Source organism: Streptomyces sp. NPDC001922 (assembly GCF_042891165.1).
Classification (GTDB): Bacteria; Actinomycetota; Actinomycetes; order Streptomycetales; family Streptomycetaceae; genus Streptomyces.
The window spans coordinates 56,923-170,811 of sequence record NZ_JBIASV010000006.1 but is presented as its reverse complement, the minus strand read 5'-3'; the positions used below and the strand labels follow the sequence as shown (position 1 = coordinate 170,811).

The window sequence follows — 113,889 nt, the reverse complement described above, 5'->3', positions numbered from 1 at the left end:
CACTGCCTCTTCGTTAGTTGAGAAGGCTGCCCTGGAGTTCAGCACGCAGATCCGGGGTGAGGACGCTGCCCGCTCGGTCGACCAGGAGGGCCATCTCGTAGCCCACGAGGCCGATGTCGCACTCGGGGTGGGCGAGTACGGCCAGCGAGGAACCGTCCGAGACGGACATGATGAAAAGGAAGCCGCGTTCCATCTCGACGACGGTCTGGTTGACCGATCCGCCCTCGAAGATACGGGAGGCGCCGGCCGTCAGCGAGGTCAGGCCGGAGGCCACGGCCGCAAGCTGATCGGCGCGGTCGCGCGGGAACCCTTCGGACATCGCGAGAAGGAGTCCGTCGGCGGAGACCACCACGGTGTGGGACACACCCGGGGTGTTGTCCACGAAGTTGGTGATCAACCAGTTCAGGTTCTGCGCCGCCTGGCTCATCGGGCTCACACTAACGCTCCTGATCGTAGGTGCTGCCGCCGGGGCCGAAGCCCTGGCCGTTGGTGTCCGTCCCCGCGTTGCGTCCCTGCTGGACACCCCGCCGCAGGTTGCTCAACCTGCCGCGGATGTCCTCCGGGGCGCGGGAGACCTGGGGGCCGCCCTGCGGGGTCTGCTCTGCGGTGCCCTCGACCAGATTGGCCTTGGGCACCCGCCGGGGAAGTCCGGAGGAAGTGACTCCACCGGCCTTCGGCTCCCGGAGCTTCTCGGCACGCTGCCAGCGGTCGTCGTTGGCCGACCGCCAGTCCGTGCCGTTCTCCTGGGGGACCTGAGGGACCGACTGGGTCCGCTCCGGCTCCTCGGGCTGCTGCCCGCCCCTGTCACGGCGCGGAAGGCCTGCGCCGGTCATGGAGTGGGTGCCGCTCGGGGAGGGTCCCGGCCGTTCGAAGCCTACGCGGTCCGGCGCCCCGGCGGCACTGCCGCGAGATTCCGATTCCGCTCCGTAATCCGGCTGGTAACGGCTCTCGTACGTAGCGGACCCGTCCCACTCGGTCTGCTGCGTCTGGCCGTCGTACTGCGGGTACGCAGCGCCGCCGGTGGCCTCGGGCTCGCTGTAGGCCGCCTCCTGGTAGCCGGACTCCGAGTAGCCGTGCTGCTCGTAGCCGGATTCCGGATAAGCCGCCTGCGGGAATTCTGCGGTGTTGTGGCCCTGCTGCTGCCCGTAGCCGTTCCGCTCGGGGTACGAGGGCTGCTCGTGGTAGCCGGTCTGCTCGTTCTCGTCGCGGAACAGCGGACGGTCGTCGGTCCGGTTCTCCAGCTGCGCCTTGCGCTCCTCGCGCGCCAGCGAGCGGCCCATCGGGTCCAGTTCGCGGATGTCGTCCGGCACGTCGCCGTAGCGCGACTCGTCGAAGCCGAGCTCCGCCGCGGTGCGCATCGGAGCGGGGCCCTGGTCGTAGGACTGCTCCTGCTCCGGCACGATCCGGGAGACCGTGAAGTCGCCCTCGGGCTGCTGGTCGCCGCCACCGCCGTGGGTGATGGCGTCCGGGAGCATGACCAGCGAGGTGGTCCCGGCCTGCTCGCCCGAGGGGCGGAGCTGGACGCGGATGCCGTGCCGGTCGGCCAGCCGGCCGACCACGAAGAGGCCCATGCGCTGGGAGATCGCGGCGTCCACGGTCGGCGGGTTGGCCAGCTTGTGGTTGATGTCCGCGAAGTCCTCGGCGGTCAGGCCGATGCCCTTGTCGTGGATCTCGATCATGACGCGGCCGTCCGGCAGCCGGGTCGCGGTGACCTTGACCTTCGTCTGCGGCGAGGAGAACGACGTGGCGTTCTCCAGCAGCTCGGACAGCAGGTGCACGAGGTCGGTGACGGCGGTGCCGTGGATCTCGCTCTCCGGGACCCCGGTGAGCTGGATGCGCTCGTAGTTCTCCACCTCGGACGCGGCGGCCCGCAGGACGTCCACCAGGGGCACCGGCTGGTTCCAGCGGTGGCCCGGCTCCTCGCCCGCGAGGATGAGGAGGTTCTCGCCGTTCCGGCGCATACGGGTCGCCAGGTGGTCCAGCTTGAAGAGGTTCTCCAGCTGGTCCGGGTCGGCCTCGTTGTTCTCCAGGTCGGTGATCAGGGTGAGCTGCCGCTCGATGAGGCCCTGGTTCCGGCTGGAGAGGTTGGTGAAGATCGCGTTGACGTTGCCCCGCAGCAGCGCCTGCTCGGCGGCGAGCCGGACGGCCTCGCGGTGCACCTGGTCGAAGGCCCGGGCGACCTCGCCGATCTCGTCCTGGCTGGTGATCGGGATGGGCTGGACACGGGTGTCCACCCGGCCCGGGTCGGTCCGGGAGAGCTGGTCGACCAGCATCGGCAGCCGCTGCTCGGCGACGTCGAAGGCCGCGGTGCGCAGCTGGCGCATGCTGTTGCTCATCGAGCGGGCCATCATCCCGGCGATGATGAACGCGGCGAGGAGGGCGATCACCACGATGGCGCCGTTGACGATCGCGTCCTGCTGGGCGTCCTCGGAGATCTGCGCGGCCTCGTCCACGGCCTTGTCGACGAGGTCCTTCTCGATCGAGCGGTAGGCGTCGAACTTGCCGGTCGCGGTGGCGAACCAGGTCTTCGGGGTGATGCCCTTCTGCTTCAGCGCCTCGGGGCCGCTGAACTGGCCGATCGAGGTGACCATGTCCTTCATCGGCGGCGGGGTCACGAACGGCACACCGGCGGCGTCCGCCTGCTGCTTGGCCGCGGCGACCTGCTGGCGGCCCTTGGCCTGGGCGGCCTTGAGGGAGTCCTTCAGCCGCTCCTGGTCCTCGGCCGTGCCACCGGAGACGTACTCGCCGAGGGCGATGTTCTCCAGGTACGCGTAGGAGGTGAAGGCGGTGACCTGGGCGCTGCGGCTCTGGGTGGTCGGACCCGACTTGACCAGCAGGTGCATACCGATGGAGCGCTGCAGCGACTCCGCGGCCTTGGCCAGCGAGATCGCGTAGACCGTACGGCCGTAGCTGGTGATGTTGCCGGTGCCGAGGCCGAGCTCGTTGGCGAACTCCATCAGCGGGTGCTGGACCTGGACGTAGCCCTCTTCGGTCTTCACCCCGGGCAGCGCGGAGGTGTAGGCGCCCTGACGGAGCTGCCCCAGCTTGCCCTCGCTGTCCTGGAAGATCTTCAGCCGGCGCTGCAGGCCCGGCTTGTCGGGCATGTCCTTGACCCGCGCGTCGAACTCTTCCTTCGCGGCGTCGGTCCGTGCCCGCGCGTCGGTGACCACCTTGCTGTTGCGGTCCCCGTTGAGCAGCGGGACGGCGGTCCGGTCACGCTCGTCGATCAGTGCCTGGCCATAGGCGGCGGCGGCCCGCACCAACTGGGCGGTGTGCTCCGCGTCCTGGGCCTCGCGCCAGGTCTGAATGGAGTTGTTGACCTGGAATCCGCCGAAGACGAGTCCGACGAGCACCGGGATCAGCAGAATCGCATTCAGCCGGGTGGGCACGCGCCAGTTCCGCGGCGACAGCCGACCGCCGCTCGCGGGAGCGGGTTCGGGCGTATCGGCGGGCGACGCCGCTGCCCGCGGCGGCGGGGTGAAGTTGCCTCGCGCCTGTTGCGCGGGGCCAGGCTTGCTTCGCCTCACTCGACCAACAACCTCTCGGCGTCGGCACCTACGGTGTGCCGTTTATCTTCTGGGCCGTAACTACTCGGCAGTTCATGAATTGCAGCACGTCAGGGGCGTGCTCACCAAACACCGGGCGACGGTCGTTCCGGGGGCGGTAAGCCCGAGATAAATGGGGCATTAAGCGCTAGGCCCGGCAAATAGCAGGGTGATTGTGCGCACAGCGAAGCCAGCTGAATGCGTCGGGTGCCGATGCGCAGCCAATTCTCTGTCGAAACGTTATGAACACAGCAGCGGGCCGTGTCGTAGGACACAGCCCGCCGGTGGTTCAACTTCCGCTCCCCGTTACCTACTTGAGCCGGGCCATGAGGGCGTGCTCGACGAGGGTGATGAGCGCGCTCTTGGCGTCCGCGCGGTGACGGGCGTCGGTGGTGATGATGGGGGCGTCGGGGCCGATCTGGAGAGCTTCCCGGACTTCCTCGGGAGCGTAGGGCTGGTGTCCGTCGAAGCCGTTGAGGGCGATGACGAAGGGGAGGCCCGAGTTCTCGAAGTAGTCGACGGCGGGGAAGCAGTCGGCCAGTCGGCGGGTGTCGACGAGGACGACGGCGCCGATGGCGCCGCGGACGAGGTCGTCCCACATGAACCAGAAGCGGTCCTGACCGGGAGTACCGAAGAGGTACAGGATCAGGTCCTGGTCCAGGGTGATACGGCCGAAGTCCATCGCCACCGTGGTGGTGGTCTTGTCCTGGACGTGGCTCAGATCGTCGATGCCCGCGGACGCGGAGGTCATCACCGCTTCGGTACGGAGCGGATTGATCTCCGAGACCGCGCCGACGAACGTGGTCTTGCCCACGCCGAAGCCGCCCGCCACCACGATCTTCGCGGAGGTGGTGGAGCGGGCTGCACCGCTAGAGCTTGCGAAGTCCACTGAGCACCCTTTCGAGCAGTGTCACATCCGGCGTGCCGCCGGCCTCGTCGCTGCCGCCCGGCTGGTGGATCGCCACCATGCCGGCCTCCGCCAGGTCGGCGACGAGGATGCGGGCCACGCCCAGCGGTATCGCCAGCAGCGCGGATACCTCCGCCACGGACTTGACCTCGCGGCACAGATGGCAGATCCGCTGGTGCTCGGGGAGCAGCCCGCCCAGGTGGGCAGGATCAGCCGTGGTGCTGACCAGCGCCTCGATGGCGAGCTGGTAGCGCGGGCGGGTCCGGCCGCCGGTCATGGCGTACGGCCGCACCAGCGGCTGATCGCCTTCACCCCCGTACGACGCCTCGTGCGAGGCACCGTACGGGCCGGGCGAGTGGGGCGGGGTCATGAATCGATTCCTCCGGGCTGGACAACAGGTGTCGTCTGGCGGGCCGGTGGGGGGAGGGCGATCAGCCGGACGTTGGTCATGCGTACGAGCGTGTATCGGTTGGTCGGTTCGGTTCGGTCAGTTCAGCAGGCTGCCCTGCAGTTCCGCGCGCAGATCCGGGGTCAGCACGGTGCCCGCCCGGTCGACCAGGAGGGCCATCTCGTAGCCCACCAGGCCGATGTCGCACTCGGGGTGCGCGAGCACGGCAAGCGAGGAACCGTCGGAAACGGACATGATGAAGAGGAACCCCCGCTCCATCTCCACCACTGTCTGATTGACCGAGCCACCTTCGAAGATACGCGAGGCTCCTGCGGTCAGCGACGTCAGCCCCGAGGCCACCGCCGCCAACTGGTCGGCACGGTCACGCGGAAAGCCTTCGGACATCGCCAGAAGGAGTCCGTCGGCGGAGACCACCACCGTGTGGGACACCCCCGGGGTGTTGTCCACGAAGTTGGTGATCAACCAGTTCAGATTTTGCGCCGCCTGGCTCATCGGACTCAACTAACGCTCCTGCTGGTAAGTGGGGCCGTAGCCTTGATTGTTACTGCCATGGGTGTCCTGACCGGTGGTCGTACCGGCCTGACGGCCCTGCTGGATGCCCCGTCGGAGGTTGGTCAGTCGGCCGCGCACGTCGTCGGGCGCACGCGAGACCTGCGGACCGCTGCGTTCCGGCTGCGACTGCGTGGCGGTGCCGGCGACCAGGTTCGCTCGCGGCACCCGGCGCGGCAGCCCGGAGGTGGTGACCCCGCCGGCCGCCGGCTGGCGGACCCGCTCGGCCTGCTTGCCGAGCTCGTCGTTGGGCGACACGCGCCAGGCTCCGCTGCCGCTGTCACCGCGGCCGGTGTCGTTCCGGCCGCCGTCCCCGCGAGCGGGCTCGTTGCGCGCCGGCGGCACCGCCGAGGCGGGCCGGCCCTGCGGAACGGGCGGCGCGGCGGGCGACGCGGGCCCACTGGGCTGCTCGCCGCCGGGGCCGCGGAACCAGTCCGACTCCAGGGTGTCGAAGAGCGGCGTGCGGCCGTCGCCGGGACCGGCGGGCGACAGCGCGTCCAGCTCGGACGACGGGAGCGCGTACTGGCCGGTCTCCTGCGGCTGCTGCGGCCGCTGCTGCTGTTGCGGCGCCGCCGGGGCCGGGCGCTGGAACTGCTGGGTGGACGCCGCCTCTTCGTGGCCCCGCGGGGTGTCCGCGGCGTCCTGGGGGGACGCGGTCGGCCAGTCGTCGGCCGAGGCACCGGCGGCGCGGCGCGCCTCCCAGTTGCTTCCGGGCTGCTGCCCGCCCCGGGATCCGGCGCCCGCCGGGGAGCTCCCCGGCAGTTCGGCGGCCGGTCCGCGCGGCGGCAGCTGCGGGCGCTCGCCCTGCGGGCCGGAGGCCGGGCCACGGCCCTGCACGGGCGCACCGGACGGCGGCGCGACCGTCGGACCGGCGTCCCCGCCGCGCGGCGGCAGCGCCGGACGGCGTCCGCTGTCCTGCGGAGTCTCCCGCTGGGCCGGGGCGTTGCCGCGGGGAGCGGCGTCCTGGCGGTTCTCGGCGGCGTACCCGGTGCCCGGGCGCCCGGAGTCACCGGGACCGCGGCCCGGGGCGCTGCCCGCACCCGCGGGGGCGCCGGAGCGGCCCGCGGAGCCGAACGCGCCGGCCATGCCGCTGCCGCCGCCCGGACGGCCCGCCGGGTCGAAGCCCGGACCGTCGTTGCCGGGGCGGCCCTGGCCGCCGGGGCCCGCGGGGGCACCCGCGCCCGGACGGTTCGGGGCACCGCCGCCGGGGCGGCCGCCCTGCCCGCCGGGGCCTGCCGGTCCGCCCTGGCCGCCGTCGCGGGCCGGGAGCGCCGGACGGGGACCGCCCGAGACCTGGCCGCGGGGCTGCATACCGGCGAGCCGGCTGCTGCCCTGACCGGAGTGGTTGGTGCCGCCCGAACCCCCGACGGGGGCCGGCGGCTTGTTGCCCTTGGCGCCGCCCTGGGCGACGTCCACGGGAAGCATGACCAGCGCGGTCGTACCGCCGGAGTCCGACGGCCGCAGCTGGATCCGGATGCCGTGCCGCAGGGACAGCCGGCCGACCACGAACAGACCCATCCGGCGGGACACCGAGACGTCCACGGTCGGCGGGCTGGCCAGCCGCTCGTTGATCGCCGAGAGGTCCTCGGGGGAGAGGCCGATACCGGTGTCGTGGATCTCGACCAGCACCCGCCCGTCGGGCAGGGCGTGACCGGTCACCTTCACCTTGGTCTGCGGCGAGGAGAACGAGGTGGCGTTCTCCAGCAGCTCGGCGAGCAGGTGCACGAGGTCGTTGACGACCCGGCCCGCGACCTCGGTGGTCGGGACCGAGCTCAGTTCGATCCGCTCGTACTGCTCCACCTCGGAGGCCGCGGCGCGCAGCACGTCGACCAGCGGGACCGGGCGGGTCCACCGGCGGCCCGGCTCCTCGCCCGCGAGGACGAGGAGGTTCTCGCCGTTCCGGCGCATACGGGTCGCGAGGTGGTCGAGCTTGAACAGCGAGGACAGCTGGTCCGGGTCGGCCTCGCGGCTCTCCAGCTCGGAGATGAGCGACAGCTGACGCTGGATGAGGCCCTGGCTGCGGCGCGAGAGGTTGGTGAACATCGCGTTGACGTTGCCCCGCAGCAGCGCCTGCTCGGCGGCGAGGCGGACGGCCTCGCGGTGCACGTCGTCGAAGGCCGCGGCCACCTGGCCGATCTCGTCCCGGCTGTGCACACCGACCGACTCGACGGAGGTGTCCACGTCCTGCGGGTCGGACTCGGAGAGCTGCTTGACGAGCTCCGGCAGCCGCTTCTGCGAGACGTCCTGCGCGGTGTCCTGGAGGCGGCGGAGCGAGCGCACCATGGAGCGCGCCACGACGAACGCGCCGACCAGCGAGACACCGAGCACCAGCAGGATCAGCGCACCGTTGATGATGGCTTCCTGCTGCGTCTCGGAGCGCAGCTCGCGGGCCTTGCCCTCCATCTCGGAGAGCAGCGTCTGCTCGATCCGGGACATCTCGTCGATCTTGGTGGTGTCCTGGTCGTACCAGTCCTTGTAGGACCGCTTCTCGGCGGATATCGCGCCGTTGGTCTTCAGGACCCGTCCGGCGTAGGTGTCCGCCAGGATGATCTCGGAGTTGCCGCCGTCCTCCAGCGCCTGGAGCAGCTCCTGGGAGCTGGACTCACCGGAGTAGACCTGGATGAACTGCGCGAGCGAGGACTCCTCGCTCTGCTGCGAGGACTGGCCGTACAGCCGGTCGTTCGGGGACAGCTTCGGCTTCGGCTCGTGCGCCAGACCCGCGCTGATCACCGCGCGCTGCATGGAGGCGTACTCCTTGGCCAGCGAGAACGCGGCCAGCGCACGGGTGCTGCGGATCATCTCGCTGTTGCTGGTCGCCTGCGCCATGTCCTGGGAGAGCGAGAGCAGCGAGGTGATGAGCTCGTTGTAGTTGCTGACGGTCTGCGCGATGTAGTTCTCGTCGTCGTACGCGGTCGCGCGGATCGTCTTGATCTTCTCGAGCTGCTTGAGGATGTTGACCAGCGAGGAGTTGACGCCGACCAGTTCCTCGGAGTTCGAGGCCTCGATCTCCTGGGTCGCCTCGCGGAAGGCCTGCTTCGCCCGGTCGGTCTTGATCCGCGGGTAGACGACGTCGTCGTTCTTGTCGTCGCCGCTGACCAGCGGTCCGGCCGAGTGGTCGCGCTCCTCCTGGAGCGCCGAGGCCAGCTCGGTCGCCTGCTTGGTCATGTCCGTCAGCAGCTTCATGTTCTCGAGCTGCTGGAGGTTGTCCATCGAGGTGCTGATCCGCATCGCGCCCAACGTGGTCGCCGCGACCACGGGGAGGGTCAGCAGGGCGACCAGGCGCGTGGAGATGCGCCAGTTGCGCAGGGCCACGCGGGAGCCCGGGCCGGACGGCATGGTCACATCCGGCGTGTCGGGAGCCTCCCCGCTGCTCAGCGCACTCGGGCGCGTGGCGCGATCGGAGCCCTGGCCGTCCGGACCGGTTCCGGTGCCCTGGGCGCGCTGAGGCGAGGAGCCACGGTCGGTTCCACCGCGCGGCTCGGATTCCGCCGCAGCGCTGCCATCCCTCTTGAAACGTCCCTGCACTAGCGTCGCAACCTCTGGACCAGGCGCCCTCGCCGCGCGAGCGGCGGAGCGGTGTCGAGTCATGGGGACATTGGCCCCGGCGGTCCGTGGAATTCCAGCACAGTGGCGGATCTCCAACAAGGGCGGCGGGTCCGGCTGTGACGCGGGTGACGCTATGTGCGGACCGCACTACCGGACGTAGAAACTCATGTTGGCGATAACGGACGTCTGTGGACGAGTCGCGCACGTGGGGCGGGTGTTTACGTACCGGTAATCAAGAGCGGAACATTCGCTTCGGTGGCGCAATGTCCGTTTCAGGGCGCACGGATGACTGACCGTTATGCCTCATTTGGCGGCGAGTTCGTGAGCAAACTCACACGCCTCTCCTGGCTTCTTCTTCGAATCTGCTGGGAAACGCGCGTCTAGCCTGACGCTTTACAGAGAAGTCCGAAACGCCGAACGACGAGTGACAAGGCGAGGCAGAACCCGGTGAAGACCACGATGCTGTTCCGCAACATAGCCAACCCGCGCCGCACCACCCTGGCCCACCTCGACGACGCCGGGGAGCTGCGCACGGTCGACTCTGTCGCCGCCGATGAGCAGGTATCCGCCGAGCTGCCCGCCGTGACCGCGAACCCGCGGCGCACCGTGCTGATGGACGCCCCGCAGGGCTGACCTCCCGGCGCGCACCCGGGCGGGCGTGAGCCCCGGCACGGAGCGCCGGGGCCTGCCACCCGAGGCGCCGCACCGGCCGCCGCGGCCCCCCGCGATAGCCTGGAGTGTCAGTCTCCAGCAGTGATCAGTGAGGGGCAGCGGCTTCCCGTGCGCATCGCCAGGTTCTCCATCGACGGCAACGTCGCCTTCGGTGTCGTGGAAGGGGATCCCTCCGACGCGGAGGGACCCGTTCTCGACATCATCAAAGGCCACCCCTTCGCCGAGTTCGAGCGCTCGGGGCAGCGGATCCCGCTGAACAAGGTCCGGCTGCTGCCGCCCGTCCTCCCCAACAAGGTCATCGGGATCGGGCGCAACTACGCCGAGCACGCCGCCGAACTGGGCCACGAGGTCCCCGAGGTACCGGTCGCCTTCTTCAAGCCGTCCACTGCGGTGACCGGCCCCGGCGACCCCGTCCCGTACCCGTCGTTCTCCTCCGAACTGCACCACGAGGCGGAGCTCGCCGTGGTCATCGGCCGGATGTGCCGCGAGGTCCCGCGCGAGCGCGTGCAGGACGTCATCCTCGGCTACACCTGCGCCAACGACCTCACCGCCCGCGACGTCCAGCGGCGCGAGAACCAGTGGGCGCGGGCCAAGGGCTTCGACGGCTCCTGCCCGCTCGGCCCCTGGGTGGAGACCGAGCTCGACCCGTCCGACCTCGGCATCATGTGCACCGTCAACGGCGAACAGCGCCAGCTCGGACGCACCGGCGACATGGTCCACTCGATCGCGGACCTGATCGTCCACCTCACCGAGGCGATGACGCTGCTCCCCGGCGACGTCGTCCTCACGGGCACCCCGGCAGGGGTCGGCCCGCTCAACGTCGGCGACGAGGTCGCCGTCACCATCGAAGGCATCGGCACTCTCACCAACAAGGTGATCAAGCGTGGCTAGCGCACCCGTACGCGTACGTTTCTGTCCCTCGCCGACCGGCAACCCCCACGTGGGCCTGGTCCGCACCGCCCTCTTCAACTGGGCCTTCGCCCGCCACCACGGCGGCACCCTGGTGTTCCGCATCGAGGACACCGACGCCGCCCGGGACTCCGAGGAGTCCTACGAGCAGCTGCTCGACTCCATGCGCTGGCTGGGCTTCGACTGGGACGAGGGCCCCGAGGTCGGCGGCCCCCACGCGCCGTACCGGCAGTCGCAGCGCATGGACATCTACGCGGACGTCGCCCGCCGCCTCCAGGAGGCCGGCCACGCGTACGAGTGCTACTGCACCACCGAGGAGCTGGAGCAGCGCCGCGAGGCCGCGCGCGCAGCGGGCAAGCCCTCCGGCTACGACGGCGCGTGCCGCGAGCTGACCGCCGAGCAGGCCGACGCCCACCGGCGCGAGGGCCGTGAGCCGATCGTCCGGTTCCGGATGCCCGACGAGCCGGTCACCTTCACCGACCTGGTCCGCGGCGAGCTCACCTTCGCCCCGGAGAACGTGCCGGACTTCGGCATCGTCCGGGCCAATGGCGCCCCGCTCTACACCCTGGTCAACCCGGTCGACGACGCGCTGATGGAGATCACCCACGTGCTGCGCGGCGAGGACCTGCTGTCCTCCACCCCGCGGCAGATCGCCCTCTACCGCGCCCTCGCCGAGATCGGCGTCGGCAACGGCACCACCCCCGCGTTCGGCCACCTGCCGTACGTCATGGGCGAGGGCAACAAGAAGCTCTCCAAGCGCGACCCGCAGGCCTCGCTCAACCTCTACCGCGAGCGCGGCTTCGTCCCCGCCGGCCTGCTCAACTACCTCTCGCTGCTGGGCTGGTCGCTCTCCGCCGACCGGGACGTCTTCGGCATCGACGAGATGGTCGCCGCCTTCGACATCGACGGCGTCAACGCCAACCCGGCCCGCTTCGACCTCAAGAAGGCCGAGGCGATCAACGCCGACCACATCCGGATGATGGACGTGGCGGACTTCGTCGCGGCCTGCGAGCCGTGGCTGAAGGCCCCGCACGCCCCCTGGGCCCCGGAGAAGTTCGACCCGAAGGCGTTCGAGGAGCTGGCCCCGCTGGCCCAGACCCGGCTGACCGTCCTCTCGGACATCACGGCCAACGTCGACTTCCTCTTCCTGGACGAGCCCGTCGAGGACGAGGCGTCCTGGACCAAGGCCATGAAGCCGGGCGCCGACGCCCTGCTGAAGACCGCCCGGGAGAAGCTGGCCGACGCCGACTGGAACGCCGAAGCGCTCAAGCAGGCCGTCATCACCGCAGGTGAGGAGCACGGCCTCAAGCTCGGCAAGGCGCAGGCCCCGGTCCGCGTCGCGGTCACCGGCCGGACGGTCGGCCTGCCGCTGTTCGAGTCCCTGGAGGTCCTGGGACGCGAGCGCACCCTGGCCCGGGTGGACGCGGCCCTGGCGAAGCTCGCCGCGTAACCCGCACCGCCGCGCACGCGAGAGGCCCGGAAGCCGACGGCTTCCGGGCCTCTCCGCGTTCACCCTGATTTACGCCCTGCTGTGCCGGGCGAAGTCGACGAACGCCGACCAGGCGTCCGGGGCGAAGCACAGAACCCCGCCGTCGGGGTCCTTGGAGTCCCGGACGTGCACGGCTGCGGGGGCAGCGGCTACCTCGACGCACTCGCCGCCGTCGCCTCCGCTGTGACTGCTCTTGACCCACTCGGCGGCTACCTCGATGCAATTACCGCCTTCGCCGCCGCTGTAGCTGCTCTTGAACCAGGTGAGCGGACGGCCGATGGACTGCTCGTTCTTCATAGCTCTCCTTGCAGCAACTTCTCGATGTGGCACAGGGATTCGCGCGGGGACAGTGCCTGAGCCCGCAGGATTCCATACCGCACTGCGAACCCGCGTACGGTTTCCCGGTCAGTGATCACCCGTCCGCTGCCTTGACTCTCCAGGTAGCCCACCTGCTCCCCGCCCTTCGGGGTCATCAGGGTGAACGGGCCGTCCACACCCGCGTGATCGGTCACTCGGGTCGGCATCACCTGGATCTCGACATTCGGGTTGTCCCCGACAAGCAGCAGCTGTTCCAGTTGTCCCCGCAACACCTGAACCCCGCCGAAGGGTCGCTGGAGCACAGCCTCCTCGATCACAAAGCTAAGCGTGGGTGCGGGCTTGCGATCGAAGATGGCATGACGCGCCAGCCGGGCTGCGACCATCTGCTCGATCTCGCCCTCGGCGCGCCGAGGGCGCCGAACCGTGAACATGGTCCGCGCGTAGTCCTCGGTCTGGAGCAGCCCTGGGACCACCAGAAGCGCATAGTCGTGGAACTCAAGCGCCTCCTCCTCGATCCGCGCCGCATCCCGGAAGAACGCCGGATACCGGGCCCGGCTCACCTCCTTCTTCCGCGCGAGCAGCACCCCGCCCGCGTCCAGGACCTCGTCCGCCAGCTCGATCAGCTCCGGGCGGGCGATCCGGCGGCCCTGCTCCACCGCTGCGATCAGCGCCTCGCCGTAGCCGAGCTGCTTGCCCGCCTCGGCCTGGGTGAGTCCGGCCTTCTCCCGGAAGATCTTGAACTGCCGGCCGAAGGACCGCAGCAGCTCATCGGCCGGGTCCTCCCGCTGCGCCGCCCCGCCCTGCTCCGGAATCCGCGTCATCAGCCTCCCCTTTCCGTGCCCGACAGCGGGCGGCCCCCGCTGGACAGCCACGCTGTGTAAGGGTGTCGTCACTGGTGACGCTAGGTGTCTCCGACCAGGCTCGGGGGCATGACCACCCGATCTCCCTCGTCCGAGTGCGTCCCGGCTGCTGCGGGCGCCGAATTCCCCACACCCTCACACCACTTCGCCATGTCCTTCACCTCCACGCCCCGTGGCGCGCGCCTGGCGCGACGGCTCGCGGCGCAGCGGCTGGACGACTGGGGGTATCCGCACGGCACCCGGCTGAACGACGCCGTGACCCTGATCGTCGCCGAGCTCACCGGCAACGCCGTCCGGCACGGCCACGTCCCCGGCCGCGACTTCCGGCTCGTCCTCACGGCCGGCCCGGAGTGCGTACGGATCGAGGTCAGCGACGCCCGCGGCGAGTGCCTGCCGCCCACCGAGGTGTCCGAGCCCGGCCCGGAGGCGGAGTCCGGCCGCGGACTGTGGCTGGTCTCGCGGCTGGCGGCCCGCTGGGAGGTCGTCCCCCGCCCGGGCGCCCCGGGCAAGACGGTCCGCGCCGAGGTGATCCCGTAGTCGCACCCACCGACGTCCGCCCTCCGGGGCGGCCTGCCGGGGGGTACGGCCGGCCGCCCGCTCGCGGTAGCGTCGGCCGCATGGCGATCCGTGCGGTGCTCTGGGACATCGACGACACCCTCTTCGACTACACGGGATCCGACCGGACCGGTGCGCTCCGGCACCTGGCGGCCGAGGGTCTGCTCGCCGCCCAGGAGGGCGAGGAGCACGCCCTGCGGCTCTGGGGCGAGGTCATGGAGAGCGCCTTCGGCCGCTTCCTCGCCGGGGAGCTCGGATTTCTGGAGCACCGCCGCGAGCGGGCCCGGGGCTTCCTCGGCGAACCGCTCCCGGACGACGAGGCCGACGCCTGGTTCGGCCGGTACATCGAGCACTACGAGGCGGCCTGGACGCTGTTCCCGGACACCCTCCCCGCGCTCGACGCCCTGGCCGACGGCTACCGGCACGGCGTCGTCTCCAACTCCAGCCTCCCCAACCAGGACCGCAAGCTGCGGATCCTCGGGCTCCGCGACCGCTTCGAGGTACTGCTCTGCGCCGACGAACTGGGCTGCGCCAAGCCCGCGGCCGAGGCGTTCCTCGCGGGCTGCGATGCGCTCGGCCTGCCCCCGGAGCAGGTGGCGTACGTGGGCGACCGGGCCGATGTCGACGCCCGCGGGGCCACCGAGGCCGGGCTCCTCGGCATCTGGCTGGACCGCGCGGACACCGGTGACGCGAGCGGGCTGCCGCGGATCACCGGCCTTGCCCAGCTCCCCGCGCTGCTGCGTGGCGATACGCGTTTTGGAGCGCCGTCCACCATCGGGTAATGTTCTTCCTGCGCCGCCCGAGCGGGCCGAAAAGGCCGGACCGGGAGGCGTAACCCAAACAAAGCCCCCCAGGGGGTTGCGTTTTGGTGGGGTATGGTGTAATTGGCAGCACGAGTGATTCTGGTTCACTTAGTCTAGGTTCGAGTCCTGGTACCCCAGCGAGAGATACGCCCAGCGCATCTCTTGATCAGCAGTGCTGAGCCCCCGTTGTGTAGCGGCCTAGCACGCCGCCCTCTCAAGGCGGTAGCGCCGGTTCGAATCCGGTCGGGGGTACAGATCCTTTCCTTCCGTCACCATCCGGGTCGCTCCCGGAGGCGGCGACGAGACAAGGATCGCCAGGGCCCCCGTTGTGTAGCGGCCTAGCACGCCGCCCTCTCAAGGCGGTAGCGCCGGTTCGAATCCGGTCGGGGGTACAGGTACGTGGGAGCCTCCCGCATCATGGTGGGAGGCTTTTGCGCGCCCCATGGGGTATGGGGTAATTGGCAGCCCGGCTGATTCTGGTTCAGTTAGTCTAGGTTCGAGTCCTGGTACCCCAGCTCAAGCCCCCGTTGTGTAGCGGCCTAGCACGCCGCCCTCTCAAGGCGGTAGCGCCGGTTCGAATCCGGTCGGGGGTACGCAACGAAAGCCCCTCCTCGCGGAGGGGCTTTCGCATGTCCGGGACCGGTTCCGGACGCCCTTCCGAGTTCCGGTCGCTCTCCCGGGCGCGCCGACCGCCGCCGTGCCGGGGCGGCCATGGACCGGGATGCCCGGTGGTCGGCTCAGGGTGGCGGCGCGAACGGACACGGGTGGGCGGCCCTCGACCCCGCGGGCCGGCTTTCCGCCGGTCAGCGCGCCAGGTCAGCGCGCCAGGGCGGTGCGGTCCGGGACGTCGTGCGGCAGCCCGGACATCGCACACCGCATTGGCGAAAGCCTCAGCCCGAGCGGCGCAGGGCCTCGCTCAGCCGGCCCGCCGCGTCGATCACGGCCTGGGCGTGCATCCGGCCCGGGTGCCGGGTCAGCCGCTCGATCGGTCCGGAGACCGAGACGGCGGCCACCACGCGGTTCGACGGCCCGCGCACCGGCGCGGAGACCGAGGCCACGCCCGGCTCCCGCTCGCCGATCGACTGGGCCCAGCCCCGCCGCCGGACGCCGGAGAGCGCCGTCGCGGTGAACCGGGCACCCTGCAGACCCCGGTGCAGCCGCTCCGGCTCCTCCCAGGCCATCAGGATCTGGGCCGCCGACCCGGCCTTCATCGGCAGGGTGGAGCCGACCGGCACGGTGTCCCGCAGTCCGGACAGCCGCTCCGCCGCCGCCACACAGATGCGCATGTCGCCCTGGCGCCGGTAGAGCTGCGCGCTCTCGCCGGTCACGTCCCGCAGGTGGGTGAGGACCGGTCCGGCCGTGGCGAGCAGCCGGTCCTCGCCCGCCGCCGCGGCCAGCTCGGCCAGGCGCGGGCCCAGGATGAACCGGCCCTGCATGTCCCTGGCCACGATCCGGTGATGTTCCAGTGCCACCGCGAGCCGGTGGGCCGTGGGGCGCGCGAGACCGGTCGCCGCGACCAGCCCGGCGAGGGTGGCCGGACCGGACTCCAGAGCGCTCAGTACCAGCGCTGCCTTGTCGAGAACGCCGACGCCGCTAGAGTTGTCCATGCAACGATACTCGCGTCTCACTCTGTGAAACGCAAGTTCAATTTTCTGCGGAACCCGTCACTCTGGGAAGGGCGGGCCGTGGACCACGACCCGTACGCCCCACCCGTCACTGGGGGTTCGGGCGGGGCACAGGGAATCGAGCGGGGCCGGCAATGCGGCCGGCCGGAGGGAAGCGATGGGACGGACACTGGCGGAGAAGGTCTGGGACGACCATGTCGTCCGGCGCGCCGAGGGCGAGCCCGACCTCCTCTTCATCGATCTGCACCTGCTGCACGAGGTGACCAGCCCGCAGGCCTTCGACGGCCTCCGCAAGGACGGTCGCCGGGTGCGCCGCACCGACCTCACCATCGCCACCGAGGACCACAACACCCCCACCCTCGACATCGACAAGCCGATCGCCGACCCGGTCTCCCGTACTCAGTTGGAGACGCTGCGTAAGAACTGCGCGGACTTCGGCGTGCGGCTGCACCCGCTCGGCGACGTCGAGCAGGGCGTCGTCCACGTCGTGGGACCGCAGCTGGGGCTGACCCAGCCGGGCACCACCGTGGTCTGCGGCGACAGCCACACCTCCACGCACGGCGCGTTCGGCGCGCTGGCCTTCGGCATCGGGACCAGCCAGGTCGAGCACGTGCTGGCCACCCAGACGCTGCCGCTGGCCCCCTTCAAGACCATGGCGATCACCGTGGAGGGCGAGCTCCCCGACGGCGTCACCGCCAAGGACCTCATCCTGGCGATCATCGCCCGCATCGGCACCGGCGGCGGCCAGGGCTACGTCCTGGAGTACCGCGGCTCCGCCATCGAGAAGCTCTCGATGGAATCCCGGATGACCATCTGCAACATGTCGATCGAGGCCGGCGCCCGGGCAGGCATGATCGCCCCGGACGAGACCACCTTCGACTACCTGCGCGGCCGCGACCACGCCCCGCAGGGGGAGGACTGGGACGCCGCCGTCGCGTACTGGAAGACCCTGCGCTCCGACGCCGACGCCGTCTTCGACCACGAGGTCGTCATCGACGCCACCGAGCTGGCGCCGTTCGTCACCTGGGGCACCAACCCGGGCCAGGGCGCGCCGCTGTCGGCCGCGGTGCCCGACCCCGCTTCGTACGAGGACGCCTCGGAGCGCTACGCCGCCGAAAAGGCCCTGGACTACATGGGGTTGACAGCCGGTCAGCCGCTCCGCGAGATCTCCGTGGACACCGTGTTCGTAGGCTCCTGCACCAACGGGCGGATCGAGGACCTGCGCTCCGCCGCCTCGATCCTCGAGGGGCGCCAGGTCGCCGAGGGCGTCCGGATGTTGGTCGTCCCCGGCTCGGTGCGGGTCGCGCTGCAGGCCGTCGAGGAGGGGCTGGACAAGGTGTTCACCGCGGCCGGCGCCGAATGGCGGCACGCGGGCTGCTCCATGTGCCTGGGCATGAACCCCGACCAGCTGGCTCCGGGGGAGCGCTCCGCCTCCACCTCCAACCGGAACTTCGAGGGGCGGCAGGGCAAGGGCGGCCGCACCCATCTGGTCTCCCCGCAGGTCGCCGCCGCCACCGCGGTCCTGGGGCACCTCGCGTCCCCGGCCGATCTGTCCGACGTCGCCGCAACCGTTCCCGTGGGGGCCTGAGAAACCATGGAAGCTTTCACCACGCACACCGGCCGGGCCGTCCCGCTGCGCCGCAGCAATGTCGACACCGACCAGATCATCCCCGCCCACTGGCTGAAGAAGGTCACCCGGGACGGATTCGAGGACGGGCTGTTCGAGGCCTGGCGGAAGGACCCCGAGTTCGTGCTGAACCGGCCCGAGCGGCAGGGGGCGACCGTGCTGGTCGCGGGCCCCGACTTCGGCACCGGCTCCTCCCGTGAACACGCCGTCTGGGCGCTGCAGAACTTCGGCTTCAAGGCCGTCGTCTCGTCCCGCTTCGCGGACATCTTCCGCGGCAACTCGCTCAAGAACGGCCTGCTCACCGTCCTGCTGCCGCAGGAGACGGTGGACCGGCTGTGGGAGCTGACCGAGGCCGACCCGGCCGTCGAGATCACCGTCGACCTGGTCGAACGCCAGGTCCGCGCGCCGCGCCCCGACGGCTCCGTGCTGACCGCGGAGTTCGAACTGGACGAGAACGCCCGCTGGCGGCTGCTGGAGGGGCTGGACGACATCAGCCTCACCCTGAAGAACGAGGCCGACATCGCCGCCTACGAGGCCGCGCGGCCCGCGTTCAAGCCCCGCACGGTGGTGGTCTGATCCGTCCCGCACCACCCGGAGCGCCCCCTGTCGACCGACAGGGGGCGCTCCGGCGTTCCGGGACACTGTTGGGGCCCCATCAAGCGACAACTCGCCGCAGATGGCACAATCGGTGCATGGAACGCGACAGCCAACTCGAGCTCTACGAGGCCGTCGCCGCCCGGCTCAAGGAAGCGCACAGCAGGGTGCGCTCGCTGCAAGTCCCGGAGGGCGTACGGATGGCGCTGTCCCGGAAGCTGCTGGTCATCACGGCGGGGGCGAAGCATGATCTCGCCCGAGCGGCAAGCCGTCTGGACCGGTTCATGAAGGACCTCGACGAAGGTCGTTTCCCCGAAGGCGGCTGAGGCCGACGGAACTCCGTGCCGGTCGAGTTCGTTGCGGCACAAGGGTGATTAGCCCGTTTCGTGTTTGATTTGCGGTATATATCTGCCTAACGTGCGAAAAAGCTTGAACACTTTCGTTCCGGCAATGTCTCCGAAGGGGAAGACGTGAACAAGGCGCAGCTCGTAGAAGCAATTGCCGACAAGCTCGGCGGGCGGCAGCAGGCCGCCGATGCTGTCGACGCGGTTCTGGACGCCATGGTGCGTTCAGTTGTCGCCGGGGAACGGGTCTCCGTCACCGGCTTCGGATCGTTCGAGAAGGTGGACCGCCCCGCCCGGTACGCCCGGAACCCGCAGACCGGCGAGCGCGTCCGGGTCAAGAAGACCTCGGTGCCCCGCTTCCGTGCAGGCCAGGGCTTCAAGGACCTGGTGGCCGGGACGAAGAAGCTGCCCAAGGGCGGCGAGGTCTCGGTGAAGAAGGCCCCCAAGGGCAGCCTCAGCGGAGGGGTTACCGCCAAGAAGGCCACCACCAAGAAGGCGGCGGCCAAGAAGGCGGCGGCGAAGCGGACCGCGGCCAAGAAGACCGTGGCGAAGAAGGCCACCGCGGCCAAGAAGGCAGCGGCGAAGAAGACGACGACGGCGAAGAAGACCGCAGCGAAGAAGACCGCGGCCAAGAAGACCGCCGCGAAGAAGGCCACCGCCAAGAAGACGGCACCGGCCAAGAAGGCCGCGGCGAAGAAGGCCCCCGCCCGCAAGGCCAGCGCCCGCAAGACCACCGCCAAGAAGACGACCGCGAGGAAGAAGTAGCACCTCACGCGCCGGGCCGGACTCCCTCCGGGGAGCCCGGCCCGCGGTGTGTCCGCACCCGTGGCGGGCGGCCGGCGGCACCGGGCGCCCGGTGTCCCCGCCCCGTTCGGGCGTGCTGGGCGCCTGCGGCTCGAACGCCTTCGGTCAGAGCGTCTGCAGGGTCACCAGGGTGATCCGGCGCCCCTCGCCCTCGCCCTCCACGTCGATCCGCACCCGCTGGCCCGGCCGCAGCAGCAGCAGCCCGCCGGCGTCGAAGGCCTCGGCCCCGAACGGCACCGGGGTGCCGTCGTCGAGCAGCACACTGCCCGTGCGGGTATCGGAGTCGTACGTATAAGCGGTCGCCTGCATGGGCACCAGCCTACGGGCTGGGGGCAATCCGCGGCGCCCGCCCGCCCTCGCCTTTCCGCCGCGCATTCCGCCCGGACCGGCTGTCCGTTATTCGGGGATGAGCAGTCCGGCCGCCACGGCTGCCGTGCGCGGTCCCACCCCCAGCGCCAGCGCCGTGCGCAGATCCTCACCGGTGTCCACGTCCCGGCGTACGGAATCGACACCGGACAGCGTGATTTCCACCGCCCCCGAGGCCCGGTGCCGCGCCCGTGACGGGCCGCCGAATACCGGTTCCAGCTCCACCCCCGGGGCCGCCGAGAGGAATGTCGTCCCCACTCCTGCCGCATCCGCCAGAAATGCCCGGGGAAATGCGGCCGCCGCGGCCAGAACCCGCGCGAGTTCACCGGGGCGCAGTGCCGGCAGGTCCGCGTTGAGCGCCGCCACCGGGGCCGCCGGGCGCACCCGGCGGACCGTACGGGCGCCGTGGGCGAGCGCCGCGTTCAGACCGTCCGCCGGGACCCCGCCGGAGCCGGCCGGCCGGTCGGGCACGGTACGGGCGCCCAGCGCCGTCAGCTCCGCCCCCGCCAGCGGATCGTCCGTGACGACCACCACATCCCCGACCTCGGAGCAGGCCAGCGCCGCCGCCACGGTGTCCTGCGCGAACGCCAGCGCGAGACCCGGCCGCAGCCCGTCGCCCGTCGCGCCGGCCAGCCTGCTCTTGGCCCGGGCCAGCGGCTTCAGCGGAACCACCAGCGACCACGCGCCGCCCGCGACGCCCTTTCCGATTCTTCGCATCGGCCTCATTCTCGCCTGCTGCCGCAGCCGCCCGGGAGGACCGGGGTTACGGTGTTCTCGACAGACCGGGGACCTGGGGCGACACTTGTGCGGCTGCCCGTCCGCAGCTCAGCAGGTCCCACGAGGAGGGTGTCCGAGTGTCCCGCCGCAGAATCGGCTTCTGGTACCGCTTGGCCGCGGTCATCGCAAAACCGCCGCTGGTGGTGCTGTTCAAACGGGACTGGCGTGGAATGGAGCACATTCCGGCCGACGGCGGATTCATCACCGCGGTCAACCACAACTCGTATCTCGACCCGCTCTCCTACGCGCACTTTCAGTACAACACCGGACGCGTCCCGCGATTCCTCGCGAAGGCCGGCCTTTTCCGGACCCCGTTCGTCGGCATGATGCTGCGGGGCACCGGCCAGATCCCCGTCTACCGCGAGTCCAGCGACGCCGTCAGTGCCTTCCGGGCCGCCATCGACGCGATCGACCGCGGCGAGTGCGTCGCCTTCTACCCCGAGGGCACCCTCACCCGCGACCCCGACCACTGGCCGATGCAGGGCAAGACCGGCGCGGCCCGCGTCGCGCTGGAGACCAAGGCGCCGGTCATCCCGGTCGCCCAGTGGGGCGCCAACCACGCCATGCCGCCGTACGCCAAGGAGGACAAGCTCCGCCTCCTGCCGCGCAAGACGCTGCGGGTGCAGGCCGGACCCCCGGTGGACCTCTCCGCCTACTACGGCATGGAGCCCACCGCCGAGGTGCTGCGCGCCGCCACCGACACGATCATGGCCGCCGTCACCGAGCTGCTCGCCGAGGTGCGCGGCGAGCCGGCCCCCGCCGAGACGTACGACCACCGCACGGCGCGCGCGGAGCAGCGGCAGAAGACCCAGCAGCTCAAGGCCGAGGAACAGGGGGGAACCCCGTGACGCGCTGCGCCGTCTACGGCGCCGGCTCCTGGGGTACCGCCTTCGCGATGATCCTCGGGGACGCGGGCTGCGACGTGACGCTCTGGGGCCGCCGCCCCGAGCTGGCCGAGACCATCAACACCGGCCGCACCAACCCCGACTACCTGCCCGGTGCCGTGCTGCCCGCCTCCGTCCGGGCCACCAGCGACCCCGCCGAGGCCGCCCGCGGTGCCGAGTTCACGGTGCTCGCCGTGCCCTCCCAGACCCTCCGCGGCAACCTCGCCGACTGGGCGCCGCTGCTCCCGGCCGACACCGTCTTCGTCAGCCTGATGAAGGGCGTCGAACTCGGCACCGCCAAGCGGATGAGCGAGGTCGTCGAGGAAGTGGTCGGCAAGGCGCCCGGCGGCGCCGGCCCCGAGGACGTCCGGCGGCGGGTCGCGGTGCTCACCGGCCCCAACCTCGCCCGCGAGATCGCGGCCCGGCAGCCCGCCGCGGCGGTCGTCGCCTGCGCCGACGAGGCGGTGGCCAAGCGGCTCCAGACCGCCTGCCACACCCCCTACTTCCGGCCCTACACCAACACCGACGTCGTCGGCTGCGAGCTGGGCGGCGCCGTGAAGAACGTCATCGCGCTCGCCGTCGGCATCGCGGACGGCATGGGCCTGGGCGACAACGCCAAGGCCTCGCTGATCACCCGCGGTCTCGCCGAGACGACCCGGCTGGGGCTGGCGATGGGCGCCGACGCCCACACCTTCGCGGGCCTGGCGGGCATGGGCGACCTGGTCGCCACCTGCTCCTCCCCGCTGTCCCGCAACCACACGTTCGGCACCAACCTCGGCCGGGGCATGACCCTGGAGGAGACCATCGCGGCCACCGCGCAGACCGCCGAGGGCGTCAAGTCCTGCCAGTCCGTACTCGATCTGGCCCGCCGGCACGAGGTCGAGATGCCGCTCACCGAGACCGTCGTCGGCATCGTGCACGAGGGCAAGGCACCGCTCGTGGCGCTCAAGGAGCTCATGGGCCGCAGCGCCAAGGCGGAACGGCACTAGGACCCGTCCCACGGGCGGGCCGGGACGGGGGAGCGGCACCCGGTGGGGTGGATCGCATCCGCCCGCACCACCGCGACATTCCGGGGGGACGGCCCCCGGACCACCGAGTTCAGGCAAGGTAATCTCAACGCGATATGAGCAGCGAGTCCTCTTCCCCCAGCCCCGCCCGCAAGCCGCGCGTCGCCGTCGTGTTCGGCGGGCGCAGCTCGGAGCACGCCATCTCCGTGGTCACCGCCGGGGCCGTGCTCCGCGCCATCGACCGCTCCCGGTACGAGGTGCTGCCCATCGGCATCACCACCGACGGGCGCTGGGCGCTGACCGCCGACGCCCCCGAGCGGATGGCGATCACCGAGCGGAAGCTGCCCAGCGTGGAGCAGCTCACCGAGCCGGGGGAGGGCGCCGTGGTGCTCCCGGTCGACCCGGGCAGCCGTGAGGTCGTCTACAGCGAGCCCGGTGCGGTGCCCAAGGTGCTCGGCGAGGTCGACGTCGTCTTCCCGGTGCTGCACGGGCCGTACGGCGAGGACGGCACCCTCCAGGGGATGCTGGAGCTCTCCGGGGTGCCGTACGTCGGCGCCGGAGTGCTCGCGTCCGCCGTCGGCATGGACAAGGAGTACATGAAGCGGGTGTTCACCGGCTTCGGGCTCCCCGTCGGCCCCTACGAGGTGGTCCGGCCGCGCGAGTGGGAGCAGGACCCGTCCGCCGCCCGGAAGCGGATCGTGGACTTCGCCGCCGAGCACGGCTGGCCGCTGTTCATCAAGCCCGCGCGGGCCGGCTCCTCCATGGGCATCACCAAGGTGGACCGCCTGGAGGACCTGGAGGCGGCCGTCGAGGAGGCCCGCCGCCACGACCCCAAGGTCATCGTGGAGTCGCTGCTGCGCGGCCGGGAGATCGAGTGCGGCGTCCTGGAGTTCGAGGACGGGCCGCGGGCGAGCGTTCCCGCCGAGATCCCGCCGGTGGAGTCGCACGACTTCTACGACTTCGAGGCCAAGTACATCGACTCCGCCGCCGGCCTGGTGCCCGCGCCGCTCACCGAGGAGCAGACCGCCCGGGTCCAGGAGCTCGCCGTCCGGGCCTTCGACGCCGTCTCCTGCGAGGGTCTGGTCCGTGCGGACTTCTTCCTGCAGGACGACGGGGAGTTCGTGATCAACGAGATCAACACCATGCCGGGCTTCACGCCGATCTCCATGTACCCCCGGATGTGGCAGGAGAGCGGTGTGAGCTACGCCGAGCTGGTGGACCGGCTCATCCAGGCCGCGCTGCGCCGCCCGACCGGACTGCGCTGAACCCGCGCGCGGGCGGTGGGCGACGGTGCCCCCGCCCGCCACCGGTTCCGTGACGTACGGCCCGGACGACCTGTCGGGGAGGGCGCGGGCCTAGAGCTCGCTCGGCACGCTCTTCTTCACGGCACCCGCGAGATCGGTCAGCGCATTGACCTCGGGGGCGTACTTCCCCGGCACGGTCAGCTCGACGAAGGCCTTGCGCCCGGTGGTGGTGAACCGGTAACCGTCGTCCTGCTTCTCCAGCAGCCAGGTGACGCCGTTGACATCCACCGCGTCCGCCGTGGGGTTGTAATGTTCGCTCCCGGGCGTCAGCACGGTGGGCCGGGCCACCCCGCAGCGCAGTTGCACCGCGGGGTCGCCCCAGTCGGCGGCGAAGTCCGAATCGGGCCCGGCGGAACTCCGGTCGAGCCCGTCGACGGTGCCGGGCAGATGCCCCTGGAGCGTCCGGCACATCCCGGCGGCCGCGGCCGACGGGGTGGGAACCGGACGGGTGCCGTCGCTGTCGGAGAAGGAACAGCCGGCGGCGGCGGTCAGCAGGGCGGCGGCGGGCAGGCAGAGGATCCGGCGAGGAAAAGCGCTCACCGGCCGAGCATAGACGGGGGCTACAGATGGACCACCGGGCAGGTCAGCGTACGCGTGATGCCGTCCACTTGCTGGACTTTCGCGACCACCATGCGACCCAGTTCATCGACGGTTTCGGCCTGCGCGCGCACGATGACGTCATACGGTCCGGTCACGTCCTCGGCCTGGATCACCCCCGGGATCGCACCGATCGTCTCGGCTACGGTCGACGCCTTGCCGACCTCGGTCTGGATCAGGATGTACGCCTGTACCACGGAACCTCCAGGGCGGCCACGAGGATCATGTGGGGAGAAGGGACGCCACGGTACCGCGTCGCCGAGCGGCAGGGGGAGACCCGCGCAGCCGTCGGCGTGCTCGGAGCCGTGGACAGCAAGGACAGGTTGACGGCCCCGGCACCACTGCCGGGCCGCGAGGGCAATCGCACTGGGGCAGAAGGGGCACACCGATGAAGGGCACCGTGGGCGAGTTGGGGGAGTTCGGGCTCATCAGGGAGCTCACCTCACGGCTCACCACCACCCCCGCCGTACGGCTCGGTCCCGGCGACGACGCCGCGGTGATCGCGGCACCGGACCGCCGGGTCGTGGCCAGCACCGACGTACTGCTGGAGGGCCGGCACTTCCGCCGCGACTGGTCCACCGCCTACGACGTCGGCCGCAAGAGCGCGGCCCAGAACCTCGCCGACATCGCCGCCATGGGCGCCGTCCCCACCGCCCTGCTCGTCGGCCTGGTGGTCCCCGCCGAACTCCCGGTGACCTGGCCCGTGGAGCTGATGGACGGCATCCGGGACGAGTGCCAGGTGGCGGGCGCGGCCGTGGTCGGCGGTGACGTGGTCCGCGGGGACGACATCACCGTCGCCATCACCGCGCTGGGCGACATGCGCAACCACGAGCCGGTCACCCGGGCCGGTGCACAGCCCGGCGACGTGGTCGCGGTGACCGGCTGGCTCGGCTGGTCCGCCGCCGGACACGCGGTGCTCTCCCGGGGATTCCGCTCCCCGCGCGCGTTCGTCGAGGCACACCGCCGGCCCGAGCCGCCGTACCACGCCGGTCCGGCCGCCGCGGGGCTCGGCGCCACGGCGATGACGGACATCAGCGACGGCCTCGTCGCCGACCTGGGGCACATCGCGGTGGCCAGCAAGGTCCGGATCGACCTGCGCTCGGCCGCGATCGACGTCCCCACGCAGATGTCCGACATCGGGCAGGCCGTCGGGGTGGATCCGCTGACCTGGGTGCTCGGCGGCGGGGAGGACCACGCCATCGTGGCGACCTTCCCGCAGGACGTGAAGCTCCCCGCGCGGTGGCAGGTGATCGGCGAGGTGCTCAACCCCTCGGCGCTGCCGCAGGTGACGGTGGACGGGGCGCCCTGGGACAAGGCCGGCTGGGACCATTTCGGCGACATCGAGGACGCCCAGTAGATTCGGGCCCATGGAGACGGACCCGCAGCTGCCCCGGAAGACCCCGCCCCGCGTCCTCACCGTCGCCGGATCCGACTCCGGCGGCGGCGCGGGCATCCAGGCCGACCTGAAGGCGATGCTCGCCCTCGGCACGCACGGCATGAGTGTGGTCACCGCGGTCACGGCACAGAACTCACAGGGCGTACAGGGCGCGTGGGAGCTGCCGCCCGACGCCGTACGGTCCCAGTTCCGCAGCGTCGTCGACGACATCGGGGTGGACGCGGTCAAGACCGGAATGCTCGCCTCGGCCGAACTCGTCGAGACCGTCGCCGGACTCCTCGCCGAGGTGGGAGTCCCGGTCGTGGTGGACCCGGTCGGGGTCTCCAAGCACGGTGACCCGCTGCTCGCCGCGTCGGCGCTCGACTCGGTGCGGACGAAGCTGCTGCCGGCCGCCACCGTCGCCACCCCCAACCTGGACGAGGTCGCCCAGCTCACCGGAGTCCGGGTCGAGGAGGAGGCGGACCTGCGCCGCGCGGCGGACGCGGTCCTCGCCTTCGGACCGCGCTGGGCGCTGATCAAGGGCGGGCACCTCGGGGGCGACGCGGTGGACCTGCTCACCGACGGCGCGGAGGAGCACTGGCTGCGGTCGGTGCGCCACGACAACCGGCACACCCACGGCACCGGCTGCACGCTGGCGAGCGCCGTCGCCGCGCGGCTGGCGACGGGGCGGACGGTGCCGGAGGCGGTGGCCGACGCCAAGGAGTACGTGACCGGCGCGATCGCCGCGGGCTTCCCGCTGGGCGAGGGCATCGGCCCGGTGGATCACGCCTGGCGGTGGCGCTGAGGACGGTTGGCCGGGGCCCGGCCTCGGCCCCGGGCCCCGTGGCGGTGCACCCGGGTGCGCCGCCGCGGGGATAAGCACGGAAGCGGCCGGACGGAGGCGGGGAGACCGCGTCCGGAGGGACCACGCCTCGGCGAGCACGGAACCGCGCGGGAACAGCAGAAAGCCGGCCCACTCCTCAGTGGACCGGCTCCGGCAACCGGCGAAGGCTGCGCTACGACGGGAACGTCAGCGCGAGACCTTGCCGGCCTTGATGCACGAGGTGCAGACGTTGAGCCGCTTCGGCGTCCGCCCGACCACAGCGCGCACCGTCTGGATGTTGGGGTTCCAACGACGGCGAGTGCGGCGGTGCGAGTGCGAAATGTTGTTGCCGAAGCCCGGCCCCTTGCCGCAGACGTCGCAGTTGGCAGCCACGGGTCACTCCAAAGACTTCAGATGCACTTACGGTGAATCCCGGCGCGCCGAGATCAGTGATGACCGGCGGTGCCAGGGTGGGAATGGCCCGATTCTCATCGGGCAACCGGAGCAGCATACAACGACCGCTCCCGTACAACGAAACTACCATGGCGGCCCGGGCCCCCGCCCCGGCCGTTCCCCGGTCCCGCGACTACTCTGCGGTGGCAATTCTTCCGCCCGGCCCGAGGAGGACGCAGGTGCCGCACACCCTCGACGCCACGACGGTGCGCACGTGGTGCGAGCTGGCTCTCGAGGAGCTGGGGCAGGCCCGCGAGGGGCTGGACGCGATCAATGTCTATCCGGTCGCGGACGGTGACACCGGCACCAACCTCTATCTGACCGTCGAGTCGGCGGCCCGCGCGGTGGACGCGGTGTTCGCCACCGGGGACACGGCGCCCGACGGCACCGGCCCGGTCCTGGCCGACGCGGTCCGCGCGATGGCGCACGGCGCGCTGATCGGGGCGCGCGGCAACTCCGGCACCATTCTCGCGCAGCTGCTGCGGGGGATGGCGGAGGTCCTGGCCGACGGGCACCCCGGAGCGGACCGTCACCCGGAGTCCGGAACCGCTCCCTCCGCGGGGAGTCCGCCGGAGGAGGGGACGGACGACGCGGCCTCGCTCCCGGACACCGCGGCCCCCGCACGGACCACCGGCACCCTTACGGACGCCGAGGCGGCCCCGGCCGCTTCTCCGGCGACGGGCCCGGGGCCGGACCCCGCCGCGGACGCCCTGCGCCGCGCGCTCCGGCGGGCCGCGCAATCGGCCTACCGCGCGGTGGCCCACCCCGTGGAGGGCACCGTGCTGACCGTGGCCACCGCCGCCGCCGACGCGGCCGGGCGGGCCGAGGGCAGCGCCGGCGCCGTGGCGCGCGCGGCGTACGAAGGGGCGTGCGCCGCACTGGACGCCACCCCCGGACAACTGGACGTGCTGGCGCGCGCGGGCGTCGTGGACGCGGGCGGCAGCGGCCTGGTGGCCGTGCTGCGGGCGCTCGCGGAGGCGGTGTCCGGAGAACTGCCGATGGGGCTCCCGGGCGGCCCGCACACCCGGCCGCACCGGCCCGCGTCACCGCACCCCGCCCCGGGCGCCCCCGCCGTGCCCTGCGGTCCCGCGCTCTCCGTCCCGGGGCAGCCCGTTCCCGGGCGGCCCGGCGAGGAGCCCCGCCCGGGCCCCGCGTACGAGGTGATCTACCTGCTGGAGGCGTCGGACGAGGCCGTCGCCACCCTGCGCGGGACCCTGGACGCGCTCGGTGACTCCCTCGTCGTGGTCGGCGGGGACGGGCTGTGGAACGTCCATGTGCACGTCGACGACGCGGGCGCCGCCGTGGAGGCCGGGGTCGTCGCCGGGCGGCCGTACCGGATCGCCATCACCCACTTCGCTCCTGCCGCCCCGGTCCGCCCCGCGGACACCGTGGCGGGCACGGCCCCGGCGGGCTCCGTCGCCGGCCCGGAGCGGCGCGGGGAGCGGGAACAGCGCGCGGTCGTCGCCGTCGTCCCCGGCGAAGGGCTCGCCGCGCTGTGCCGCGAGGCCGGCGCGGACGTGGTGTCCTGCCGTCCCGGGGAGCGGCCCGCCGGGGACGAACTCGTGCAGGCCATCCGCCGGGCGCACGCCCACGAGGTCGTCCTGCTGCCCAACGACGGGGAGCTGCGGCACACCGCGGCGGCCGCGGCCGAGCAGGCCCGCGCCGAGGGAGTCCGGGTGGCGCTGATCCCCACCCGCTCCAGCGTCCAGGGCATCGCCGCCCTCGCCGTGCACCAGCCCGGCCGCCGCTTCGACGAGGACGTCGTCGCCATGACCGCCGCCGCCGGTGCCACCCGGCACGCCGAACTGGCCGTCGCGGAGGCCCAGTCGTGGACGATGGCCGGGGTCTGCCAGGCCGGGGACGTCCTCGGCCTGATCGACGGCGATGTGGCGGTCATCGGGCCCGACCTGGCCGGAACCGCCGCCACCGTCCTGGACCGGATGCTGGCCGCGGGCGGGGAGATGGTGACCCTCGTCCTGGGGTCCGGGATCCCCGACGATCTGGCCGACCGCCTCCAGGCGCACGTCCGCGAGCACCATCTCGCCGTCGACACGGTGGTCTACCGGGGCGGCCAGCCGACCGTGCCGCTGCTCATCGGCGTCGAGTGAGGCGCCCCCGGCGGCGCGTGAGCCGTCGGTCCGGACGCCGGCCCGCCCCGGAGCGGCCCGTCGTGGTGTCAGCCGTCGGTGCGGAAGCCGGAAGCCGGAAGCCGGAAGCCGGAAGCCTGACGCCCGGCGCCGGCCCCGCCCAGCGGCCCCGGCGTCACGTCAGCCGTCGGCCCCGGAGCCGTGCACCGGCCTCCACGCGGTGTGCGCGGCGCCCGTGCCCGGCCGCACGCTTCCCGCCCCGCCCATGTCGTGGCGCCCGTCCTGTCACACCGATGGTGTGCAATGGACTGCGTGCCAGCGCTGGATGAATCCCTGAAGAAGACGGTCGGCGGCAACACCGCGAAGGTGATGGCCGACCAGCTCGGCCTGCACACCGTGGGCGACCTGCTGCACCACTACCCGCGGCGGTACGCCGAGCGCGGCGAGCTGACCCGGCTCGCCGACCTGCCCCTGGACGAGCACGTCACCGTCGTCGCCCAGGTCGCCAAGGCCGCGAAGAAGACCTTCAACCACGGCAAGGGCGTCCGCCTGGAGGTCGTGGTGACCGACGGCAGCGGCTCGCTCACCCTGGTGTTCTTCGGCCGTGCGGCCCACCACCACGAGCGCGAACTGCTGCCCGGCCGCCGCGGCATGTTCGCGGGCAAGGTGTCGGTCTTCAACCGCACCCGGCAGCTCGCCCACCCCGACTACGAACTGCTCGACCGGGACAGCGGGACCGACGCCGTCGAGGGCTTCGCCAACCAGCTGCTGCCGCTCTACCCGGCCTGCAAGCAGCTGCCGTCCTGGCGGATCGCCAAGTCGCTCGGCGCACTCCTGGACACCTTCGAGGCCGACGGCTGGCGCGATCTCATCGATCCGCTGCCCACCGCGCTCCGGGAGAACCGGGGCCTGAGCACCCTCCCCGACGCCCTCCGCAAGGTCCACCGGCCGCGCACCAAGGCCGATCTCGCCGATGCCCGCGCCCGGCTGAAGTGGGACGAGGCGTTCGTCCTCCAGGTCGCCCTGGCCCGGCGGCGGTACGCCGACGCGCAGGTCCCGGCCGTGCCCCGGGTCCCCCGCGAGGGCGGCCTGCTGGACGCCTTCGACGCGAAGCTGCCGTTCACCCTCACCGACGGCCAGCGGAAGGTCTCCGCGGAGATCTTCGGCGACCTGGCCACCGAACACCCCATGCACCGGCTGCTCCAGGGCGAGGTCGGCTCCGGCAAGACCATGGTCGCGCTGCGGGCGATGCTCGGCGTCGTCGACGCGGGCGGGCAGGCCGCGATGCTCGCGCCGACCGAGGTCCTGGCCCAGCAGCACCACCGGTCCGTCGTCGAGATGATGGGCGAACTGGCCGAGGGCGGCATGCTGGGCGGGGCCGATCAGGCCACCCGGGTCGTGCTGCTCACCGGCTCGATGGGCGCCGCCGCCCGCCGCAGGGCGCTGCTCGACCTGGCCACCGGCGAGGCCGGGATCGTCATCGGCACCCACGCGCTGATCGAGGACAAGGTCCAGTTCCACGACCTGGGCCTGGTCGTGGTCGACGAGCAGCACCGCTTCGGCGTCGAACAGCGCGACGCCCTGCGCTCCAAGGGCAAGCAGCCGCCCCACCTGCTGGTCATGACCGCGACCCCGATCCCGCGCACCGTCGCCATGACGGTCTTCGGCGACCTGGAGACCTCGGTGCTCGACCAGTTGCCGGCCGGCCGCTCGCCGATCGCCAGCCATGTCGTACCGGCCGCGGACAAGCCGCACTTCCTGGAACGCACCTGGGAGCGGCTGCGGGAGGAGGCGGAGAACGGCCACCAGGCGTACGTCGTGTGCCCGCGCATCGGCGACGAGGAGGACGACGCGGCGGCCCGGAAGGCGGCGGGCAAGGACGCCGCGGACGGCCCGCCCCCCGAGGACGGCGCCGACCGCCGGCCGCCGCTGGCCGTGCTGGACGTCGCCGAACGCCTGGTGAAGGGCCCGCTGAGCGGACTGCGGGTGGAGGTGCTGCACGGCAGGATGCACCCCGACGCCAAGGACGACGTGATGCGCCGCTTCGCCGCGGGCGAGGTGGACGTGCTGGTGGCCACCACGGTCATCGAGGTCGGCGTGAACGTCCCCAACGCCACCGGGATGGTCATCATGGACGCCGACCGCTTCGGCGTCTCCCAGCTGCACCAGCTCCGCGGCCGGGTCGGCCGGGGCAGCGCCGCCGGACTCTGCCTGCTGGTCACGGAGATGCCGGAGGCGAGCCCCGCACGCGCCCGGCTCGACGCGGTCGCCGGCACGCTCGACGGCTTCGAACTGTCCCGGATCGACCTGGAGCAGCGGCGCGAGGGCGACGTTCTCGGCCAGGCACAGTCCGGGGTCCGCTCGTCCCTGCGGATGCTCGCGGTCATCGAGGACGAGGAGGTGATCGCGGCGGCCCGCGAGGAGGCCGTGGCGATCGTCGCCGACGACCCGGAACTCAGCGGATTCCCGGAGCTGCGCACCGCGTTGGACGCCCTGCTGGACGCCGAGCGGGAGCAGTACCTCGACAAGGGCTGAGGGCGCCCGGACCCCCGCGCACGCCGTCCGGCCGGGCGCGGGGCCCCCGCCGCGCGGGAGCCGATCCCCGGGCGGCCGGGCCGAGTTGGGCCGGGGGAGTCGCCGGCGACGGCAGGCCGTGCAGCCGTCCGCACGCCCGCGTGCCTCCCGGCGCCGCCCGCGCCCTCGTCACTCCTGCGTTCCGCCCGCCCGTCTGCCCCGGTCCGCGATTCCGGCCCACGCGCGCACCCTCCGGACGGGCCGCCCCTCGCCCCCGGGCCCGCGAACGCCGCCCGGACCGGCCGTCGCACCCCTCTCCGTCGCCCCGGGGCGCCACCGGCGGCCCACCCGACGCCATATCGTGGGAGCCAGCATCGTGGGAGCCGGCGGCCGCAGGCTCCGCTGCCGCCGCTCCACCCACCGTGACGAAGGGCCGGACCCCATGACCCGCGTGATCGCCGGAGAAGCCGGCGGACGCCGCCTGGCCGTACCCCCGGGCACCGGAACCCGGCCCACCTCCGACCGGGCGCGCGAGGGCCTGTTCTCCACCTGGGGGTCGCTGCTGGGCGATCTGCACGGCATCCGGGTGCTGGACCTCTACGGCGGCTCGGGAGCCGTCGGCCTGGAGGCGCTCTCCCGGGGCGCCGGCCATGTGCTGCTCGTAGAGGCCGACGCCCGCGCCGCCCGCGTCATCCGGGAGAACGTCGGGGTGATCGGCATGCCCGGCGCCGAGGTGCGCGCCGGGAAGGCGGAGCAGATCGTCGCCGGACCGGCCCCCGGCACCCCGTACGACGTGGTCTTCCTCGACCCGCCGTACGCGGTGACGGACGACGATCTCCGCGAGATTCTGATCACACTCCGCGACAGGGGCTGGCTCACCGAGGACGCCCTCGCCACCGTGGAGCGCAGCACCAGAGGCGGCGAATTCCGGTGGCCCGCCGGGTTCGAGGGGCTACGGGCCCGTCGATACGGCGAGGGCACGCTTTGGTACGGTCGCGCCGCCCCGACGCGCACCGGCCAGTCATCCGTCAGCGCGTCATGAACGGACCGGAGAGCGAGGAACCACTGTTGCGCCGCGCAGTCTGTCCGGGGTCCTTCGACCCCGTCACCAATGGACACCTCGACATCATCGGCCGTGCCTCCAAGCTGTACGACGTGGTGCACGTCGCCGTGATGATCAACCAGTCCAAGAAGGGCCTGTTCACCGTCGACGAGCGGATCGACCTGCTCCGCCAGGTCACCGCCGAGTACGGCAACGTCGAGGTCGAGGCCTTCCACGGCCTGCTCGTGGACTTCTGCAAGCAGCGCGACATCCCGGCCATCGTCAAGGGACTCCGCGCGGTGAGCGACTTCGACTACGAACTCCAGATGGCCCAGATGAACAACGGGCTCTCCGGCGTCGAGACGCTCTTCGTGCCCACCAACCCCACCTACAGCTTCCTCTCCTCCAGCCTGGTCAAGGAGGTCGCGGCCTGGGGCGGCGACGTCTCCCACCTGGTGCCGCCGCTGGTGCTGGAAGCCCTCACCGAGCGCCTCGCCGAGCGGAAGTGACGCCTCCGCCCCGCTGACGTTCCCTCAGCAGGTGTCGGCGGGGTGGCGCATGGCCGTACAGTCGTTGGGACCCGAACCGCCGGCCGGCAGTGCACGCCCGGCGGCCGTCGCCCCCGGAACCCCGGCCAGACAAGACTGCGAGCAGCCTCAGTGGACGTGCAGAAGAAGCTCGACGAGATCGTCGAGACCGTCGGCAGCGCCCGGTCCATGCCCATGTCGGCCTCCTGTGTGGTCAACCGCGCCGAGCTGCTGGCCATGCTCGAAGAGGTGCGCGCCGCCCTCCCCGGCTCGCTGGCCGAGGCCCGGGATCTGATCGGCGGCCGCGACCGGATGGTCGAGGAGGCCCAGCGGGAGGCCGAGCGGATCATCGAGTCGGCGCACGCCCACCGCGGCTCGCTGATCTCCGACACCGAGGTGGCCCGGCAGTCCCAGGGCGAGGCCGACCGGATCCTCGCCGACGCGCGCCGCGAGGCCGAGGAGATCCGCGCCGAGGCCGACGACTACGTCGACAGCAAGCTCGCCAACTTCGAGGTCGTCCTCACCAAGACCATCGGCTCCGTCGACCGCGGCCGGGAGAAGCTCCTCGGCCGTGGTCCCGGCCTCGACGAGCAGGGCTACGAGGACGAGGACGCCCCGGAGCGCAGCGCCGACCCGGCGACCCTCCGGGACCGCGCCGACGCCTATGTGGACACCAAGCTGGGTGCCTTCGAGGCCGTGCTCGCCAAGACCCTGGAGGCCGTCGGCCGGGGCCGGCAGAAGCTGCACGGCCGCCAGACCGTCGACGACCTGGGCGCGCACCTGGCCGCCCAGGACGGGATGGTCCAGGCGCCGCAGACCAGTGACGCCGACTACCTGGCCGGTCTGGCCGACGACGGGCAGGCGCCGTTCCCGCAGCAGCCCGCCGCCCCGCCCGCGCAGCAGCCCGCGCCCGGCGTCCCGCAGCAGCCCGGCGTCCCCCACCAGCCCGGGGAGCCGGTGCAGCTGCCCCACCAGGGCCGGCCCGAGCAGGACTACTACACCCCGGCCGCCGCCTATCAGCAGGACCCGTACGGGTACCAGGGCTACGCCGGCCAGGACGCCTACGGATACCCGCAGCAGGACCAGGGCTACGGCTACCAGCAGGCGTACGACCCGAACACCGGCTACCCGGCCCAGCCGGGGCAGCAGCCGCAGCAGCAGCCCGCCGGGGCCCTGGACGAGACCAGCCTCTTCGACACGGGCATGATCGACCTGGACCGGCTCCGGGAGTACGAGCAGGGCCGCTGACCGGGGATCCGGGAGCGGATTGGGCCTCACGCGGCCCGTCCAGTATCCTGGCTGTTCGGTCGCGCGTACGTCCGCGATCTCGGCTGCCCGCATTGCCTCGGCATCGGGCCGCCAGTACCGCAGCGTAGAAAGCAGGAAGCTCTGAACGCCCGCCTCGACCACCGCAACCCACTCGTGTTCGACACACATGAGCTGGGGCGGCGTCCAGGTGCGTTGCAGCGCCTCTCCCGCTCCGTCGACGCCCCCGCGGACCTCGGTGTCGAGGTCATCGGAGTGCCCGGCGACGCGACGGTCGAGCTGGACATCCGCCTCGAGTCGGTCATGGAGGGGGTACTCGTCACGGGTACCGCCCGTGCGCCGCTGACGGGCGAATGCGTAAGGTGTCTGGAGCCGCTGGAGCGTGAGCTCGAGACGGACTTCCAGGAAATGTTCTCCTACCCCGACGCCGATGACCGGAACCGCGAGACGGAATCCGGCGACGACGCCGAGGACGAGGACATGCTCTTCCTCGAGGACGGCCTGTTCGACCTCGAGCCCGTGCTGCGGGACGCGGTGGTGCTCGCACTGCCGCTGCAGCCGGTGTGCCGGGAGGACTGCCCCGGTCTGTGCCCCGAGTGCGGGGCGCGGCTGGCGGACGACCCGGACCACCACCACGACGCCGTCGACACCCGTTGGGCGGCACTGCAGGGACTCGCCGAGACCATCCAGGTCGGCGAGAAGGACGACATGAGCGGCGCCGAAGCGGGCGTCGACGAGAAGCAGGAGAAGTAGCCGTGGCTGTTCCGAAGCGGAAGATGTCGCGCAGCAACACGCGCCACCGCCGGTCGCAGTGGAAGGCTGCGGTCCCCACCCTGGTGGCGTGCGAGCGCTGCCACGAGCCGAAGCAGCAGCACATCGCGTGCCCGAGCTGCGGCACCTACAACCGTCGTCAGGTCCTCGAGGTCTGATCGGCGGGTGACAGGCTCCATGTCAGACGCCAATTCGCCGAACCCTCCCCGCAAACGCGGGGGTGCAGCGGCGCAGCAGGCGGACACGGCCTCGTCCCACACGCTTCTGGAAGGGCGGCTCGGGTATCACCTCGAGTCCGCCCTTCTGGTGCGTGCGCTGACCCACCGCTCCTACGCGTACGAGAACGGCGGTCTGCCCACCAACGAGCGGCTGGAGTTCCTCGGGGACTCCGTGCTCGGCCTGGTGGTCACCGACACGCTGTACCGCATCCACCCCGACCTGCCCGAAGGCCAGCTGGCCAAGCTGCGGGCCGCGGTGGTCAACTCGCGTGCGCTGGCGGAGGTCGGCCGCGGCCTCGAACTCGGTTCCTTCATCCGGCTCGGCCGGGGTGAAGAGGGCACCGGTGGCCGGGACAAGGCGTCGATCCTCGCCGACACCCTCGAAGCGGTGATCGGCGCGGTCTACCTGGACCAGGGACTGGACGCGGCAGGGGAGCTGGTGCACCGGCTCTTCGACCCGCTGATCGAGAAGTCCTCGAACCTCGGCGCGGGCCTGGACTGGAAGACCAGTCTCCAGGAGCTCACCGCCACCGAGGGGCTGGGCGTTCCCGAGTACCTGGTCACCGAGACCGGACCCGACCACGAGAAGACCTTCACGGCTGCTGCCCGCGTCGGTGGTGTCGCGTACGGCACCGGCACCGGCCGCAGCAAGAAGGAAGCCGAGCAGCAGGCCGCCGAGGCGGCCTGGCTCGCGATCCGCGAGGCGGCCGACGCGGCGGCCGTCGCGGCAGCCGAGTCCGGCGCACCGGGGGAGGCGGCCGACAGCGAGGCCGCCGGCTCCGGCGCGGCGCGCCCGGCACAGTAGGACCACCGTCCCCGCCTCCGCCCTCCGGCGGGGGTGCGGACGTCCGCGTGCGGGCCCCCGGGCCCGTGGCGTGAACCGCCCATCCATCCCCAGGGGTGGATGGGCGGCGTACGTTCCGGCCCGTTCCCGCCGGACGGCGCCGTGCACCAGTCGATTTTTCCCCGAGGAGCGCCCCGTGCCCGAGCTGCCCGAGGTCGAGGTCGTCCGCCGCGGACTCCAGCGGTGGATCTCCGGCCGCACGGTCTCCGCGGTCGAGATCCGGCACGCCCGGTCCGTCCGGCGCCATCTGGCCGGGCCGGCCGACTTCGCCGACCGGCTCGTGGGCCGCCGTCTCGGCCCCGCTCACCGCCGCGGCAAGTACCTCTGGATACCCGTCGAGGACACCGGAACCTCGGTCCTCGGCCACCTCGGGATGAGCGGCCAGCTGCTCGTCCAGCCGCACGACGCCCCCGACGAGACCCATCTGCGGATCCGGGTGCGGTTCGCCGACGACGACCCCACCGAGCTGCGCTTCGTCGACCAGCGCACCTTCGGCGGGCTCTCGCTGCACACCCAGGTCGCCGGCGATCCGGATGGGCTGCCCGACGCCATCGCGCACATCGCCCGGGACCCGCTCGACCCGGCGTTCGACGAGCCGGCCTTCCACGCCGCGCTGCGCCGCCGCCGGACCACGGTGAAGCGGGCGCTGCTCGACCAGTCGCTGATCAGCGGCGTCGGCAACATCTACGCGGACGAGGCGCTGTGGCGGGCGAAGCTCCACTACGAGCGGCCGACCGCGGGCATGACCCGGCCCCGCACCGCCGAACTGCTCGGGCACATCCGGGACGTGATGAACGCGGCCCTCGCCGTCGGCGGCACCAGCTTCGACAGCCTCTACGTCAATGTGAACGGCGAGTCCGGGTACTTCGACCGCTCCCTCGACGCGTACGGCCGCGAGGACGAGCCCTGCCGCCGGTGCGGTACGGCCATCCGGCGCCGCCCGTGGATGAACCGCTCCAGCTACTACTGCCCCCGCTGCCAGCGGCCTCCGGCGCGCCGCGTCCTGCCGCCGCGCTGAGGCCGGGGGCCGGTCCCGGCGCGGGTGAGCCAACGACCGTCGCAGATTGCCTATATTCAATGAGGTTTGTCCCGTTTTAGGGATTCCTCATATGCATATGCGGAGGCGATGGTGACGGACGCTCCCACGGTGGTTGGCCCGGAACAGCCGAGGACGGCGAGCGAAGCAGCGCCGACGCCGCGAGGAAGCCACCCCGCAGCGGCCCCCGCACCCCTGGAACGAGCCGTGCGCTGGCACCGGCCGCGGACCTGGCCGCGCGACTGGCTGCTGCTCGCCGGGTACTGGGCGGCGTCCCGGCTGGTGATGCTCGCCCTGCTCCGGCAGGGCCACGGCGACATCGCCGGCGAGGTCCACGTGCTCTACCAGCGCTGGGACGGCCGGCTCCGGGACGGCACGTTCCCCGTCGGGGACGTCGCCTGGCAGTACCCGCCCGGCGCCGCGATGGTGATGATCGCCCCCGGGCTGCTGCCCCTCCTCACCTACCTCCAGGGCTTCGTCCTGCTGATGCTCGCCTCCGACGCCGTGGTCGGGCTGGCGCTGGTACGGGCCGCGCACCGCGGCGTCGGCCGCAGCCTGGGCGGCGCCTGGATCTGGGTCCTGGGACTGCCCCTGCTCCTCAGCCTGCCGTACGCCCGCTACGACGTCCTCGTCACCGGAATCGCCGTCCTCGCTCTGCTGGCCCTCGCCGGCCGGCCGCGGCTGGGCGGGGTGCTGGCCGGTCTCGCCGCGGTGATCAAGGTGTGGCCGGTCCTGACGGTGCTGGGCACCCCGCGCGGCCGGACCACCCGGGAGACCTGGCTGGCGCTCACCGCCGCCGCCGGGGTGCTGCTGCTGGTGCTCGCGGCGGGCTTCCGCGGGGCGTTCGACTTCCTCTTCGCCCAGCAGGAGCGGGGCGTGGAGATCGAGTCCATGGGCGGCGCCGTGCTGCACGCGGCGCGGGTGCTCGGCTGGCCGGGCGAGGTGCGGCACCAGTACGGCTCGTTCGAGTTCGTCGGGCCCTATGTCTCCTCGGTCGCCCTGGCCTCGGTGCTGCTCACCGTGGTGGCCTTCGGCTGGCTGCTGCTGTGGCGGGTGCGGGCCCGCCGCTGGACCGACGCCACCCCGTACGACGCGGCTCTCGCGGCCGTCCTGCTCTTCACCGCCACCAGCCGGGTGATCAGCCCGCAGTACCTGATCTGGCTGATCGGCCTCGCCGCGGTCTGCCTCACCGTCGGCCGGACCACCCAGCGCCCGGTCGCGGTCCTGCTGCTGCTGGTGGCGGCGCTGACCACCGTCGACTACCCGCTCTTCTTCGGCGCGGTGCTCAACAGCTCCTGGCAGGGGGTGGCGGTGCTGGGCCTGCGGAACCTGCTCCTCCTGGCGGCCGCGCTGCTCTCCTGCGCCCGGCTGTGGCGGGCGACCGTCCCCCGCCGCTCCGCCCGGCCCGCTCCGGTGCCGTAGTCCGGTGGCTCGACCTGGAGGCCGGCCACGGCGTGGAGGCCGCCCGCGCAGTGTGGGCAGGGGCCGGTCAGCGGTACGGCGAGGGGCCGGTCAGTAGCCGAAGTCCTGGGTCCACCAGGGGCCGCCGTCCCCGTAGTGCGTTCCGACCCCGAGGGTCCGGTAGCCGCAGTTGAGGATGTTGGCGCGGTGCCCCGGGCTGTCCATCCAGGCGTCCATCACCGCCGCGGCGTCCCGCTGTCCGCGCGCGATGTTCTCGCCGCCCAGCAGCGCGCCGATGCCCTGGCCCTTGGCCCGGTCCCACGGGGTGGCCCCGTCCGGGTCGGTGTGGTCGAAGAAGTCCCGGTCCGCCATGTCCTCGCTGAAGTCGTCGGCCAGCCCGCCGAGTCTCCGGTCGGGCTTCACCGGCCGGCAGCCCGCCCGGGCCCGCTCGTGGTTGACCAGCTTCAGCACCTCGGCCTCGGCCGCCTCCTCGCCGGCCGGACGCTCCGGCCCGGCGGAAGCGGGCTTCCCCTTCTCCTCGCCGGCGGTCCCGGACGGGGTGGCGGGGGAGTCCTCGGCCGGCGCGGACGAGGACGGCCGCTCGGGCGTCTTCCCGGACGGCGCGGCCGGGGTGCCGGGGCGGGAGGAGGGGCCGCCGGGGGCCTCGCTGCGTCCGCTTCCGCGGTCCGCGGGCGCCGAGCTCCGGCCGGTCGGCCGCGTGGCGGGCGTGTCCCGGGGCTGCTGCTCGGGAAGGTCCCCGGTCCGCACCCGGCTGCCCGGCGTCTCGCTCCCGACGGTGTACTCGCCGCCCTGACCGGGCAGCAGCCCGGAGGTCACGGCCGCGGCCCCCACCGCGACGGCGGCGGACACCCCCAGCAGACCGGTCCGAACCGGTGCGGCGACCCGCTGCCCGCCCCGGTGCCGCGCCGGATTCCCGGCGGGCAGCGCCTCGGGGGCGGTGCGTCGGTGGCGGCCCATCGCAGCGTTCCTCCACGTGATCCCGGTCCCTCACTCCTCCGGGTGAGGTTCCTTGACCGGGGACTGTACGCCATGGGGGACGGGGCCGCCGGGCCCCGCGGGCAATTGGCCGGTTAGCGTGCCGGTCATGAACGAAGATGTCCGCCTCACCGCATGGGTCCGCGGCCGCGTCCAGGGCGTCGGCTTCCGCTGGTTCACCCGTGCCAACGCCCTGGAGATCGGTGACCTGCGCGGCTTCGCGTCGAACCGCCCCGACGGGCGGGTCCAGGTCGTCGCCGAGGGCCCCCGGCACAGCTGCGAGAAGCTGCTCGCCTGGCTCAGCACGGGCGACACGCCCGGCCGGGTCGACGGCGTGACCGAGATCTGGGACACACCCCGGGGCGTCTACGACACCTTCGCGATCCGCTGAGGAACCCCTCCGGCCCACGCTCCCGGGCCGCGCGACGGCGGCCCGAGAGATGCCCTGGGCATGTGCGCAGGAGACGGATGACCTGGTGGTTGCCAAGAACGCCGGGTCGTGCAAGGCTGCCGTCCCAAGAGTTGATCTCCACGCCCCGCGGGCCCCCTGGAGAGAGCAGCGCCGCGCCGTCCCCGCCGCGTGCTCCCAGGCCGCCCGAGGATACGGGGCGTGATCGTGTTGACCCTCAAACCATTTGGTGAGACGCTGGAATCCCCGCGCACCCTACCTGTTTGACATCGAGATCCGCGATGATGACGGACATGCGGGTGCGAATCCCTCACGACCCACCACCGCTACGGTCGGTCACTCAGTGTGGAGGACCATCCATCATGGCAAAGGCGCTTCTCGGTTACGTCGGCGGCTCCGACCCGCGACTCCTCGCCGAGATGCGACGGCTCCAGCAGCGCGTACAGGACCTCGAGTCCGAGCTCGTACGGATTCAGGCCGAGAACGACGCGCTGTCCGCCGCCGCGCACCACGGTGACTCGCTGCTCGACAGCATTGACATCGACGTACCCCAGGCGGAGCCTGCGCTCACCTGACCTCAGCCCCAGGCCGGTCGGGCTGCACGTCAGCCGCTTGAAGAATCTTCAAGGGACGCCTCAGGCGTCCCTTCTTTCTTTTCCGCCCGGTGCGGGCGCCTCCCTCTTCGACTGATGTGCCCTGCGTTTCCCACGGTGAAACTCCCTGGTGAAGCCCGACCCCGAAGGTAGAGTCCGACGGCGTGCACCTCAAGAGCCTGACCCTGCGTGGATTCAAATCCTTCGCTTCGGCCACGACGCTCCGCTTCGAACCGGGCATCACCTGCGTGGTGGGCCCCAACGGCTCCGGCAAGTCGAACGTCGTGGACGCGCTGTCCTGGGTCATGGGCGAGCAGGGGGCCAAGTCGCTGCGGGGCGGCAAGATGGAGGACGTCATTTTCGCCGGGACGACCGGCCGCCCGCCGCTCGGCCGGGCCGAGGTGTCCCTGACCATCGACAACGCCGACGGCGCGCTGCCCATCGACTACGCCGAGGTCACCATCACGCGGATCATGTTCCGCAACGGCGGCAGCGAGTACCAGATCAACGGGGACACCTGCCGGCTGCTGGACATCCAGGAGCTGCTCTCCGACTCCGGTATCGGCCGGGAGATGCACGTCATCGTCGGCCAGGGCCAGCTCGACTCCGTGCTGCACGCCGACCCGATGGGCCGCCGGGCCTTCATCGAGGAGGCCGCGGGGGTCCTCAAGCACCGCAAGCGCAAGGAGAAGGCGCTGCGGAAGCTCGACGCGATGCAGGGCAACCTCGCGCGGGTGCAGGACCTGACCGACGAACTGCGCCGCCAGCTCAAACCGCTCGGCCGGCAGGCCGCGGTGGCCCGCCGGGCCGTCGTCATCCAGGCCGATCTGCGGGACGCGCGGCTCCGGCTCCTCGCCGACGACCTGGTCACCCTCCAGGAGGCGCTGCGCGCCGAGGTCGCCGACGAGGCGGCCCTCAAGGAGCGCAAGGAGGCCGCGGAGGCCCATCTGCGGGCGGCGCAGCAGCGCGAGGCGGCGCTCGAGGAGGAGGTGCGGGTGCTGGCGCCGCGGCTCCAGCGGGCGCAGCAGACCTGGTACGAGATGCAGCAGCTCGCCGAGCGGGTGCGCGGCACGATCAGCCTCGCCGACGCCCGGGTGAAGAGCGCGACGGCAGCTCCCGCGGAGGAGCGCCGCGGCCGGGACCCGGAGGACATGGAGCGCGAGGCGGCGCGGATCCGTGAGCAGGAGGCGGAACTGGAGGCGGCGCTGGAGGCCGCCCACCGGGCGCTCGACGACACCGTGGCCCACCGGGCGGAACTGGAGCGCGAGCTGGCGCAGGAGGAGCGGCGGCTCAAGGACGCCGCCCGCGCCATCGCCGACCGACGGGAGGGGCTGGCCCGGCTGCACGGCCAGGTCAACGCGGCCCGGAGCCGCGCCGGATCGGCCCAGGCCGAGATCGACCGGCTGGCGCTGGCCCGCGACGAGGCCCGGCAGCGGGCGGTCACCGCACAGGAGGAGTACGAGCAGCTCCGGGCCGAGGTCGACGGGCTCGACGCGGACGACGCCGAGCTCTCCGCCCGTCACGACCAGGCCAAGGAGGACCTCGCCGCCGCCGAGTCCGCGCTGGGCGCCGCCCGTGAGGCGGCGACCGCGGCCGAGCGCCGGCGCGCCGCGACCGCGGCCCGCCACGAGGCCCTGGCGCTGGGACTGCGCCGCAAGGACGGCACCGGCGCGCTGCTCGGTGCCCGGGACCGGCTGACCGGACTGCTGGGCCCCGCCGCCGAACTGCTCACCGTCACACCGGGATACGAGGTGCCGGTCGCCGCCGCGCTGGGCGCCGCGGCCGACGCCGTCGCCGTCGGCGACACCGCGACGGCGGCCGAGGCCCTCCGGCTGCTCCGCAAGCAGGACGCGGGCCGCGCGGCCATACTGCTGGGCGCGGAGTCCGACGGGGCCGGTGGAGCAGCGGAGGCCCCCCGTCCGCCCGACGGCCGCCCGTACGCCGCGGAGCTGGTGAGCGGCCCGGCCGGGCTGATGCCCGCGGTGCGCCGCATGCTGCGCGACATCGTGGTCGTCGGAACGCTGGAGGACGCCGAGGACCTGGTCGCCGCGCAGCCGGGCCTGATCGCGGTGACCGGGGAGGGCGACCTGCTCGGCGCGCACTTCGCGCACGGCGGCTCCGCCGGTGCGCCCAGCCTGCTCGAGGTCCAGGCCTCCGTCGACGAGGCCGCGGCCGAGCTCGAGGAGCTGGCGGTGCGGTGCGAGGAACTGGCGGCGGAGCAGCACCGGGCCCAGGAGCGGCGCACCGCGTGCGTCGCGTCGGTGGAGGAGCTGGCCGCCCGGCGCAGCACGGCCGACCGGGAGAAGTCGACCGTCGCCCAGTCCCTGGGCCGGCTGTCCGGGCAGGCGCGGGGCGCGGCCGGCGAGGCCGAGCGGATGACGGCGGCCGCCGCCAAGGCCGAGGAGGCGTTGCTGCGGGCCCGGGAGGAGGCCGAGGAGCTCGGCGAGCGGCTGGCGGTGGCCGAGGAGCAGTCCTCGCTCGCCGACGGGGAGGAACCGGACACCTCGGTCCGGGACCGGCTGGCCGCCGACGGCGCCAACGCCCGGCAGACGGAGATGGAGGCGCGCCTTCAGGCCCGTACCCACGAGGAACGTGTCAAGGGGCTTGCGGGGCGGGCCGACGCGCTCGACCGGGGCGCGCGCGCCGAGCGTGAGGCCCGGGCGCGCGCCGAGCAGCGGCGTGCCCGCCTCCGTCACGAGGCCGCGGTCGCCACCGCGGTCGCGGACGGCGCCCGCCAACTGCTCGCGCACATCGAGGTGTCGCTGGTCCGGGCGGAGGCGGAGCGGACGGCCGCCGAGCAGGCCAAGGCGGAGCGCGAGGGCGCGCTGGCCGCCGAGCGCAACCGGGGCCGCGATCTCAAGGGCGAGCTGGACAAGCTGACCGACTCGGTGCACCGGGGCGAGGTGCTGGGGGCGGAGAAGCGGCTGCGGGTCGAGCAGCTGGAGACGAAGGCGCTGGAGGAGCTCGGTGTCGAACCGGCCGGTCTGGTCGCCGAGTACGGGCCGGACCAGCTCGTGCCCCCGTCGCCGCCGGCGGAGGGCGAGGAGCTGCCGGAGGACCCGGAGCATCCGCGCAACCGGCCGGTGCCCTTTGTCCGTGCGCAGCAGGAGAAGCGGCTCAAGGCGGCCGAGCGGGCGTACCAGCAGCTGGGCAAGGTGAACCCGCTGGCCCTGGAGGAGTACGCGGCCCTGGAGGAGCGGCACAAGTTCCTGACCGAGCAGCTGGAGGACCTGAAGAAGACCCGGGCCGACCTGTTGCAGGTGGTCAGGGAGGTCGACGAGCGGGTGGAGCAGGTGTTCACCGAGGCGTACCGGGACACCGCCCGCGAGTTCGAGGGAGTGTTCTCCCGCCTCTTCCCGGGCGGTGACGGGCGGCTGATCCTCACCGACCCCGACAACATGCTGACCACCGGGGTGGACGTCGAGGCCCGCCCGCCCGGCAAGAAGGTGAAGCGGCTCTCGTTGCTGTCCGGTGGGGAGCGGTCGCTCACCGCGGTGGCGATGCTCGTGTCGATCTTCAAGGCCCGGCCCAGCCCGTTCTATGTGATGGACGAGGTCGAGGCGGCCCTCGACGACACCAATCTGCAGCGGCTGATCCGGATCATGGAGGAGCTCCAGGAGAGCTCCCAGCTGATTGTGATCACCCATCAGAAGCGCACGATGGAGGTCGCGGACGCCCTCTACGGGGTCTCGATGCAGGGCGACGGCGTCTCGAAGGTCATCAGTCAGCGATTGCGCTGAGTGCTCAGTCTCTAACCTTCAAGTCTTGAACGCGACCCTCGATGGGCATCGGGGAAACATCTTGGTCACGACCTATTGACTTAGAAACTTGAAGGAATAGTCTCTGCAACGTTCCTTTTACCTTCAAGTGGTGGCTGCCTGATTGCACCCCACTGGAAGTCCCCTCAAACCCGGCGACGCGGCCGGGCTCCAGGAGTAAACGTTGACCAGCACCGCGCAGCCACCTGCGACAGAAGGCCGTAAGGCCCGACCGGAGCACCTCGGCCACGTCATCTTCATCACGGCCGCAGCCGCCATGGGCGGGTTCCTCTTCGGATACGACAGTTCGGTGATCAACGGCGCCGTCGAGGCCATCCGCGGCCGCTTCGACGTCGGCTCGTCGACGCTCGCCCAGGTGATCGCGGCCGCGCTGATCGGCTGCGCCGTCGGTGCCGCCACCGCGGGCCGCCTCGCCGACCGCATCGGCCGCATCCGCGTCATGCAGATCGCGGCGCTCCTGTTCACCGTGAGCGCGGTCGGCTCGGCCGTGCCGACCGGCCTCTGGGACCTCGCCCTGTGGCGCGTCCTGGGCGGCGTCGCCATCGGTATGGCGTCCGTCATCGGCCCGGCCTACATCGCCGAGGTCGCCCCGCCCGCCTACCGCGGCCGGCTCGCCTCGTTCCAGCAGGCCGCCATCGTCATCGGCATCGCCGTCTCCCAGCTGGTGAACTGGGCCATCCTCAACACGGCCGACGGTGACCAGCGCGGTGAGATAGCCGGCCTCGAGGCCTGGCAGTGGATGCTCGGCGTGATGGTCGTCCCGGCGGTCGTCTACGGGCTGCTCTCCTTCGTGATCCCCGAGTCGCCGCGCTTCCTGATCGCGGCCGGGCGCCACGACGCGGCCCGCAAGGTCCTGGCGGAGGTCGAGGGCAAGAACGTCGATCTCGACGTCCGCGTCGACGAGATCGAGACCGCGATGCACAGCGAGGAGAAGTCCACCTTCAAGGACCTCCTCGGCGGCCGTCTCGGCCTGCTGCCGATCGTCTGGATCGGTATCGGCCTCTCGGTCTTCCAGCAGCTCGTCGGCATCAACGTGATCTTCTACTACTCGTCGTCGCTGTGGCAGTCCGTCGGCATCGACCCGAGCAGCTCGTTCCTGTACTCCTTCACCACGTCGATCATCAACATCCTCGGCACCGTGATCGCGATGATCTTCGTCGACCGCATCGGCCGCAAGCCGCTCGCGCTGATCGGCTCCGCCGGTATGGCGGTCTCGCTCGGCCTCGCCGCCTGGGCCTTCTCGTTCAAGACCGGCACCGGCACCGATATCACCATGCCCGACCTGCAGGGCACCGTGGCCCTGGTCGCCGCCCACGCCTTCGTGCTCTTCTTCGCCCTCTCGTGGGGCGTGGTCGTCTGGGTGCTGCTCGGCGAGATGTTCCCCAACAAGATCCGTGCCGCGGCCCTCGGTGTCGCCGCCTCCGCCCAGTGGGTGGCCAACTGGGTGATCACCGTGACGTTCCCGTCCCTCTCGGACTGGAACCTGTCCGGCGCCTACGTGATCTACACGGTCTTCGCCGTGCTCTCGATCCCCTTCATCCTCAAGTGGGTGCCGGAGACCAAGGGCAAGGCGTTGGAGGAGATGGGCTAAATCCCCCGCTGCCCCTCTCCTCGCGACAGGTGCTGCCCCGGCTCAACGGATGAGCCGGGGCAGTACCTTTTCGCCGAACAGATGGAGGCTCCGCCATCCCTCGTCCACGGGCAGGCCGCCGCACAGCGGATGCAGCACCAGCGTGTCCCCGCCCGCCGACTCCGCGAGGGCCAGGCACTCCTCGGGGGTGACGATGCGGTGGACGCCCTCCCGGCGCAGTTCCGCCACGTCGGTGGCGCGGGACCGGACCGCGGACCGGGCGCCCGGGCCCGTCTGCCAGGACGCGTAGGTGCGCGCCTCGTGCAGCAGATGTCCGCCGTACAGCGCCCAGGCGCGGTCCGGGTCCTCGGACAGATGCAGCAGGGAGGTCCCGGCGGACGGCATGGTGCACCACCCCGCGGTGCCGTACTCCCGGCACCGCGCCAGGTAGTACGCCTCCAGCTCCGGCAGATGGGCGCTGGGGAAGAAGGGCAGCCCGAGCCGGGCGGCGCGGCGCGCGGCGGGCCGTGACCCGCCGCCCACCAACAGCGGCGGATGCGGCCGGGTGAACGGGCGCGGCATGACCCGTACGGTGCGGCCCCGGTGGTCGAACGGCTCACCCGTCCAGGCCTTCAGCAGGGTCTCCAGCACCTCGTCCTGGAGCCGTCCGCGCCGCTGCCAGTCCCGGCCGTGCGCGGCGTACTCCTCGGGGCGGTACCCCAGGCCGGCGACCGTCACCAGCCGGCCGCCGCTCGCGAGGTCCAGGACGGCCAGGTCCTCGGCCAGCCGCAGCGGGTCGTACAGCGGCGCGATCAGCGCGGAGACGGTGACGGAGATCCGCCGGGTGGCGCCGAGGACGGCGCCGGCGAAGACCAGGGGCGACGGCAGCCAGCCGTTCCCGGCGCCGTGGTGCTCCTCGGTCTGCACGGTGGACACACCGCGGTCGTCGGCGTAGGCGGCCATCTCCAGCGCGGACCGGTAGCGGTGCGACAGGGACTCCGGCGTGGCGGCCGGGTCGACGAGGTTGAACCGGACGACCGTGACGGGCATGCCTGACCTCCCCTTCGCCGGGGCGCGGGTGGACCGGGGAAACGGTTCACCCGCGGCGGGCGAAGGGGAGGCTAGCTGACGTTCCGTCAGTTGAACAGGTCAGTGCACCTGCTGTGGGGTGCGGTCCGCCGCGGCCCCCTCGGACTCCGCGGCCGGGACGCTCTCCCGGGGCTCCGGCAGCGCCGCGAACGCCGCCGCGGCGATCAGGATGGTCGCCGCCCAGCCCAGGCCGTTGGTGCCGATCCAGGTCGTCGCCAGCGGTCCGCTGTACCAGCCGGCCTTGGTGAAGCAGAGCCCCGCGACCAGCGCGACGCCCCAGGCGAGCATCGCTTGCCAGGCGAACCCGCCCGCGTACCAGTAGCGGCTGGTCCGGCCGGTGTCCAGCAGCCCGTCCGCGTCGTACCGGACCTTCCGCTTCCGTCGACGGGCCATGTCCACCGCGAAGACGCCGATCCAGGCCGAGAAGGAGACGGCCAGCAGGGTCAGGAAGGTGATGAAGGAGCCGAAGAAGCTCTTGGCCACCAGCATCAGCAGCAGCCCGCCGACCAGGCTGATGACGGCGTTGACGCTCACCGCCAGGGACCGCGGCAGCTTCACGCCCATGGTCTGGGCGGTGAAGCCGGCCGAGTACATCGACAGGCTGTTGATCAGCAGCATGCCCACCAGCGCGGTGAGCAGATACGGCACGGCCAGCCAGATCGGCAGCACGTCGCCCAGGAAGGAGACGGGGTCGGTGGCCTTGGCGAGATCCGGCACGCTCACCGCCATGACCGCGCCCATCAGCACCATCGGGACCACCACGAGGCCGGCGCCCGAGGCCGTCGCGGCCACGATCCGCCGCCCGGAGGCGCGGTGCGGAAGATACCGGGCGAAGTCCGGCCCGGACGGCACCCAGCTGATGCCGCCGGCCGCGACGGTGCCGATCCCGGCGATCAGCGTGGCGGTGCTGCCCGCTGGCCGGGAGAAGACGCTGTCCCAGTCGGTGTTGGTGACCAGGTAGCCGAGCACCAGCACGCTGAAGGCGCCGAAGAGATAGGTCGACCAGGTGTTGCACACCTGGAGCACCGAGCGGCCCATCCCGCTGACCAGGAAGGTGCATCCGACGAATGCGAAGAGCGTGACCACGATCAGCGCGGTGTTGCTCTTGATCCCGAAGAGCAGATCCAGCACGGTCAGAATGGCGTATGCCCCGGTCACGGCGTTGATCGTCTCCCAGCCGAACCGGGCGATCCAGATGATCATGCCGGGGAAAAGGTTTCCCCGGACCCCGAAGGTCGCGCGGGACAGTGTCAGGCCGGGCGCGCCGCCCCACTTGCCCGCCACCGACAGTGCCCCCACCAGGCCGTACGAAACGCCTGCCGCGCAGATCCCCACCAGCAGGACCTGCCAGAGGTTGAGGCCGTTGAAGACCACCAGGCCCGCGCCCATCGTCAGCAGCAGCACGCTGATATTCGCGGCGACCCAGGTCGGAAAGAGTTCCCTGACCCGGCCGTGCCGCTCGCTGTCCGGGACCGGCTCGATACCGCGGGTCTCTATCGCGCCTTTCGCGGCACCGGCGGTGCCGTCGGAGGTGTGGGGCATGCGGAAAACTCCGAGGGGGGAGACATGGAAGAACCCACAGGGTGACTGATACTGGGTGCGTTATGGAAATCGTCATCCTTGCTGTAGTCATCGCCCTGGTCGCGATCGGCGCGATCAGCGGTCTCGTGGTCAGCAGCCGCCGGAAGAAGCAGCTGCCGCCCGACGGGCCGTCGAGCACGCCGACCATCACCGCTCCGCCCGCCGAGCCGCACGTCGGCGAGGAAGCCGAGACGCCGCGCGACGAACCGCGCCGCACCATCGAGGAGGTCGGCCTCCCCGAGGCGCAGGCCCCGACGGCGCCCGGTACGGAAGCGCCGTTCGTCACCGAGCCGGTTCCGCCGGTCGAGGTCCCCGAGCCCACGGCCGGCCGCCTCGTAAGGCTGCGCGCCCGGCTCTCCCGATCCCAGACCACCCTGGGCAAGGGGCTGCTGACCCTGCTCTCCCGGGAACATCTGGACGAGGACACCTGGGAGGAGATCGAGGACACCCTGCTCACCGCCGATGTCGGCGTCGCCCCCACGCAGGAGCTCGTCGAGCGGCTGCGGGAGCGCGTGAAGGTCCTCGGCACCCGGACGCCCGAGGAGCTGCGCGGTCTGCTGCGGGAGGAGCTGCTGGAGCTGATCGGCACGGAGGCCGACCGCTCGGTGCGGACCGACGGCGGCGAAGAGGTCCCGGGCGTGGTCATGGTCGTCGGCGTGAACGGCACCGGCAAGACCACCACCACCGGCAAGCTGGCGCGGGTGCTCGTCGCCGACGGCCGCAGCGTGGTGCTGGGCGCGGCCGACACCTTCCGGGCCGCCGCCGCCGATCAGCTCCAGACCTGGGGCGAGCGGGTCGGAGCCCGTACGGTCCGCGGTCCGGAGGGCGGCGACCCGGCGTCGATCGCCTTCGACGCGGTCAAGGAGGGCATCGCCGAGAGCGCGGACGTCGTCCTCATCGACACCGCCGGCCGGCTGCACACCAAGTCCGGGCTGATGGACGAGCTCGGCAAGGTCAAGCGGGTCGTGGAGAAGCACGGTCCGCTGGACGAGGTGCTGCTGGTGCTGGACGCGACGACCGGGCAGAACGGCCTGGTGCAGGCACGGGTCTTCGCCGAGGTCGTGGACATCACCGGCATCGTGCTGACCAAGCTGGACGGCACCGCCAAGGGCGGCATCGTGGTCGCCGTGCAGCGTGAGCTGGGTGTGCCGGTCAAGCTGATCGGACTCGGCGAGGGGCCGGACGACCTGGCGCCGTTCGAGCCCGAGGCCTTCGTCGACGCGCTGATCGGCGACTGACGGACGGACCGGACGGGGTCCGTGGTCAGCCTACTCACGTGAGTGGGCTGACCACGGGCCCCGTCGTGCCGGGTGCCGGAGTTCCGCGCCGCGGGTCCTGCGCCTCGTGCTCCCCGGCGAGCCGTCGGCGGCCCGCGGCAGCAGCCTTGCGCGGCCGCCCGCGTCGCCTCAGGCGTAGAACGCCGAGCGGTGGCAGCAGTACGCCAGCGTGCCCAGTAGGATCCGCGCCTCCGGGGGGCGGCCCGCGGTGTCCAGCGTCGGCGGGCGGAGCCAGCGCACCGGGCCGAGCCCGGCCAGGTCGGACGGCGGAGCGGTGATGTGCCCGCCGGTGCCGATCCCGCGCAGATCCAGCTCCGCGGCGTCGTCCCAGCCCATCCGGTAGAGCAGCGCGGGGAGCTCGGCGGCAGCCCCGGGGGCCACGAAGAACTGCGCGCGCCGGTGCGGTGTGACGGCCACGGGACCGACGGGGAGCCCCATCCGCTCCAGGCGGACCAGAGCGTGCCGGCCGACCGGTTCGGCCACCTCGATGACGTCGAAGGAGCGGCCCACGGGCAGCAGCACCGCGGCGCCCGGCACCTCGCGCCAGGCGGCCAGCACCTCCTCCAGCGTGGCCCCGGCCTTCACCTCGGGGGCGAAGACCAGGGGATGGGCCCCGGGGGCGGGGCAGTCCGCCTCCCCGCAGGAACACACGGCGGGACCGCCGTCACCGGGCCGCTTGGCCCGGGCGCCGGGGGCGACGTCCCACCCCCACAGGCCGGTGTACTCCGCCACCGCCGTGGACTCGGACGCGCGGCTGCGCCGCCGCGAGCCGGACCGCATGTCGAGGATGCCGCCGATCGTGAAGCCCATGCTCCCTCCAACGGGTCGCAGTCGCCGATGGTTACGTCATGGAGTCTCGCCATCACCGTCCGTTGTGATTCCGCTCTTGCCCCATGCGGCGGGCGGCGTGGTGTGGCGCGGCGGGTGGCGTGCGGCGGCGCATGCGCCCTTGCGCACACCGCTCCACCGTTCGCTGATCGTCCGGTGTCAAGTGAAGCGTGAAGAGCCGCAGGGGAGTTCATTCCAAGGGGTGGCGAATGGTGGCGTTTCAGCGAACGGCCTCGCGGGAGCAGTGATCGTAGGATTACTTTCGGTGCACGAACCGCCGGGAGAGCGCCCGCTGTTGGGTGTGCCGGAGCCATGACGGCCTGTCCGGTCATGCGGCCGGAGGGGCACTTCCCGGGGTCGAGGAGCCGCAGCGGGCGGCACCCCGGAGGCGGTCGGGACGGAACGGCTGAGCCGGGATGGGGGCGTATTCGGTGGGCGGCAGTGGCGGTGGCGGCACGAGCGCCGACAAGCGCCCCAACGATCAGCTGGGTTCGTGGTTCGTGCGCAGCGGCTGGTCGAAGGGCGAGCTGGCGCGCCAAGTGAACCGCCGCGCCCGCCAGATGGGCGCCCATCACATCAGCACCGACACCTCGCGGGTGCGCCGCTGGCTCGACGGCGAGCAGCCGCGCGAGCCGATCCCGCGGATTCTCTCGGAGCTGTTCTCGGAGCGGTTCGGCTGTGTCGTGGCGATCGAGGACCTCGGTCTGCGCACCGCGCACCAGTCGCCGTCGGTGTCCGGCGTGGATCTCCCCTGGACGGGTCCGCAGACCGTCGAGCTGCTCAGCGACTTCTCGCGCAGCGACCTCATGCTCGCGCGGCGCGGCTTCCTCGGGACGTCGTTGGCGCTCGCCGCCGGCCCGGCCCTCGTCGAACCGCTGCAGCGGTGGCTGGTCCCCGCCCCGGCCTCCGGCCTGCCGGGCGGGCCCGCGGTGCCCGCGCAGGCCGGCCCCCGGCGGTCGGCCCGGCTGTCCGGGCCGGAGCTGGATCTGCTGGAGTCCACCACGGTGATGTTCCGGCAGTGGGACGCCCAGTGCGGTGGCGGGCTGCGGCGCAAGGCGGTTGTCGGCCAGTTGCACGAGGTCACCGACCTGTTGCAGGAGCCCCATCCGTCGGCGGTGTCGCAGCGGCTGTTCAAGATCGCAGCGGAGCTCGCCGAGCTGGCCGGGTGGATGAGCTACGACATCGGGCTCCAGCCCACCGCCCAGAAGTACTTCGTCCTGGCGCTGCACGCCGCGAAGGAGGCCGGGGACAAGCCGCTCGGCTCGTACATCCTGTCCAACATGGGCCGGCAGATGATCCACCTCGGGCGGCCGGACGACGCCCTGGAGCTGATCCATCTCGCCCAGTACGGCAGCCGGGACTGCTCCACCGCGCGGACCCAGGCGATGCTGTATGCGATGGAGGCCCGGGCGTACGCCAACATGAGCCAGCCCAACAAGTGCCACCGCGCGGTCCGGATGGCCGAGGACGCCTTCGGCGACGCCTCGCCGAAGGACGGCGACCCGGACTGGATCCGCTTCTTCTCGGAGGCCGAGCTCAACGGGGAGAACGCCCACTCCTACCGCGACCTGGCGTACGTGGCGGGCCGCAGCCCGACCTACGCCTCGCTCGCCGAGCCGGTGATGCGCAAGGCCGTGGAGCTCTTCCGCGAGGACCCGGAGCACCTGCGGTCCTACGCGCTGAATCTGATCGGGATGGCTACCGTCCACCTGCTCAAGCAGGAGCCCGAGCACTCCGCCGATCAGGCGGGAAAGGCCCTCGACATCGCCCGGAAGGTCCGCTCGGAGCGGGTGAACACCCGGTTGCGCAAGACCGTGGACAGCGCGGCGCGGGACTTCTCCGGGGTGGCGGAGGTCGTCCGGCTCACCGAGCAGCTCGCCACCCACCTGCCGGACACCCCGGAGGTCGCCCAGGCGGTCTGAGGCGAGACGCTCCAGCCGTACCTTGGGAAAACCCCTGGTCACCGACGTACGCGGCCCATCGACTCCGGCCGCGGCGGCCATCCCGTGAAGCCCGACTCGGCTCCCCTCATGCCAGGTCATCCGGATGGCGGCCGCGGCCGGTCCGCGTGATCGGCGGGAGCGTAACCGGGTGGCGCGGAGCACGCGCGCAGTTCATCCGTGCGTAACATCCCGCCGCTCTTCGTCACTGCGGCGAAACACCGTGCGGCATCGACGGAAACCGGCCTGAGTCAATCTCGTGGCGAAAACCGGCCCACAGCAGTTCCTTGCCCGCACGGGCCGTCGCAACGAGGAGACGTCGACATTGAATGGTGCAGATACCGCATTCGTTTTGATCAGTGCCGCGCTCGTCATGCTGATGACACCGGGACTGGCCTTCTTCTACGGCGGCATGGTGCGGGTGAAGAGTGCCCTCAACATGCTCATGATGTCCTTCATCTCCCTCGGCATCGTCAGCGTGCTGTGGGTGCTGTTCGGCTACACGCTGGCCTTCGGCGATGACACCGGCGTGGGGCTGATCGGCAATCTCGATCACATCGGCCTGAAGGGCATCAGCCCCGAGACGCTGACCGACGGCAAGGAAGGCATTCCGGTCTTCGCCTTCGCGCTGTTCCAGCTGATGTTCGCGATCATCACGCCGGCGCTGATGAGCGGCGCGCTCGCGGACCGGGTGAAATTCAGCGCCTGGGCGCTGTTCATCACCCTCTGGGTCAGCATCGTCTACTTCCCGGTCGCGCACTGGGTGTGGCAGGCCGACGGCTGGCTGTTCAAGCTCGAGGTGATCGACTTCGCCGGCGGCACGGCGGTGCACATCAACGCCGGTATCGGCGCACTCGCCGCCGTGCTCGTCGTCGGCAAGCGCATCGGGTTCAAGAAGGAGCCGATGCGGCCGCACAGCCTCCCGCTGGTGATGCTGGGCGCCGGACTGCTGTGGTTCGGCTGGTTCGGCTTCAACGCCGGCTCGGCCCTCGCCGCCGACGGAACCGCCGCCAACATGGCGCTGAACACGCAGGTCGCGACCGGTGCCGCCATGCTCGGCTGGCTGGTCTACGAGCGGATCCGGCACGGCGCGTTCACCACGCTGGGCGCCGCCTCCGGCGCCGTCGCGGGCCTCGTCGCGATCACCCCGTCCGGTGCCGCGGTGAACGCCTTCGGCGCCATCGCCATCGGTCTGGTCGCCGGTGCGGTCTGCTCCTGGGCGGTCAGCCTCAAGTACAAGCTGGGCTTCGACGACTCCCTCGACGTCGTCGGCGTCCACCTCGTCGGCGGTGTCCTCGGCACCCTGCTGGTGGGCCTGCTGGCCACCGACGGGGTCGGCGGCCTGACCCAGCTCGGCAAGCAGGCGGTCGGAGCCTTCTCGGTGATGGCCTTCTCCTTCGTCGTGTCCTGGCTCCTCGCCAGGTTCGTCGACGCCACCATCGGCTTCCGGGCGAGCGAGGACGACGAGACCTCCGGTGTCGACCAGGCCTTCCACGCCGAGACCGCCTACGACTTCAGCGCGGTCGGGGGCTCGCCGGTGGGCCGTAGTACGGTGCCCGCCCTCGGCAGGGAGAGCGCCCCGGCAACCGAGCAGCACCAGGCGGAGAAGGCCCGGAAGAACAAGAAGGTGGACGCATGAAGCTCATCACCGCGGTCGTGAAGCCGCACCGGCTCGACGAGATCAAGGAGGCGCTGCAGTCGTTCGGCGTCCACGGTCTGACCGTCACCGAGGCCAGTGGTTACGGGCGCCAGCGCGGGCACACGGAGGTGTACCGGGGCGCGGAGTACACCGTCGACCTGGTGCCCAAGATCCGCATCGAGGTGCTGGTCGAGGACGCAGACGCGGAGGAGCTGATCGAGCTCGTCGTGAAGGCGGCCCGCACGGGCAAGATCGGCGACGGCAAGGTGTGGAGCATCCCGGTCGAGTCGGCGGTCCGGGTCCGGACCGGCGAGCGCGGCCCGGACGCGCTCTGAGCGGACGACCCACGACCGACGGCAGGGAGCCCGAGTGACAGCGGAGAGCATCGGAGAACGGATGGAACCGGCCGACTCGGGACCCGGCGGATATGCGGCGGCCCGGCTGCGCCTCCTCCAGGAGGGGGCGCGGTCCGGGCCGCCGCGCCGTACGGGGCTGGCCCGGATCACCGATGAGTGGCTGGCCGCGCTGCTGAACGGGGCGATCGACGCCGACCGGCCGCGGGGCGTGTCGCTGGTGGCTGTCGGCGGCTACGGCCGCGGCGAGCTGTCGCCGCGCAGCGACCTCGACCTGCTGCTCCTGCACGACGGGACCGCGGACGCCGGAGCCGTGGCGGCGCTCGCGGACCGGATCTGGTACCCGGTCTGGGACCTCGGGCTCGCCCTCGACCACTCCGTCCGCACCCCGGCCGAGGCGCGCGGGACCGCGGGCGAGGACCTGAAGGCGCAGCTCGGACTGCTGGACGCGCGGCATGTCGCGGGCGACGCCGGGCTCACCGCCGGGCTGCGCACCGCAGTGCTCGCCGACTGGCGCAACCAGGCGCCGCAGCGGCTGCCCGAGCTGCACGAACTGACCCGGGAACGCGCCCACCGCCAGGGCGAACTGCAGTTCCTGCTGGAGCCGGACCTCAAGGAGGCCCGCGGCGGGCTGCGTGACCTGACCGCCCTGCGGGCCGTCGCCGCGTCCTGGCTGGCCGACGCCCCGCGGGAGGGCCTGGAGGAGGCCCGCCGCCGGCTGCTGGACACCCGGGACGCCCTGCATCTGGCCACCGGACGGGCCACCGACCGGCTGGCCCTCCAGGAACAGGACCAGGTCGCCGCCGATCTCGGCCTGCTGGACGGCGACGCCCTGCTGCGGCAGGTCTACGAGGCCGCGCGCACCGTGTCGTACGCCGGGGACGTGACGTGGCGCGAGGTGGGCCGGGTGCTCCGGTCGCGCGCCGCCAGGCCCCGGTTCCGGGGGCTGCTGGGCGGCCGCGGGGCGCGTACCGGCAGCCACGCGCCCGGGGAGTACGGCGAGCGCACCCCGCTCGCCGAGGGCGTCGTGGAGCAGGACGGCGAGGTGGTGCTCGCCCGCACCGCGCGCCCCGAGCGGGACCCCGTGCTCCCCTTGCGGGCCGCCGCCGCGGCGGCCCAGGCGGGGCTGCCGCTCTCCCGCCACGCCGTACGGCGCCTGGCCGCGGCCGTACGCCCGCTGCCCGAGCCCTGGCCCGCCGAGGCCCGCGAACAGCTCGTCACCCTGCTGGGCGCCGGGGTCTCCACGGTGGCCGTCTGGGAGGCGCTGGAGGCCGAAGGGCTGATCACCCGGCTGCTGCCGGACTGGGAGCGGGTGCGGTGCCGTCCGCAGCGCAACCCCGTCCACCGCTGGACCGTCGACCGGCACCTGGTGGAGACCGCCGTCCGCGCCTCCGGCCTCACCCGCCGCGTCGGCCGCCCCGACCTGCTCCTCATGGCCGCGCTGCTGCACGACATCGGCAAGGGCTGGCCCGGTGACCACTCCGTCGCGGGCGAGGTCATCGCCCGGGACGTGGCCGGACGGCTCGGCTTCGACCGGGCCGACGCGGCGGTGCTCGGCACGCTCGTCCGGCACCACCTGCTGCTGGTGGAGACCGCCACCCGGCGCGACCTGGACGACCCCGAGACCGTCCGGTCCGTGGCCGACGCGGTGGGCAGCGGCAGCACCCTCGAACTGCTGCACGCGCTCACCGAGGCCGACGCCCTGGCCACCGGTCCCGCGGCGTGGAGCGGCTGGCGCGGCTCGCTCGTCGCCGACCTGGTCCAGCGGGCCGCCGCGGTGCTCGCCGGTGAGCCGGTGGAGGACCTGACCGACCCCGGGGAGCCCACCGCGGAGCAGGAGCGGCTCGCGCTGGAGTCCTGGCGCACCGGTGGCCCGGTGCTGGCGCTGCACACCCGGACCGAGCCGCAGCCGCCGGGGGAGGGGCGCACCGCGCCGGACGCGGAGCGGCCGCGGACCGGCACGGACGACCGCGGCCCCGCCCAGGAGCCGGTCGGCGTCGAACTGCTCATCGCCGTCCCCGACCAGCCCGGCGTGCTGCCCGCGGTGGCCGGGGTGCTGGCCATGCACCGGCTCACCGTGCGCGCCGCGGACCTGCGCGCCGTCGATCTGCCGGACGGCGTCGCCGGTCACCGGTCGGCGGGCGCGGCGCCGGGGACCGCGGACGCCGACGGCCGGACCGGCGGCGTGCTGCTGCTCACCTGGCGCGTCGCCGCCGAGTACGGCTCGCTGCCCCAGGCCGCCCGGCTGCGCAGCGATCTGGTCCGGGCCCTGGACGGATCGCTCGACATCCCGGGCCGGCTCGCGGAGCGCGAGGCGGCCTACCCGCGCCGTCGCGGTGTCCCGGCCCCGCCGCCGCGGGTGACCGTCGCCCCGGAGGGCTCCCGCCGCGCCACCGTCATCGAGGTGCGCGCCCAGGACGTCCCCGGGCTGCTGCACCGCATCGGCCGCGCCCTGGACGGGGCCGGTGTCCGGGTGCGCAGCGCCCACGTCAGCACGCTCGGCGCCAACGCCGTGGATGCGTTCTACGTCACGGACGCCGCGGGCTCCCCGCTGGACGGTGCCCAGGCCGGGAAGGTGGCGCGGACCGTCGAGGAGGCGCTGCGCTGACCCGCCGGCGCGGGACCGGCCGGGTGCGGGGCAGACCGTACCCGGGCCGGACGGATACGCTGGGGGGCACTCTTCCCCGCTCCACCGGGGAGGCCCGAGACCGCCCCCGATCCGAGGATTCGCGACCGCCGTGTTCGACACTCTTTCCGACCGCCTCGCAGCGACGTTCAAGAACCTCCGGGGCAAGGGCCGCCTGTCCGAAGCGGACATCGACGCCACGGCGCGCGAGATCCGCATCGCGCTCCTCGAGGCGGATGTCGCGCTGCCGGTCGTCCGGGCCTTCATCAAGCAGGTCAAGGAGCGCGCGCTCGGGGCCGAGGTCTCCCAGGCGCTGAACCCCGCGCAGCAGGTCATCAAGATCGTCAACGAGGAGCTGATCGGCATCCTCGGCGGCGAGACCCGCCGTCTGCGGTTCGCCAAGAACCCGCCGACCGTGATCATGCTCGCCGGTCTCCAGGGCGCCGGTAAGACCACCCTCGCCGGAAAGCTCGGCCAGTGGCTCAAGGGCCAGGGGCACACCCCGCTGCTCGTCGCCTGCGACCTCCAGCGCCCCAACGCCGTCAACCAGCTCGCCGTGGTGGCCGACCGCGCCGGCGTCGCGGTCTACGCCCCGCAGCCGGGCAACGGCGTGGGCGACCCGGTGCAGGTCGCGAAGGACTCGATCGAGTTCGCCCGCGGCAAGCAGCACGACGTGGTCATCGTCGACACCGCCGGCCGTCTCGGCATCGACCAGGAGCTGATGCAGCAGGCCGCGGACATCCGCGACGCGGTCAGCCCGGACGAGGTCCTGTTCGTGGTCGACGCCATGATCGGTCAGGACGCGGTCAACACCGCCGAGGCCTTCCGGGACGGCGTCGGCTTCGACGGCGTGGTCCTCTCCAAGCTCGACGGCGACGCCCGCGGCGGTGCCGCGCTCTCGATCGCGCACGTCACCGGCCGCCAGATCATGTTCGCCTCCAACGGCGAGAAGCTGGACGACTTCGACGCGTTCCACCCGGACCGCATGGCGTCCCGCATCCTGGGCATGGGCGACATGCTCAGCCTGATCGAGAAGGCCGAGCAGACCTTCAGCCAGCAAGAGGCCGAGAAGATGGCCCAGAAGCTGGCGAAGGGCCCCAAGGAGTTCACCCTCGACGACTTCCTGGCCCAGATGGAACAGGTCCGGAAGATGGGCTCCATCTCCAAGCTGCTCGGCATGCTCCCGGGCATGGGGCAGATGAAGGACCAGATCAACAACCTCGACGAGCGGGACGTGGACCGCACCGCCGCGATCATCAAGTCGATGACGCCCGGTGAGCGGCACGACCCGCACATCATCAACGGCTCCCGCCGCGCCCGTATCGCCAAGGGCTCGGGCGTCGACGTCAGCGCGGTGAAGAACCTGGTGGAGCGGTTCTTCGAGGCGCGCAAGATGATGTCGCGGATGGCGCAGGGCGGCGGCATGCCCGGCATGCCGGGGGTCCCGGGCATGGGCGGCGGCCCCGGCCGGCAGAAGAAGCAGCAGAAGCAGGCCAAGGGCAAGCGCAAGAGCGGCAACCCGATGAAGCGCAAGGCCGAGGAGCAGGCGGCTGCCGAGCGCCGGGCGGCATCCGCGGGCAACGCGTTCGGCGCGCCGGGCGCCGACCAGGGCCCGGGCTCCTTCGAACTCCCCAAGGAGTTCCGCGACATGCTGCCGCCGGACGGCAAGTGACGCGTACGCCGCGGGCCTCGTGGCGCCGGTGACACCCCTCCGGGCGGTGCGCCGGCTCCGCGCCCCGGGTCGCGGCGCCCCGCCTCACACCCGGGCGATGAGGTAACGGAAGACGTTCGGCATCCAGACCGTGCCGTCGGCGCGCAGATGCGGGTGCAGCGCCTCCGTCAGCTCCTTCTCGACCTGTTCCGGGTCGGTCGCCGCCACCGCGGCGTCGAGGAGTCCGGTCGACATCAGGCCCCGCAGCGCGCTCTCCATCCCGGCATAGCCGAACGGGCAGGCCACCCGCCCCGATCCGTCGGGGCGCAGGCCCGCGCGGTGCGCGAGGTCCTCCAGGTCGTCACGGCCGCCGGGGCGCCAGCCGCCCGGCGTGCCGTCGCCGTCGGGCGGGCCGTCGGCCGGCCGGGAGGCCACCCGCAGCACCGCCGAGGTGGCGCACCGTTCGGCGGGACCCCAGCCGGCCAGTACCACCGGGCTGCCCCGCTCCGCCGCCGCGCCCGCCGCGGCGAGCAGCGGCACCGGGTCGCCCTCGGCGTACGTCTGCGGGTCGAAGGCCGTCACCAGGGTGAACGCCGGTCCGCCGGGGGCCGCGACGTCCTCCGGCCCGCGGCCCAGCCGGGGCGCGCCCCCTGCTGACCCGTCGTCGTACGGCGGCAGCAGCCGCTCCCGGGCCAGTTCCAGCCGCCGTGGATTTCGCTCCGTGCCGGCCACCTGTGCCCCCCGCGCCGCCGCCATGAGCAGGGCGAGGCCCGAGCCGCACCCCAGCCCCAGCAGCCGGGTGCCGGGACCGGTCTCCAGCCGCTCGTAGACCGCTTCGTAGAGCGGCACCAGCATGCGCTCCTGGATCTCCGCCCAGTCGCGGGCGCGCGCGATGCCGTCCGGACGAGGCGGGGATGCCGGGTCGATGTGGTGCTGCCGTACGAGCGTGGGTGTCATGGATGCGCCCCAATCCGCCGAGAGCCGTTCCGCTGCTGGTTGACCCGCCCCCGTGACCGCGCTGCTCCGCTCCCCCGTATGCCAGGGAACTCCGCATCCCTTCCCGCGTCCAGGGGGCGTGCCGCAATGCTTGCGTGCCCCCTTTGTGCGCCCCCGTCGCCACCTGCGCGCCCGGCCGATTCAGCTTTCAGGGTGGCACCGCCGTACCATCTCCGCCATGGCAAAGGCTCCCGTGCTCACTCCCCGGGCGGACGACTTCCCGCGCTGGTACCAGGACCTGATCAACAAGGCCGAACTGGCCGACAACGGCCCGGTGCGCGGCACCATGGTCATCCGACCGTACGGGTACGGCCTCTGGGAGCGGATGCAGCAGGAGCTCGACGCCCGGATCAAGGAGGCGGGGGCCGCCAACGCGTACTTCCCGCTCTTCATCCCGCAGTCGTACCTGACCCGCGAGGCGGAGCACGTCGAGGGATTCGCCCCGGAGCTGGCGGTGGTCACCCACGGCGGCGGCAAGGAGCTCGACGAGCCGGTCGTGGTCCGGCCCACCTCCGAGACGATCATCAACGAGTACTTCTCGAAGTGGGTGCAGAGCTACCGCGACCTCCCGCTGCTGATCAACCAGTGGGCGAACGTGGTCCGCTGGGAGATGCGCCCGCGCGTCTTCCTCCGCACCACCGAGTTCCTCTGGCAGGAGGGCCACACCGCCCACGCCACCTACGAGGACGCCCGGGACTACGCCGCCCACATCCACCGCAACGTCTACGCGGACTTCATGACCGGTGTCCTCGGGATCGACGTGGTGCTCGGCCGCAAGACGCCCAGGGAGCGCTTCGCCGGAGCCATCAACACCCTCACCCTCGAGGGCATGATGGGCGACGGCAAGGCTCTGCAGATGGGCACCAGCCACGAGCTCGGACAGAACTTCGCCAAGGCGTTCGGCACCCAGTACCTCTCCCGGGACGGCAAGCAGGAACTGGTCTGGCAGACCTCCTGGGGCGCCTCGACGCGGATGGTCGGCGGCCTGATCATGTCCCACGGCGACGACGACGGGCTGCGGGTGCCGCCGCGTCTGGCGCCGGTCCAGGCCGTGGTCCTGGCCATCAAGGGCGACGACGCGGTGATCGCGGCGGTCCGCGAGATCGGTGACCGGCTGAAGGCCGCCGGCATCCGGGTCCAGGTCGACGACCGCACCGACACCCCGTTCGGCCGCCGGGCCGTCGACTGGGAGCTCAAGGGCGTCCCGGTCCGGATCGAGGTCGGGCCCCGTGACCTGGAGAGCGGCACCGCCGTGCTGGCCCGCCGGATCCTGGGCAAGCACAGCCCCGGCGGCAAGGAGCCGGTGCGGATCGACGAGCTGGACACCCTGCTGCCGAAGGTCCTGGAGGAGGACCAGGCGCTGCTGCTCCGGCAGTCCCGCGAGCGCCGCGAGGCCCGGACCTCCGACGTGCGCACCCTCGACGAGGCGGCCGAGGCCGCGACGGCCGGCGGCTGGGCGCGGATCCCGTGGGCCGATCTGGGCCCGGAGGGTGAGGCCCGGCTCGCCGAGCAGGCGGTGACGGTGCGCTGTCTGGTCGCCGAGGACGGGTCGGTGCCCGACTCCGACGACGCCCCCGGTACGCTCGCGATCGTCGCGCGCTCGTACTGAGCGCACGCCGGGTCCGACGGACCCGGGGACACCGCGCGGACCAGGGGCAACGGCCCCGGAACCGCCCCGTCCCCGGGCGTGAGGAGATTCCCTACGCTTCACGGCGTACGGGATGGTACGTACCGGCTTGGTGGGAGCTGCGCAGCTCCTCCATGGATCGGCGCACCCGCCCTCGTCGTGACGCATGAGTGTGAACTGACTGGTACGTGCAAATTATTTGGGATGCCCCGGAATCGGAACACCGGGGCACTCCGGCTCGTTGTCACGACGTGAGCACGACACCACCTGTCCTCGCCGCGGAGCTGGCGCAGGCGTGGGCCGACATTCAACGGCACCACCCCGAGCTGCCAGATCTCGCCGCGCCCGAATCACTGATCGGAGAGTCCTCGTCCGCCTGCGGCGCCGAGCTCTCCTTCGAGCGGCTTCTCCACGAAGCCGTCCATGGTCTCGCCGCGGCCCGCGGGATCCGCGACACGTCGCGGGCCGGCCGCTACCACAACCGGAGATTCCTCGCGATCGCCGAGGAGATGGGGCTGGACCACTCCGAGGAGCCGCACCCCAGCAGCGGCTTCTCGCTGGTCGTTCTCAGTCCCGAGGCGCGCAAGCGCTACCGCCCGACCATCGAGCGGCTGCAGCGTGCCCTCAAGGCGCACACCGCCGCCACGGCGACCGACTCCGCCCGGAGCTTCCGCGGTCCCGCCGCCCGGCACGGCTCCTCCGGGGGCGGGGTGCGGGTCAAGGCCGTGTGCGACTGCGGGCGCAATGTCCGGGTCGTTCCGTCCGTCCTGGCGCAGGCGCCGATCGTCTGCGGCGGGTGCGGCAAGCCGTTCCGGATCCCCGAAGCGGCAGCGGCGGCCTGATCCCGGCGGCGTCGCCGTACGGTCCGCCGGGCTCCCGTCCTGGGCGCCCGGGGGCCGTACGGCGACGCCGCCGTGGTGTGGCAGAATGGACCGCTGAGTACTCGGCAGCCGGTCCGGACCCCTCTCTCCCTCGGCTGACGCGTCCATCGAGCACTCGGATCCCACAACCCCACGTGGCAGCCGTGCGTTCAAACACGTCATAGAGCAGGAGACACCACTCCCGTGGCAGTCAAGATCAAGCTGAAGCGCCTGGGCAAGATCCGGTCGCCGCACTACCGCATCGTCGTCGCCGACTCCCGTACCCGCCGTGACGGCCGGGCCATCGAGGAGATCGGTCTGTACCACCCGGTGCAGAACCCCTCGCGCATCGAGGTCGACTCCGAGCGTGCCCAGTACTGGCTGGGTGTCGGCGCGCAGCCGACCGAGCCGGTGCTCGCCATCCTCAAGGTCACCGGCGACTGGCAGAAGTACAAGGGTCTGCCCGCCCCGCCGCCGATGAAGGTCGCCGAGCCGAAGGCCGACAAGCGCGCCCTCTTCGAGGCCGCTGTGAAGGACTCCGGCGAGGAGCCGAAGGGTGAGGCCATCACCCCCAAGGCGAAGAAGGCCGACAAGAAGTCGGACGAGGCGGCCCCGGCTGCTGAGTCCACCGAGTCGACCGAGGCCTGAGGATGCTCGAGGAGGCCCTCGAGCACCTGGTGAAGGGCATCGTCGACAACCCCGACGAGGTGCAGGTCGGTTCGCGCACCCTGCGTCGCGGACGCGTGCTGGAGGTCCGGGTGCACCCCGACGACCTCGGCAAGGTGATCGGCCGTAACGGCCGCACCGCGCGTGCTCTGCGCACCGTCGTGGGCGCCATCGGTGGCCGTGGCATCCGCGTCGACCTCGTCGACGTGGACCAGGTCCACTGACAGGCGGTTGAACACCGGCACGGGCCGGGGAGGGTCCAGTGGGCCGTCCCCGGCCTTTGTCGACTGCAACCATGCATGCAGCACGTCAACCGCAACCATTCATGCAGAACCTCGACGCGCGGAAACACCTCGGGAGGGGCGGCGGTCGAGCCGCGAAGAGGAGTGAACCGAGAGTGCAGCTGGTAGTCGCGCGAATCGGCCGGGCCCACGGCATCAAGGGCGAGGTCACCGTCGAGGTGCGCACGGACGAGCCGGAGCTGCGGCTGGGTCCGGGCGCGGTCCTGGCCACGGACCCGGCCTCGGCCGGACCGCTGACCATCGAGACGGGCCGGGTGCACAGCGGCCGGCTGCTGCTGCGCTTCGCGGGCGTAGCCGACCGGACCGCCGCCGAGGCGCTGCGGAACACCCTGCTCATCGCGGAGATCGACCCCGAGGAGGTCCCCGAGGACCCCGAGGAGTTCTACGACCACCAGCTGATGGACCTCGACGTGGTGACCGTCGACGGGACCGAGGTCGGCCGGATCGCCGAGATCTCCCATCTGCCGTACCAGGACCTGCTGATCGTGCGGCGCCCGGACGGCAGCGAGGTGATGGTGCCGTTCGTCGCCGAGATCGTCCCCGAGATCGACCTGGAGGAGCAGCGGGCGGTCATCGACCCGCCGCCGGGTCTGATCGACGGCGCCGAGGCCGAGGTCGCGAGCGGCCGCCCCGAGCAGGCCGACGGCTCCGGCCGCGCGGAGGAGCAGAAGACGGAGGACGGCGGCTGATGCGCATCGACGTCGTCACCATCTTCCCCGAGTACCTGGAGCCGCTGAACGTCTCGCTCGTCGGCAAGGCGCGCACCCGCGGACAGCTGGACGTCCGGGTCCACGACCTGCGGGAGTGGACGCACGACCGCCACAACACCGTCGACGACACCCCCTACGGCGGCGGCCCCGGCATGGTCATGAAGCCCGACCCCTGGGGTGAGGCGCTGGACGCGGTCATCGAGTCCGGGGAGGCCGGGGCCGGGGCGCCGGTGCTCGTCGTCCCGACCCCCAGCGGCCGCCCGTTCACCCAGGAGCTGGCCGTCGAGCTCTCCGAGCGGCCCTGGCTGGTGTTCACCCCCGCCCGCTACGAGGGCATCGACCGGCGGGTGATCGAGGAGTACGGCGAGAAGCTCGAGGTCCACGAGGTCTCCATCGGGGACTACGTCCTCGCCGGCGGCGAGGCGGCGGTGCTGGTGATCACCGAGGCGGTCGCCCGGCTGCTGCCCGGCGTCCTCGGCAACGCCGCGTCGCACGCGGACGATTCCTTCGCCCCTGGCGCGATGGCGAACCTCCTGGAGGGCCCGGTCTACACCAAGCCCCCTCAGTGGCGCGGCCGGGGCATCCCGGAGGTGCTGGTCAGCGGGCACCACGGCAACATCGCCCGGTGGCGGCGCGACGAGGCGTTCCGCCGGACCACCCGCAACCGGCCCGACCTGATCGAGCGCTGCGACCCCGCCGCGCTCGACAAGCACGACCGGCGCATCCTGGCCGAGCTCGGCTGGGAGGAGGGGGCGGACGGCCGATTTTGGCGGGCGCCCCGGGCCGTGGAAGAATGAGCCGTTGCTGTGTCCGGCGTGCGCCCCTGCCACAGGGGGAACGACGCCCGCCCGCCGCAGCGCCATCTTCGATGGCATCCGAAACTCATCTCGTATTCCGCTGATGACCTGTGGCATCAGCGAAGAAAGCAGACGGTCATGCACCTTCTCGACAGCGTCGACTCCGCCTCGCTGCGCACCGACGTCCCGGCCTTCCGCCCCGGCGACACCGTGAACGTCCACGTGCGCGTCATCGAGGGCAACCGCTCCCGTGTCCAGCAGTTCAAGGGCGTGGTCATCCGCCGCCAGGGCGCCGGTGTCCGGGAGACCTTCACCGTCCGCAAGGTGAGCTTCAGCGTCGGCGTCGAGCGCACCTTCCCGGTGCACACCCCGATCGTCGAGAAGATCGAGGTCGTCACCCGCGGTGACGTGCGTCGCGCCAAGCTGTACTACCTGCGTGAGCTGCGCGGCAAGGCCGCGAAGATCAAGGAGAAGCGCGAGCGCTGAGCTCCTGTCGGCCGTCCGGGCCGGGCCGGATAAGCTCTGGCCCCGATGGACACCGACGCACAACTCGCGGAGCGCGACCGCCCTTCAGCCCCTGACGGGGGTGAACGGAGGTCGCGCTCCCTGCGTATTCCGGGGCAGGAGTGGTGGAGCGGGCGCTCCCGGCGATGCGGCCCCGTGCGGCGCGCGGCGCTGGCGGGGTGTCTCTGCACTGCCGTTCTGATGCTGCTCAGCGCCTATGTCGTCCAGCCCTTCCTGATCCCGAGCAGCTCGATGGAGAACACGCTGCGGGTCGGGGACCGGGTGATGGTGAACAAGCTGGCATACCGTTTCGGGGACGATCCGCAGCGCGGGGACGTTGTGGTCTTCGACGGCACCGGATCGTTCGTCCAGGGGGGACCGCCCGGGAATCCGGTGACCGCACTGCTGCGGAAGGGTGCCGCTGCGGTGGGCCTGGCTCAGCCGGACGAGACCGACTACGTCAAGCGCGTGGTCGGGGTCGGGGGAGACCGGGTCATCTGCTGCGACAGGCGGGGGAGGATCACTGTGAACGGCCAGGCCGTGGACGAGGACTACCTGTATCCGGGGGACGCCCCCTCGCAGGTGCCCTTCGACATCGTGGTGCCGGAAGGGCGGCTGTGGATGATGGGGGACCACCGCAGCGCTTCCCGTGACTCACGCGATCACCTCGGCGAGCCCGGCGGCGGTGTGGTTCCGGTCGACCGCGTGATCGGCAGAGCGGACTGGATCGGCTGGCCCCGCGGCCACTGGACCTCCCTGGACCGGCCGGACGCGTTCGACCGGGTACCGGATACCGCCGCGCACGGGACGGCCGGCACCCATGGGTAGCCGCGGGCGGCCGCGGGCGGGCCAGCACCGCATGGACACCCGTCTGCCGACGGGTGAGCGTCCCACCACCGGACGGGTGACACCCGGCCGGGCCGAGCGTCGCAAGGCGGCGCTGCGGGTCAAGCGCCGGCGCCGGCTCTCCGCGACCAAGGAGGTGCCGCTCCTCATAGGAGTGGCCCTGGCCATCGCGCTCGTGCTCAAGACCTTCCTGGTCCAGGCGTTCGTGATCCCCTCGGGCTCGATGGAGCAGACGATCCGGATCAGCGACCGGGTCCTGGTGGACAAGCTCACCCCGTGGTTCGGCTCGAAGCCGCAGCGCGGGGACGTCGTGGTGTTCAAGGACCCGGGCGGCTGGCTGGAGAAGGAGAAGACCTCCATCAGCGACGACCCGGTGGTGGTCAAGCAGGGCAAGGACCTGCTGACGTTCATCGGCCTGCTGCCGTCGGAGGACGAGCAGGACCTCATCAAGCGCGTGGTCGCGGTCGGCGGGGACACGGTCAAGTGCTGCGGCAAGGACGGCAAGGTCATGGTCAATGGCAAGCCGCTCGACGAGCCCTACATCAACCCCGGGAACAGTCCCTCGGACATGAAGTTCTCGGTCACGGTGCCGCCCGGCCGCATCTTCGTCATGGGGGACCACCGGGCCAACTCCGCCGACTCCCGCTTCCATCTGGACGAGCCCGGCAGCGGCACGGTCGCCGAGGACCTGGTGGTCGGCCGCGCCGTGGTCATCGCCTGGCCGTTCGGCCATATGCGGCGTCTCGAGGAACCGGAGACGTACGCCTCCGTTCCCGAAGCGCGTGGCGCGACGACAGCGGCGGGTGCTCCACCGCCTAGGGTGTCCTACGGGACCGGGGCCGAAGGGCCTGGTGAGTCCCCCGGAATGCAAGGAACGATCCAGCTCCCGACCCCTGCGGAACTCCCGCTCGTTATGGGAGTGGTGGGCCTGCACCGTGTACGGGACAGGCGGCAGCGTGGAGTGAGGAGTGGATGTGGGGGATTTGGCGGTCGGCGCACGATCCGGTCACGAGGGGCCCGAAGAACGCCCGGAGGAGCGGCCTGAGGAGGCCCCCGAGCGGCCCGGCGCGGAGGGGGAGGAGGGCGGCAGCCGTGTGAAGCAGCAGCAGAAGCAGCGCTCCTTCTGGAAGGAGCTGCCCATCCTCATCGGGATCGCCCTGCTGCTCGCCCTCCTGATCAAGACCTTCCTGGTGCAGGCCTTCTCGATTCCTTCGGACTCGATGCAGGACACGCTGCAGCGGGGCGACCGGGTGCTGGTGGACAAGCTCACCCCGTGGTTCGGCTCGGAGCCGGAGCGCGGCGAGGTCGTCGTCTTCCACGACCCGGGCGGCAAGTGGCTCGGCGAGATGCCGCAGACGGACTCCGGGCCCGTCGCCGAGGGCATCCAGGCCTTCCTCAGCTTCATCGGTCTCATGCCGTCGGCCGAGGAGAAGGACCTGATCAAGCGGGTGATCGCGGTCGGCGGGGACACCGTCGAGTGCAAGGGCGGGAACCAGCCGGTCAAGGTCAACGGCAAGAAGCTCGACGAGCCGTACCTCTACCCGGGGAACACCCCCTGCGGCGACAAGCCGTTCGGTCCGATCAAGGTGCCCGAGGGCCGTATCTGGGTCATGGGGGACCACCGTCAGAACTCCCTCGACTCGCGCTACCACCAGAACCTGCCGGGTAACGGCACGGTGGCGAACAGCGAGGTCGTCGGGCGCGCGATCGTGGTGGCCTGGCCGATCAGCCGCTGGAGCACGCTGCCGGTGCCGGACACCTTCGACCAGCCCGGGCTGAACGCGGCGGGTGCCGCGGCGCCCGCGGTCCTGGGGCTGGCCGGCGCGGCGCCGCTGGTGCTGTGGCGCCGTCGGCGCCTGATCGCCAAGGGCCGGGTGGACAAGCCGCTGGAGCGGTTCTGACCTCCCCTCTCGTCCGGCCCTCCCGCGTTTCGGCCGGTCCTCCGGGCCACGTCCGCGATCCGGCCGGGTCCGCCGGGCGCCGATCCTGAGCGGCACCGGCATGCTCCGGTCACTCCGGGCGGAATCCCGGTCGATGCCGGAGAATCCCTGATCCGGCCCCCTGGGACGGTGGCCGGGCGGGGACGGCCGGGACCGAGGAAGACGACGCGGGGCGGCTGACGACGCCGATACCGCCGGGTAGGGTGCGGTCCCAGATCTTCGAGGCGAGGAGCTGGGATGAGCGAGGCACCACGTACGGATGACGGCCACGGCCGGCTGGGCAGTGTGCTGTCCGGACTGGCCGTGGCCGTCGGCTGTGTGCTCTTCCTCGGCGGTTTCGTATGGGGCGCGGTCCTCTACAAGCCGTACACCGTGCCGACCGACTCCATGGCACCGACCGTGGCCCCCGGAGCCCGGGTGCTCGCTCAGCGCGTCGACGGCGGCGAGGTCCGGCGCGGCGACGTCGTCGTCTTCCGGGACGCGGTATGGGGCGACATGCCCATGGTCAAGCGCGTGGTCGGAGTCGGCGGGGACAAGGTCGGCTGCTGCGACGCGCAGGGCCGGCTGACCGTGAACGGCGAGCCGGTCGACGAGGCCTACCTCTCCGGCAAGGACGCCTCCTACGAGAAGTTCCAGGCCTCCGTGCCCCAGGGGAAGCTGTTCCTGCTGGGCGACAACCGGCACGCCTCCGTGGACTCGCGCGAGCACCTGGCCGACGCGGAGCACGGATCGGTGCCGCGCAGTGCGGTGGACGCCCGGGTGGACGGCACCGTGTGGCCGTCGGAGGGCTTCGGGATGCTCGCCCGGCCGGAGGGCTTCGCGAAGCTGCCCGGCGGGGTCTCGCAGCCCGGGCCCATGACGCTGCTGGTCACCGCGGTGGTGTCCGGCGCCGTACTGATCCTCGGCGGAGCGGCCTACGGGCCCCTCGCCCGCCGTCTGGGGCGGCGACAGGCTCCGGCGGGCGTCTGACGGGCGGAGACTCGACAGCGAGGGACGGAGGCCCGACACCATGGAGCGCACGGTCGCCCGCGTAGTCCTGCTGGACCCCGACGACAGGATTCTGCTGCTCCACGGCTTCGAACCCGCGGACCCCACCTCCACCTGGTGGTTCACACCGGGCGGCGGAGTCGAGGAGGGCGAGAGCCTGGAGCAGGCGGCACGCCGGGAGCTGGCCGAGGAGACCGGGATCAGCGAGGTACGGCTCGGGCCGCTGCTGTGGCGGCGCAGCTGCTCCTTCCCGTTCGACGGGCGACGCTGGGACCAGAACGAGTGGTATTACCTCGCGCGTACCGTACGGACGCGGACCGACACGGGCGGTCACACGGACCTGGAACGGCGCAGCGTGCGGGGCCTGCGATGGTGGACATCGGAGGAACTGTCCGCGACGCGTGAGACGGTGTATCCGACCAGACTCGCCGAGCTGCTCCGGACGCTGCTCGTCGAGGGTCCCCCGAGCACGCCCGAGGTCCTGGCCGCAGAAATCGTCTAGGGCCCGCGGAACTGACGCACAATAGGGGGACGCACGGCTGAAGGGGAACATGCCATGAGCGCCGAGGACCTCGAGAAGTACGAGACCGAGATGGAGCTGAAGCTCTACCGGGAGTACCGCGATGTCGTCGGTCTGTTCAAATATGTGATCGAGACCGAGCGGCGCTTCTACCTCACCAATGACTACGAGATGCAGGTGCACTCGGTGCAGGGCGAGGTGTTCTTCGAGGTGTCGATGGCGGATGCCTGGGTGTGGGACATGTACCGCCCGGCGCGGTTCGTCAAGCAGGTGCGGGTGCTCACGTTCAAGGATGTGAACATCGAGGAGCTCAACAAGGCCGACCTGGACCTGCCCTCCGGAGAGTCGGGCTTCAACAGCTGACTGGCCTCAGCAGCTGGCGGGCTTCAACGGCTGACGGGGCGGCCGGCGCGGGCCCGTGTCGGGCCCGCCGGGCGGGCTGCTCGGTTGCGCTGGGTGATGGGCTTCGGTGGTGCGGGTGATCTCGGCGGTGTGCCCACAGGCAAGGGTGGCACCAGGGCCTGTGCCGGCGTCGGGGCGAGCGAGCCGGTCACCCGATCGAGTGGCCGCGTTGTCCACAATCACCGTGCTGTCCACAGATCTCGACCATGATCCCCGAGAACCCCTCCCTTCCGTCACAGTCGGTGACGGAGGTGGTACTCATGAACGCACGAGGAGCGCTCGGCCGCTACGGGGAGGACCTGGCGGCGCGGAAGCTGGCCCTCGCCGGCATGACGGTCCTGGAGCGCAACTGGCGCTGCCAGGAGGGCGAGATCGACATCGTGGCGACGGACCGTGACGCGCTGGTGGTGTGCGAGGTCAAGACCCGCCGCGCCGGTCACTACGAGCACCCGATGGCGGCGGTGACCCGGCGCAAGTCCGAGCGGCTCCGCCGGCTGGCCTCCCGCTGGCTCGCCGAGTGCTGGCTGGAGCGGCACGACGGGGTGCCGCCGGGAGGGGTGCGCATCGATCTCGTCGGTGTGCTGCTGCCGCTGCGTGGCGCTCCGGTCGTGGAGCACGTGCGGGGGGTGGCCTGAGTGGTCTTCGCCCGTACGTGTGCGGTGGCCCTCGTCGGAGTCGAGGGCGTCGTCGTCGAGGTCCAGGCCGACCTCGAACCGGGGGTCGCGGCCTTCGCCCTCGTGGGGCTGCCGGACAAGAGCCTCGTGGAGAGCCGCGACCGGGTGCGTGCCGCGGTGGTGAACTCGGGCGCGGAGTGGCCGCAGAAGAAGCTCACGGTGGGGCTCAGCCCGGCGTCGGTGCCCAAGGCCGGCAGCGGCTTCGACCTTGCGGTGGCCTGCGCCGTGCTGGCGGCCTCGGAGCGGATCGACCCGCGGGAGATCGCGGACCTGGTGATGGTCGGGGAGCTCGGTCTCGACGGGCGGGTGCGCCCCGTGCGAGGGGTGCTGCCCTCGGTGCTCGCGGCGGCCGAGGCCGGATACCGCCAGGTCGTGGTTCCCGAGCGGACGGCCGCGGAGGCGTCGCTCGTTCCCGGCATCTCGGTGCTCGGGGTCCGCAGCCTGCGCCAGCTCATCGCGGTGCTCGCCGACGAGCCGGTCCCGGAGGAGGAAGCCCCTCCGGAGGAGGGGCGGCCGGATCCGATGCTGGCCGGGCTCACGGTGCCGGGCGCGGGCACCGGGGCGGGCCTCCTCACCGGGGCCTCCGACGACGGCCTGCCGGATCTGGCGGAGGTCGCGGGCCAGCGGGGAGCCCGGTCGGCCCTGGAGGTGGCGGCGGCGGGCGGCCACCACCTCTACCTGAAGGGCCCGCCGGGCGCCGGCAAGACCATGCTCGCCGAGCGGCTCCCCTCGCTGCTGCCGCCGCTCACCCGGCAGGAGTCGCTGGAGGTCACCGCGGTGCACTCGGTGGCGGGCCTGCTGCCGCCGGGGAAGCCGCTGCTGACCGTCCCGCCGTACTGTGCGCCGCACCATTCGGCGACGATGCCGTCGCTGGTGGGCGGCGGCAACGGGGTGCCGCGCCCCGGCGCCGTCTCGCTGTCGCACCGGGGCGTGCTGTTCCTCGACGAGGCCCCGGAATTCAGCGGCCGCGCCCTCGACGCCCTGCGGCAGCCCCTGGAGTCGGGTCAGGTGGTGGTGGCGCGCAGTGCCGGAGTGGTGCGGCTGCCCGCCCGGTTCCTCCTCGTCCTCGCCGCGAACCCCTGCCCCTGTGGCCGCCATGCCCTGCGCGGCCGGGGGTGCGACTGCCCTCCGGCTGTGGTGCGCCGCTATCAGTCACGGCTGTCGGGCCCGCTGATGGACCGGGTGGACCTGCAGGTCGACGTCGAGCCCGTGAGCCGGTCCGAGCTGGCCGGCGGGGTCCGGCCCGGTGAGTCCAGCGCCGCCGTCACCGGCCGGGTGCGCGAGGCCAGGGAGCGCGCCGCCGCGCGGCTGTCGGGCACCCCGTGGCGCATCAACGGGGAGGTGCCCGGGCACGAACTGCGGGTCCGCTGGCAGCCCGCGGCAGGGGCCATGGCGGCGGCCGAGCGCGACATGGAACGCGGGCTGCTCACGGCGCGCGGTCTCGACCGTGTCCTGCGGGTGGCGTGGACCGTCGCCGATCTGGCCGGGCGGGACCGCCCCACCGCTCCCGACGTGGCGCACGCCCTGCAACTGCGGACCGGTGTCAGCCGTGGCGCCGTCCTCACCGGCGGGGCGCGGTGACCGCGGCCGCCGGGCGGGACGGCCCGGTGGAACAGCGGCTGGCCCGTGCGGCGCTCACCAGGATCGTCGAACCCGGCGACGAGCTGGTCGGAGCCTGGCTGAGGGACGCCGGACCGGTCGATGTGCTGGAGGCGCTGAGAGGGTCCGGCAGGCCTCCGTCGTCGGTCGGCGCGGCGCGCTGGGCCGGGTACCGCCTGCGGGCCGAACGGCTCGACCCGACGGCGGACCTCGCCGCGGCGGAGGCGGCCGGCGCCCGGTTCCTCTGCCCCGGTGAGCCGGAGTGGCCCCAGCAGCTCGACGACCTCGGCGATGCCCGTCCGGTCGGGCTGTGGGTGCGGGGCCGGCCCTCCCTGCGGATCTGGGCGCTCACGTCCGTCGCCGTCGTCGGTGCGCGGGCCTGCACCGAGTACGGCGCCCATGTCGCCGCCACCCTCGGCACGGGGCTCGCCGAAGCCGGATGGACCGTGGTGTCGGGCGGCGCGTACGGCGTCGACGGCGCCGTCCACCGGGGCGCACTCGCGGGCGGAGGCGCCACCATCGGGGTGCTCGCCTGCGGGGTGGACGTCGCCTATCCGCGCGGGCACACGGAGTTGCTCGGCAGGATCGCGGAACAGGGCCTGCTGGTGGCCGAATTACCACCGGGGGCTCACCCCACCCGCAGCCGGTTCGTGCTGCGCAACCGGGTGATCGCCGCCCTCACCCGGGGCACGGTCGTCGTCGAGGCGCAGTACCGCAGCGGATCCCTGGTGACGGCGCGGCGCGCGCAGCAGCTGGGCAGGGTGGCGATGGGGGTGCCGGGCGCGGTGACGTCGGGCCTCTCGGCGGGGGTCCACGAACTGCTGAGAGGCGGTGCCGAGCTGGTCACCGACACCGCCGAGGTCATCGAACTCATCGGGAGCATCGGCGAACTGGCGCCCGAGCGGCGGGGGCCCGTCGTCGCGCGGGACCTGCTGGATCCCACGGCCACCAGGGTGCTGGACGCGCTGCCGGCACGGGCGAGTGCCGACGTGCCGAGGATCGCCCGGGATGCGGGTACCGGATATGACGAAGCATGGGCAAGGCTGTGCGAACTGCAGTCACTGGGGTTCGTCGAACGGCACGGCGAACGATGGCAGTTGCCCCGCTCTCCCGGGGGCACCGCCGGTACCCCGCGAGGCGGTCCTTGACCTGCGGCGATCGGGTGACAGGGTTGGGCCGATGACCCCAACAGCCGACTTTGTGTTCTGTGCACGGCCGACAGGTACCGGCACAGGCGTAACTCCCAGGAGCGGCCCGGGAACGTATCTGCGCAAGCATGAACCAGCTCTCTTCGCACTCTGCGACGCTTCAGTCACGCTACGCTCACAAGCGTTCCGACCAAGACATACGTCCTCACTCCTGTGACGGCAGAACGGCTCAAGGCGACGAATGCCCCAGCACACCTCCGGGTCTGACCGTGCGGCAGTGCCACCCGCGGCTCGCGGCAGCGTGCGTCCCGCCGCCCCCTCGTCGCTCGACGAACTGTGGCGGTCGTACAAGGCCACGGCCGACGTCAGGCTGCGGGAACAGTTGATCCTGCACTACTCGCCCCTGGTGAAGTACGTGGCGGGCCGCGTCAGCGTCGGCCTGCCCCCCAATGTCGAGCAGGCCGATTTCGTGTCGTCCGGAGTCTTCGGGCTCATTGACGCGATCGAGAAGTTCGATCCGGACCGGTCCATCAAGTTCGAGACGTACGCGATCACGCGCATCCGCGGCGCGATGATCGACGAACTGCGCGCGCTCGACTGGATCCCCCGTTCGGTCCGGCAGAAGGCACGGGCCGTGGAGCGCGCCTACGCGACCCTGGAGGCGGCGCTGCGCCGCACGCCGTCCGAGGCGGAGGTCGCCGCGGAGATGGGCATCGGGCTCGACGAACTGCACAACGTCTTCAGTCAGTTGTCGCTGGCCAACGTGGTGGCGCTGGAGGAACTGCTGCACTCCGGCGGCGAGGGCGGCGACCGGCTCAGCCTGATGGACACCCTGGAGGACACCGCGGCGGACAACCCCGTCGAGGTGGCCGAGGACCGCGAGCTGCGCCGGCTGCTGGCACGGGCCATCAACACCCTCCCGGACCGGGAGAAGACCGTTGTCACCCTCTACTACTACGAGGGGCTGACCCTTGCGGAGATCGGGCAGGTCCTGGGGGTGACGGAGAGCCGGGTCAGCCAGATCCACACCAAGTCGGTCCTCCAGCTGAGGGCCAAGCTGGCCGACGTGGCTCGCTGAATCGTCTCTTCGTGAACGATCAATTACTTCTGCGTCCGCGCGGTCTTCGTGGTGTGGAGTGCGGCGCCCGCCGCGCCGTCCGTAGAGTGGTGGGGTGCCCAGGATTCGAGCGGCCTCCGTGGCCGAGCACCGGACCATGCAGCGCGGCGCCCTGCTGGACGCCGCCCGATCCCTCCTGTCCGAAGGTGGTACGGAGGCGTTGACCTTCCCCGCCCTCGCCGAGCGCACCGGGCTCGCGCGGTCCTCCGTCTACGAGTACTTCCGCTCCCGTGCGGCCGTCGTCGAAGAGCTCTGCGCGGTCGACTTCCCGGTCTGGGCGGCGGAGGTCGAGGCCGCCATGGAGCGGGCCGGCACGGCCGAGGGGAAGATCGAGGCGTATGTCCGGCAGCAGCTGGCCCTCGTCGGGGACCGCCGTCACCGCGCGGTCGTCGCGATCTCTGCGGGAGAACTGGACGCCGGCGCCCGGGAGAAGATCCGTGCCGCCCACGGCGGGCTGATCGCCATGATCGTCGAGGCTCTCGGCGAGCTCGGACAGCGGGAGCCGCGCCTGGCCGCGATGCTGCTGCAAGGCGTCGTCGACGCGGCGGTCCGGCGGATCGAGCTCGGCGCGGCCGAGGACCCGGAACAGATCACCGAGGCCGCGGTCTCGATGGCACTGCGTGGGGTCAGGGGCTGACGGCCGCCTCAGAGGTGGATTCCGGGCCCTGACGGTGCGCCTTCCCTGACGCTCGTTCGCCCACCTGCGTGCCTGTCGTCTCCCGGGGTGCGGCCGGTGCCGGACCACGCGGTCCGGCGTTGAGCCGGCGATGGGCCCACCATGCCGCGGTGATCAGTGCTCCGGCGAAGGGGAGCGCCCCGGGGAGGCCTTTGTCCGGCCCGGTTGCGGAGAGCTCCGGCGGCGTCCGCGGGGTGGGTGCGCCACCCCGTGCGACGCCGGTGCCGTGCCCTGCCGTCGGATGGGGAGGCGCTGTGGCCCGATGGCCCGCCCACCCTGCGGTTGGCCGGTCAGCGGTGCCGTGCGCCGTCGCGCGACCTGCGCCGGTGCGACCGGCATCCGCGAAGCCTCCTCCCGCGAAGCTTGCGCCTCCGCGGACTGCTCCCGCGAGGCTCGCTCCCGTGTGCCCGGTGTCCGCTCGGCTCGCATCCGCGCCACCTGCGTCCGGGGCACCCGTATCAGCGCCGGCCCTGTGTGCGCCGCCTCCGTCCGTCCCGGCTCTGCGCGAGCCGGGGCCGGCGCCGGGATCCGAACGGACATGGCTGCCCTGGGCTGTCGCAGGACGGTCGGCCCCGGGTGAAGGGGCGGGGCCGTGGCCGGACGGTGCCGTCCCCTGAGGCTCCGGGACTCCGAAGACGGGGAGCAGCCGGGACGGTCCGCCGCGCAGCATCCACGCGGGAAGCAGGGAGAGCGGGTCGAGGTAGCGGTCCCCTCGGCGCAACCCCCAGTGGAGGCAGCCGGCAGGGCAGTGGGAGCGGCCGTCCAGCGTTCCCACCGGCTGCCCTGCTGTGACGCGGTCACCCTTCCGGACCGTGGGGCGCACGGGCTCGTAGGTGATGCGCAGCGGTGGGCTGCCGGTGCCGTCGAGTTCGATCACCAGGACGGGGCGGCCCGCGACGCTCCCTGCGAACGACACCCGGCCCGCGGCAGCCGCCCGTACGGTCCCGCCAGGACGAGCGGCCAGATCCACACCCCGGTGACCTGCGGAGTAGGGCGAGGGCGGCGGAGCCCAGCCGCGTACGACCTCGGGGCGTGCGCCGGCGTCCGGGCCGCCCACCGGCCACGCTCGGCCGATGGACGGCTCGCCGGCACCGGGACCGTCCGGTGCCGGATCCGGCTGATCGCCCGGTGTCGGCCGGCGCTCGTCGGAAGCCCGTTCCCGTGGCCCGGCCGGTGCGGCCACCACGGTCCTGTGCGGGGCGGGCCGCCCGGCCGGTGGGGCCGCCTCGGTCGTTCCTGCCGCAAGCCGCCCGGCCCATCCGCCCTGCCCGGCCCGCCCGCCCTCCGCGGCCCACTGTGTCCGGATCCTCCGGGCAGCTTCCCCGCCCCGGGCGCGGGCGTGCGCTCCGGAGGCACAGCGCGGCACACCGGCGCTTCCGTGGGCGCCTGCTCCGGGTGGCCGGCAGCGCCGGGGGGTGTTCGCGGTGGCCCCGGAGCCCGTGGCGGTGGCCGTGCCGACCGTTTCGCGGCTGGTGGAGCAGCCGAGCGGCGCCGTGCCGCGACCCGTGGGAGTGAGTGGCCGCGCCGCCGGTGCCGACGGCACCGGTGCGAGTCCGAGCGGTCCTGGCATCAGCGCCACGCGGGAGAGTCCTAGGAGCGTCGGCAGCAGCAGGAGGGCGAGCAGTAAGGGGGCGGTGGCTGTGCATCGGGGTGCCATCCGCTGCGCCCGGGGCAAGGGTGGCGTCGGTGCCCAGGGCATCCGTGGCGTCGGTGGCATCCGTGGGGATCGCGGCATCCGGTGCGCGCACCGCATCCGTGCGCCCCACCGCCTCCACGGGGAGACAGCCGGCCGGTGGCCGTACCCGGCCGACGAGAGACGGGAGGGCCCCGGGCGGGCCGGGAACGGAGGACGGTCGTCGGATCGCATGGGGCGACTGTGGACCGGCTGCGCCGTGGCGAGGGGATCATGGAGCGGATCTGTGGAGTACCGGCCGGTTGTGGACAACCGCGTCACGCGTGCGGGGGAGTTTCGCCTCCGGCCGCGCCCTTCCGCTGCGCCCCGGCGGCTCCCGTGCCCGGTGGGGAGCCCGGCGAGTGTCGCACCGTGGTTCGGCGGTCCCGTACACTTCTGGTGGCGATCCGGGTCACCGGGTCGACTTCGCACGCCCCGCCGTCGGCGCATCGAGTCCTCCAGGACAGCGCCGCGGCCGCGTCCCTCGGTCCTCGGCAGATCTCTTCCGTGGCACGGCGCGTCGGGGCGTCAGGCACAGCGGCCACCCGGCCGCAGTGAAACCGAGTACCTCAAGGAGTACGGCCATGGCCGTCGTCACGATGCGGGAGCTGCTGGAGAGCGGCGTCCACTTCGGGCACCAGACCCGCCGCTGGAACCCGAAGATGAAGCGCTTCATCTTCACCGAGCGCAACGGCATCTACATCATCGACCTGCTCCAGTCGCTGTCGTACATCGACCGCGCCTACGAGTTCGTCAAGGAGACCGTCGCGCACGGCGGCTCCATCATGTTCGTCGGCACCAAGAAGCAGGCGCAGGAGGCCATCGCCGAGCAGGCGACCCGCGTCGGGATGCCGTACGTCAACCAGCGCTGGCTGGGCGGCATGCTCACCAACTTCTCGACCGTCTACAAGCGCCTGCAGCGCCTGAAGGAGCTCGAGGAGATCGACTTCGAGGACGTGGCCGCCTCCGGCCTCACCAAGAAGGAGCTCCTGGTTCTCTCCCGCGAGAAGGCCAAGCTGGAGAAGACCCTCGGCGGTATCCGCGAGATGCAGAAGGTGCCCAGCGCCGTCTGGATCGTGGACACCAAGAAGGAGCACATTGCCGTCGGTGAGGCGCGCAAGCTCAACATCCCGGTCGTCGCGATCCTCGACACCAACTGCGACCCGGACGAGGTCGACTACAAGATCCCGGGCAACGACGACGCGATCCGCTCCGTCACCCTGCTCACCCGCGTGATCGCCGACGCCGTCGCCGAGGGCCTCATCGCCCGCTCCGGCGCCGCCACCGGTGACTCCAAGCCGGGCGAGAAGGCCGGCGAGCCGCTCGCCGAGTGGGAGCGCGACCTGCTCGAGGGCGACAAGAAGGCCGACGAGCCCGCCGCTGCTGAGGCCGAGGCCGAGAAGCCCGCCGAGGCTCCCGCCGCGGACGCCGAGAAGCCGGCCGAGGCCCCCGCCGCGGACGCCGAGCAGGCCTGACACCGCGAGGTCCGGGGACCGCTCCCCGGACGACCGCTGCCTGCGGTGCCCGGGCTCCGGCCCGGGACACCGCAGCGTCACGGCTGATGACGGCGGGGGCCGGGTGCCCCCGCCGTCCACCCGTAGATCCAATCGACTTTTCGAGAAGAGATTGACAGACCATGGCGAACTTCACCGCCGCTGACGTCAAGAAGCTCCGTGAGCTCACCGGCGCCGGCATGATGGACTGCAAGAAGGCGCTGGACGAGGCCGAGGGCAACGTCGACAAGGCCGTCGAGATCCTGCGCGTCAAGGGCCAGAAGGGCGTCGCCAAGCGCGAGAGCCGCAGCGCCGAGAACGGTGCCGTCGTGGCCCGGATCGCCGAGGACAAGAAGTCCGGCGTGCTGGTCGAGCTGAAGTGCGAGACCGACTTCGTCGCCAAGGGTGACAAGTTCGTCGCCGTCGCCGACGCCATCGCCGCCCACGTCGCCGCGACCTCCCCGGCCGACCTGGAGGCCCTGCTCGCCTCCGAGATCGAGGCCGGCAAGACCGTCCAGGCGTTCGTGGACGAGGCCAACGCCACCCTCGGCGAGAAGATCGTTCTCGACCGCTTCGCGCAGTTCTCCGGCGGCTTCGTCGCCTCCTACCTGCACCGCACCAGCCCGGACCTGCCCCCGCAGGTCGGCGTCCTGGTCGAGCTGGACCAGGAGAACGCCGAGGTCGCCAAGGACATCGCGCAGCACATCGCCGCGTTCTCGCCGAAGTTCCTCACCCGTGAGGAGATCTCCGCCGAGACCGTCGAGAACGAGCGCCGCGTCGCCGAGGCCACCGCTCGCGAGGAGGGCAAGCCCGAGGGCGCCCTGCCGAAGATCGTCGAGGGCCGGGTGAACGGCTTCTTCAAGGAGAACGTGCTCCTGGACCAGGCGTTCGCCAAGGACAACAAGAAGTCCGTCCAGAAGGTCCTGGACGAGGCCGGTGTCGCCCTGAAGCGCTTCGCCCGCTTCCGGGTCGGCGTCTGACCCGAACAGCTCCGTTCAGCGACGGAATACGCCCGACCCGCTAGGGTCGGGTGCAGTCGGCCGCCTATGCGCCGGACGACCGCAGATGTGACGAGGAGGCCATTGCCGCAGAGGGCTCGACAGACCCACCGGCAATGGCCTCCTCGTATGTGCACGAGGAGATCTCCATGAATCAGGGCGCCGACAAGGCCGACAACAGCGACCACGGCACCACACGCCGACGCTTCCTGCTGAAGCTTTCCGGGGAGGCGTTCGCCGGCAGCGGGGCACTCGGTGTCGACCCCGACGTCGTGCACGCCATGGCGCGGGAGATCGCCGCCGTGGTCCGCGGCGGGGCGGAGATCGCCGTCGTCATCGGCGGCGGCAACTTCTTCCGTGGCGCCGAACTCCAGCAGCGCGGGATGGACCGGGCCCGCTCGGACTACATGGGCATGCTGGGCACCGTCATGAACTGCCTCGCCCTGCAGGACTTCCTGGAGAAGGAAGGCATCGACTCCCGCGTCCAGACCGCCATCACCATGGGCCAGGTCGCGGAGCCCTACATTCCGCTGCGTGCCGTGCGGCACCTGGAGAAGGGCCGCGTGGTCATCTTCGGTGCGGGCATGGGCATGCCCTACTTCTCCACCGACACCACCGCCGCCCAGCGCGCCCTGGAGATCGACGCCGAGGCGCTGCTGATGGGGAAGAATGGCGTGGACGGGGTGTACGACTCCGACCCCAAGAAGAACCCGGACGCGGTGAAGTTCGATGCGCTGGAGTACAGCGAGGTGATCACCCGGGGCCTCAAGGTCGCGGACGCCACCGCCATCACCCTGTGCATGGACAACAAGCTTCCGATCCTCGTCTTCGAGCTTCTGACCGAAGGCAACATCGCGCGTGCGGTGAAGGGTGAGAAGATCGGCACACTCGTCAGCGATCAGGGGACCCGGGCCTGACCGTCGGTCCCGCACCGCGGGCAGGAGGGGCAGTTCCCGGCCGTAACGAACAGCCCGGCCCGGGGATGGACAAGGGCCTGCCGGTCGGACACCGTGCAGGAGAAGAAGCGCAGGGCGGGGCTGTGCTCACTCACAAGACCAGGAGCAAGTGGTGATCGAAGAGATCCTCCTCGAGGCCGAGGAGAAGATGGAGAAGGCCGTCGTGGTCGCCAAGGAGGACTTCGCCGCGATCCGCACCGGGCGTGCGCACCCGGCGATGTTCAACAAGATCGTGGCGGACTACTACGGTGCGCTGACGCCGATCAACCAGCTGGCGTCGTTCTCGGTGCCGGAGCCGCGCATGGCGGTCGTGACGCCCTTCGACCAGAGTGCGCTGCGCAACATCGAGCAGGCGATCCGGGACTCCGACCTCGGAGTCAACCCGTCGAACGACGGCAGGATCATCCGGGTGACGTTCCCCGAGCTCACCGAGGAACGCCGCCGCGAGTTCATCAAGGTCGCGAAGGGCAAGGGCGAGGACTCGAAGATCTCGATCCGCAGCGTCCGCCGCAAGGCCAAGGAGAGCATCGACAAGCTCATCAAGGACGGCGAGGTCGGCGAGGACGAGGGCCGCCGCGCGGAGAAGGAGCTCGACGACACCACCGCGAAGTACGTCGCCCAGGTGGACGAGCTGCTCAAGCACAAGGAAGCCGAGCTGCTCGAGGTCTGATGAACGACTCATCCTGGGGAGCCCCGCGGGGCACCGGTGTACGGGGACCGTCGGAGCCCGTGTCCGTCTCGGCGGGTCCCGCACACGCGGCGGCCGACGCCGCGCAGACTCGGCCCATGCCCATCGTGCCCGACCCCGGCGGAGACCAGGACGACCGTGACCGGGGGGCCGCTCGGCTGAGCGGCCCCCTGTTCCGCGACGAGCAGCGGCGCCCGGAGGACGACCCTGTGCACAGGCATTCGCGGCATTCCGCCGAGCCGCAGCCGACCCCGCAGAAGAAGCGCGCGGGCCGGGATCTGCGCGCGGCGATAGGGGTCGGGGTCGGCCTGGGCGCCGTCATCATCGCGTCGCTCTTCATCGTGAAGGCGCTCTTCGTCGGCGTGGTCGCGGTGGCGGTCGTGATCGGACTCTGGGAGCTGTCCTCGCGGCTCTCCGAGAAGAAGGACATCCGCACGCCGCTGGTGCCGCTCGCGGTCGGCGGCGTCGCCATGATCGTGGCGGGCTACGTCCGGGGTGCGGAGGGCGCCTGGGTCGCGATGGCCCTCACCGCGCTCGCGGTGCTGGTCTGGCGGATGACGGAGTCCCCCGAGGACTACCTCCGGGATGTCACGGCCGGGATCTTCGCGGCCTTCTACGTGCCGTTCCTGGCCACGTTCGTGGCGCTGATGCTGGCCGCCGACGACGGCGCCTGGCGGGTGCTGACCTTCCTGGCGCTCACCGTGGTGAGCGACACCGGTGCGTACGCCGTCGGCTGGCGCTTCGGCAAGCACAAGCTGGCCCCCCGGATCAGCCCCGGGAAGACCCGTGAGGGGCTGTTCGGCGCGGTGGCCTTCGCGATGGTCGCCGGGGCCCTGTTCATGGAGTTCCTGATCGACGGCGGCAGCTGGTGGCAGGGGCTGCTGCTCGGCCTCGCGGTCGCCGCCAGCGCCACCCTGGGTGACCTCGGCGAGTCCATGATCAAACGGGATCTGGGCATCAAGGACATGGGCAAGCTGCTGCCTGGCCACGGCGGGATCATGGACCGGCTGGATTCGCTGCTGCCCACCGCGCCGGTGGTGTGGCTGCTGCTGGTGATCTTCGTGGGAGCCGGCTGAGCGGCGCGCACCGCATCCGCCGCCGGAACAGGGGCCTGCCGCATTCGCGGCGGGCCCTTCGTCCGTCCGGCTCCCCCTCCAGAAGTGGATCTTGACGCGCGGCGCCCGGGTACGGTGCCTGGCATGGACCTGAAGACACTGGCGGGCATCGTGGTCGGTGCGGTGGTGAGCCTGGTCACCACCGCTCTGGTGGAGCGGACGCGCTGGAAGCGCACGCTGGGGCAGGAGGGCAGCCAGATCCTGCGGGAGTCGTACGTGGACTACCTCGCCGCACTCGCTCAGTCCCACGAGGGCATCCGGGTGGCCTCGTTACGCATGTACGACGGCATCGACGAACGCACCGCCGCGATCATGGAGGCGTTCAGCGGGTCCGACCTCTACCAGCAGCGCTTCCGCCTCACGATGCTGGCGCCCCCGCGGGTCGTGGAGCTCGGGGTGCACGCCCTCCGGCAGGGCCGCCGGATGCGCGATCTGCTGGCCGAGGGCGCGGGGCTCGACTCCGCTCCGTTCCGTGACGCGCAGACGAGGTTCTACGAGGCGGTGCAGGCGGCGTCGGACGAGATGCGCGGGTCGCTGGACATAGCGCCGCTGGGCTTCATGCCCATGGGCTGGCCCCCCGACCGGCCTCCGGCCGACCCGGTCCGTGGGAGCGGGCGGTGAGCATCCGCGGGTCCACGTGACCAGGGTGAGCCCCGGCCCGGACGCCCTCCGGCGATCTGCGACACTGGTACGGCCATGCCTAAGCCCGGAGAACTCACCTTTGCCGTGCCGCGCGGAGCCAAGAAGCCCCCGCGGCACCTCGCCGACCTCAGCCCCGCCGAGCGCCGCGAGGCCGTGGCCGCCATCGGGGAGAAGCCGTTCCGCGCCGGTCAGGTGTCGCGCCACTACTTCGCGCGGTACGCCCACGACCCGGCCGACTGGACCGACATCCCGGCCGCGGCCCGGGAGAAGCTGGCGGCCGAGCTGCTGCCCGAGCTGATGTCCGTGATGCGGCACGTCTCCTGCGACAACGACACCACCCGCAAGACGCTGTGGAAGCTCTTCGACGGGACGCTGGTGGAGTCCGTGCTGATGCGCTACCCGGACCGGGTGACCATGTGCATCTCCTCGCAGGCGGGCTGCGGGATGAACTGCCCGTTCTGCGCCACCGGGCAGGCCGGTCTGGACCGCAATCTGTCGACCGCCGAGATCGTGCACCAGATCGTCGACGGGATGCGGGCGCTGCGGGACGGCGAGATCCCCGGAGGCCCCGCCCGGCTGTCGAACATCGTCTTCATGGGGATGGGCGAGCCGCTGGCCAACTACAACCGGGTCGTCGGCGCCATCCGCCGGCTCACCGACCCCGAGCCCGACGGCCTCGGTCTCTCCCAGCGCGGCATCACCGTCTCCACGGTCGGTCTGGTGCCGGCCATGCTCCGGTTCGCCGACGAGGGCTTCAAGTGCCGGCTCGCGGTCTCCCTGCACGCGCCGGACGACGAGCTGCGCGACACCCTGGTGCCGGTGAACACCCGCTGGAAGGTGCGCGAGGTGCTCGACGCGGCGTGGGAGTACGCGGAGAAGTCCGGCCGCCGGATCTCCATCGAGTACGCGCTGATCAGGGACATCAACGACCAGGCGTGGCGGGCCGACCTGCTCGGACGGCTGCTCAAGGGCAACCGGGTGCACGTCAACCTCATCCCGCTCAACCCGACGCCCGGTTCCAAGTGGACCGCGTCCCGGCCGGAGGACGAGAAGGCGTTCGTCGCCGCGCTGGAGGCCCACGGTGTGCCGGTGACCGTCCGCGACACCCGCGGCCAGGAGATCGACGGGGCCTGCGGGCAGCTGGCCGCCTCCGAGCGCTGACCGGAACCGGCCCGGGGCGGACCCGGGCCGGTTGCTAGGGTGTGTTCGAATACATGCAGATTCCGACAGGGGAGCGCCACAGCGCTGAGAGTGCGGCAGCGAGCCGCAGACCCTCGAACCTGAACCGGGTCATTCCGGCGTAGGGAGTTCGGTCACCACTCAAGCTGTTGCGCCTCGCCCGGCCGCGCTCCGCGGCACCGGGCGGGGCCGCGTCTCTTCCTGGGCGGGAGTCCGGAGCCGACGGTTCCGGGGAACGCAGCCAGGAGGAACTCAGTGAGCACCACCAGCAAAAGCACGGCCAGCAGAAGCACCACCGGAAGAGTCGCCGCGGCCGTCCTCGCGGCAGCGGTCGGCATACCCGCCCTGGCCGCCTGTGGCGGAGGGGACTCCGGGAACGGCGCCTCGTCGAAGACGGTCACGCTGGTCACCCACGACTCGTTCAACGTCTCACCGGCCGTCCTGAAGCAGTTCGAGAAGCAGAGCGGCTACACGGTGAAGCTGCTGCCCGGCGGGGACGCCGGTGCCGCCGTCAACCAGGAGATCCTCTCCCGGGGCAACCCGCGCGGGGACGTCTTCTTCGGGGTGGACAACACCCTGCTGTCCCGTGCGCTCGACCACGACCTGTTCACGCCCTACGAGGCGAAGGGCCTGGCCGGGGTGGACCGGAAGCTCCAGCTCGACGCCGCCGAGCACCGGGTCACCCCCGTCGACTCCGGTGAGATCTGCGTCAACTACGACCGGAAGTACTTCGCCGACAAGAAGCTGGCGCCGCCGAAGACGTTCGCCGACCTGACCGAGCCGCGGTACAAGAACCTGCTCGTCACCGAGAACGCCGCCACCTCCTCGCCCGGCCTCGCCTTCCTGCTGGGCACGGCCGCCGAGTACGGGGAGTCCGGCTGGCAGGGCTACTGGAAGAAGCTGAAGGCCAACGGCGTCGAGGTGGTCGACGGCTGGGAGCAGGCCTACAACGACCGGTTCTCCGGCTCGGCCGCCGGACGGAAGGGCGACAAGCCGCTCGTCGTCTCCTACGCCTCCAGCCCGCCCGCCGAGACGATGGGCGTGAAGCCGCAGCCGAAGCAGGCCCCCACCGGCGTCGCGACCGGCACCTGCTTCCGGCAGATCGAGTTCGCCGGGCTGCTGAACGGCGCGAAGAACGAGAAGGGCGGCAAGGCCCTGCTCGACTTCCTGCTGACCAAGCGTTTCCAGGAGGACGTGCCGCTGCGGATGTTCGTCAACCCGGCGCTGCGGGACGCGAAGGTGCCCGGGATCTTCACCCGGTACGGCGCGAAGATCGACGACCCGGCCACCCTGGCCCCGCAGAAGATCGCCCGGCACCGTGAGCAGTGGGTCGAGCAGTGGTCCTCGCTCGTTCTGAAGTAGCCGGACCCCGGGGAGCCGGCCGGCGCGGCGCGCGGCGGCCGGTCCCCGGGGGCGCGGTGCGGTTCGGCCTGATGGCCGTCCCGCTCGCGTTCTTCGCGCTCTTCTTCGCCTACCCGGTGGCGGCCATCGTCGGCCGTGGCCTCCGGGAGGGCGGCCAGTGGCGGACCGGCCGGATCGGGGAGGTCCTGACCGACCCGGACGTGCTGGACGTGCTCTGGTTCACCGGGTGGCAGGCGGCGGCCTCGACCGCGCTGACCCTGGCGGTCGCGCTGCCCGGCGCGTACGTCTTCGCCCGATTCGACTTCCCCGGCAAGCAGCTGCTGCGGGCGGTCGTGGCCGTGCCGTTCGTGCTGCCGACCGTGGTGGCCGGATCGGCCTTCCTCGCCCTGCTGGGCCGCGGCGGCATGCTCGACGCGCTGTGGGGCGTCCGGCTGGACACCACGGTCTGGGCGATCCTGCTCGCCCACGTCTTCTTCAACTACGCCGTGGTGGTCCGCACCGTGGGCGGCCTCTGGGCCCAGCTCGACCCCGGCCAGGAGGAGGCGGCCCGGGTGCTCGGCGCGAGCCGGTTCGCGGCCTGGCGCCGGGTCACCCTGCCCGCGCTGGCCCCGTCGGTGGCCGCCGCGGCGCTGATGGTCTTCCTCTTCACCTTCACCTCCTTCGGCGCGGTCCAGATCCTGGGCGGCCCGCGCTACGCCACCCTCGAGGTGGAGATCTACCGGCAGACCGCGCAGCTGCTGGACCTGCCGACCGCCGCCGTGCTGACCCTGGTGCAGTTCGCCGCCGTCGCCGGGATCCTCGCGGTGCACGCCTGGACGGTGCGGTGCCGGGAGTCGGCGCTGCGGCTGGTCGACGCGGCGACCACGGCCCGGCGCCCTCATGGGGCGGGGCAGTGGGGGCTGCTCTGGGCGGTGGTCGCGGTCATCGGGCTGCTCCTCGTGCTGCCGCTGGGTGTGCTGGTGGAGCGGTCCCTCGCCGGGCCCGACGGGTACGGGCTGACCTTCTACCGGGCGCTGCAGTCGTCGGCCGCCAGTGGCGGGACCTTCGCCGTCGCCCCGCTCCGGGCGGTTCTGAACTCGGTGCAGTACGCCCTGGCGGCGACCGGGATCGCCCTGGTGGTGGGCGGACTCGCGGCCGCCGCGCTCACCCGCGCAGGGGCTCCGGGGAGCGTCGGCCGCCCGTTCCGGCGGCGGCAGGCCGGGCCGCGGAGCGGCGGGCGGCTGATCCGCGGGTTCGACGCGCTGCTGATGCTGCCGCTGGGCACCTCGGCGGTGACCGTCGGCTTCGGCTTCCTGATCGCCCTGGACGAGCCGCCGCTGGACCTGCGCACCTCGTGGCTGCTGGTGCCGCTCGCCCAGGCCCTGGTCGGGGTGCCGTTCGTGGTCCGCACCCTGCTGCCCGTCCTGCGGGCGGTCGACGTCAGGCTGCGGGAGGCCGCGGCCGTGCTCGGCGCCTCCCCGCTGCGGGCCTGGCGCGAGGTGGACCTGCCGATGGTGCGGCGCGCGCTGCTGGTGGCGGCGGGTTTCGCCTTCGCCGTGTCCCTCGGGGAGTTCGGCGCGACGGTCTTCATCGCCCGCCCCGACCACCCGACCCTGCCGGTGGCGGTCGCCCGCTTCCTGGGCCGCGCCGGGGAGCTCAACTACGGGCAGGCGATGGCGCTCAGCACCGTCCTCATGGTGGTGTGCGCGACCGCGCTGCTGGCGCTGGAACGTATCCGCATCGACCGTTCGGGAGAGTTCTAGATGGTGTCGCCGCACCCGATGCTGCGCCTGGACGGGGTGACCGTCCGGTTCGGCGACCGCACCGCGCTGGACGCGGTGGACCTGGAGGTCGCCGAGCACGAGTCGGTGTGCGTGCTCGGGCCGAGTGGCAGCGGGAAGTCCACCCTGCTGCGGGTGGTGGCCGGGCTCCAGCGGGCCGACGCCGGCGGGGTGTTCCTCGCGGGGCGGGACCGCACCGCGGCGCCGGCGCACCGGCGCGGGGTGGGCCTGATGTTCCAGGACCACCAGCTCTTCCCGCAGCGCGACGTGGGCGGCAACGTCGCCTTCGGCCTCCGGATGCGCAAGGCTGGCCGGGCCGAACAGGAGCGCACCGTCGCCGAACTGCTCGACCTGGTGGGCCTCCCCGGCGCCCAGCGGCGGGCCGTCACCGCGCTGTCCGGCGGCGAGCAGCAGCGCGTCGCCCTCGCCCGGGCCCTCGCCCCGCGGCCGGATCTGCTGATGCTCGACGAGCCGCTGGGCCAGCTCGACCGCAGTCTGCGGGAACGGCTGGTGGTGGAGCTGCGCGAGCTGTTCCACCGGCTGGGCACCACGGTGCTCGCCGTCACCCACGACCAGGCGGAGGCGTTCGCGCTGGCCGACCGGGTGGTGGTGATGCGGGACGGGCGGATCGCGCAGACCGGGACGCCGCTGGAGGTCTGGCAGCGGCCCGCCTCGGAGTTCGTGGCCCGGTTCCTGGGCTTCGAGAACGTGGTCACCGCGACCGTGCGCGGCGAGACGGCCGACACCCCCTGGGGCACGGTGCCGGTGCCGGCCGGCAGCGCGCCCGGCGCCTGCCGGCTGCTGGTCCGCCCCGCCGGGGTGCGGCTCACCCCGGCGGCGGACGGCCTGCCCTGCACGGTGGCGGCCCGGACCTTCCGCGGCACCCATGTGACGCTCCTGCTGGAGCCCGCGCGCGGCCCGCGCCTGGAAGCGGCGTGCGCCCTGCGGGACGCGCCGGAGCCCGGCACGGAGGTGGGCGCCGCCTTCACCGCCTCCGAAGTGGTCCTGCTGCCCGGCGGCTGACGGAACGTCCCGGGGCGGGGGCCCGGCTGCCCGGGGCCGGCCGTCGCGCAGCCCGGGTTCAGCCCTCCGTGGCCGCCGCGCCGAGCCGCCGCAGCGCCTCCGGGGCCTCCTCCACCGAGTCCACCAGGGCGATCCGGGAGGCCATGGAACGCTCCTCCGCCAGCGCCTGGAGCAGCGGCCAGGTGGGGAAGCGGCGCGTCCAGTGGTCCCGGTCGACCAGCACCATCGGTGTCGGCTCGCCCCGCGACTCGTAGTAGTTCGGCGTGGCGTTGTCGAAGATCTCCTGCACGGTGCCCGCCGCGCCCGGCAGGAAGACGACGCCCGCGGTGCACCGGGCCAGCAGCCCGTCCTCCCGGGTCGCGTTGGAGAAGTACTTGGCGAGGTCCGAGGCGAACGCGTTCGGCGGCTCGTGACCGTAGAACCAGGTCGGCACCCCCACCGACGGTCCGCCGCCCGGCCACCGCCCGCGCACCTCGAACGCCGCCTGCGCCCAGTCGCCCACCGAGGGCGTGAACGAGGGGGTCTTGCCGAGCAGTTCGAGCGCCTCGTCCAGCATGGCGTCGGTGAAGCGGACGGCGTACGCGCCGAGGTTCGCGGCCTCCATGGCGCCCGGGCCGCCCCCGGTGGCGACGGTGAAACCGGCGTCGGCGAGCGCGCGGCCCAGCCGGGCGGCGCCCGCGAAGGCCTCCGTGCCGCGCGCCATGGCGTGCCCGCCCATGACCCCGACCACCCGCCGCCCGGAGAGGAGTTCGTCGAGCGCGTCGGAGACCGCGTCGTCGTGGACGGCCCGCAGCATCGAGCCCATGATGTCGCCGTCGGCCCGGGTCTGTTGGAACCAGGCGTACGCGCGGGCGTCCGGGGTGGCCGCGTACCCCGCGCCGTCCAGGCCCCGGAAGAGCTCGTCGGGGGTGTAGAGCGTGCCCCGGTACGGATCGAACGGCAGCTCCGGCACCGGCGGGAAGACCATCGCGCCCTCCGCCCGGACCTTGGCCGCGGCCTCCTCCGCCATCGCGCAGCCGAGGAACACCGCCCCGGCGCTCCGGGTGGCGAGGAGCCGTTCCGTACGGCCCGTCAGGTCGACGGACTGGATGCGGTGGCCGCGCAGCGAACCGGCCGCCACCACCTCGTCGAACTCGGCCAGGGATTCGATCTCACGGTCGTCGGCGCGGCCTGCGGCGGCTGATATCGGATGCACGCCGGTCATCGTAGGGGAGCGGGGTCAGCGGGTGAGGGGCAGTGCGGCGAGCTCGGCGACGAGCCAGGTGAGCGGGGCCAGCACGGCCACCGTCACCGCGCCGCGCAGCGCCGCCGCCCGGCGCAGCGTGCCCGCCGGGACGCCGAGCCGCCGCAGCGCCCCGGTGGTGTCGGTACGGGCGCCCTTGGTCTCCAGGGCCGCGGTCAGCACGGTCGCCGTGACGCAGGCCAGCACGAGCGCCGCGCCCATCCCGGTGAGCGGGCCGAACGGCCGCCCGCCGGGGCCGTCCGGCGCCGAGCCGTACAGCCGGGTCGCGGCGAGCGCGGCCGCGACGACCGCGCAGAGCACCCCGAGGGGACGCCCGATGCGCTGCGCCTCCTCCTGGAGGACCCGCCCGGACAGCAGCCGCAGCGCGCCCGGCCGGCCCGCCGCCAGCAGCCGTCCGCACAGGTGGGTGATGCCGGGGCAGGCGAGCACCAGGCCGGTCGCGATGAGGACCCAGCCGCCGACGGCGCCCGGCGGGATGGCGTCCAGCCGGCCCGGGAGCGGGAGGAGTTCGTCGGCGGCCGGCGGGGCGCCGGCGGCGTACGACACCAGGGCCAGGCCCGCCGCGGTGAGCGCGATCCCCCAGGGCAGTCCGCCGAACAGGGTGGCCCGGGCGTTCGCGTGCTCACTGGCGGCGGCCGGCTGCTGCGGGTCGGGTGCCGCGCCGGGCCGCTGCTTCCGCGGGCGCAGCGAGAGGGCCCCGGCCGCGGCTGACAGCACCGGCACCACGAACAGCAGGGTCAGGACGGCCGCGAACGGCGCGGGCTTCCCCGCGCCGAGCAGCTCGGCCGGCCCGCCCGGGAACGGGGCGCGCCCCAGGTCGCCGCGGAGCAGCAGGAACGCCAGCAGTGCGAGGACGCTGCCGAGCGTGCAGGACACGGCGGTGGAGACGGCGCCGAGCAGCGCCAGCCGGACCGGGCCGAGCCCGGCCGAGGACAGCCCCGGCAGCGGTCGCGCCCCGGGGTCCGTCCGGGCCACCGCGACCGCGAACTGCACCGTCGCGGCCAGCGGGACCGCGCACCAGAGCAGCCGGACCGCGGCGTCGGCGCCCCGGTCCGGGTGCCCCAGGGCGTAGCCGAGGGTGGCCAGCAGCAGGAACCCGACGCCCGCGGACGCCGCCGCGACCAGCAGCCGGCGCAGCAGGACCAGCGGGTGGGTGCCCCGGGCTAGACGGAGAGCGAGCACGCGGCCGCCCTGCCCTCCGCGTCGGGAGCCGGAATGCCGCCGGCCCGCCGGCCGTCCAGCAGCGCGACCGTGCGGTCGGCGAGCGAGGCGACCTCCGGGTCGTGGGTGGCCAGCACCACGGTGATCTCGTGGGAGCGCGCCGCGGTGGTGAGGGTGCGCAGCACATGGGAGCGGTCGGCCCGGTGCAGCGGGGCGGAGGGCTCGTCGGCGAACAGCACCGACGGCTCGGAGGCGAGGGCGCGGGCGATGGCGATCCGCTGTCGCTGCGCCTGGAGGAGCTTGGCGGGCCGCCTCCGGGCGCAGTCGCCGACGTCGAGCCGCTCCAGCCACTCCAGGGCGGCCCGCTTCGCGGCGCGGTGCCCGGTGCCGCGCAGCAGCAGCGGCAGCGCCGCGTTCTCCCAGCCGGTCAGTTCGGGCACCAGGTGGGGCTCGGTGTCGATCCAGCCGAAGCGCTCCCGGCGCAGCCGCTCCCGGCCCATCCGGCCCAGGGTGTGCACCGGGGCGCTGTTGAACCACACCTCGCCGCTCTGCGGGGCGAGCTGACCGGCCAGACAGCGCAGCAGGGTCGTCTTCCCGCTGCCGCGCGGCCCGGTGACGGCCAGGATCTCTCCCGCGCGGACCTCGACGGAGACACCGGCGAGCGCGGGGGAGCCGCGGTGCGCGTAGTGCAGGGAGCGTGCCCAGAGCACGTCGTTGTCCGGCGGGGCCTCCATGGCGAACACCTCGGCTTACCTGTGACAGTCCGTTTCCCCTGGCCGGGTGAACGAACCTGAGCCCATACGGTCACTCGCACCGTAAGGAGTCCGGTGTGGGGGCGGCGACTCGTGGAGTCCGGGCGTGTGCCAGGTTCCTCCGAACGGCTCATATGACCGGCGGGCGTCCGGCGCTGCCGGTAGGGGGGGCGTTCGACGGGCCCGTCAGGGCTCCTCCGGCGGACCTGTCAGGGCTGCTCCGACGCTCCTCCGGCGGGGCCCCGTCAGGGCTTCTCGCGCTCCCCGTGCTCCTCGGGGGCGAGGTGCGTCGGGGCGAACATCCGCAGCACCGCGGGGAGCACCACGACCGACGGACCCGGCTCCCGCAGGGCCGCCGCCAGGTCCTCGGCGAGCCGGTCCGGCGCGGTGCGGACGGCCGGGACGCCGAAGGACTCGGCCAGTGCCACGAAGTCGGGCCGGGCCAGCTCGGTGCCGGTGGTCTCGCCGAAGGCGCCGGTCATGTACTCGCGGAGGATGCCGTAGCCGCCGTCGTCGACGATCAGCCAGGTCACCGGCAGCCCGTACTGCCGGGCGGTGGCCAGTTCGGCGATCGAGTACATCGCGCCGCCGTCGCCGGAGACGGCGAGGACCGGTCGCGTGCGGTCCGCCGCGGCGGCGCCGAGCGCGGCCGGGAAGCCGTAGCCGAGGCCGCCCGCCCCCTGGGCGGAGTGCAGGGCGCCCGCGCGCGGGTCGAAGGCGGACCAGGCCCAGTACGCCAGGATGGTCATGTCCCAGAACGACGGGGAGTCCTCCGGCAGGGCCTCCCGGACGGCGGCCAGCACCTGCTGTTCCAGACCGAGTTCCTGCGCGTCGATCCGGTCCCGGACGCGGGCCAGCAGGGCGGCGGCGGTCCGCGCCCCGTTGCCCCGGGGCCGCGGCGCGACCCGCGCCACGAGGGCGTCCAGCGCGAGCCGGGCGTCGGCGTGCACACCGAGGGCGGGGAGGTTGGCCTCGAGCTTGCCGAGGTCGGCCTCGATCTGCACGACCCGGCCGCGGGGCCGGAACGTGTGGTAGTTCGAGGAGAGTTCACCGAGCCCCGAGCCGATGACGAGGAGCACATCGGCGTCCTCCAGGAGCTCGGTGGTGTACCGGTCCTCCAGCCAGGACTGCAGGGACAGCGGGTGCTCCCAGGGGAAGGCGCCCTTGCCGCCGAAGGTGGTGGCCACCGGCGCGTCCAGCGCCTCCGCCAGGGCGCGGAGTTCGTCCTGCGCCCCGGTGCGCACCACTCCGCCGCCCGCCAGGATCACCGGGCGGGCCGCCCCGTCCAGCAGCCGCGCCGCCTCGGCGACGAGCTCCGGCCGGGGTTCCAGCGGCGCCGGAACGGCCCGCAGCGAGACCACCGGGGGCACCTCGACCGGCGCCAGCAGGACGTCCTGCGGGATCTCCACCCACACCGGTCCGCACGGCGCGGCCAGCGCGGACTCCCAGGCGGCGCCGAGCGCCGACGGGATCTGCGAGGCGGTGCGCACGGTGTGCACGGACTTCACCACATCGCGGAACGAGGCCTTCTGGTCGACGAGTTCATGGAGGAAGCCCCGCCGCCCGCCGCCCAGCCCCGCGACCGGCACCTGGCTGCTGATCCCCAGCACCGGGGCGGACGCCGCGGCCGACTCCTGGAGGGCGGCGAGCGTCATCAGCGCCCCCGGCCCCGTCGAGACGAGCAGCGGCGCCACCCCGGAGGTGACCCGGGCGAAGGCGTCGGCGGCGAATCCCGCGTTGTTCTCCACCCGCAGCCCGACGTAGTCGAGCGAGGAGCGCCGCAGGGCGTCGAAGGTCCCCAGGGCGTGCTGCCCCGGGAGGCCGAAGACGGTGGTCGCGCCGAGCGCGGTGAGGGATTCGACGACGAGGTCGCCGCCGTGGCGCGGCTGCGCGCTGCCCATCGGGTGAGCCTTCCTGTGGGGCGCCGCCCGTCCGGGGGGCGGCGGTCGGCTGTTCATGGTGCCGTGCGGGCCGGGGGCCGCCGCACGGCGGGGAGCCGGAGCCCGGTGCCGGAACCCCCGGCGCCGGGACCGGTCTCCGGCCCCGGCACGAGGTGGCCGGGCCTGTGCCCGGCACCGGGGTCAGGCCCCGGTCACCGCCGGCTCGGGCACGGCCTCACCGGCGAGCCGCCTGCGCCAGGCGTCGAGCACGGCGGCGTCGGTCGGCTTCGTGGCCAGGCTGACCGCGACATAGGCGACGAGCGAGGCCAGCAGCCCGTAGTAGATGGGCTCGTTGGCCAGAATGCCCTTCGCCGTCATCAGGGCGAGGACGGTCAGGCCGCCCGTACCGACCGCGGCGAGCGCGCCCGTGCCGGTGCCGCGCTTCCAGACCAGCCCGCCGAGGATCGGGACCAGCAGCCCGCCGACGAGGAGGTTGTACGCCACGGTCAGCGCCTCCACGACGTTGTTGAGCAGGATCGCGATGACGATCACCGCGGCGCCCATCAGCACGATGAAGACCCGGTTGCCCTTCACCTCGTCGTGCCGTTCCCCGTCCCCGGACGGGGAGACGGTGCCGCGCAGCCGCTGCCAGATGTCCTGGTCGGCCACGGTCGCGCAGGCGATGAGCGCGCCCGAGGACGTCGACATGACCGCCGACAGCGCGGCCGCCAGGACCAGCCCCTTGACGCCGATGGGCAGGGCGTCCTTGACGATGGTGGCGAAGGCGTCGTCGGCGCTGCCGAGCTTCGGGTACAGGACCTTGGCGGCCGTGCCGATGACGGCCCCGGCGACGGCGTAGGCCAGGCAGTACACGCCCGCGGCGGTGCCGCCGAGCCGGGCGACCCGGTCGTTGCGCGCGGTGAACACCCGCTGCCAGATGTCCTGGCCGATCAGCATGCCGAAGGAGTAGATCAGCACATAGGTGAAGACGGTCTGCGCGCCGATGCTCATCGGCGAGAAGTAGCCGTCGGGCAGTTCGCTGCGCAGGGCGCCGAACCCGCCCGCCTTCACCACCGCGATCGGGAGCAGCAGGAGCAGTACCCCGATCGTCTTCACGACGAACTGCACCATGTCCGTCAGGGTGATCGACCACATCCCGCCCAGCGTCGAATAGCAGACGACGATCGTGCCGCCCAGGACGATCGCCACCCAGCGGTCGAGCCCGAAGATCACATCGAAGATGGTGGCGTAGGCGATGGTGGAGGTGACGGCGAGCATCAGGGTGTACGCCCACATCACGATCCCGGAGACGAGTCCGGAGGATCCGCCGTAGCGCAGGTCCAGCATCTGGCTGACGGTGTAGACCCGCAGCCGGGAGATGCGGGCGGCGAACAGGACGCTCAGCGCGAGCAGTCCGAAGCCGATGCTGAACACCAGCCAGGCGCCGGAGAGCCCGTACCGGTAGCCGAGGCCGACGCCGCCGATGGTGGACGCGCCGCCGAGGACGATCGCCGCCATGGTGCCGGAGTACATCGCCGGGCCCAGCCGCCGCCCGGCGACCAGGAAGTCGCTGGTGGACCTGGTGCGGCGCATGCCCCACCAGCCCATCCCGAGCATGCCCGCGAGATAGAGGACGATCACCGCGTAGTCGACAGCCATGGCGCTCCTGACATCCGTGGGTTCCGGGGGGAAGGGGGCCGGTCCTGCGGAGTGACCCTAGGTGTCGCGCCGGGGGCCGAGAAGTGTACGTTTCCTCCACCTCGAAGCCCTCGGGGTGTACGGACCATCCAGGGGAGTCGGCGATGGCCGAGCTGCTGCCGCCCACCGTCCCCGTCCCGCTCGCGGTGCTGCTGGACCGGCCCGGCCTGGGCCTGCGCCAGGTCGCGGGGCCGCGCGGGGACACGGCCGTGCACGCCGTGCACACCAGCGAGATGGAAGACCCCGTTCCGTATCTGCTCGGCGGGGAGATGCTGCTCAGCGCCGGGGTCCACTGCCCGCCCGCCGGGAGCACCGGCCCCTACTGGGACCGCTATGTGGCCCGCACGGTGCAGGCGGGCGCCGCGGCGCTCGGCTTCGGCATCGCGCCCGTTCACGACACCGTGCCGGAGGCGCTGGCCGAGGCCTGCGACCGGCACGGGCTGCCGCTGGTCGAAGTCGACCGGGAGACCACGTTCACCGCGGTCGCCCGCGCCATGTGGCAGGCCGCCGCCGAGCGGCGCCACAGCGAGCTGCGCCGGATGACCGAGGCCCAGCAGGCACTCGCCGGTGCGGCCGCCCGGCCGCACCCGGCACCGGCCGTGCTGCGCCAGCTCGCCCAGCACCTCGGCGGCTGGGCGGTGCTCCTCGGCCCCGACGGAACGGAGCTCTCCGCGGCCGGCACCCGCCCGGAACCGGACGCCCGCGCGTCGCTGGCCTCGCTGGCGGCCCGGCTGCGCAGCGGTCCGTCCTCGGCGGCGGGCACCGCGGCCGGCCTCCAGCTGAGCGTCTACGGGCTGCCCGGCCCCGAACCGGCGGGCGGGCGCCTGGCCCTGGGGGTGTGCGCGGCCCGCCGGGACCCGGTCGACCGGGCGATCGCCGGGGTGGCCGTCGTACTGCTCTCGCTGCTGACCGGGGCGCGCACCGGCGGTGCCCGGGCCGGACGTACCGCGGCACTGGTCCGGCTGATGCTCGGCGCCGACCCCGCCGAGGTGGCCCCGCTGCTCCGGGACCCGGGCCCGGGCACCCGGTGGGACGCGGGTGGGGCCGGCGGAGGTACGGATACTCTGCCGCCGGACCGCGCCGGGCGCGAGGGCGCCGGACGGCAACCGGATCCGGCCCGGTCGGCCGCGGACGCGTCACCTGCCGTGTCACCCGCCGCGTCACCCGCCGGGGCAGCGGCCGAGGAGCGGTGGACGGTGGTGCGCGGCCGGCGGCGCGCCCGGTCGCGCGCCGGGGAGCCGCTCTGGGCGGAGGAACTCGCCGCCGGACTGGGCACCGCGCTGATCGACCTCGACGGGGACACCCTGCGCGCCCTGGTGCCGGGCGCCGCACCGGTGGCGGCCCAGGCCGGGTGGACGCTGGGGACGAGCGCACCGGTACCGGCCGGGGAGCTGGCGCGGGCGGATATCGAGGCGGCGCGAGCACTGCGGCGTGCGCTGGCGGAGCGCGCCCCGGTCGTCCGGCAGCGCGCCGAGGCAGGTGACGGTGTGGGCGCGCTGGTGGCCCCGGAGGAGGCGCGCGCCCTGTCCCGCACCCGGCTCGGCCCGCTGGACGGCGCACCGGCGCTGACCGAGACGCTCCGGGTCTGGCTGTCGCTGCACGGCAGTTGGGACCGCACGGCCGTCGCCCTGGAGATCCACCGCAACACCGTCCGCCAGCGCATCGCGCGAGCCGCGGAGCTGCTGGGCACCGACCTGGGGGACCCGGACGTCCGGATGGAGCTGTGGTTCGCCCTGAAGTGGTCCGGATCCGGTGACGGGGCATAGCTGACGCGGCCCGTCACCGGTGTCCGTGACGGCGTCCGTTCGGTGGGCCGGGCCGGTGATCACGAGTGCGTTCGGGCGGGCCGGGCCGGTGACCACGTCTCCGGACGCGGCGGCACGGGCGCGTACCGACGGAGCGGGCGCCACGGGCGCGGTACCGACGCAGCGCGACGGCCCCCGAACAGGGCTCCGCCCCTTCCCCCGTGGAGGGATGGGCCACGGGAGAAGGGGCGGAGCGGGACGCGCAGGGCGGCGCGTCGGATCGTGGGCGGGCCCGCGCGGCGTGCCCGGTCCTCAGATCTTGGTCCAGGCCTCCGTGAGCACCTGGCGGATGATCTGCTCGATCTCCTCGAAGGTCGAGGTGTCCGAGATCAGCGGCGGGGAGAGCTGGATGACCGGGTCGCCGCGGTCGTCGGCCCGGCAGTACAGGCCGTACTCGAAGAGCTTCTTCGACACGAAGCCGTAGAGGACGCGCTCGGACTCCTCGGCGCTGAAGGACTCCTTGGTGGCCTTGTCCTTGACCAGCTCGATGCCGTAGAAGAAGCCGTTGCCGCGGACGTCGCCGACGATCGGCAGGTCGTGCAGCTTCTGCAGGGTCGACAGGAAGGCCGACTCGTTCGCCAGCACGTGCTGCGGCAGGCCCTCGCGCTCGAACAGGTCGAGGTTGGCCAGCGCCACCGCGGAGGACACCGGGTGGCCGCCGAAGGTGTAGCCGTGCAGGAAGGTGTTGTCGCCCTTGTAGAACGGCTCGGCGATCCGGTCGGAGACGATCGCGGCGCCGATCGGGGAGTAGCCGGAGGTCATGCCCTTGGCGCAGGTGATGATGTCCGGTACGTAGCCGAACTTGTCACAGGCGAAGATCGTGCCGAGCCGGCCGAAGGCGCAGATGACCTCGTCGGACACGAGCAGCACGTCGTACCGGTCGCAGATCTCGCGGACCCGCTGGAAGTACCCGGGCGGCGGCGGGAAGCAGCCGCCGGCGTTCTGCACCGGCTCCAGGAAGACCGCGGCGACGGTCTCCGGGCCCTCGAAGAGGATCTGCTGCTCGATCTGGTCGGCGGCCCAGCGGCCGAACGCCTCCGGGTCGTCGCCGTGGATCGGCGCCCGGTAGATGTTGGTGTTCGGCACCTTGTGCGCGCCGGGCACCAGCGGCTCGAAGGGCGCCTTCAGGGCCGGCAGCCCGGTGATGGACAGCGCGCCCTGCGGGGTGCCGTGGTAGGCCACCGCACGGGATATCACCTTGTACTTGGTGTGGTTCCCGGTGAGCTTGTGGTACTGCTTCGCCAGCTTCCACGCGGTCTCGACGGCCTCGCCGCCGCCGGTGGTGAAGAAGACCTTGTTGAGGTCGCCCGGGGCGTAGTTCGCCAGCCGCTCGGCCAGCTCGACGGCCTTCGGGTGGGCGTAGGACCACACCGGGAAGAAGGCGAGCTCCGCGGCCTGCTTGGCGGCGACCTCGGCCAGCTCCTGACGGCCGTGGCCGGCCTGCACCACGAACAGGCCCGCGAGCCCGTCGAGGTACTTCTTGCCCTTGTCGTCGTAGATGTAGGTGCCCTCGCCGCGCACGATGGTCGGCACGGGGGCGTTCTCGTACGACGACATGCGGGTGAAATGCATCCACAGGTGGTCGTACGCCGTCTTGGAGAGGTCGGCGCTCATGGCTATCGGGTTCCCCAGGTGTAGGTCTGCTTCTTGAGCTTGAGGTAGACGAAGCTCTCGGTGGAGCGCACGCCGGGCAGGGTGCGGATGCGCTTGTTGATCATTTCCAGAAGGTGGTCGTCGTCCTCGCAGACGACTTCCACGATGAGGTCGAACGAGCCCGCGGTCACCACCACGTACTCGACCTCGTCCATCTCGGTCAGGGCGTCGGCGACCGGGTCGAGGTCCCCCTCGACGTTGATGCCCACCATCGCCTGCCGCCGGAAACCCACGGTGAGCGGGTCGGTGACGGCGACGATCTGCATCACGCCCTGGTCGAGCAGCTTCTGTACGCGCTGCCGCACGGCGGCCTCGGAGAGGCCGACGGCCTTGCCGATCGCCGCGTACGGCCGGCGTCCGTCCTCCTGGAGCTGTTCGATGATCGCCAGGGAGACGGCGTCGACCGGCGTGCCGCCGTTGCTGCCCTTGGTGTCGCGAGTACGAGTGGCCACGGCAACACTGTGCATGAGGACTCGACTGTCTGGCAACCCTCGACCGATGAAATTCGTTGTTGCCCACTTCGAAAGGCACTGATTTCGTAGATGCTGGGTGGCGGGTATGTCGAAAGCGTGGCCTCAGTGACTAGGGTGGGGGTTGTCTCACCCATTGGACAATCTCTGACAGGAGGGGTGGCACGTGACCACCGAACTGCGTCGTCTGCGCAACTACATCGACGGGGAGTTCCGGGATGCCGCCGACGGGCGGACCACCGAGGTGGTCAATCCGGCCACCGGCGACGCATATGCAACGGCACCGCTCTCCGGCGCCGCCGACATCGACGCCGCCATGGCCGCCGCCGAGGCCGCCTTCCCGGCCTGGCGGGACCTCGTACCGGGGGAGCGGCAGAAGGCCCTGCTGAAGATCGCCGACGAGATCGAGCGGCGGGCCGAGGAGCTGATCGCCGCCGAGTCGGAGAACACCGGCAAGCCCATCGGACTGACCCGGTCCGAGGAGATCCCGCCCATGGTCGACCAGATCCGCTTCTTCGCGGGTGCGGCACGGCTGCTGGAGGGCCGCTCGGCCGGTGAGTACATGGAGGGCCTGACCTCCATCGTCCGGCGCGAGCCGGTGGGCGTCTGCGCCCAGGTCGCGCCGTGGAACTACCCGATGATGATGGCCGTGTGGAAGTTCGCCCCGGCGCTCGCCGCGGGCAACACGGTCGTGCTCAAGCCGTCCGACACCACCCCGGCGTCGACGGTCCTGCTGGCCGAGATCATCGGCGGCATCGTCCCCAAGGGCGTCTTCAACGTGGTCTGCGGCGACCGGGACACCGGCCGCCTGATGGTCGAGCACCGGACCCCGGCCATGGCCTCCATCACCGGCTCCGTCCGGGCCGGCATGCAGGTCGCCGAGAGCGCCTCCAAGGACCTCAAGCGGGTCCACCTGGAGCTCGGCGGCAAGGCCCCGGTCGTCGTCTTCGAGGACACCGACATCCCCAAGGCCGTCGAGGACATCTCGGTGGCGGGCTTCTTCAACGCCGGCCAGGACTGCACGGCCGCGACCCGGGTGCTCGTCCACGAGTCCATCCACGACGAGTTCGTCGCGGCCCTCACCAAGGCCGCCGAGGACACCAAGACCGGGCAGCCGGACGACGAGGACGTCCTGTTCGGCCCGCTCAACAACGCCAACCAGCTCGCCCAGGTCGTCGGCTTCATCGACCGGCTCCCCTCGCACGCCAAGGTCGAGGCGGGCGGCCACCGGGTGGGCGAGAAGGGCTACTTCTTCGCCCCCACCGTCGTCTCCGGCCTCAAGCAGGACGACGAGATCATCCAGAAGGAGGTCTTCGGGCCGGTCATCACCGTCCAGAAGTTCACCGACGAGGAGCAGGCCACGCAGTGGGCGAACGGCGTCGAGTACGCCCTCGCCTCCTCGGTGTGGACCAAGAACCACGCGCGCGCCATGCGGATGTCGAAGAACCTCGACTTCGGCTGCGTCTGGATCAACACCCACATCCCGCTCGTCGCCGAGATGCCGCACGGCGGCTTCAAGAAGTCCGGCTACGGCAAGGACCTCTCTGCCTACGGCTTCGAGGACTACACCCGCGTCAAGCACGTGATGACGTCCCTGGACGGCTGACGCTCCGTCCGGCGGACGGCCGCACCGGCCACTTCACCGGCGGGGGGCCCCCCCCCCCCCGGGGGGGGGGGCGCCCCCCCCCCGGGGGGGGGGGCCCCCCCCCCCCGGGGGGGGGGGCCCCCCCCCGCCCCGGGGGGGGGCCGGGCCCGCGCGCCCCCCCCCCCCCCCCGCCCGCCCCCCCCCCCGCCGCCGCCCCGCCCCCCCCCCCCCCCCCCCCCCCCCCCCCCGCCCCCCCCCCCCCCCCCGCCCGCGCCCCCCCCCCCCCCGGCGCCGTGACGCGGCGTCCATTGCCCCGCGGGGCGGTGCACCGGCATCCTGCCGGGGTGCCGGAGAACACCGCGGAACGCCCGCTCCACCGCCGCTCCCTGCTGCGCCTCCTCGGAGCCGCGGGCGGAACCGCCGCACTCGCCGGCTGCGGGGTGCCGGCCGCGTACGTCGCTCCCGGGGACCGCGCCGCGCGCGACCGCTCCGCCCGTGACCCGCGGCTCGCCTTCGCCAACTGGCCGCTCTACATCGACACCGACGAGCGTGACGAGCAACGGCGCCCGACGCTCGCGGCCTTCGAGAAGCGGACCGGGATCTCCGTCGCGTACACCGAGGAGATCAACGACAACGACGAGTTCTTCGGGAAGATCGGCCCGGCCCTGATGAACCATCAGGACACCGGGCGGGACCTGATCGTCATCAGCGACTGGATGTGCGGCCGGTTCGTCCGGCTCGGCTGGGTGCAGGAGATGGACCGCTCGCGCCAGCCGAACGTCGCCCGGCACCTCGACCCGCTGCTGCGCAGCCCCGCCTTCGACCGGGGCCGCCGGCACACCGTGCCCTGGCAGTCCGGGATCACCGGCATCGCGTACAACCGGCGCAGGCTGGGCCGGGAGCTGCGCAGCACCGCCGACCTGTGGCACGACGACCTGCGCGGCCGGGTCACCCTGCTCTCCGGCCTCGACGAGGCGTTCGCCCTGCTGATGCAGGGCGACGGCGTCGACGTCACCCGCTGGACGGCGGACGACTTCCACGCCATGACCGACCGGGTGCGGCGGCTCGTCGCGGACCGGCACATCCGCCGCTTCACCGGCAACGACTACATCAAGGACCTGTCCTCCGGCGATGTGCTCGCCGCCCAGGCGTACTCCGGCGACGTCGTCCAACTCCGCAACGACAACCCGGACATCGAGTTCGTGGTGCCGGAGGAGGGCGCCGAGCTCTGGTCGGAGAGCCTGATGATCCCCAACCTCGCCGGGCACAAGCGGAACGCCGAGGCGCTGATCGACTACTACTACGAGCCGGAGGTGGCGGCCGAGCTGGCCGCCTGGGTCAACTACGTCTGCCCGGTCCCGGCCGCGCGCGACGTGCTGGCCGGCGCGAAGGACGAGGAGACGGCCCGGCTGGCCGAGGACCCGCTGATCTTCCCCGACGCCGCCATGCGCAAGCGGCTGGCGATCGCCCGGGACATCACCTCGAAGGAGCGGCCGGAGTTCGCCCGGGAGTGGAACGCGATCGTGGGGCTGTGAGCCAGCCGGGGGAGCGTGGCGGGGGAGCGCGACTGTGAGCCCGGCTCCCCGGCCCCGCTTCAGCACACGTGACCGAGTGCGGTGCGTATCGTTGAACCACGCGGCTGCACGTGTCGACGCGGGCAGCGGGGAGGAGCGGCACGGTGACCGTCGAGCTGACCGACAGGATCGAGATGGCCGACAGTGAAGAGCTGACCTTGGACGAACTGTTCGAGCGGCTGGAGCACATGCCTGTCCCCGAGGGCTACAAGGTCGAGATTGTCGAGGGGACCGTCCACATGTCGCCGCAACGCCGTACGCACTGGAAGATCATCCGTAGGGTCCTCCGGCAGCTGGAGGACCACTTCGGCGGCGATGCGGAGATCGACTCCGATGTGCGGATCGATTTTCCGGGGCGCCTCAACGGCTTCGCCCCCGACCTCGCCAAGGCCGTCGACGGTGCGACGCCGGACGACAAGGGGCGGTTCGCCCCGCGGGACCTCGAATTCGTGCTGGAGGTCATCTCCAGGGGGACCGGCGCCAGCGACTACGGCAGCAAGAAGGCGGTCTACGCGGAGTCGGAGGTGCCCGTCTACCTGATCGCCGACCCCTACCAGCGCAAGTGCCACCTCTTCACGCACCCCAAGGGCGGCGAGTACCGGAGTGAGCTGACGGTCAGCTTCGGTGAGCCGGTCGACCTCACCGGAACCTCGCTCGGGCTGGTGCTCTCCACCGAGGACTTTCCCCGCGACTGAACCGCGACCGAGGCGGTCCGGGCCCGAGTGCCGCGCCCGGCCGGGCACCGCTCGTCCGCAGCACCGCTCGTCCGCAGCACCGCTCGTCCGCAGCACCGCGCCGGGACGCAGCACCGCGCCGGGACGCAGCACCGCGCCGGGACGCGGTGCCGCTCCCGGCCCGGCCGCGTCGCCCCGCGTCGGCCGCCCATGGCCCGGCCGGTCACCTCTCCCGGCGGCCCCCTCGCGGGGGCGCGTCGATCGCCTTCCGCAGGCAGTCGATGCGGTTGGTGGTGATCGAGTCGACGCCCAGCTCCAGCAGCCGCTTCATCGTCCGCCGGGTGTCGGCGGTCCAGGCCGAGACGAGGAACCCGTCGGCGTGGAGCCGGTCCACCAGAGCGGCGTCGAGCAGCCCGAACCGGTAGTTGAGCCAGCGCGGACGCAGCTGAGCCAGCAGCGTCGGCCGCGGCGGGGCGAGGGTCGTCCAGGTGAGGGCGATCTCCGCGCCGGGGTCCCGGTCGCGCACCGCCCGCATCGCCGTGGCACCGCCGCAGTAGTAGACCCGGTCACCGGCGCCGCGGTCGCGGACCTCGGCGACGGCCGCCGGCGCGGCCGAGGCGTCCGGGAGGTCGATCAGCGCCCGGACACCCGGTGTGGCGTGCACCGCCGCCAGGCCCTCGCCCAGTTCGGTGACACCGCCGCCGGTCAGCTCCCGCACCTCCCGCGCGGTGAACTCCGCCAGCGGGCGCTCGTCGCCCCACAGCCGCTCCAGCGTCGCGTCGTGCAGCAGCACGGGCCGGCCGTCCCGGGTGAGCCGTACGTCCATCTCCACCGCGTCCGCGCCCCGGTGCACCGCGGAGCGCAGCGAGGGCAGGGTGTTCTCCCGGACCCGGTACGGGTCGCCGCGGTGGGCGACGGCTACCGCAGCCATGCGTCCGTGTACCCGTCGATCTCGGCGGCGAGCTTGGCCTTGGCCGGCTCGTCGAGGAAGGACGCCTCGACGGCGTTCTTCGCCAGCCCGGCCAGACCCCGCTCGTCGAGTTCCAGCAGCCGGGCCGCCACCTCGTACTCGGTGTTGAGGTCGGTGCCGAACATCGGCGGGTCGTCGCTGTTGATGGTGACCAGCACGCCGGCCCGGGACATCTCCTTGACCGGGTGCCGCTCCAGCTCCTCCACGGCGCGGGTGGCGATGTTGGAGGTCGGGCAGACCTCCAGCGGAATGCGGTGCTCGGCGAGGTGTTCCAGCAGCCGCGGGTCCTTGACCGCGCTGGTCCCGTGCCCGATGCGCTCCGCGCGCAGGTGGTGCAGCGCGTCCCAGATCGTCTCCGGGCCGGTCGTCTCGCCCGCGTGCGGCACGCTGTGCAGCCCGGCCGCTATGGCGCGGTCGAAGTACGGCTTGAACTGCGGCCGGGGCACACCGACTTCGGGTCCGCCGAGGCCGAACGACACCAGGCCGTCCGGCTTCAGGTCCACCGCGATGCGCGCGGTCTCCTCGGCGGACCGCAGCCCCGCCTCGCCGGGGATGTCGAAGCACCAGCGCAGCACCACGCCCAGATCCGCCTCGGCGGCCCGGCGGGCGTCCTCGATGGCCTCGACGAACGCCACATCCGGAATGCCGCGGCTGACCGAGGAGAACGGGGTGACCGTGAGCTCCGCGTAGCGGATGCTCTGCCGGGCCATGTCGCGGGCGACCTCGTAGGTCAGCAGCCGGACGTCCTCGGCGTCGCGGATCAGGTCCACGACCGACAGGTAGACCTCGATGAAGTGGGCGAAGTCCCGGAAGGTGAAGTAGTCGGCGAGCGCCTCCGGGTCGGTGGGGACCTTGGAGTCGGGGTGGCGCGCGGCCAGCTCGGCGACGATGCGCGGGGAGGCGGAGCCGACGTGGTGCACATGGAGCTCCGCCTTGGGCAGCCCGGCGATGAACGTGTGCAGATCGGGCATCGGTCCTCCTGGGACAGCTCGGGTGCCGGGCAGGGATCATCGTAGGCACGGACCCGGCCCGTCCGGCACGGTGCCGGGGCGCCCGGTCCGGCGGGGAGCCCTGATCGGGGGGTGCGCCGCAAGCGCCGGTGCGGCTGCTTCCGCCGGGGCGCCCGGCCGGCCGGGGCGTCGGCCGGGTGCTCCTGGACGGACCGGTACCCGTTCGGTGCGGGTCCGGTACCGGACCGGTTTCCGGTGGAACGGCCGCTTCCGTCCCGGCCGTGTCGGACCCGGCCCGTAGCATGGCGGAGATCCGAAGGGGGAGGGTCATGACCGACAGCGCCGAGGGCCCCGAGCGTCCGCAGCCGCGCGATCCCTGGGCTCCGCCGGAGCCTCCGGCGCCCCAGGGACCTCCGGCCGGGCCCTGGCAGGGCGGGCCGCCCCTGCCGCCCCCACCTCCGGCCGAGGTTCCGGGGCCGCCCCGGGCGTCGGGTGGTCCGCCGGAGGTCGCGCCCGTTCCGCCGCCGCCGATCGCTCCCACCGGTCCCGGCGCGCCCCTCGGCTACGGCCCCGGCCCGTACGGCGCCGATCCCTACGGGACGGGCTACGGAACGGGCCCGTACGGCACCTCTCCCAACGGTGCGGGCGCGTACGGCCCCGGCGGTGTCCCGGGGCAGCCGGGCGTCGGTCCCTACGGCGGGTCCGGCTACGGCCCGGGCGGATCCTACGGCCAGGGCTGGCAGCCCGCCGGGTACGGGAACAGCAACGGCTTCGGAGTCGCCGGGCTGGTGATCGGCATCGTCGGCACGGTCCTCACCGCCTCCATCGCCGGTTTCTTCGTCGGGATCCTGCTCGGCATCCTCGCGATCGTCTTCGGGGCGCTGGGCCGGGGCAAGGCCGCGCGCGGTGAGGCCACCAACGGAGGGCAGGCGCTCGCGGGCGTCATCCTGGGCACCGTCGCGCTGGCCGGCAGCGTCCTGATCATGATCCTGCTGATAGCCGACGCCGCGAACGACGTGGAGCGCCGGGGCGCCCCGGAGGAGAGAACCGCGCGGGCGGCCCCGGCGGTCGGGACGGTCACCGCGGACCGTTGATCCGTCGGCCGGCGATCCGTGGGCCGGCGATCCGGAGGCCGGCGATCCGGAGGCCGGCGATCCGTGGGGCGGACCGCCCCGTGCCGGCGGGGCCGGGGGCCTGACCGCGCGGTTTCCCGCCGGGACCGGCAGGCCCGGGAGTGCGGGCCTGCCGCCCCCATCGGGGCCGCCGTTCGCCGGCCCCGCTCACACCGCGCCCGCTCGCACCGCCCCCGCTCACGCCGCGCCCACTCGCACCGCGCCCGCTCGCACCGCGCCCGCTCGCACCGCGCCCGCTCACGCCGTACCCGCTCCCCCTGCCCGGCGGCCCCGAGGCCCCGAGCCGCCCCGCGCCCGGCACGGACACCCCAGGCACTGGACAGTCCGTCCGCCCAGCACCCGCCCGACCCGACGCAATGACCGAATCCGTCGCGTAACCAAAAGGCAACAACGGAATCCCTTGTTGAAGCCGGGGTGCTCTGTCAGGATCGGCCTTCACGTCGAGCTGGAGCTACGCCGACCGCCATCACGGGGGACGCGGAGGAGAGCGATATGAGCCATCCCTTCCAAGCAGAGAACCGCTTCGCGGACGGGGCGCAGTACATCGCCGGACAGCTCCGGCCCGGAACCTCGGGCCGGGAGCACGCGGTGGTCGACCCGGCCACCGGAGACCCGGTGTTCACGTACGAACTCGCCGGAACCGCCGATGTGGACGCCGCCGTCGAAGCCGCCGCGCAGGCCTTCCCCGGCTGGGCCGGCGCCACCCCGGGCGAGCGCTCCGACGCGATGCACCGCTTCGCCTCCGTACTCGCCGAGCAGGCCGATGCGTTCGCGGACGCCGAGTCGCTCCAGTGCGGCAAGCCCATCAAGCTCTCCGCCGAGTTCGACGTGCCCGGCACGGTCGACAACGCGTCCTTCTTCGCCGGTGCCGCACGCCACTTGGAGGGGAAGTCGGCGGGGGAGTACAGCGGCGACCACACCTCCTACATCCGGCGCGAACCGATCGGCGTCGTCGGCTCGATCGCGCCCTGGAACTACCCGCTTCAGATGGCTGCCTGGAAGGTGCTGCCGGCCATCGCCGCGGGCAACACCATCGTCCTCAAGCCCGCCGAACTCACCCCGTTCACCTCGCTGATGTTCGCCCAGGCGGCCACCGAGGCGGGGATTCCCGACGGTGTCGTCAACATCGTCAGCGGTGCGGGCCGGGACGCGGGCGAGCACCTCGTGGGCCACCCGGACGTCGCCATGACCTCCTTCACCGGGTCCACCGGCGTCGGCAAGCGGGTCGCCGAGATCGCCACCGGCACCGTCAAGCGCCTCCACCTGGAACTGGGCGGCAAGGCCCCGTTCGTGGTCTTCGACGACGCCGACCTGGAGGCCGCCGTGCACGGCGCGGTCGCCGGTGCCCTCATCAACACCGGCCAGGACTGCACCGCCGCCACCCGCGCCTACGTCCAGCGCCCGCTGTACGACGCCTTCGTGGCCGGGGTCGCCGATCTGATGGCGACCGTCCGGCTCGGCGACCCGTTCGACCCGGCCACCGACCTCGGCCCGCTCATCTCGCACACCCAGCGCGACCGCGTCGCCGGGTTCGTGGAGCGCGCCCGGTCCTACGCCACCGTGGTCACCGGCGGCGAGGCGCCGCAGGGCGACCTGGCGAAGGGCGCCTACTACCGGCCCACGCTGGTCACCGGCGCCGCGCAGGACAGCGAGATCGTCCAGTCGGAGATCTTCGGCCCGGTCCTCGTGGTGCTGCCCTTCGACAGCGACGACGAGGGCATCGCCCTCGCCAACGACACCCCCTACGGCCTCGCCGCCTCCGCCTGGAGCCGCGACGTCTACCGCACCGGCCGGGCGACCCGCGAGATCAAGGCCGGCTGCGTCTGGGTCAACGACCACATCCCGATCCTCAGCGAGATGCCGCACGGAGGCTACAAGGCCTCCGGCTTCGGCAAGGACATGTCGGCGTACTCCTTCGAGGAGTACACGCAGGTCAAGCATGTGATGTTCGACAACACCGCGGTGGTCCGGAAGGACTGGCACCGCACCGTCTTCGGGGACCGCTGATACCGAGAGAGACCGGCTGACACACCGGCTGACACCCGTGAAGGGGCACAGCGCATGGAGCAGTACGAGCCAGAGACCCTGTCGGCGGCGCAAATGGCCGCCGTGCGGCGGAGCATGACCGAGGGCCGGATGGCCATGAGTCGCCGGTCGCTGCTGCGCGCGACCGGCGGCGGGGCCCTCGCCCTCGGTGGGCTCGGCGCCCTCACGGGGTGCGGCATCCCGCCCGCCGGGCGGACCGCGGAGACCGGCTCGGCCGACGACCACTCGGACGAGGAGAAGCTGCTCACCTTCTCCAACTGGACCGAGTACATCGACGTCAGCGACGACAACAAGCGCCGCCCCAGCCTGGACGCGTTCAAGCGCCGGACCGGCATCACGGTCAAGTACACCGAGGACATCAACGACAACGTCGAGTTCTTCGGCAAGATCAAGCCGCAGCTCGCAGGCGGCCAGGACACCGGGCGCGACCTGATCTGCGTCACCGACTGGCTCGCCGGCCGCATGATCCGGCTCGGCTGGATGCAGAAGCTCGACCAGACGAATCTGCCCCACGCCTACGCCAACCTGGCCGAGGGCTTCCGCAGCCCCGACTGGGACCCGGTGCGCGCCCACTCCTACGCCTGGACCGGCATCCCCGCCGTCATCGCGTACAACGAGAAGGCCACCGGCGGCCGCAAGGTCACCTCCGTGTCCCAGCTGCTGGAGGACAGCCGCCTCAAGGGCCGGGTCGGCATGCTGACCGAGATGCGCGACACCGTCGGCCTCACCCTCCTCGACATGGGCAAGAAGCCCGAGGACTTCACCGCCGACGACTACGACGCCGCCATCGCCCGCCTCCAGAAGGGCGTCGACCGCAAGCAGATCCGCCGCTTCACCGGCAACGACTACATCGACGACCTCAACAAGGGCGACCTCGCCGCCTGCGTCGCCTGGGCGGGCGACCTGGTCCAGCTCCAGGCCGACAACCCGGCCGTCAAGTTCGCCCTCCCGGACGCCGGCTTCATGATGTCCTCCGACAACCTGCTGATCCCCAACAAGGCCCGGCACAAGCGGAACGCCGAGCGGTTCATCGACTACGCCTACGAGCCGAAGACCGCCGCGAAGATCGCCGCCTACATCAACTACGTGTGCCCGGTCGACGGCGTGCGCGAGGAACTGGCGAAGATCGACAAGAAGCTCGCCGCGAACCCGCTCATCATCCCGGACGAGAAGTTCACCGCGAAGGCGCACACCTTCCGGCTGCTGTCCGGCAAGGAAGAGACGGAGTTCGAGGAGAAGTTCGCCAAGCTCATCGGCGCCTGACCGCCCCGGCCCCCCCCCGCCCGTACGAACACACTGGGATCCGCACCCATGACTGAGACCCCCTCGACCGCCGGCAGCGGCGGAGACGTCCGCCTCACCGGGATCAGCAAGACCTACGGCTCCTTCACCGCCGTGCACCCGCTCGACCTCTCCGTGCCCGCGGGCTCCTTCTTCGCCCTGCTCGGCGCCTCCGGCTGCGGCAAGACCACCACCCTGCGCATGATCGCGGGGCTGGAGGAGCCCACCTCCGGCAGCGTCCTGCTGGACGGCACCGACGTCACCGGCCTCCCGCCGTACAAGCGCCCGGTCAACACCGTCTTCCAGAACTACGCGCTCTTCCCGCACCTCGACATCTACGAGAACGTCGCCTTCGGCCTCCGCCGCCGCGGCATCAAATCCGTGAAGAAGCAGGTCGGCGAGATGCTCGACCTCGTCCAGCTCGGCGACTTCGCCCGCCGCAAGCCGCAGCAGCTCTCCGGCGGCCAGCAGCAGCGCGTCGCCGTGGCCCGCGCGCTGATCAACCACCCCCAGGTGCTGCTCCTCGACGAGCCGCTGGGCGCCCTCGACCTCAAGCTGCGCCGCCAGATGCAGCTGGAGCTCAAGCGCATCCAGACCGAGGTCGGCATCACCTTCGTGCACGTCACCCACGACCAGGAGGAGGCCATGACCATGGCCGACACGGTCGCGGTGATGAACGGCGGCCGGGTCGAGCAGCTCGGCGCCCCCGCCGACCTCTACGAGAACCCGCGCACCACGTTCGTCGCCAACTTCCTCGGCACCTCCAACCTCATCGAGGCCGAGATAGCCGAGTCCTCCGGCGACGACCTGCTGCTGAAGGCCGCCGACAGCAAGCTCCGGCTGCCCGCGGCCCGATGTTCCGCCCCCACCGGCGCCGGCGGGAAACTGCTGGCCGGCGTCCGCCCCGAGAAGGTGTCCCTGGTCCACGCCGACGAGGCCGGGTCCATCGACGACGGGCGCAACCGGCTGACCGGCCGCATCGTGGACGCCAGCTTCATCGGGGTCTCCACCCAGTACCTGATCGACAGCCCGGCCGGCGGCCGCCTCTCGGTCTACGAGCAGAACATCGAACGCGACTCCCGGCTGGTGCCCGGCGCCGAGGTCGTCCTGCACTGGAACCCGGCCCACACCTTCGGCCTCGACGCCTCCCAGTCTGTGCTCGACGGGACGGTCGGCGGCACCGACGAGGAGGCCGCATGAAGGTCTCCGCCGCGCCCGCGGCCGACGTCCCCGAGGCGCCGCCCCTCCCGACGGGCAAGGCCGGCCGGCGCAAGCGCCTCGTCCCGTACTGGCTGCTGCTGCCGGGCCTGGTCTGGCTGGTGGTGTTCTTCGCCGCCCCGATGGTCTACCAGGCCTCCACCTCGGTGCAGACCGGCTCCCTCGAAGAGGGCTTCAAGGTCACCTGGCACTTCGTCACCTACTGGGACGCGCTGAGCGAGTACTACCCGCAGTTCCTGCGCTCGGTGCTCTACTCCGGCACCGCCACCGCGCTCTGCCTGCTGGTCGGCTACCCGCTGGCGTACACCATCGCCTTCCGGGCCGGCCGCTGGCGGAACCTGGTCCTGGTGCTGGTCATCGCGCCGTTCTTCACCAGCTTCCTCATCCGCACGCTGGCCTGGAAGACGATCCTCGCCGACGGCGGCCCCGTGGTCGGCGCGCTCAACACCCTGCACGTCCTCGACGTGACCTCGTGGCTCGGCGTCACCGACGGGCAGCGGGTGCTGGCCACCCCGCTCGCGGTGATCTGCGGACTCACCTACAACTTCCTGCCGTTCATGATCCTGCCGCTCTACTCCTCGCTGGAGCGGATCGACGTCCGGCTGCACGAGGCGGCGGGCGACCTCTACGCCCGGCCCTTCACGGCCTTCCGGAAGGTGACCTTCCCGCTGTCCATGCCGGGCGTGGTCGCCGGAACCCTGCTCACCTTCATCCCCGCGACCGGTGACTACATCAACGCGGAACTGCTCGGCTCCACCGACCAGAAGATGGTCGGCAACGTCATCCAGTCGCAGTTCCTCCGGGTACTCGACTACCCGACGGCCGCCGCGCTGTCCTTCATCCTCATGGCCGCGATCCTGGCCATGGTCACCGTCTACATCCGCAAGTCCGGGACGGAGGACCTCGTCTGATGCGGTGGCTTCGACGCAACCTCGTGGTGCTCGCGGGCGTCCTGACGCTCGCCTATCTGATCGTGCCGAACGTCATCGTCATGATCTTCTCCTTCAACAAGCCCAACGGCCGGTTCAACTACGAGTGGCAGCGGTTCTCCACCGACGCCTGGACCGACCCGTGCGGCGTCGCCGACCTCTGCGGATCGCTCGCCCTGAGCCTCCAGATCGCCCTCTGGGCGACCCTCGGCGCCACCGCCCTCGGCACGATGATCGCCTTCGCGCTCGCCCGCTACCGGTTCCGGGCCCGCGGCGCCGTGAACACCCTGATCTTCCTGCCGATGGCGATGCCCGAGGTGGTCATGGGTGCCTCGCTCGGCACCCTCTTCCTCAACATGGGCGCCCAGTTCGGCTTCTGGACGATCCTCATCGCCCACATCATGTTCTGCCTGAGCTTCGTGGTCACCGCGGTCAAGGCCCGGGTGATGAGCATGGACCCCCGCCTCGAACAGGCCGCCCAGGACCTCTACGCCTCGCCCGTGCAGACCTTCCTGCGGGTGACCCTGCCGATCGCCGCGCCCGGCATCGCCGCCGGCGCGCTGCTCTCCTTCGCGCTCTCCTTCGACGACTTCATCATCACCAACTTCAACGCGGGCTCGACCGTCACCTTCCCCATGTTCGTCTGGGGCTCGGCGCAGCGCGGCACGCCCGTCCAGATCAACGTCATCGGCACGGCGATGTTCGCCGTCGCCGTCCTGTGCGTACTCGCCGGCCAACTGCTGGGAAACCGCCGCAAGAGGAGCTGAGAACCATGGCACGAGCTGCCATGCCGCGCACCGTCCCGACCGCCACGGACCCCGTGGCCGTACGGTCCCTGGCCGACGCCGAGCCGGCCCCGTACTGGCTCGACGACCCCGGCAGGCCCCGGGCCCGCCCCGCCCTCGTCGGCGACGAGCGCTGCGACCTGCTCGTCGTCGGCGGCGGGTACTCGGGCCTGTGGACCGCGCTGCTCGCCAAGGAGCGCGACCCCGGCCGGGACGTGGTGCTCATCGAGGGCCAGGAGGTCGGCTGGGCCGCCTCCGGGCGCAACGGAGGCTTCTGCGCCGCCTCCCTCACCCACGGCTTCGCCAACGGCCTCTCCCGCTGGCCCGGGGAGATCGCCAAACTGGAGGAGCTGGGCAGCCGCAACCTGGACGCGATCGAGTCCGCCGTCGCGCGCTACGGCATCGACTGCGCCTTCGAACGGACCGGCGAGATCGACGTGGCCACCGAGCCGCACCAGGTCGCCGAGTTGCGGGAGGCCTCCGAGGAGGCCGCCCGGATGGGTATCGAGCTGCCCTTCCTGGACCGCGAGGAGGTGCGGAAGGAGGTCGACTCGCCGACCTTCCTGGCCGGCGTCTGGGACCGCACCGGGGTGGCCATGCTCAACCCCGCCCGGCTGGCCTGGGGACTCAAGCAGGCCTGTCTCGACCTGGGCGTACGGATCCACGAGCGGACCCGGGCCACCGAACTCGCCCACCGGGGCGCCGGTGTCGTGGTCCGCACCCCCTACGGCCGGGTCCTCGCCCGGCAGGTCGCGCTCGGCACCAACGCCTTCCCGAACCTGGTGCGCCGGATCCGTCCCTTCGTCGCGCCCGTCTACGACTACGCCCTGATGACCGAACCGCTCACCGAGGAGCAGCTCGCCGCCATCGGCTGGCGGAACCGGCAGGGGCTGAGCGACAGCGCCAACCACTTCCACTACTTCCGGCTGACGGACGACAACCGCATCCTCTGGGGCGGCTACGACGTCATCTACCACTACGGCGGCCGGATCGCCGAGGACTACAACCAGCGCCCGGAGACCTTCGCCAAGCTCGCCGCGCACTTCTTCCGCTGCTTCCCGCAGCTGGAGGGGGTGCGGTTCAGCCACACCTGGGGCGGGGTCATCGACACCTGCTCCCGCTTCTCGCCGTTCTTCGGCACGGCCCACGGCGGCCGGGTCGCCTACGCGCTGGGCTACACCGGTCTCGGGGTGGGCGCGACCCGCTTCGGCGCGGACGTGATGCTCGACCTGCTGGCCGGGGAGCGCACCGAGCGCACCGAGTCCGAGATGGTCCGGACGAAGCCGCTGCCGTTCCCGCCGGAACCGGTGCGCTGGGCGGGCATCGGGATCACCCAGTGGGCGCTGGCCCGTTCCGATGCCAACGGGGGGCGCCGGAACCTCTGGCTGAAGGCGATGGACCGGGTGGGCCTGGGCTTCGACTCCTGATCCGGCGACCGGATCCCCGCGCTCCGCGCGTCCGGGGGTCCGGTCCCGGGGCGCCCGGAGCCGGGGGGCTCCGGGCGCGGGGGGCGGGGCCGGCGGCCCCCCGCCGCCCCCGCCCCCCGGGGCCGCCACCGCGGCCGGCCCGCCCGCGCCGACCGGTCGGCACCCGCTCACAGCGCGGAGGTGGAGTTCACCGAGAGACAGTAGTGGCCGACGTCGG

At 72.4% G+C, this 113,889-nt stretch carries 102 protein-coding genes, 5 tRNA genes and 1 riboswitch; of the genes, 78 read left to right on the top strand and 29 right to left on the bottom strand.

From position 1 onward, the window contains the following. Positions 1–13: 13 nt before the first annotated feature. From ACFYYR_RS12670 to ACFYYR_RS12645, 6 genes are all read right to left on the bottom strand, one after another. Positions 14–427, bottom strand: coding sequence for a roadblock/LC7 domain-containing protein (locus tag ACFYYR_RS12670; RefSeq protein ID WP_098749732.1), 414 nt, complete (start codon positions 425–427; stop codon positions 14–16). 10 nt (positions 428–437) lie between these two features. Continuing rightward, positions 438–3,527, bottom strand: a complete 3,090-nt coding sequence (locus tag ACFYYR_RS12665) for a nitrate- and nitrite sensing domain-containing protein (RefSeq protein ID WP_388850732.1) — start codon at positions 3,525–3,527, stop codon at positions 438–440. Between the two features lie 328 nt (positions 3,528–3,855). Beyond that, on the bottom strand, positions 3,856–4,434 hold the full coding sequence (locus tag ACFYYR_RS12660) for an ATP/GTP-binding protein (RefSeq protein ID WP_388850729.1): 579 nt from the start codon (positions 4,432–4,434) through the stop codon (positions 3,856–3,858). Then, entirely contained in the window at positions 4,415–4,822 is a 408-nt protein-coding gene (locus ACFYYR_RS12655) for a DUF742 domain-containing protein (protein ID WP_351512515.1), read from the bottom strand. The genes ACFYYR_RS12660 and ACFYYR_RS12655 overlap by 20 nt, the downstream gene beginning before the upstream one ends. A 117-nt stretch (positions 4,823–4,939) precedes the next feature. Further along, positions 4,940–5,353: a roadblock/LC7 domain-containing protein gene (locus ACFYYR_RS12650; RefSeq protein WP_136742879.1), complete on the bottom strand. Its 414-nt coding sequence runs from the start codon at positions 5,351–5,353 to the stop codon at positions 4,940–4,942. Positions 5,354–5,362: 9 nt separating this feature from the next. Next, positions 5,363–8,935, bottom strand: a complete 3,573-nt coding sequence (locus tag ACFYYR_RS12645; protein WP_388850726.1) for a nitrate- and nitrite sensing domain-containing protein — start codon at positions 8,933–8,935, stop codon at positions 5,363–5,365. A 468-nt stretch (positions 8,936–9,403) separates the two neighbouring features. Between ACFYYR_RS12645 and ACFYYR_RS12640 the strand changes: the two genes are divergently transcribed. The 3 genes from ACFYYR_RS12640 (at position 9,404) to gltX (ending at position 11,987) form a co-directional block, all read left to right on the top strand. After that, positions 9,404–9,589: a hypothetical protein gene (locus tag ACFYYR_RS12640; protein ID WP_388850723.1), complete on the top strand. Its 186-nt coding sequence runs from the start codon at positions 9,404–9,406 to the stop codon at positions 9,587–9,589. A gap of 147 nt (positions 9,590–9,736) precedes the next feature. Then, a complete protein-coding gene (locus tag ACFYYR_RS12635) occupies positions 9,737–10,519 on the top strand; it encodes a fumarylacetoacetate hydrolase family protein (protein WP_388850720.1) in 783 nt (260 codons plus the stop codon). Next, positions 10,512–11,987, top strand: a complete 1,476-nt coding sequence (gene gltX, locus ACFYYR_RS12630; protein WP_388850717.1) for a glutamate--tRNA ligase — start codon at positions 10,512–10,514, stop codon at positions 11,985–11,987. Before ACFYYR_RS12635 ends, gltX begins: the two co-directional genes overlap by 8 nt. Before the next feature lie 69 nt (positions 11,988–12,056). Here gltX and ACFYYR_RS12625 read toward each other — a convergent pair whose 3' ends face one another. Next, entirely contained in the window at positions 12,057–12,323 is a 267-nt protein-coding gene (locus ACFYYR_RS12625; protein ID WP_388850714.1) for a DUF397 domain-containing protein, read from the bottom strand. After that, a complete protein-coding gene (locus ACFYYR_RS12620) occupies positions 12,320–13,165 on the bottom strand; it encodes a helix-turn-helix domain-containing protein (RefSeq protein WP_388850711.1) in 846 nt (281 codons plus the stop codon). Before ACFYYR_RS12620 ends, ACFYYR_RS12625 begins: the two co-directional genes overlap by 4 nt. A 108-nt stretch (positions 13,166–13,273) precedes the next feature. Here ACFYYR_RS12620 and ACFYYR_RS12615 point away from each other — a divergent pair, with 108 nt between their 5' ends. From ACFYYR_RS12615 to ACFYYR_RS12585, 7 genes are all read left to right on the top strand, one after another. Further along, on the top strand, positions 13,274–13,741 hold the full coding sequence (locus tag ACFYYR_RS12615) for an ATP-binding protein (RefSeq protein WP_388850708.1): 468 nt from the start codon (positions 13,274–13,276) through the stop codon (positions 13,739–13,741). An 80-nt stretch (positions 13,742–13,821) separates the two neighbouring features. After that, positions 13,822–14,541: an HAD family hydrolase gene (locus ACFYYR_RS12610; protein ID WP_388850705.1), complete on the top strand. Its 720-nt coding sequence runs from the start codon at positions 13,822–13,824 to the stop codon at positions 14,539–14,541. A gap of 87 nt (positions 14,542–14,628) precedes the next feature. Then, positions 14,629–14,700 (top strand) — tRNA-Gln (locus tag ACFYYR_RS12605). A 41-nt stretch (positions 14,701–14,741) separates the two neighbouring features. Then, a tRNA-Glu gene (locus ACFYYR_RS12600) sits at positions 14,742–14,814 on the top strand. 67 nt (positions 14,815–14,881) lie between these two features. Next, positions 14,882–14,954, top strand: a tRNA-Glu gene (locus ACFYYR_RS12595). Between the two features lie 51 nt (positions 14,955–15,005). Then, a tRNA-Gln gene (locus ACFYYR_RS12590) sits at positions 15,006–15,077 on the top strand. Between the two features lie 5 nt (positions 15,078–15,082). Continuing rightward, positions 15,083–15,155: transfer RNA gene (locus ACFYYR_RS12585), tRNA-Glu, on the top strand. A 297-nt stretch (positions 15,156–15,452) separates the two neighbouring features. On the opposite strand, the gene ndgR is transcribed toward ACFYYR_RS12585, so the two are convergent. Further along, a complete protein-coding gene (ndgR, locus tag ACFYYR_RS12580) occupies positions 15,453–16,169 on the bottom strand; it encodes an IclR family transcriptional regulator NdgR (protein WP_388850703.1) in 717 nt (238 codons plus the stop codon). 175 nt (positions 16,170–16,344) lie between these two features. Here ndgR and leuC point away from each other — a divergent pair, with 175 nt between their 5' ends. The 4 genes from leuC to ACFYYR_RS12560 all read left to right on the top strand — a co-directional run bounded on the left by leuC (position 16,345) and on the right by ACFYYR_RS12560 (position 19,517). Continuing rightward, a complete protein-coding gene (leuC, locus tag ACFYYR_RS12575; RefSeq protein ID WP_388850700.1) occupies positions 16,345–17,775 on the top strand; it encodes a 3-isopropylmalate dehydratase large subunit in 1,431 nt (476 codons plus the stop codon). Between the two features lie 6 nt (positions 17,776–17,781). Next, on the top strand, positions 17,782–18,390 hold the full coding sequence (leuD, locus tag ACFYYR_RS12570; RefSeq protein WP_388850697.1) for a 3-isopropylmalate dehydratase small subunit: 609 nt from the start codon (positions 17,782–17,784) through the stop codon (positions 18,388–18,390). 116 nt (positions 18,391–18,506) lie between these two features. Beyond that, positions 18,507–18,734, top strand: a complete 228-nt coding sequence (locus ACFYYR_RS12565) for a hypothetical protein (RefSeq protein ID WP_351512490.1) — start codon at positions 18,507–18,509, stop codon at positions 18,732–18,734. A gap of 144 nt (positions 18,735–18,878) precedes the next feature. Next, a complete protein-coding gene (locus ACFYYR_RS12560; protein WP_388850692.1) occupies positions 18,879–19,517 on the top strand; it encodes an HU family DNA-binding protein in 639 nt (212 codons plus the stop codon). A gap of 144 nt (positions 19,518–19,661) precedes the next feature. Here ACFYYR_RS12560 and ACFYYR_RS12555 read toward each other — a convergent pair whose 3' ends face one another. Beyond that, positions 19,662–19,865 (bottom strand): hypothetical protein, encoded by a 204-nt coding sequence (locus ACFYYR_RS12555; protein WP_388850689.1) that lies wholly within the window; start codon positions 19,863–19,865, stop codon positions 19,662–19,664. A gap of 87 nt (positions 19,866–19,952) precedes the next feature. Next, positions 19,953–20,639, bottom strand: coding sequence for a 2-phospho-L-lactate guanylyltransferase (gene cofC, locus ACFYYR_RS12550; RefSeq protein ID WP_388850686.1), 687 nt, complete (start codon positions 20,637–20,639; stop codon positions 19,953–19,955). A gap of 137 nt (positions 20,640–20,776) precedes the next feature. Between cofC and ACFYYR_RS12545 the strand changes: the two genes are divergently transcribed. The 3 genes from ACFYYR_RS12545 to ACFYYR_RS12535 all read left to right on the top strand — a co-directional run bounded on the left by ACFYYR_RS12545 (position 20,777) and on the right by ACFYYR_RS12535 (position 23,855). Then, positions 20,777–21,547, top strand: coding sequence for a lysophospholipid acyltransferase family protein (locus tag ACFYYR_RS12545; RefSeq protein ID WP_388850682.1), 771 nt, complete (start codon positions 20,777–20,779; stop codon positions 21,545–21,547). Beyond that, positions 21,544–22,572, top strand: coding sequence for an NAD(P)H-dependent glycerol-3-phosphate dehydrogenase (locus tag ACFYYR_RS12540; protein WP_388850679.1), 1,029 nt, complete (start codon positions 21,544–21,546; stop codon positions 22,570–22,572). The genes ACFYYR_RS12545 and ACFYYR_RS12540 overlap by 4 nt, the downstream gene beginning before the upstream one ends. Positions 22,573–22,706: 134 nt before the next feature. Further along, positions 22,707–23,855, top strand: coding sequence for a D-alanine--D-alanine ligase family protein (locus ACFYYR_RS12535; protein WP_388850676.1), 1,149 nt, complete (start codon positions 22,707–22,709; stop codon positions 23,853–23,855). 90 nt (positions 23,856–23,945) lie between these two features. Here ACFYYR_RS12535 and ACFYYR_RS12530 read toward each other — a convergent pair whose 3' ends face one another. Next, positions 23,946–24,434 (bottom strand): DUF3515 domain-containing protein, encoded by a 489-nt coding sequence (locus ACFYYR_RS12530; protein WP_388850673.1) that lies wholly within the window; start codon positions 24,432–24,434, stop codon positions 23,946–23,948. 20 nt (positions 24,435–24,454) lie between these two features. Beyond that, positions 24,455–24,688 carry an Lrp/AsnC ligand binding domain-containing protein gene (locus tag ACFYYR_RS12525; protein WP_351511422.1) on the bottom strand — a complete coding sequence of 78 codons (234 nt, stop codon included), beginning with the start codon at positions 24,686–24,688 and terminating at the stop codon, positions 24,455–24,457. Positions 24,689–24,879: 191 nt separating this feature from the next. On the opposite strand from ACFYYR_RS12525, the gene ACFYYR_RS12520 reads away from it, so the two are divergent. Both ACFYYR_RS12520 and thiD read left to right on the top strand, forming a co-directional pair. Next, positions 24,880–25,848, top strand: a complete 969-nt coding sequence (locus ACFYYR_RS12520) for a thiamine-phosphate kinase (protein WP_388850668.1) — start codon at positions 24,880–24,882, stop codon at positions 25,846–25,848. A gap of 10 nt (positions 25,849–25,858) precedes the next feature. Beyond that, the gene (thiD, locus tag ACFYYR_RS12515) at positions 25,859–26,671 is read left to right on the top strand and encodes a bifunctional hydroxymethylpyrimidine kinase/phosphomethylpyrimidine kinase (RefSeq protein ID WP_388850665.1); all 813 of its coding nucleotides are present in this window, start codon (positions 25,859–25,861) and stop codon (positions 26,669–26,671) included. 225 nt (positions 26,672–26,896) lie between these two features. On the opposite strand, the gene rpmB is transcribed toward thiD, so the two are convergent. Further along, a complete protein-coding gene (gene rpmB, locus ACFYYR_RS12510) occupies positions 26,897–27,082 on the bottom strand; it encodes a 50S ribosomal protein L28 (protein ID WP_009714771.1) in 186 nt (61 codons plus the stop codon). A gap of 239 nt (positions 27,083–27,321) precedes the next feature. Between rpmB and ACFYYR_RS12505 the strand changes: the two genes are divergently transcribed. The 10 genes from ACFYYR_RS12505 (at position 27,322) to ACFYYR_RS12460 (ending at position 38,869) form a co-directional block, all read left to right on the top strand. After that, complete coding sequence (locus ACFYYR_RS12505; RefSeq protein WP_388850662.1) at positions 27,322–29,250, top strand: DAK2 domain-containing protein; 1,929 nt, start codon at positions 27,322–27,324, stop codon at positions 29,248–29,250. A 282-nt stretch (positions 29,251–29,532) separates the two neighbouring features. Next, entirely contained in the window at positions 29,533–31,764 is a 2,232-nt protein-coding gene (recG, locus tag ACFYYR_RS12500; RefSeq protein WP_388850659.1) for an ATP-dependent DNA helicase RecG, read from the top strand. Positions 31,765–32,185: 421 nt separating this feature from the next. Next, positions 32,186–32,785 carry a 16S rRNA (guanine(966)-N(2))-methyltransferase RsmD gene (rsmD, locus tag ACFYYR_RS12495; protein ID WP_388850656.1) on the top strand — a complete coding sequence of 200 codons (600 nt, stop codon included), beginning with the start codon at positions 32,186–32,188 and terminating at the stop codon, positions 32,783–32,785. Between the two features lie 26 nt (positions 32,786–32,811). Beyond that, a complete protein-coding gene (gene coaD, locus ACFYYR_RS12490) occupies positions 32,812–33,294 on the top strand; it encodes a pantetheine-phosphate adenylyltransferase (RefSeq protein ID WP_388850653.1) in 483 nt (160 codons plus the stop codon). Between the two features lie 150 nt (positions 33,295–33,444). Then, on the top strand, positions 33,445–34,560 hold the full coding sequence (locus tag ACFYYR_RS12485; RefSeq protein ID WP_388850650.1) for a cell division initiation protein: 1,116 nt from the start codon (positions 33,445–33,447) through the stop codon (positions 34,558–34,560). 141 nt (positions 34,561–34,701) lie between these two features. Continuing rightward, complete coding sequence (locus ACFYYR_RS12480) at positions 34,702–35,331, top strand: YceD family protein (protein ID WP_388851363.1); 630 nt, start codon at positions 34,702–34,704, stop codon at positions 35,329–35,331. Positions 35,332–35,333: 2 nt separating this feature from the next. Continuing rightward, positions 35,334–35,507: a 50S ribosomal protein L32 gene (gene rpmF / locus ACFYYR_RS12475; RefSeq protein ID WP_009714764.1), complete on the top strand. Its 174-nt coding sequence runs from the start codon at positions 35,334–35,336 to the stop codon at positions 35,505–35,507. Positions 35,508–35,526: 19 nt separating this feature from the next. After that, positions 35,527–36,372: a ribonuclease III gene (gene rnc / locus ACFYYR_RS12470; RefSeq protein WP_388850647.1), complete on the top strand. Its 846-nt coding sequence runs from the start codon at positions 35,527–35,529 to the stop codon at positions 36,370–36,372. 175 nt (positions 36,373–36,547) lie between these two features. After that, positions 36,548–37,429 carry a bifunctional DNA-formamidopyrimidine glycosylase/DNA-(apurinic or apyrimidinic site) lyase gene (gene mutM, locus ACFYYR_RS12465; RefSeq protein WP_388850644.1) on the top strand — a complete coding sequence of 294 codons (882 nt, stop codon included), beginning with the start codon at positions 36,548–36,550 and terminating at the stop codon, positions 37,427–37,429. A 225-nt stretch (positions 37,430–37,654) separates the two neighbouring features. Then, positions 37,655–38,869: a glycosyltransferase 87 family protein gene (locus ACFYYR_RS12460; RefSeq protein ID WP_388850641.1), complete on the top strand. Its 1,215-nt coding sequence runs from the start codon at positions 37,655–37,657 to the stop codon at positions 38,867–38,869. Between the two features lie 90 nt (positions 38,870–38,959). Here ACFYYR_RS12460 and ACFYYR_RS12455 read toward each other — a convergent pair whose 3' ends face one another. Then, on the bottom strand, positions 38,960–39,826 hold the full coding sequence (locus ACFYYR_RS12455) for a CAP domain-containing protein (RefSeq protein ID WP_388850638.1): 867 nt from the start codon (positions 39,824–39,826) through the stop codon (positions 38,960–38,962). Positions 39,827–39,953: 127 nt separating this feature from the next. Here ACFYYR_RS12455 and ACFYYR_RS12450 point away from each other — a divergent pair, with 127 nt between their 5' ends. From ACFYYR_RS12450 to ACFYYR_RS12435, 4 genes are all read left to right on the top strand, one after another. Next, on the top strand, positions 39,954–40,235 hold the full coding sequence (locus ACFYYR_RS12450) for an acylphosphatase (protein WP_388850635.1): 282 nt from the start codon (positions 39,954–39,956) through the stop codon (positions 40,233–40,235). Positions 40,236–40,615: 380 nt separating this feature from the next. After that, positions 40,616–40,828 (top strand): hypothetical protein, encoded by a 213-nt coding sequence (locus ACFYYR_RS12445; RefSeq protein ID WP_388850633.1) that lies wholly within the window; start codon positions 40,616–40,618, stop codon positions 40,826–40,828. Between the two features lie 182 nt (positions 40,829–41,010). Next, positions 41,011–44,586: a chromosome segregation protein SMC gene (gene smc / locus ACFYYR_RS12440; protein WP_388850630.1), complete on the top strand. Its 3,576-nt coding sequence runs from the start codon at positions 41,011–41,013 to the stop codon at positions 44,584–44,586. Positions 44,587–44,788: 202 nt separating this feature from the next. After that, a complete protein-coding gene (locus ACFYYR_RS12435) occupies positions 44,789–46,216 on the top strand; it encodes a sugar porter family MFS transporter (RefSeq protein WP_388850627.1) in 1,428 nt (475 codons plus the stop codon). Positions 46,217–46,258: 42 nt separating this feature from the next. Here the strand turns inward: ACFYYR_RS12435 and ACFYYR_RS12430 are convergent, their stop codons facing one another. Next, positions 46,259–47,245: an LLM class flavin-dependent oxidoreductase gene (locus ACFYYR_RS12430; RefSeq protein WP_388850624.1), complete on the bottom strand. Its 987-nt coding sequence runs from the start codon at positions 47,243–47,245 to the stop codon at positions 46,259–46,261. A gap of 99 nt (positions 47,246–47,344) precedes the next feature. Then, on the bottom strand, positions 47,345–48,826 hold the full coding sequence (locus ACFYYR_RS12425; RefSeq protein WP_388850621.1) for a purine-cytosine permease family protein: 1,482 nt from the start codon (positions 48,824–48,826) through the stop codon (positions 47,345–47,347). Between the two features lie 62 nt (positions 48,827–48,888). Between ACFYYR_RS12425 and ftsY the strand changes: the two genes are divergently transcribed. After that, positions 48,889–50,103 (top strand): signal recognition particle-docking protein FtsY, encoded by a 1,215-nt coding sequence (gene ftsY / locus ACFYYR_RS12420; protein WP_388850618.1) that lies wholly within the window; start codon positions 48,889–48,891, stop codon positions 50,101–50,103. Positions 50,104–50,271: 168 nt separating this feature from the next. On the opposite strand, the gene ACFYYR_RS12415 is transcribed toward ftsY, so the two are convergent. Next, complete coding sequence (locus ACFYYR_RS12415; protein ID WP_388850616.1) at positions 50,272–50,952, bottom strand: bifunctional DNA primase/polymerase; 681 nt, start codon at positions 50,950–50,952, stop codon at positions 50,272–50,274. Between the two features lie 449 nt (positions 50,953–51,401). On the opposite strand from ACFYYR_RS12415, the gene ACFYYR_RS12410 reads away from it, so the two are divergent. The 5 genes from ACFYYR_RS12410 (at position 51,402) to ffh (ending at position 59,200) form a co-directional block, all read left to right on the top strand. Continuing rightward, positions 51,402–52,892, top strand: coding sequence for a hypothetical protein (locus ACFYYR_RS12410; RefSeq protein ID WP_388851360.1), 1,491 nt, complete (start codon positions 51,402–51,404; stop codon positions 52,890–52,892). Positions 52,893–53,235: 343 nt separating this feature from the next. Next, a complete protein-coding gene (locus ACFYYR_RS12405; protein ID WP_388850614.1) occupies positions 53,236–54,549 on the top strand; it encodes an ammonium transporter in 1,314 nt (437 codons plus the stop codon). Then, complete coding sequence (locus ACFYYR_RS12400; protein ID WP_388850611.1) at positions 54,546–54,884, top strand: P-II family nitrogen regulator; 339 nt, start codon at positions 54,546–54,548, stop codon at positions 54,882–54,884. Before ACFYYR_RS12405 ends, ACFYYR_RS12400 begins: the two co-directional genes overlap by 4 nt. A gap of 61 nt (positions 54,885–54,945) precedes the next feature. Beyond that, on the top strand, positions 54,946–57,510 hold the full coding sequence (locus tag ACFYYR_RS12395; RefSeq protein WP_388851357.1) for a [protein-PII] uridylyltransferase: 2,565 nt from the start codon (positions 54,946–54,948) through the stop codon (positions 57,508–57,510). Between the two features lie 130 nt (positions 57,511–57,640). Beyond that, a complete protein-coding gene (gene ffh, locus ACFYYR_RS12390) occupies positions 57,641–59,200 on the top strand; it encodes a signal recognition particle protein (RefSeq protein ID WP_388850608.1) in 1,560 nt (519 codons plus the stop codon). A gap of 84 nt (positions 59,201–59,284) precedes the next feature. Here the strand turns inward: ffh and ACFYYR_RS12385 are convergent, their stop codons facing one another. Beyond that, positions 59,285–60,136 carry an SAM-dependent methyltransferase gene (locus ACFYYR_RS12385; protein ID WP_388850605.1) on the bottom strand — a complete coding sequence of 284 codons (852 nt, stop codon included), beginning with the start codon at positions 60,134–60,136 and terminating at the stop codon, positions 59,285–59,287. A 217-nt stretch (positions 60,137–60,353) separates the two neighbouring features. Between ACFYYR_RS12385 and proS the strand changes: the two genes are divergently transcribed. The 18 genes from proS (at position 60,354) to ACFYYR_RS12295 (ending at position 75,511) form a co-directional block, all read left to right on the top strand. Then, on the top strand, positions 60,354–61,784 hold the full coding sequence (gene proS / locus ACFYYR_RS12380) for a proline--tRNA ligase (RefSeq protein ID WP_388850602.1): 1,431 nt from the start codon (positions 60,354–60,356) through the stop codon (positions 61,782–61,784). Between the two features lie 269 nt (positions 61,785–62,053). Then, the gene (locus ACFYYR_RS12375; RefSeq protein ID WP_388850599.1) at positions 62,054–62,644 is read left to right on the top strand and encodes a hypothetical protein; all 591 of its coding nucleotides are present in this window, start codon (positions 62,054–62,056) and stop codon (positions 62,642–62,644) included. A gap of 222 nt (positions 62,645–62,866) precedes the next feature. Continuing rightward, on the top strand, positions 62,867–63,310 hold the full coding sequence (rpsP, locus tag ACFYYR_RS12370; protein ID WP_388850596.1) for a 30S ribosomal protein S16: 444 nt from the start codon (positions 62,867–62,869) through the stop codon (positions 63,308–63,310). 2 nt (positions 63,311–63,312) lie between these two features. Continuing rightward, positions 63,313–63,552, top strand: a complete 240-nt coding sequence (locus ACFYYR_RS12365) for an RNA-binding protein (RefSeq protein ID WP_388850593.1) — start codon at positions 63,313–63,315, stop codon at positions 63,550–63,552. Positions 63,553–63,725: 173 nt separating this feature from the next. Then, entirely contained in the window at positions 63,726–64,319 is a 594-nt protein-coding gene (gene rimM, locus ACFYYR_RS12360; protein WP_388850590.1) for a ribosome maturation factor RimM, read from the top strand. Further along, positions 64,319–65,137 carry a tRNA (guanosine(37)-N1)-methyltransferase TrmD gene (gene trmD / locus ACFYYR_RS12355; protein WP_388850587.1) on the top strand — a complete coding sequence of 273 codons (819 nt, stop codon included), beginning with the start codon at positions 64,319–64,321 and terminating at the stop codon, positions 65,135–65,137. The genes rimM and trmD overlap by 1 nt, the downstream gene beginning before the upstream one ends. Before the next feature lie 138 nt (positions 65,138–65,275). Beyond that, positions 65,276–65,623 (top strand): 50S ribosomal protein L19, encoded by a 348-nt coding sequence (gene rplS, locus ACFYYR_RS12350; protein WP_351511479.1) that lies wholly within the window; start codon positions 65,276–65,278, stop codon positions 65,621–65,623. 45 nt (positions 65,624–65,668) lie between these two features. Further along, positions 65,669–66,469 carry a signal peptidase I gene (gene lepB / locus ACFYYR_RS12345; RefSeq protein WP_388850583.1) on the top strand — a complete coding sequence of 267 codons (801 nt, stop codon included), beginning with the start codon at positions 65,669–65,671 and terminating at the stop codon, positions 66,467–66,469. Beyond that, positions 66,462–67,532 carry a signal peptidase I gene (gene lepB / locus ACFYYR_RS12340; RefSeq protein WP_388850580.1) on the top strand — a complete coding sequence of 357 codons (1,071 nt, stop codon included), beginning with the start codon at positions 66,462–66,464 and terminating at the stop codon, positions 67,530–67,532. The genes lepB (ACFYYR_RS12345) and lepB (ACFYYR_RS12340) overlap by 8 nt, the downstream gene beginning before the upstream one ends. Beyond that, positions 67,471–68,388, top strand: a complete 918-nt coding sequence (gene lepB / locus ACFYYR_RS12335) for a signal peptidase I (protein WP_388851354.1) — start codon at positions 67,471–67,473, stop codon at positions 68,386–68,388. Before lepB (ACFYYR_RS12340) ends, lepB (ACFYYR_RS12335) begins: the two co-directional genes overlap by 62 nt. 276 nt (positions 68,389–68,664) lie before the next feature. Then, the gene (gene lepB / locus ACFYYR_RS12330; protein WP_388850577.1) at positions 68,665–69,396 is read left to right on the top strand and encodes a signal peptidase I; all 732 of its coding nucleotides are present in this window, start codon (positions 68,665–68,667) and stop codon (positions 69,394–69,396) included. A 40-nt stretch (positions 69,397–69,436) separates the two neighbouring features. Further along, entirely contained in the window at positions 69,437–69,916 is a 480-nt protein-coding gene (locus tag ACFYYR_RS12325; protein ID WP_388850574.1) for an NUDIX hydrolase, read from the top strand. A 54-nt stretch (positions 69,917–69,970) separates the two neighbouring features. Beyond that, a complete protein-coding gene (locus tag ACFYYR_RS12320) occupies positions 69,971–70,297 on the top strand; it encodes a DUF2469 domain-containing protein (protein WP_388850571.1) in 327 nt (108 codons plus the stop codon). Between the two features lie 299 nt (positions 70,298–70,596). Continuing rightward, on the top strand, positions 70,597–70,971 hold the full coding sequence (locus tag ACFYYR_RS12315; RefSeq protein ID WP_388850568.1) for a YraN family protein: 375 nt from the start codon (positions 70,597–70,599) through the stop codon (positions 70,969–70,971). After that, on the top strand, positions 70,972–72,591 hold the full coding sequence (locus ACFYYR_RS12310) for a YifB family Mg chelatase-like AAA ATPase (RefSeq protein WP_388850565.1): 1,620 nt from the start codon (positions 70,972–70,974) through the stop codon (positions 72,589–72,591). Further along, complete coding sequence (dprA, locus tag ACFYYR_RS12305; protein WP_388850562.1) at positions 72,474–73,757, top strand: DNA-processing protein DprA; 1,284 nt, start codon at positions 72,474–72,476, stop codon at positions 73,755–73,757. Before ACFYYR_RS12310 ends, dprA begins: the two co-directional genes overlap by 118 nt. Positions 73,758–73,998: 241 nt before the next feature. Further along, positions 73,999–74,835 carry an RNA polymerase sigma factor WhiG gene (gene whiG, locus ACFYYR_RS12300; protein WP_388850559.1) on the top strand — a complete coding sequence of 279 codons (837 nt, stop codon included), beginning with the start codon at positions 73,999–74,001 and terminating at the stop codon, positions 74,833–74,835. Between the two features lie 118 nt (positions 74,836–74,953). Continuing rightward, a complete protein-coding gene (locus ACFYYR_RS12295; protein ID WP_388851351.1) occupies positions 74,954–75,511 on the top strand; it encodes a TetR/AcrR family transcriptional regulator in 558 nt (185 codons plus the stop codon). Here ACFYYR_RS12295 and ACFYYR_RS12290 read toward each other — a convergent pair. Further along, the gene (locus tag ACFYYR_RS12290) at positions 75,501–77,120 is read right to left on the bottom strand and encodes a peptidoglycan DD-metalloendopeptidase family protein (RefSeq protein ID WP_388851348.1); all 1,620 of its coding nucleotides are present in this window, start codon (positions 77,118–77,120) and stop codon (positions 75,501–75,503) included. The genes ACFYYR_RS12295 and ACFYYR_RS12290 overlap by 11 nt on opposite strands. 686 nt (positions 77,121–77,806) lie before the next feature. Between ACFYYR_RS12290 and rpsB the strand changes: the two genes are divergently transcribed. From rpsB to ACFYYR_RS12240, 10 genes are all read left to right on the top strand, one after another. Beyond that, positions 77,807–78,697 carry a 30S ribosomal protein S2 gene (gene rpsB / locus ACFYYR_RS12285; RefSeq protein ID WP_388850556.1) on the top strand — a complete coding sequence of 297 codons (891 nt, stop codon included), beginning with the start codon at positions 77,807–77,809 and terminating at the stop codon, positions 78,695–78,697. 161 nt (positions 78,698–78,858) lie between these two features. Beyond that, complete coding sequence (tsf, locus tag ACFYYR_RS12280) at positions 78,859–79,695, top strand: translation elongation factor Ts (RefSeq protein WP_351511499.1); 837 nt, start codon at positions 78,859–78,861, stop codon at positions 79,693–79,695. 167 nt (positions 79,696–79,862) lie between these two features. After that, positions 79,863–80,630, top strand: a complete 768-nt coding sequence (gene pyrH, locus ACFYYR_RS12275) for a UMP kinase (RefSeq protein ID WP_388850552.1) — start codon at positions 79,863–79,865, stop codon at positions 80,628–80,630. A gap of 151 nt (positions 80,631–80,781) precedes the next feature. Continuing rightward, positions 80,782–81,339: a ribosome recycling factor gene (frr, locus tag ACFYYR_RS12270; protein ID WP_388850549.1), complete on the top strand. Its 558-nt coding sequence runs from the start codon at positions 80,782–80,784 to the stop codon at positions 81,337–81,339. After that, complete coding sequence (locus ACFYYR_RS12265; protein WP_388850546.1) at positions 81,339–82,433, top strand: phosphatidate cytidylyltransferase; 1,095 nt, start codon at positions 81,339–81,341, stop codon at positions 82,431–82,433. Before frr ends, ACFYYR_RS12265 begins: the two co-directional genes overlap by 1 nt. Before the next feature lie 123 nt (positions 82,434–82,556). Beyond that, complete coding sequence (locus ACFYYR_RS12260; protein ID WP_388850543.1) at positions 82,557–83,093, top strand: hypothetical protein; 537 nt, start codon at positions 82,557–82,559, stop codon at positions 83,091–83,093. A gap of 75 nt (positions 83,094–83,168) precedes the next feature. Continuing rightward, positions 83,169–84,275, top strand: coding sequence for a 23S rRNA (adenine(2503)-C(2))-methyltransferase RlmN (gene rlmN, locus ACFYYR_RS12255; protein WP_351511506.1), 1,107 nt, complete (start codon positions 83,169–83,171; stop codon positions 84,273–84,275). 57 nt (positions 84,276–84,332) lie between these two features. Further along, positions 84,333–84,439: riboswitch (TPP riboswitch) on the top strand. A gap of 109 nt (positions 84,440–84,548) precedes the next feature. Then, on the top strand, positions 84,549–85,655 hold the full coding sequence (locus ACFYYR_RS12250; protein ID WP_388850540.1) for a thiamine ABC transporter substrate binding subunit: 1,107 nt from the start codon (positions 84,549–84,551) through the stop codon (positions 85,653–85,655). Then, positions 85,631–87,397 carry an ABC transporter permease gene (locus tag ACFYYR_RS12245; RefSeq protein WP_388851345.1) on the top strand — a complete coding sequence of 589 codons (1,767 nt, stop codon included), beginning with the start codon at positions 85,631–85,633 and terminating at the stop codon, positions 87,395–87,397. Before ACFYYR_RS12250 ends, ACFYYR_RS12245 begins: the two co-directional genes overlap by 25 nt. Then, a complete protein-coding gene (locus tag ACFYYR_RS12240; protein WP_388850537.1) occupies positions 87,398–88,438 on the top strand; it encodes an ABC transporter ATP-binding protein in 1,041 nt (346 codons plus the stop codon). Positions 88,439–88,496: 58 nt separating this feature from the next. On the opposite strand, the gene ACFYYR_RS12235 is transcribed toward ACFYYR_RS12240, so the two are convergent. The 5 genes from ACFYYR_RS12235 to ACFYYR_RS12215 form a co-directional block, all read right to left on the bottom strand. After that, complete coding sequence (locus tag ACFYYR_RS12235) at positions 88,497–89,633, bottom strand: LOG family protein (protein WP_388850534.1); 1,137 nt, start codon at positions 89,631–89,633, stop codon at positions 88,497–88,499. Between the two features lie 24 nt (positions 89,634–89,657). After that, a complete protein-coding gene (locus ACFYYR_RS12230) occupies positions 89,658–90,863 on the bottom strand; it encodes a hypothetical protein (RefSeq protein ID WP_388850531.1) in 1,206 nt (401 codons plus the stop codon). Beyond that, positions 90,845–91,576 carry an ABC transporter ATP-binding protein gene (locus tag ACFYYR_RS12225; RefSeq protein ID WP_388850528.1) on the bottom strand — a complete coding sequence of 244 codons (732 nt, stop codon included), beginning with the start codon at positions 91,574–91,576 and terminating at the stop codon, positions 90,845–90,847. The genes ACFYYR_RS12230 and ACFYYR_RS12225 overlap by 19 nt, the downstream gene beginning before the upstream one ends. A gap of 263 nt (positions 91,577–91,839) precedes the next feature. Next, complete coding sequence (locus ACFYYR_RS12220) at positions 91,840–93,552, bottom strand: thiamine pyrophosphate-binding protein (protein WP_388850525.1); 1,713 nt, start codon at positions 93,550–93,552, stop codon at positions 91,840–91,842. A 123-nt stretch (positions 93,553–93,675) separates the two neighbouring features. Then, complete coding sequence (locus tag ACFYYR_RS12215; protein ID WP_388850522.1) at positions 93,676–95,133, bottom strand: sodium:solute symporter; 1,458 nt, start codon at positions 95,131–95,133, stop codon at positions 93,676–93,678. A 143-nt stretch (positions 95,134–95,276) separates the two neighbouring features. Between ACFYYR_RS12215 and ACFYYR_RS12210 the strand changes: the two genes are divergently transcribed. Then, positions 95,277–96,938, top strand: coding sequence for a PucR family transcriptional regulator (locus tag ACFYYR_RS12210; RefSeq protein ID WP_388850519.1), 1,662 nt, complete (start codon positions 95,277–95,279; stop codon positions 96,936–96,938). 291 nt (positions 96,939–97,229) lie between these two features. Here ACFYYR_RS12210 and ACFYYR_RS12205 read toward each other — a convergent pair whose 3' ends face one another. Next, the gene (locus tag ACFYYR_RS12205) at positions 97,230–98,609 is read right to left on the bottom strand and encodes an aspartate aminotransferase family protein (RefSeq protein ID WP_388851342.1); all 1,380 of its coding nucleotides are present in this window, start codon (positions 98,607–98,609) and stop codon (positions 97,230–97,232) included. Continuing rightward, positions 98,594–99,097, bottom strand: coding sequence for an Lrp/AsnC family transcriptional regulator (locus tag ACFYYR_RS12200; RefSeq protein WP_388851339.1), 504 nt, complete (start codon positions 99,095–99,097; stop codon positions 98,594–98,596). The genes ACFYYR_RS12205 and ACFYYR_RS12200 overlap by 16 nt, the downstream gene beginning before the upstream one ends. Positions 99,098–99,266: 169 nt before the next feature. Here ACFYYR_RS12200 and ACFYYR_RS12195 point away from each other — a divergent pair, with 169 nt between their 5' ends. The 3 genes from ACFYYR_RS12195 to ACFYYR_RS12185 all read left to right on the top strand — a co-directional run bounded on the left by ACFYYR_RS12195 (position 99,267) and on the right by ACFYYR_RS12185 (position 102,954). Beyond that, positions 99,267–100,706 carry a gamma-aminobutyraldehyde dehydrogenase gene (locus ACFYYR_RS12195; RefSeq protein ID WP_388850516.1) on the top strand — a complete coding sequence of 480 codons (1,440 nt, stop codon included), beginning with the start codon at positions 99,267–99,269 and terminating at the stop codon, positions 100,704–100,706. Between the two features lie 323 nt (positions 100,707–101,029). Next, positions 101,030–102,220, top strand: coding sequence for a spermidine/putrescine ABC transporter substrate-binding protein (locus tag ACFYYR_RS12190; RefSeq protein WP_388850513.1), 1,191 nt, complete (start codon positions 101,030–101,032; stop codon positions 102,218–102,220). Between the two features lie 143 nt (positions 102,221–102,363). Then, entirely contained in the window at positions 102,364–102,954 is a 591-nt protein-coding gene (locus ACFYYR_RS12185; RefSeq protein ID WP_388850510.1) for a Uma2 family endonuclease, read from the top strand. Between the two features lie 202 nt (positions 102,955–103,156). Here the strand turns inward: ACFYYR_RS12185 and ACFYYR_RS12180 are convergent, their stop codons facing one another. Both ACFYYR_RS12180 and ACFYYR_RS12175 read right to left on the bottom strand, forming a co-directional pair. Continuing rightward, positions 103,157–103,864, bottom strand: a complete 708-nt coding sequence (locus ACFYYR_RS12180) for a glycerophosphodiester phosphodiesterase (RefSeq protein ID WP_388850507.1) — start codon at positions 103,862–103,864, stop codon at positions 103,157–103,159. Continuing rightward, positions 103,852–104,874 carry an adenosine deaminase gene (locus ACFYYR_RS12175; protein ID WP_388850504.1) on the bottom strand — a complete coding sequence of 341 codons (1,023 nt, stop codon included), beginning with the start codon at positions 104,872–104,874 and terminating at the stop codon, positions 103,852–103,854. Before ACFYYR_RS12175 ends, ACFYYR_RS12180 begins: the two co-directional genes overlap by 13 nt. A 308-nt stretch (positions 104,875–105,182) precedes the next feature. Here ACFYYR_RS12175 and ACFYYR_RS12170 point away from each other — a divergent pair, with 308 nt between their 5' ends. The 7 genes from ACFYYR_RS12170 to ACFYYR_RS12140 all read left to right on the top strand — a co-directional run bounded on the left by ACFYYR_RS12170 (position 105,183) and on the right by ACFYYR_RS12140 (position 113,672). Beyond that, positions 105,183–105,947, top strand: coding sequence for a DUF4190 domain-containing protein (locus ACFYYR_RS12170; protein ID WP_388850497.1), 765 nt, complete (start codon positions 105,183–105,185; stop codon positions 105,945–105,947). 531 nt (positions 105,948–106,478) lie between these two features. After that, positions 106,479–107,993, top strand: a complete 1,515-nt coding sequence (locus ACFYYR_RS12165) for a gamma-aminobutyraldehyde dehydrogenase (RefSeq protein ID WP_388850494.1) — start codon at positions 106,479–106,481, stop codon at positions 107,991–107,993. A gap of 54 nt (positions 107,994–108,047) precedes the next feature. After that, positions 108,048–109,295, top strand: a complete 1,248-nt coding sequence (locus ACFYYR_RS12160; protein ID WP_388850491.1) for a spermidine/putrescine ABC transporter substrate-binding protein — start codon at positions 108,048–108,050, stop codon at positions 109,293–109,295. Between the two features lie 48 nt (positions 109,296–109,343). After that, positions 109,344–110,513: an ABC transporter ATP-binding protein gene (locus ACFYYR_RS12155; RefSeq protein ID WP_388850488.1), complete on the top strand. Its 1,170-nt coding sequence runs from the start codon at positions 109,344–109,346 to the stop codon at positions 110,511–110,513. After that, positions 110,510–111,442 carry an ABC transporter permease gene (locus tag ACFYYR_RS12150; protein ID WP_388850485.1) on the top strand — a complete coding sequence of 311 codons (933 nt, stop codon included), beginning with the start codon at positions 110,510–110,512 and terminating at the stop codon, positions 111,440–111,442. Before ACFYYR_RS12155 ends, ACFYYR_RS12150 begins: the two co-directional genes overlap by 4 nt. Beyond that, positions 111,442–112,227 carry an ABC transporter permease gene (locus ACFYYR_RS12145; protein ID WP_388850482.1) on the top strand — a complete coding sequence of 262 codons (786 nt, stop codon included), beginning with the start codon at positions 111,442–111,444 and terminating at the stop codon, positions 112,225–112,227. The genes ACFYYR_RS12150 and ACFYYR_RS12145 overlap by 1 nt, the downstream gene beginning before the upstream one ends. A 5-nt stretch (positions 112,228–112,232) precedes the next feature. Beyond that, positions 112,233–113,672 (top strand): NAD(P)/FAD-dependent oxidoreductase, encoded by a 1,440-nt coding sequence (locus tag ACFYYR_RS12140; RefSeq protein WP_388850479.1) that lies wholly within the window; start codon positions 112,233–112,235, stop codon positions 113,670–113,672. Positions 113,673–113,889: the final 217 nt, after the last annotated feature.

Excerpts from the sequence above, each read along its gene's own strand:
- ACFYYR_RS12160 (WP_388850491.1), top strand. The coding sequence starts at position 108,048 with ATGGAGCAGTACGAGCCAGAGACCCTGTCGGCGGCGCAAATGGCCGCC.
- ACFYYR_RS12535 (WP_388850676.1), top strand. The coding sequence starts at position 22,707 with ATGAGCAGCGAGTCCTCTTCCCCCAGCCCCGCCCGCAAGCCGCGCGTC.
- ACFYYR_RS12260 (WP_388850543.1), top strand. The coding sequence starts at position 82,557 with ATGGACCTGAAGACACTGGCGGGCATCGTGGTCGGTGCGGTGGTGAGC.
- ACFYYR_RS12320 (WP_388850571.1), top strand. The coding sequence starts at position 69,971 with ATGAGCGCCGAGGACCTCGAGAAGTACGAGACCGAGATGGAGCTGAAG.
- rsmD (WP_388850656.1), top strand. The coding sequence starts at position 32,186 with ATGACCCGCGTGATCGCCGGAGAAGCCGGCGGACGCCGCCTGGCCGTA.
- ACFYYR_RS12315 (WP_388850568.1), top strand. The coding sequence starts at position 70,597 with ATGAACGCACGAGGAGCGCTCGGCCGCTACGGGGAGGACCTGGCGGCG.
- whiG (WP_388850559.1), top strand. The coding sequence starts at position 73,999 with ATGCCCCAGCACACCTCCGGGTCTGACCGTGCGGCAGTGCCACCCGCG.
- ACFYYR_RS12445 (WP_388850633.1), top strand. The coding sequence starts at position 40,616 with ATGGCAAAGGCGCTTCTCGGTTACGTCGGCGGCTCCGACCCGCGACTC.
- ACFYYR_RS12200 (WP_388851339.1), bottom strand. The coding sequence starts at position 99,097 with ATGCACAGTGTTGCCGTGGCCACTCGTACTCGCGACACCAAGGGCAGC.
- recG (WP_388850659.1), top strand. The coding sequence starts at position 29,533 with ATGGACTGCGTGCCAGCGCTGGATGAATCCCTGAAGAAGACGGTCGGC.
- leuC (WP_388850700.1), top strand. The coding sequence starts at position 16,345 with ATGGGACGGACACTGGCGGAGAAGGTCTGGGACGACCATGTCGTCCGG.
- rnc (WP_388850647.1), top strand. The coding sequence starts at position 35,527 with ATGTCAGACGCCAATTCGCCGAACCCTCCCCGCAAACGCGGGGGTGCA.
- ACFYYR_RS12165 (WP_388850494.1), top strand. The coding sequence starts at position 106,479 with ATGAGCCATCCCTTCCAAGCAGAGAACCGCTTCGCGGACGGGGCGCAG.
- lepB (WP_388850583.1), top strand. The coding sequence starts at position 65,669 with ATGGACACCGACGCACAACTCGCGGAGCGCGACCGCCCTTCAGCCCCT.
- ACFYYR_RS12140 (WP_388850479.1), top strand. The coding sequence starts at position 112,233 with ATGGCACGAGCTGCCATGCCGCGCACCGTCCCGACCGCCACGGACCCC.
- ACFYYR_RS12650 (WP_136742879.1), bottom strand. The coding sequence starts at position 5,353 with ATGAGCCAGGCGGCGCAAAATCTGAACTGGTTGATCACCAACTTCGTG.
- ACFYYR_RS12520 (WP_388850668.1), top strand. The coding sequence starts at position 24,880 with ATGAAGGGCACCGTGGGCGAGTTGGGGGAGTTCGGGCTCATCAGGGAG.
- proS (WP_388850602.1), top strand. The coding sequence starts at position 60,354 with ATGGCAAAGGCTCCCGTGCTCACTCCCCGGGCGGACGACTTCCCGCGC.
- ACFYYR_RS12215 (WP_388850522.1), bottom strand. The coding sequence starts at position 95,133 with ATGGCTGTCGACTACGCGGTGATCGTCCTCTATCTCGCGGGCATGCTC.
- ACFYYR_RS12430 (WP_388850624.1), bottom strand. The coding sequence starts at position 47,245 with ATGCCCGTCACGGTCGTCCGGTTCAACCTCGTCGACCCGGCCGCCACG.
- ACFYYR_RS12325 (WP_388850574.1), top strand. The coding sequence starts at position 69,437 with ATGGAGCGCACGGTCGCCCGCGTAGTCCTGCTGGACCCCGACGACAGG.
- ACFYYR_RS12290 (WP_388851348.1), bottom strand. The coding sequence starts at position 77,120 with ATGCCAGGACCGCTCGGACTCGCACCGGTGCCGTCGGCACCGGCGGCG.
- trmD (WP_388850587.1), top strand. The coding sequence starts at position 64,319 with ATGCGCATCGACGTCGTCACCATCTTCCCCGAGTACCTGGAGCCGCTG.
- ACFYYR_RS12565 (WP_351512490.1), top strand. The coding sequence starts at position 18,507 with ATGGAACGCGACAGCCAACTCGAGCTCTACGAGGCCGTCGCCGCCCGG.
- lepB (WP_388850577.1), top strand. The coding sequence starts at position 68,665 with ATGAGCGAGGCACCACGTACGGATGACGGCCACGGCCGGCTGGGCAGT.
- ACFYYR_RS12175 (WP_388850504.1), bottom strand. The coding sequence starts at position 104,874 with ATGCCCGATCTGCACACGTTCATCGCCGGGCTGCCCAAGGCGGAGCTC.
- leuD (WP_388850697.1), top strand. The coding sequence starts at position 17,782 with ATGGAAGCTTTCACCACGCACACCGGCCGGGCCGTCCCGCTGCGCCGC.
- ACFYYR_RS12225 (WP_388850528.1), bottom strand. The coding sequence starts at position 91,576 with ATGGAGGCCCCGCCGGACAACGACGTGCTCTGGGCACGCTCCCTGCAC.
- ACFYYR_RS12180 (WP_388850507.1), bottom strand. The coding sequence starts at position 103,864 with ATGGCTGCGGTAGCCGTCGCCCACCGCGGCGACCCGTACCGGGTCCGG.
- ACFYYR_RS12150 (WP_388850485.1), top strand. The coding sequence starts at position 110,510 with ATGAAGGTCTCCGCCGCGCCCGCGGCCGACGTCCCCGAGGCGCCGCCC.
- cofC (WP_388850686.1), bottom strand. The coding sequence starts at position 20,639 with ATGCGAAGAATCGGAAAGGGCGTCGCGGGCGGCGCGTGGTCGCTGGTG.
- pyrH (WP_388850552.1), top strand. The coding sequence starts at position 79,863 with ATGAATCAGGGCGCCGACAAGGCCGACAACAGCGACCACGGCACCACA.
- ACFYYR_RS12395 (WP_388851357.1), top strand. The coding sequence starts at position 54,946 with ATGGAACCGGCCGACTCGGGACCCGGCGGATATGCGGCGGCCCGGCTG.
- ACFYYR_RS12240 (WP_388850537.1), top strand. The coding sequence starts at position 87,398 with ATGGTGTCGCCGCACCCGATGCTGCGCCTGGACGGGGTGACCGTCCGG.
- rpsB (WP_388850556.1), top strand. The coding sequence starts at position 77,807 with ATGGCCGTCGTCACGATGCGGGAGCTGCTGGAGAGCGGCGTCCACTTC.
- thiD (WP_388850665.1), top strand. The coding sequence starts at position 25,859 with ATGGAGACGGACCCGCAGCTGCCCCGGAAGACCCCGCCCCGCGTCCTC.
- rplS (WP_351511479.1), top strand. The coding sequence starts at position 65,276 with ATGCACCTTCTCGACAGCGTCGACTCCGCCTCGCTGCGCACCGACGTC.
- rlmN (WP_351511506.1), top strand. The coding sequence starts at position 83,169 with ATGCCTAAGCCCGGAGAACTCACCTTTGCCGTGCCGCGCGGAGCCAAG.
- ACFYYR_RS12385 (WP_388850605.1), bottom strand. The coding sequence starts at position 60,136 with ATGACACCCACGCTCGTACGGCAGCACCACATCGACCCGGCATCCCCG.
- ACFYYR_RS12610 (WP_388850705.1), top strand. The coding sequence starts at position 13,822 with ATGGCGATCCGTGCGGTGCTCTGGGACATCGACGACACCCTCTTCGAC.
- ACFYYR_RS12615 (WP_388850708.1), top strand. The coding sequence starts at position 13,274 with ATGACCACCCGATCTCCCTCGTCCGAGTGCGTCCCGGCTGCTGCGGGC.
- ACFYYR_RS12170 (WP_388850497.1), top strand. The coding sequence starts at position 105,183 with ATGACCGACAGCGCCGAGGGCCCCGAGCGTCCGCAGCCGCGCGATCCC.
- ACFYYR_RS12365 (WP_388850593.1), top strand. The coding sequence starts at position 63,313 with ATGCTCGAGGAGGCCCTCGAGCACCTGGTGAAGGGCATCGTCGACAAC.
- ACFYYR_RS12620 (WP_388850711.1), bottom strand. The coding sequence starts at position 13,165 with ATGACGCGGATTCCGGAGCAGGGCGGGGCGGCGCAGCGGGAGGACCCG.
- ACFYYR_RS12655 (WP_351512515.1), bottom strand. The coding sequence starts at position 4,822 with ATGACCCCGCCCCACTCGCCCGGCCCGTACGGTGCCTCGCACGAGGCG.
- ACFYYR_RS12210 (WP_388850519.1), top strand. The coding sequence starts at position 95,277 with ATGGCCGAGCTGCTGCCGCCCACCGTCCCCGTCCCGCTCGCGGTGCTG.
- lepB (WP_388850580.1), top strand. The coding sequence starts at position 66,462 with ATGGGTAGCCGCGGGCGGCCGCGGGCGGGCCAGCACCGCATGGACACC.
- tsf (WP_351511499.1), top strand. The coding sequence starts at position 78,859 with ATGGCGAACTTCACCGCCGCTGACGTCAAGAAGCTCCGTGAGCTCACC.
- ACFYYR_RS12400 (WP_388850611.1), top strand. The coding sequence starts at position 54,546 with ATGAAGCTCATCACCGCGGTCGTGAAGCCGCACCGGCTCGACGAGATC.
- ndgR (WP_388850703.1), bottom strand. The coding sequence starts at position 16,169 with ATGGACAACTCTAGCGGCGTCGGCGTTCTCGACAAGGCAGCGCTGGTA.
- ACFYYR_RS12425 (WP_388850621.1), bottom strand. The coding sequence starts at position 48,826 with ATGCCCCACACCTCCGACGGCACCGCCGGTGCCGCGAAAGGCGCGATA.
- ACFYYR_RS12450 (WP_388850635.1), top strand. The coding sequence starts at position 39,954 with ATGAACGAAGATGTCCGCCTCACCGCATGGGTCCGCGGCCGCGTCCAG.
- ACFYYR_RS12265 (WP_388850546.1), top strand. The coding sequence starts at position 81,339 with ATGAACGACTCATCCTGGGGAGCCCCGCGGGGCACCGGTGTACGGGGA.
- ftsY (WP_388850618.1), top strand. The coding sequence starts at position 48,889 with ATGGAAATCGTCATCCTTGCTGTAGTCATCGCCCTGGTCGCGATCGGC.
- ACFYYR_RS12155 (WP_388850488.1), top strand. The coding sequence starts at position 109,344 with ATGACTGAGACCCCCTCGACCGCCGGCAGCGGCGGAGACGTCCGCCTC.
- ACFYYR_RS12555 (WP_388850689.1), bottom strand. The coding sequence starts at position 19,865 with ATGCAGGCGACCGCTTATACGTACGACTCCGATACCCGCACGGGCAGT.
- ACFYYR_RS12415 (WP_388850616.1), bottom strand. The coding sequence starts at position 50,952 with ATGGGCTTCACGATCGGCGGCATCCTCGACATGCGGTCCGGCTCGCGG.
- ACFYYR_RS12625 (WP_388850714.1), bottom strand. The coding sequence starts at position 12,323 with ATGAAGAACGAGCAGTCCATCGGCCGTCCGCTCACCTGGTTCAAGAGC.
- ACFYYR_RS12670 (WP_098749732.1), bottom strand. The coding sequence starts at position 427 with ATGAGCCAGGCGGCGCAGAACCTGAACTGGTTGATCACCAACTTCGTG.
- ACFYYR_RS12455 (WP_388850638.1), bottom strand. The coding sequence starts at position 39,826 with ATGGGCCGCCACCGACGCACCGCCCCCGAGGCGCTGCCCGCCGGGAAT.
- ACFYYR_RS12220 (WP_388850525.1), bottom strand. The coding sequence starts at position 93,552 with ATGAACAGCCGACCGCCGCCCCCCGGACGGGCGGCGCCCCACAGGAAG.
- ACFYYR_RS12145 (WP_388850482.1), top strand. The coding sequence starts at position 111,442 with ATGCGGTGGCTTCGACGCAACCTCGTGGTGCTCGCGGGCGTCCTGACG.